The 114,419-nt window shown below is 68.3% G+C and carries 98 protein-coding genes and 1 riboswitch (2 of these 99 running past the window's edge); of the genes, 55 read left to right on the top strand and 43 right to left on the bottom strand.

Features of this window, described 5'->3' with window-relative positions:
* Both dqs_RS12720 and dqs_RS12715 read left to right on the top strand, forming a co-directional pair.
* Nucleotides 1-370 carry the 3' portion of an NADH:ubiquinone reductase (Na(+)-transporting) subunit F gene (locus dqs_RS12720; protein ID WP_065340712.1) on the top strand. The gene continues 686 nt to the left of window position 1, outside the view, so only the last 370 of its 1,056 coding nucleotides appear in the window; the start codon falls outside the window, past its left edge; the stop codon is at nt 368-370.
* Between the two features lie 129 nt (nt 371-499).
* Nucleotides 500-1,429, top strand: a complete 930-nt coding sequence (locus tag dqs_RS12715) for a catechol 2,3-dioxygenase (protein ID WP_065340711.1) — start codon at nt 500-502, stop codon at nt 1,427-1,429.
* A 355-nt stretch (nt 1,430-1,784) separates the two neighbouring features.
* Here dqs_RS12715 and dqs_RS12710 read toward each other — a convergent pair whose 3' ends face one another.
* Nucleotides 1,785-2,504 (bottom strand): FCD domain-containing protein, encoded by a 720-nt coding sequence (locus tag dqs_RS12710; protein WP_011766167.1) that lies wholly within the window; start codon nt 2,502-2,504, stop codon nt 1,785-1,787.
* A gap of 157 nt (nt 2,505-2,661) precedes the next feature.
* Between dqs_RS12710 and dqs_RS12705 the strand changes: the two genes are divergently transcribed.
* From dqs_RS12705 to dqs_RS12660, 10 genes are all read left to right on the top strand, one after another.
* A complete protein-coding gene (locus dqs_RS12705) occupies nt 2,662-3,099 on the top strand; it encodes a GlcG/HbpS family heme-binding protein (RefSeq protein WP_011766166.1) in 438 nt (145 codons plus the stop codon).
* 53 nt (nt 3,100-3,152) lie between these two features.
* Nucleotides 3,153-4,607 carry a 2-hydroxymuconic semialdehyde dehydrogenase gene (locus dqs_RS12700; protein ID WP_065340710.1) on the top strand — a complete coding sequence of 485 codons (1,455 nt, stop codon included), beginning with the start codon at nt 3,153-3,155 and terminating at the stop codon, nt 4,605-4,607.
* A 115-nt stretch (nt 4,608-4,722) separates the two neighbouring features.
* Nucleotides 4,723-5,505, top strand: coding sequence for a 2-oxopent-4-enoate hydratase (dmpE, locus tag dqs_RS12695; RefSeq protein WP_065340709.1), 783 nt, complete (start codon nt 4,723-4,725; stop codon nt 5,503-5,505).
* A 94-nt stretch (nt 5,506-5,599) separates the two neighbouring features.
* Nucleotides 5,600-6,394 carry an SDR family NAD(P)-dependent oxidoreductase gene (locus dqs_RS12690; protein ID WP_065340708.1) on the top strand — a complete coding sequence of 265 codons (795 nt, stop codon included), beginning with the start codon at nt 5,600-5,602 and terminating at the stop codon, nt 6,392-6,394.
* A 32-nt stretch (nt 6,395-6,426) separates the two neighbouring features.
* Nucleotides 6,427-7,347, top strand: coding sequence for an acetaldehyde dehydrogenase (acetylating) (locus dqs_RS12685; protein WP_065340707.1), 921 nt, complete (start codon nt 6,427-6,429; stop codon nt 7,345-7,347).
* A 14-nt stretch (nt 7,348-7,361) separates the two neighbouring features.
* Nucleotides 7,362-8,402 carry a 4-hydroxy-2-oxovalerate aldolase gene (dmpG, locus tag dqs_RS12680; RefSeq protein WP_065340706.1) on the top strand — a complete coding sequence of 347 codons (1,041 nt, stop codon included), beginning with the start codon at nt 7,362-7,364 and terminating at the stop codon, nt 8,400-8,402.
* Nucleotides 8,399-9,187, top strand: coding sequence for a 2-oxo-3-hexenedioate decarboxylase (gene dmpH, locus dqs_RS12675; RefSeq protein WP_011766161.1), 789 nt, complete (start codon nt 8,399-8,401; stop codon nt 9,185-9,187). Before dmpG ends, dmpH begins: the two co-directional genes overlap by 4 nt.
* Before the next feature lie 208 nt (nt 9,188-9,395).
* Nucleotides 9,396-9,587, top strand: a complete 192-nt coding sequence (locus dqs_RS12670; protein ID WP_011766160.1) for a 2-hydroxymuconate tautomerase — start codon at nt 9,396-9,398, stop codon at nt 9,585-9,587.
* Between the two features lie 180 nt (nt 9,588-9,767).
* Nucleotides 9,768-10,691, top strand: coding sequence for a SphA family protein (locus dqs_RS12665; protein WP_065340705.1), 924 nt, complete (start codon nt 9,768-9,770; stop codon nt 10,689-10,691).
* 129 nt (nt 10,692-10,820) lie between these two features.
* A complete protein-coding gene (locus dqs_RS12660) occupies nt 10,821-11,411 on the top strand; it encodes an antibiotic biosynthesis monooxygenase (RefSeq protein WP_065340704.1) in 591 nt (196 codons plus the stop codon).
* Between the two features lie 15 nt (nt 11,412-11,426).
* On the opposite strand, the gene dqs_RS12655 is transcribed toward dqs_RS12660, so the two are convergent.
* The 7 genes from dqs_RS12655 to dqs_RS12625 form a co-directional block, all read right to left on the bottom strand.
* Nucleotides 11,427-12,704: a TRAP transporter large permease gene (locus dqs_RS12655; protein WP_084018491.1), complete on the bottom strand. Its 1,278-nt coding sequence runs from the start codon at nt 12,702-12,704 to the stop codon at nt 11,427-11,429.
* Nucleotides 12,701-13,204, bottom strand: coding sequence for a TRAP transporter small permease (locus dqs_RS12650; RefSeq protein WP_011766156.1), 504 nt, complete (start codon nt 13,202-13,204; stop codon nt 12,701-12,703). Before dqs_RS12650 ends, dqs_RS12655 begins: the two co-directional genes overlap by 4 nt.
* Nucleotides 13,205-13,754: 550 nt before the next feature.
* Nucleotides 13,755-14,741 (bottom strand): TRAP transporter substrate-binding protein, encoded by a 987-nt coding sequence (locus tag dqs_RS12645; protein WP_065340703.1) that lies wholly within the window; start codon nt 14,739-14,741, stop codon nt 13,755-13,757.
* Between the two features lie 72 nt (nt 14,742-14,813).
* Nucleotides 14,814-15,455 (bottom strand): maleylacetoacetate isomerase, encoded by a 642-nt coding sequence (gene maiA / locus dqs_RS12640; protein WP_065340702.1) that lies wholly within the window; start codon nt 15,453-15,455, stop codon nt 14,814-14,816.
* Between the two features lie 105 nt (nt 15,456-15,560).
* A complete protein-coding gene (locus dqs_RS12635; RefSeq protein ID WP_065340701.1) occupies nt 15,561-16,754 on the bottom strand; it encodes a 3-hydroxybenzoate 6-monooxygenase in 1,194 nt (397 codons plus the stop codon).
* A gap of 42 nt (nt 16,755-16,796) precedes the next feature.
* Nucleotides 16,797-17,507 (bottom strand): fumarylacetoacetate hydrolase family protein, encoded by a 711-nt coding sequence (locus dqs_RS12630; RefSeq protein WP_065340700.1) that lies wholly within the window; start codon nt 17,505-17,507, stop codon nt 16,797-16,799.
* 54 nt (nt 17,508-17,561) lie between these two features.
* Entirely contained in the window at nt 17,562-18,599 is a 1,038-nt protein-coding gene (locus tag dqs_RS12625) for a cupin domain-containing protein (RefSeq protein WP_065340699.1), read from the bottom strand.
* Between the two features lie 168 nt (nt 18,600-18,767).
* On the opposite strand from dqs_RS12625, the gene dqs_RS12620 reads away from it, so the two are divergent.
* On the top strand, nt 18,768-19,676 hold the full coding sequence (locus dqs_RS12620; protein ID WP_011766150.1) for a LysR family transcriptional regulator: 909 nt from the start codon (nt 18,768-18,770) through the stop codon (nt 19,674-19,676).
* On the opposite strand, the gene dqs_RS12615 is transcribed toward dqs_RS12620, so the two are convergent.
* A complete protein-coding gene (locus tag dqs_RS12615; RefSeq protein ID WP_065340698.1) occupies nt 19,677-20,723 on the bottom strand; it encodes a type I glyceraldehyde-3-phosphate dehydrogenase in 1,047 nt (348 codons plus the stop codon).
* Nucleotides 20,724-20,942: 219 nt separating this feature from the next.
* Here dqs_RS12615 and dqs_RS12610 point away from each other — a divergent pair, with 219 nt between their 5' ends.
* Nucleotides 20,943-22,133: an NnrS family protein gene (locus dqs_RS12610; RefSeq protein ID WP_065340697.1), complete on the top strand. Its 1,191-nt coding sequence runs from the start codon at nt 20,943-20,945 to the stop codon at nt 22,131-22,133.
* A 150-nt stretch (nt 22,134-22,283) separates the two neighbouring features.
* Entirely contained in the window at nt 22,284-22,574 is a 291-nt protein-coding gene (locus dqs_RS12605; protein WP_011766147.1) for a hypothetical protein, read from the top strand.
* Nucleotides 22,575-22,700: 126 nt separating this feature from the next.
* Here dqs_RS12605 and dqs_RS12600 read toward each other — a convergent pair whose 3' ends face one another.
* The gene (locus tag dqs_RS12600; protein WP_065340696.1) at nt 22,701-24,233 is read right to left on the bottom strand and encodes a fumarate hydratase; all 1,533 of its coding nucleotides are present in this window, start codon (nt 24,231-24,233) and stop codon (nt 22,701-22,703) included.
* A gap of 281 nt (nt 24,234-24,514) precedes the next feature.
* Between dqs_RS12600 and acs the strand changes: the two genes are divergently transcribed.
* From acs to dqs_RS12570, 6 genes are all read left to right on the top strand, one after another.
* Nucleotides 24,515-26,479 (top strand): acetate--CoA ligase, encoded by a 1,965-nt coding sequence (acs, locus tag dqs_RS12595; protein ID WP_011766145.1) that lies wholly within the window; start codon nt 24,515-24,517, stop codon nt 26,477-26,479.
* 265 nt (nt 26,480-26,744) lie between these two features.
* Nucleotides 26,745-26,942 carry a hypothetical protein gene (locus dqs_RS12590; RefSeq protein WP_011766144.1) on the top strand — a complete coding sequence of 66 codons (198 nt, stop codon included), beginning with the start codon at nt 26,745-26,747 and terminating at the stop codon, nt 26,940-26,942.
* Nucleotides 26,942-29,689: a sensor histidine kinase gene (locus dqs_RS12585; RefSeq protein ID WP_065340695.1), complete on the top strand. Its 2,748-nt coding sequence runs from the start codon at nt 26,942-26,944 to the stop codon at nt 29,687-29,689. Before dqs_RS12590 ends, dqs_RS12585 begins: the two co-directional genes overlap by 1 nt.
* A 31-nt stretch (nt 29,690-29,720) precedes the next feature.
* Complete coding sequence (locus dqs_RS12580; protein ID WP_011766142.1) at nt 29,721-30,095, top strand: response regulator transcription factor; 375 nt, start codon at nt 29,721-29,723, stop codon at nt 30,093-30,095.
* A 127-nt stretch (nt 30,096-30,222) separates the two neighbouring features.
* Complete coding sequence (locus dqs_RS12575) at nt 30,223-32,427, top strand: 3'-5' exonuclease (RefSeq protein WP_011766141.1); 2,205 nt, start codon at nt 30,223-30,225, stop codon at nt 32,425-32,427.
* Nucleotides 32,428-32,467: 40 nt separating this feature from the next.
* A complete protein-coding gene (locus dqs_RS12570; protein WP_065340694.1) occupies nt 32,468-34,528 on the top strand; it encodes a sodium:solute symporter family protein in 2,061 nt (686 codons plus the stop codon).
* Nucleotides 34,529-34,543: 15 nt separating this feature from the next.
* On the opposite strand, the gene dqs_RS12565 is transcribed toward dqs_RS12570, so the two are convergent.
* Both dqs_RS12565 and dqs_RS12560 read right to left on the bottom strand, forming a co-directional pair.
* Complete coding sequence (locus tag dqs_RS12565) at nt 34,544-37,561, bottom strand: diguanylate cyclase (protein ID WP_157108187.1); 3,018 nt, start codon at nt 37,559-37,561, stop codon at nt 34,544-34,546.
* Nucleotides 37,562-37,727: 166 nt separating this feature from the next.
* A complete protein-coding gene (locus dqs_RS12560) occupies nt 37,728-38,210 on the bottom strand; it encodes an Lrp/AsnC family transcriptional regulator (protein WP_065340692.1) in 483 nt (160 codons plus the stop codon).
* A gap of 218 nt (nt 38,211-38,428) precedes the next feature.
* Here dqs_RS12560 and dqs_RS12555 point away from each other — a divergent pair, with 218 nt between their 5' ends.
* Both dqs_RS12555 and dqs_RS12550 read left to right on the top strand, forming a co-directional pair.
* The gene (locus tag dqs_RS12555) at nt 38,429-42,013 is read left to right on the top strand and encodes an indolepyruvate ferredoxin oxidoreductase family protein (RefSeq protein ID WP_065340691.1); all 3,585 of its coding nucleotides are present in this window, start codon (nt 38,429-38,431) and stop codon (nt 42,011-42,013) included.
* Between the two features lie 124 nt (nt 42,014-42,137).
* Complete coding sequence (locus dqs_RS12550) at nt 42,138-42,575, top strand: organic hydroperoxide resistance protein (protein ID WP_065340690.1); 438 nt, start codon at nt 42,138-42,140, stop codon at nt 42,573-42,575.
* 11 nt (nt 42,576-42,586) lie between these two features.
* Here dqs_RS12550 and dqs_RS12545 read toward each other — a convergent pair whose 3' ends face one another.
* From dqs_RS12545 to dqs_RS12515, 7 genes are all read right to left on the bottom strand, one after another.
* Entirely contained in the window at nt 42,587-44,740 is a 2,154-nt protein-coding gene (locus dqs_RS12545; protein ID WP_065340689.1) for a hypothetical protein, read from the bottom strand.
* 142 nt (nt 44,741-44,882) lie between these two features.
* A complete protein-coding gene (locus dqs_RS12540) occupies nt 44,883-45,788 on the bottom strand; it encodes a diguanylate cyclase (RefSeq protein ID WP_011766134.1) in 906 nt (301 codons plus the stop codon).
* Nucleotides 45,785-48,823 carry a response regulator gene (locus tag dqs_RS12535; protein ID WP_065340688.1) on the bottom strand — a complete coding sequence of 1,013 codons (3,039 nt, stop codon included), beginning with the start codon at nt 48,821-48,823 and terminating at the stop codon, nt 45,785-45,787. Before dqs_RS12535 ends, dqs_RS12540 begins: the two co-directional genes overlap by 4 nt.
* Complete coding sequence (locus tag dqs_RS12530) at nt 48,820-49,389, bottom strand: YfiR family protein (protein WP_011766132.1); 570 nt, start codon at nt 49,387-49,389, stop codon at nt 48,820-48,822. The genes dqs_RS12535 and dqs_RS12530 overlap by 4 nt, the downstream gene beginning before the upstream one ends.
* A 9-nt stretch (nt 49,390-49,398) precedes the next feature.
* Nucleotides 49,399-51,615, bottom strand: a complete 2,217-nt coding sequence (locus dqs_RS12525; RefSeq protein ID WP_065340687.1) for a TonB-dependent receptor plug domain-containing protein — start codon at nt 51,613-51,615, stop codon at nt 49,399-49,401.
* Between the two features lie 389 nt (nt 51,616-52,004).
* On the bottom strand, nt 52,005-52,985 hold the full coding sequence (gene cysK, locus dqs_RS12520; RefSeq protein WP_065340686.1) for a cysteine synthase A: 981 nt from the start codon (nt 52,983-52,985) through the stop codon (nt 52,005-52,007).
* A 92-nt stretch (nt 52,986-53,077) separates the two neighbouring features.
* Nucleotides 53,078-53,686 carry an RBBP9/YdeN family alpha/beta hydrolase gene (locus dqs_RS12515; RefSeq protein ID WP_065340685.1) on the bottom strand — a complete coding sequence of 203 codons (609 nt, stop codon included), beginning with the start codon at nt 53,684-53,686 and terminating at the stop codon, nt 53,078-53,080.
* Between the two features lie 214 nt (nt 53,687-53,900).
* On the opposite strand from dqs_RS12515, the gene dqs_RS12510 reads away from it, so the two are divergent.
* Nucleotides 53,901-54,725, top strand: coding sequence for an EAL domain-containing protein (locus dqs_RS12510; RefSeq protein ID WP_011766128.1), 825 nt, complete (start codon nt 53,901-53,903; stop codon nt 54,723-54,725).
* Between the two features lie 6 nt (nt 54,726-54,731).
* Here dqs_RS12510 and dqs_RS12505 read toward each other — a convergent pair whose 3' ends face one another.
* The 6 genes from dqs_RS12505 to dqs_RS12480 form a co-directional block, all read right to left on the bottom strand.
* Complete coding sequence (locus dqs_RS12505) at nt 54,732-56,918, bottom strand: TonB-dependent receptor (RefSeq protein WP_065340684.1); 2,187 nt, start codon at nt 56,916-56,918, stop codon at nt 54,732-54,734.
* A 161-nt stretch (nt 56,919-57,079) separates the two neighbouring features.
* A riboswitch (cobalamin riboswitch) is annotated at nt 57,080-57,279 on the bottom strand.
* A gap of 124 nt (nt 57,280-57,403) precedes the next feature.
* A complete protein-coding gene (locus dqs_RS12500) occupies nt 57,404-58,741 on the bottom strand; it encodes a phenylacetate--CoA ligase family protein (protein WP_065340683.1) in 1,338 nt (445 codons plus the stop codon).
* Nucleotides 58,742-58,795: 54 nt separating this feature from the next.
* Complete coding sequence (locus dqs_RS12495) at nt 58,796-59,524, bottom strand: thioredoxin family protein (RefSeq protein WP_065340682.1); 729 nt, start codon at nt 59,522-59,524, stop codon at nt 58,796-58,798.
* A gap of 17 nt (nt 59,525-59,541) precedes the next feature.
* Nucleotides 59,542-60,354: an ABC transporter permease gene (locus dqs_RS12490; RefSeq protein WP_084018488.1), complete on the bottom strand. Its 813-nt coding sequence runs from the start codon at nt 60,352-60,354 to the stop codon at nt 59,542-59,544.
* Nucleotides 60,355-60,614: 260 nt separating this feature from the next.
* On the bottom strand, nt 60,615-61,406 hold the full coding sequence (locus tag dqs_RS12485; protein WP_065340681.1) for an ABC transporter ATP-binding protein: 792 nt from the start codon (nt 61,404-61,406) through the stop codon (nt 60,615-60,617).
* A 34-nt stretch (nt 61,407-61,440) separates the two neighbouring features.
* On the bottom strand, nt 61,441-62,466 hold the full coding sequence (locus dqs_RS12480) for an ABC transporter substrate-binding protein (protein WP_011766122.1): 1,026 nt from the start codon (nt 62,464-62,466) through the stop codon (nt 61,441-61,443).
* A gap of 311 nt (nt 62,467-62,777) precedes the next feature.
* On the opposite strand from dqs_RS12480, the gene dqs_RS12475 reads away from it, so the two are divergent.
* From dqs_RS12475 to dqs_RS20530, 7 genes are all read left to right on the top strand, one after another.
* The gene (locus tag dqs_RS12475; protein WP_011766121.1) at nt 62,778-63,149 is read left to right on the top strand and encodes a DUF2325 domain-containing protein; all 372 of its coding nucleotides are present in this window, start codon (nt 62,778-62,780) and stop codon (nt 63,147-63,149) included.
* A 231-nt stretch (nt 63,150-63,380) separates the two neighbouring features.
* Nucleotides 63,381-63,596 (top strand): TOBE domain-containing protein, encoded by a 216-nt coding sequence (locus dqs_RS12470; protein ID WP_011766120.1) that lies wholly within the window; start codon nt 63,381-63,383, stop codon nt 63,594-63,596.
* A gap of 14 nt (nt 63,597-63,610) precedes the next feature.
* Complete coding sequence (locus dqs_RS12465; protein ID WP_065340680.1) at nt 63,611-64,570, top strand: sulfonate ABC transporter substrate-binding protein; 960 nt, start codon at nt 63,611-63,613, stop codon at nt 64,568-64,570.
* 34 nt (nt 64,571-64,604) lie between these two features.
* Nucleotides 64,605-65,810, top strand: coding sequence for an FMNH2-dependent alkanesulfonate monooxygenase (gene ssuD / locus dqs_RS12460; RefSeq protein WP_065340679.1), 1,206 nt, complete (start codon nt 64,605-64,607; stop codon nt 65,808-65,810).
* A gap of 317 nt (nt 65,811-66,127) precedes the next feature.
* Nucleotides 66,128-67,114 carry an aliphatic sulfonate ABC transporter substrate-binding protein gene (locus tag dqs_RS12455; protein WP_065340678.1) on the top strand — a complete coding sequence of 329 codons (987 nt, stop codon included), beginning with the start codon at nt 66,128-66,130 and terminating at the stop codon, nt 67,112-67,114.
* 33 nt (nt 67,115-67,147) lie between these two features.
* Entirely contained in the window at nt 67,148-67,942 is a 795-nt protein-coding gene (ssuC, locus tag dqs_RS12450) for an aliphatic sulfonate ABC transporter permease SsuC (protein WP_065340677.1), read from the top strand.
* A gap of 17 nt (nt 67,943-67,959) precedes the next feature.
* Nucleotides 67,960-69,006, top strand: coding sequence for an ATP-binding cassette domain-containing protein (locus tag dqs_RS20530; protein ID WP_179947989.1), 1,047 nt, complete (start codon nt 67,960-67,962; stop codon nt 69,004-69,006).
* 24 nt (nt 69,007-69,030) lie between these two features.
* Here the strand turns inward: dqs_RS20530 and dqs_RS12440 are convergent, their stop codons facing one another.
* Both dqs_RS12440 and dqs_RS12435 read right to left on the bottom strand, forming a co-directional pair.
* Nucleotides 69,031-69,621 carry a hypothetical protein gene (locus dqs_RS12440; protein WP_179947988.1) on the bottom strand — a complete coding sequence of 197 codons (591 nt, stop codon included), beginning with the start codon at nt 69,619-69,621 and terminating at the stop codon, nt 69,031-69,033.
* Nucleotides 69,618-72,008: a molybdopterin-dependent oxidoreductase gene (locus tag dqs_RS12435; RefSeq protein WP_084018482.1), complete on the bottom strand. Its 2,391-nt coding sequence runs from the start codon at nt 72,006-72,008 to the stop codon at nt 69,618-69,620. The genes dqs_RS12440 and dqs_RS12435 overlap by 4 nt, the downstream gene beginning before the upstream one ends.
* 336 nt (nt 72,009-72,344) lie before the next feature.
* On the opposite strand from dqs_RS12435, the gene dqs_RS12430 reads away from it, so the two are divergent.
* The 11 genes from dqs_RS12430 to dqs_RS12380 all read left to right on the top strand — a co-directional run bounded on the left by dqs_RS12430 (nt 72,345) and on the right by dqs_RS12380 (nt 83,936).
* A complete protein-coding gene (locus dqs_RS12430) occupies nt 72,345-72,803 on the top strand; it encodes a tripartite tricarboxylate transporter TctB family protein (RefSeq protein ID WP_065340675.1) in 459 nt (152 codons plus the stop codon).
* 13 nt (nt 72,804-72,816) lie between these two features.
* Entirely contained in the window at nt 72,817-74,319 is a 1,503-nt protein-coding gene (locus tag dqs_RS12425; RefSeq protein WP_065340674.1) for a tripartite tricarboxylate transporter permease, read from the top strand.
* Nucleotides 74,320-74,396: 77 nt separating this feature from the next.
* Complete coding sequence (locus dqs_RS12420; protein ID WP_065340673.1) at nt 74,397-75,770, top strand: phenylacetate--CoA ligase family protein; 1,374 nt, start codon at nt 74,397-74,399, stop codon at nt 75,768-75,770.
* Nucleotides 75,770-76,765, top strand: a complete 996-nt coding sequence (locus dqs_RS12415; RefSeq protein ID WP_065340672.1) for a glycine/sarcosine/betaine reductase selenoprotein B family protein — start codon at nt 75,770-75,772, stop codon at nt 76,763-76,765. The genes dqs_RS12420 and dqs_RS12415 overlap by 1 nt, the downstream gene beginning before the upstream one ends.
* Nucleotides 76,762-77,499, top strand: coding sequence for an enoyl-CoA hydratase/isomerase family protein (locus dqs_RS12410; RefSeq protein ID WP_065340671.1), 738 nt, complete (start codon nt 76,762-76,764; stop codon nt 77,497-77,499). The genes dqs_RS12415 and dqs_RS12410 overlap by 4 nt, the downstream gene beginning before the upstream one ends.
* 27 nt (nt 77,500-77,526) lie before the next feature.
* Nucleotides 77,527-78,513 (top strand): Bug family tripartite tricarboxylate transporter substrate binding protein, encoded by a 987-nt coding sequence (locus dqs_RS12405; protein WP_065340670.1) that lies wholly within the window; start codon nt 77,527-77,529, stop codon nt 78,511-78,513.
* Nucleotides 78,514-78,840: 327 nt separating this feature from the next.
* Entirely contained in the window at nt 78,841-80,103 is a 1,263-nt protein-coding gene (locus dqs_RS12400) for an LLM class flavin-dependent oxidoreductase (protein ID WP_065340669.1), read from the top strand.
* A gap of 98 nt (nt 80,104-80,201) precedes the next feature.
* Nucleotides 80,202-81,191: a Bug family tripartite tricarboxylate transporter substrate binding protein gene (locus dqs_RS12395; protein WP_065340668.1), complete on the top strand. Its 990-nt coding sequence runs from the start codon at nt 80,202-80,204 to the stop codon at nt 81,189-81,191.
* A gap of 459 nt (nt 81,192-81,650) precedes the next feature.
* Nucleotides 81,651-82,421, top strand: a complete 771-nt coding sequence (locus dqs_RS12390) for a class II aldolase/adducin family protein (RefSeq protein ID WP_065340667.1) — start codon at nt 81,651-81,653, stop codon at nt 82,419-82,421.
* Nucleotides 82,411-83,367: a ketopantoate reductase family protein gene (locus dqs_RS12385; RefSeq protein ID WP_065340666.1), complete on the top strand. Its 957-nt coding sequence runs from the start codon at nt 82,411-82,413 to the stop codon at nt 83,365-83,367. The genes dqs_RS12390 and dqs_RS12385 overlap by 11 nt, the downstream gene beginning before the upstream one ends.
* Nucleotides 83,364-83,936, top strand: a complete 573-nt coding sequence (locus dqs_RS12380) for a cysteine dioxygenase family protein (RefSeq protein WP_065340665.1) — start codon at nt 83,364-83,366, stop codon at nt 83,934-83,936. The genes dqs_RS12385 and dqs_RS12380 overlap by 4 nt, the downstream gene beginning before the upstream one ends.
* A gap of 18 nt (nt 83,937-83,954) precedes the next feature.
* Here the strand turns inward: dqs_RS12380 and dqs_RS12375 are convergent, their stop codons facing one another.
* A complete protein-coding gene (locus dqs_RS12375; protein WP_065340664.1) occupies nt 83,955-85,442 on the bottom strand; it encodes a tripartite tricarboxylate transporter permease in 1,488 nt (495 codons plus the stop codon).
* Nucleotides 85,443-85,449: 7 nt separating this feature from the next.
* Entirely contained in the window at nt 85,450-85,893 is a 444-nt protein-coding gene (locus dqs_RS12370; RefSeq protein ID WP_065340663.1) for a tripartite tricarboxylate transporter TctB family protein, read from the bottom strand.
* Nucleotides 85,894-86,093: 200 nt separating this feature from the next.
* Between dqs_RS12370 and dqs_RS12365 the strand changes: the two genes are divergently transcribed.
* Nucleotides 86,094-87,713 (top strand): rhodanese homology domain-containing protein, encoded by a 1,620-nt coding sequence (locus tag dqs_RS12365; RefSeq protein ID WP_065340662.1) that lies wholly within the window; start codon nt 86,094-86,096, stop codon nt 87,711-87,713.
* A gap of 13 nt (nt 87,714-87,726) precedes the next feature.
* Here the strand turns inward: dqs_RS12365 and dqs_RS12360 are convergent, their stop codons facing one another.
* The 6 genes from dqs_RS12360 to dqs_RS12335 form a co-directional block, all read right to left on the bottom strand.
* Nucleotides 87,727-88,200, bottom strand: coding sequence for a hypothetical protein (locus tag dqs_RS12360; protein WP_065340661.1), 474 nt, complete (start codon nt 88,198-88,200; stop codon nt 87,727-87,729).
* 1 nt (nt 88,201) lies between these two features.
* Nucleotides 88,202-89,029 (bottom strand): FAD:protein FMN transferase, encoded by an 828-nt coding sequence (locus tag dqs_RS12355; RefSeq protein ID WP_169823515.1) that lies wholly within the window; start codon nt 89,027-89,029, stop codon nt 88,202-88,204.
* A 43-nt stretch (nt 89,030-89,072) separates the two neighbouring features.
* A complete protein-coding gene (locus dqs_RS12350) occupies nt 89,073-89,627 on the bottom strand; it encodes an FMN-binding protein (protein WP_011766114.1) in 555 nt (184 codons plus the stop codon).
* An 11-nt stretch (nt 89,628-89,638) separates the two neighbouring features.
* Complete coding sequence (locus dqs_RS12345) at nt 89,639-90,547, bottom strand: DUF6662 family protein (protein WP_011766113.1); 909 nt, start codon at nt 90,545-90,547, stop codon at nt 89,639-89,641.
* A 229-nt stretch (nt 90,548-90,776) separates the two neighbouring features.
* On the bottom strand, nt 90,777-92,324 hold the full coding sequence (locus dqs_RS12340; protein ID WP_065340659.1) for a glycosyltransferase family 39 protein: 1,548 nt from the start codon (nt 92,322-92,324) through the stop codon (nt 90,777-90,779).
* Nucleotides 92,308-93,414 (bottom strand): glycosyltransferase, encoded by a 1,107-nt coding sequence (locus dqs_RS12335; protein WP_065340658.1) that lies wholly within the window; start codon nt 93,412-93,414, stop codon nt 92,308-92,310. Before dqs_RS12335 ends, dqs_RS12340 begins: the two co-directional genes overlap by 17 nt.
* Nucleotides 93,415-93,598: 184 nt before the next feature.
* Here dqs_RS12335 and dqs_RS12330 point away from each other — a divergent pair, with 184 nt between their 5' ends.
* On the top strand, nt 93,599-94,501 hold the full coding sequence (locus dqs_RS12330; protein ID WP_065340657.1) for a fructosamine kinase family protein: 903 nt from the start codon (nt 93,599-93,601) through the stop codon (nt 94,499-94,501).
* On the opposite strand, the gene dqs_RS12325 is transcribed toward dqs_RS12330, so the two are convergent.
* The gene (locus tag dqs_RS12325; protein ID WP_065340656.1) at nt 94,483-95,142 is read right to left on the bottom strand and encodes an acyl carrier protein phosphodiesterase; all 660 of its coding nucleotides are present in this window, start codon (nt 95,140-95,142) and stop codon (nt 94,483-94,485) included. The genes dqs_RS12330 and dqs_RS12325 overlap by 19 nt on opposite strands.
* Nucleotides 95,143-95,316: 174 nt before the next feature.
* On the opposite strand from dqs_RS12325, the gene dqs_RS12320 reads away from it, so the two are divergent.
* The 3 genes from dqs_RS12320 to dqs_RS12310 all read left to right on the top strand — a co-directional run bounded on the left by dqs_RS12320 (nt 95,317) and on the right by dqs_RS12310 (nt 98,653).
* Complete coding sequence (locus dqs_RS12320) at nt 95,317-95,769, top strand: rhodanese-like domain-containing protein (RefSeq protein WP_011766108.1); 453 nt, start codon at nt 95,317-95,319, stop codon at nt 95,767-95,769.
* A gap of 376 nt (nt 95,770-96,145) precedes the next feature.
* Nucleotides 96,146-97,081 (top strand): sulfurtransferase, encoded by a 936-nt coding sequence (locus tag dqs_RS12315; RefSeq protein WP_221405609.1) that lies wholly within the window; start codon nt 96,146-96,148, stop codon nt 97,079-97,081.
* A 411-nt stretch (nt 97,082-97,492) separates the two neighbouring features.
* A complete protein-coding gene (locus tag dqs_RS12310) occupies nt 97,493-98,653 on the top strand; it encodes a YeeE/YedE family protein (RefSeq protein WP_065340654.1) in 1,161 nt (386 codons plus the stop codon).
* Nucleotides 98,654-98,671: 18 nt separating this feature from the next.
* Here dqs_RS12310 and dqs_RS12305 read toward each other — a convergent pair whose 3' ends face one another.
* The 3 genes from dqs_RS12305 to dqs_RS12295 are packed head-to-tail and all read right to left on the bottom strand — an operon-like array spanning nt 98,672 to nt 100,572.
* On the bottom strand, nt 98,672-99,076 hold the full coding sequence (locus dqs_RS12305) for a hypothetical protein (RefSeq protein ID WP_065340653.1): 405 nt from the start codon (nt 99,074-99,076) through the stop codon (nt 98,672-98,674).
* Between the two features lie 39 nt (nt 99,077-99,115).
* Nucleotides 99,116-99,556, bottom strand: coding sequence for a hypothetical protein (locus dqs_RS12300; RefSeq protein WP_065340652.1), 441 nt, complete (start codon nt 99,554-99,556; stop codon nt 99,116-99,118).
* Nucleotides 99,553-100,572, bottom strand: a complete 1,020-nt coding sequence (locus tag dqs_RS12295; RefSeq protein ID WP_065340651.1) for an NAD(P)H-binding protein — start codon at nt 100,570-100,572, stop codon at nt 99,553-99,555. Before dqs_RS12295 ends, dqs_RS12300 begins: the two co-directional genes overlap by 4 nt.
* A gap of 96 nt (nt 100,573-100,668) precedes the next feature.
* Here dqs_RS12295 and dqs_RS12290 point away from each other — a divergent pair, with 96 nt between their 5' ends.
* Complete coding sequence (locus dqs_RS12290) at nt 100,669-101,565, top strand: LysR family transcriptional regulator (protein WP_065340650.1); 897 nt, start codon at nt 100,669-100,671, stop codon at nt 101,563-101,565.
* 72 nt (nt 101,566-101,637) lie between these two features.
* Here dqs_RS12290 and groL read toward each other — a convergent pair whose 3' ends face one another.
* Both groL and dqs_RS12280 read right to left on the bottom strand, forming a co-directional pair.
* Nucleotides 101,638-103,281: a chaperonin GroEL gene (groL, locus tag dqs_RS12285; RefSeq protein ID WP_065340649.1), complete on the bottom strand. Its 1,644-nt coding sequence runs from the start codon at nt 103,279-103,281 to the stop codon at nt 101,638-101,640.
* A gap of 53 nt (nt 103,282-103,334) precedes the next feature.
* The gene (locus tag dqs_RS12280; RefSeq protein WP_065340648.1) at nt 103,335-103,622 is read right to left on the bottom strand and encodes a co-chaperone GroES; all 288 of its coding nucleotides are present in this window, start codon (nt 103,620-103,622) and stop codon (nt 103,335-103,337) included.
* Nucleotides 103,623-104,080: 458 nt separating this feature from the next.
* Here dqs_RS12280 and dqs_RS12275 point away from each other — a divergent pair, with 458 nt between their 5' ends.
* The 4 genes from dqs_RS12275 to dqs_RS12260 all read left to right on the top strand — a co-directional run bounded on the left by dqs_RS12275 (nt 104,081) and on the right by dqs_RS12260 (nt 109,342).
* Complete coding sequence (locus dqs_RS12275) at nt 104,081-104,764, top strand: hypothetical protein (RefSeq protein WP_011766095.1); 684 nt, start codon at nt 104,081-104,083, stop codon at nt 104,762-104,764.
* Nucleotides 104,765-104,819: 55 nt separating this feature from the next.
* Complete coding sequence (locus tag dqs_RS12270; RefSeq protein WP_065340647.1) at nt 104,820-105,830, top strand: sulfate ABC transporter substrate-binding protein; 1,011 nt, start codon at nt 104,820-104,822, stop codon at nt 105,828-105,830.
* Nucleotides 105,831-106,082: 252 nt separating this feature from the next.
* Entirely contained in the window at nt 106,083-108,023 is a 1,941-nt protein-coding gene (locus tag dqs_RS12265; protein ID WP_065340646.1) for a hybrid sensor histidine kinase/response regulator, read from the top strand.
* Between the two features lie 146 nt (nt 108,024-108,169).
* A complete protein-coding gene (locus dqs_RS12260; RefSeq protein WP_065340645.1) occupies nt 108,170-109,342 on the top strand; it encodes an alpha/beta hydrolase in 1,173 nt (390 codons plus the stop codon).
* On the opposite strand, the gene dqs_RS12255 is transcribed toward dqs_RS12260, so the two are convergent.
* Nucleotides 109,320-110,177, bottom strand: a complete 858-nt coding sequence (locus dqs_RS12255; protein ID WP_065340644.1) for a LysR family transcriptional regulator — start codon at nt 110,175-110,177, stop codon at nt 109,320-109,322. The two genes, dqs_RS12260 and dqs_RS12255, sit on opposite strands and share 23 nt — an antisense overlap.
* Nucleotides 110,178-110,263: 86 nt before the next feature.
* Here dqs_RS12255 and dqs_RS12250 point away from each other — a divergent pair, with 86 nt between their 5' ends.
* The 3 genes from dqs_RS12250 (at nt 110,264) to dqs_RS12240 (ending at nt 113,244) form a co-directional block, all read left to right on the top strand.
* The gene (locus dqs_RS12250) at nt 110,264-110,644 is read left to right on the top strand and encodes a tautomerase family protein (RefSeq protein ID WP_065340643.1); all 381 of its coding nucleotides are present in this window, start codon (nt 110,264-110,266) and stop codon (nt 110,642-110,644) included.
* A 131-nt stretch (nt 110,645-110,775) separates the two neighbouring features.
* The gene (locus dqs_RS12245; RefSeq protein ID WP_157108185.1) at nt 110,776-111,636 is read left to right on the top strand and encodes a helix-turn-helix domain-containing protein; all 861 of its coding nucleotides are present in this window, start codon (nt 110,776-110,778) and stop codon (nt 111,634-111,636) included.
* A 114-nt stretch (nt 111,637-111,750) separates the two neighbouring features.
* On the top strand, nt 111,751-113,244 hold the full coding sequence (locus tag dqs_RS12240) for an amidase (RefSeq protein ID WP_065340641.1): 1,494 nt from the start codon (nt 111,751-111,753) through the stop codon (nt 113,242-113,244).
* 39 nt (nt 113,245-113,283) lie between these two features.
* On the opposite strand, the gene arsA is transcribed toward dqs_RS12240, so the two are convergent.
* Nucleotides 113,284-114,419: the 3' portion of an arsenical pump-driving ATPase gene (gene arsA / locus dqs_RS12235; RefSeq protein ID WP_065340640.1), read on the bottom strand. The gene runs 613 nt beyond the window's last position; the window shows 1,136 of its 1,749 coding nt (coding positions 614-1,749); its start codon lies beyond the right edge, outside the window; it ends in the stop codon at nt 113,284-113,286.

Genomic DNA, 114,419 nt, shown 5'->3' with positions numbered 1-114,419 from the left:
CGCCGGCGACACCCGGCCGATCACCCTGGTGTACGGCCAGCGCAGCCGCCCCGAGCTGTACTACCACGACGAATTCCTCGCGCTCGCCGAACGCCACGCCAACTTCAGCTACGTGCCGGCGCTGTCCGACGAAGGGGCGGAATCCGGCTGGGGCGGGTTCCGCGGTTTCGTCCATGAGGCGGCGAAGGCGCATTTCGACGGCGACTTCCGCGGCCACAAGGCCTACCTGTGCGGTCCGCCGCCGATGATCGACGCCTGCATCACCACGCTGATGCAGGGCCGGCTGTTCGAGAACGACATCTACACCGAGAAGTTCTTCTCCGCCGCCGACGTGCAGCAGGTGCGCAGCCCCTTGTTCAAGCGAATCTGACCTGAATCAAAAAATATCGAGATTTAATTGATTTATCGGTTTATAAAAGTATCATCCCGCTACTGGCCGTTTCGCCTTTCCACAGCGGCCGCTTGAAGGCCGCACAAAAGACCACTGGAGGAGACCATCATGGCAATGACCGACGTACTGCGCCCCGGCCACATTTCGCTGCGCGTGCTCGACCTGGAAGAGGGCGTCAATCACTACAAGAACGTGCTCGGCCTGATCGAGACCGGCCGCGACAGCCAGGGCCGCGTGTATTTCAAGACCTGGGACGAGCGCGACCACAACAGCGTCGTGATCCGTGAGGCCGACAGTGCCGGCATCGATTTCTTCGGTTTCAAGGTGGCGAGCAAGGGCGCGCTTGAGAAGCTGGACGGCCGCCTGAAGGAGTACGGCATCGTCACCGAACGGATTCCCGCGGGCGAGATGCTGGAAACCGGCGAGCGCGTGCGTTTCCTGCTCCCGTCGGGCCACTACATCGAGCTCTACGCCGAGAAGACCGACGTCGGCAACGGCATGGCCTATGTGAATCCGGACCCCTGGACCAAGGACGCAGAGCGCGGCATCGCCCCGATCCGCATGGACCACTGCCTGCTCTACGGCCCGGACATCGAGAAGGTGCAGGACATCTTCGTGAACGTGCTCGGCTTCTACCTGGTGGAGCACGTGGTGATGGAAGACGGCAAGACCGACCTCGGCATCTGGCTGTCGTGCTCGATCAAGGCCCACGACATCGCCTTCGTGCGCCACCCGGAGCCGGGCAAGCTGCACCACGTCTCTTTCCTGCTCGACAGCTGGGAAAGGGTGCTGCGCGCCGCCGACCTGATGTCGATGAACAAGGTGTCGATCGACATCGGCCCCACCCGCCACGGCATCACCCGCGGCACCACCATCTACGCCTTCGATCCCTCGGGCAACCGCTTCGAGACCTTCTGCGGCGGCTACCAGTGCTACCCGGACTGGCAGCCGATCAAGTGGACCTGGGACGAGGTCGGCGCGGGCATCTTCTATCACGACCGAGCGCTGAACGAGCGCTTCCTGTCGGTGGTGTCCTGAGCGTAGGTTGGGCGCGGTCTTGCTCCCTCCCCTTCAAGGGGGCGTAGGCGGGGTTTCGCAGAGCCTCGCTCTGCGCCGCCGAAGCGGCGGAGCGAAGCGAAGACTCCCGGGCTGGTCTGTTTTGCCCCCCCCCTTCAAGGGGAGGGTTGGGGTGGGGATGGGGTTCGGTGCTGCGCCGATCAAACCCCATCCCCCTCCCAACCTCCCCCTTGAAGGGGGAGGAGCACGAACACCAGGAGTCTCGGCTCAGCCTCGCCGCTGGGCAGGCGTCGAGCTGCGCTCGCCGAAATCCTTGCTCCGCCCCCCTTGAAGGGGGAGGGGCAATACGCGTCTGCCCCTGGCGCGAAGGCTCACCTCACCGCTGCCCAGGCTTGCTGAAGAAATCCTCCGGCATCCGCTTCACCGCATCCAGCGTGCGCAGGATGTGCTCGGTGAGGATGGAGGTGGCGCGGGTGGCGTCGCGCGCGAGCGTGGCGTCGAAGATGGCCTGGTGTTCGGCGTGGATGTCGCGCGCGATCGGCTGGCGGAACAGGCTGATGCGGCGGTAGCGCTCGGACTGCTGATAGAGGATGTGCTGGAAGTGGCGGATCCAGCGCGAGGGGCAGGCGGCGATCAGCGCCTCGTGGAAGGCGCGGTTGCGCTTCTCCCATTCCTCGGTGGTGTTGGCGTCGTGGTCAGCCAGCTTCTGTTCGGCGCGCGACAGACGGTGGAAGGCGGCGACCAGATCGGCCTCCCAGGCGTCGTCGCCGAGCGCGATCGACTGGCGCAGTGCCTCGGTTTCCAGCAGCACGCGGGTGCGGGTGATGTCCTCGAAGTCGGCCACGGAGATGGGGGCCACGCGGAAGCCGCGCTGGCCCTGGGCCACCACCAGCGCATCGGTGACCAGCAGCAGCAAGGCCTCGCGCAGGGTTCCGGCGCCGACCTCGTACTGGTCCTTTAGATGCTCGACGCGCAGTTTTTCGCCCGGCGGATGAACGCCTTCGATGATGTCGCGGCGCAGCTGGTTGTAGGCGGCCTCGACCAGGGTCTTGGGCTCCGCGGTGGGAAGTTCGGCTGGGGCGACGTCGTTGAGCATGGGATGCACGCGGCGGTGGGTGACAACAGAATTTTAACGGACACGAAATTTTTCTGTTGAGTAAAAATCTCGAGATTTAATATTGACGTCGAGAATAAGGCGGCATATCTTGACGCTCATCTGATGAGCGCCGCAGCCGGCAAGAGGAGAAACCCAGGTGAAAGTCGTCGTTACTCAGCCCAGCCTCAGCTGGGAAGCCGCCCACCTCGCCGCGGAAGCGGCGGTCCGTCATGCGGAGTCGCTCGGGGTGCGGATCAACGTCGGCGTCACCGACGCCGCCGGCAACCTGATGGCTTTCCTGCGCATGCCCGGCGCTTTCCCGCAGTCAATCCAGATCGCGATCGACAAGGCCTACACCGCGGGCGGCTTCGGCTTTCCGACCTCGAAGTGGATGGCGGTGTTCGGCGACGACGAAGGCATGAAGCTCGGCTTTTCCGCGCAGCCGCGGCTGATCGTGTTCGGCGGCGGTCTGCCGGTACGGGTGGAAGGGCAGCTGGCCGGCGGCATCGGCGTATCAGGCGCTTCCGCCGAACAGGATGCGGAATGCGCGCGCGCCGGGCTGAAGGCCATCGGCGCCGACGACATCCAGGATTGAGACAACCACGACGCCGGCCACGCAAAACGCCGAGGCCGGTCACGGAGAGACCCATGAAACAGATTCACAACTTCATCAACGGCGAGTTCGTCGCCACCGCGAAGACCTTCGACAAGTGCTCGCCGCTCGACAACCGGCGCATCGCGCTGGTGCACGAAGCAGGCAAGACCGAGGTCGACGCCGCGGTCGCCGCCGCGCAGGCCGCGCTCAAGGGGCCGTGGGGCAGGATGACGGTGGCCGAGCGGGTGGACCTGCTCAACGCGGTGGCCGACGGCATCAACCGCCGCTTCGACGACTTCCTCGCCGCCGAATGCGCCGACACCGGCAAGCCGAAGAGCCTCGCCAGCCACATCGACATCCCGCGCGGCGCGGCCAACTTCAAGATCTTCGCCGACGTCATCAAGAGCGTGCCCACCGAGTTCTTCGAGATGGCCACGCCGGACGGCCGCGGTGCGCTCAACTACGCGCTGCGGCGCCCGGTCGGCGTGGTCGGCGTGATCTGCCCGTGGAACCTGCCGCTGCTGCTGATGACCTGGAAGGTCGGCCCGGCACTGGCGTGCGGCAACACCGTGGTGGTCAAGCCCTCGGAAGAAACCCCGCAGACCGCGACCCTGCTCGGCGAGGTGATGAACGAGGTCGGCATGCCCAAGGGCGTGTACAACGTGGTGCACGGCTTCGGGCCGGGTTCGGCGGGCGAGTTCGTCACCAGCCACCCCAAGGTCAATGCGATCACCTTCACCGGCGAAACCCGCACCGGCGCGGCGATCATGAAGGCCGCCGCCGACGGCGCGCGCCCGGTGTCGCTGGAGATGGGCGGCAAGAACCCGGCCATCGTGTTCGCCGACTGCGATTTCGATGCCGCCATCGAAGGCACCATGCGTTCGGTGTTCGCCAACTGCGGCCAGGTCTGCCTCGGCACCGAGCGGGTGTATGTCGAGCGGCCGATCTTCGACCGCTTCGTCGCCGCGCTCAAGGCGGGCGCCGAGGGCCTCAAGCTGGGCGTGCCGGACGATGCCAGCACCGGCATGGGGCCGCTGATCTCGCAGGAGCACAAGAACAAGGTGCTCTCCTACTACAACAAGGCCAGGGAACTCGGCGCCACCGTGGTTACCGGCGGCGGCGTGCCGCAGATGCCGGGCGAACTCGCCAACGGCGCCTGGGTGCAACCGACGATCTGGACCGGGCTGGACGACAACTCGCCGATCGCGCGCGAGGAGATCTTCGGCCCCTGCACGCTGATCCAGCCCTTCGATGCGGAAGACGAAGTGATCCGCCGCGCCAACGACACCGACTACGGCCTCGCCTGCTCGGTGTGGACCAAGGACCTCGCCCGCGCCCACCGCGTCGCCGGCCAGATCGAAGCCGGTCTGGTGTGGGTGAATTCCTGGTTCCTGCGCGACCTGCGCACCCCCTTCGGCGGCGCCAAGCAGTCCGGCATCGGCCGCGAGGGCGGGGTGCATTCGCTCGAGTTCTATACCGAGCAGAAGAACATCTGCATCAAGCTCTGAGGGCGAGACAGGGGTTTCGCGGCGCACGCGCCGCGCCTGTCGAGCAGGCCGGCTGTGCAAAGCCGGCACTCCACGGGTTACCCCTCTTCGCGCAGCGACAAACTGGAGGTAGCAAATGGACAAGACCTTGATCGAACGGCTCGGCGACGAGCTTTACCAGGCGCTGGTCAAGCGCGAAGTGCTGGCGCCGCTGACCGAACGTCATCCGGACATCACCATCGCCGACGCCTACCGCATCCAGCAGCGCATGAACGCGCGCCGGCTGGAGGCGGGCGAGCGGGTGGTGGGCAAGAAGATCGGCGTCACCTCGAAGGCGGTGATGAACATGCTCGGCGTCTACCAGCCGGACTTCGGCATCCTCACCGACGGCATGCTCTACAACGAGGGCGAGGCCATCGCTGCCGACTCCCTGATCCAGCCCAAGGCCGAAGGCGAGATCGCCTTCGTGCTGAAGAAGGATCTGAAGGGCCCCGGCGTGACCGCCGCCGACGTGCTGGCCGCCACCGAAGGCGTGATGACCTGCTTCGAGATCGTCGATTCGCGCATCCGCGACTGGAAGATCAATATCCAGGACACCGTCGCCGACAACGCCTCCTGCGGCGTCTTCGTGCTGGGCGACAGCCTGGTCGATCCGCGCAAGGTCGATCTGAACACCTGCGGGATGATCCTCGAGAAGAACGGCGAGATCGTCGCCACCGGTGCGGGCGCTGCGGCGCTGGGCGCGCCGGCCAACGCGGTCGCCTGGCTGGCCAACACGCTGGGCAGCCTGGACATTCCGCTGCAGGCGGGCGAAGTCATCCTGTCCGGTTCGCTCGCGATCATGGTGCCGGTGAAGGCAGGCGACAACCTGCGCGTCACCATCGGCGGCATCGGCGGCTGCTCGGTGCGCTTCGTCTGATTTCCCGCTTGCAGGCGCGCGGCGGGGCGAATCCTCTCCCTCTCTCCCGCCCCCGTCGCGTGGCCTGTTCCTTTCTCCCGACAGGAGACAACACATGGATCTTGAGCTTTCCGGCAAGCGCGCGCTGGTGACCGGCTCGACCGCCGGCATCGGCTACGCGATCGCCCGCCGGCTGGCGGCCGAGGGCGCCGAGGTGGTGGTCAATGGCCGCGACGCCGGTCGGGTGGAGGCCGCCTGCGCGCGCCTGCGCGCCGATCTGCCCGCCGCTCGGGTGAGCGGCCTCGCCGCCGATGTCGCCACCGCGTCCGGCGTCGCATCGCTGCTCGCCGCCTGCGACAGCGTGGACCTCCTGGTGAACAACTTCGGCCTCTACGCCCCGCGCCCCTTCGAGGACATCGACGACGCCGAGTGGCAGCACTTCTTCGAGGCCAACGTGATGAGCGGCGTGCGCCTCGCCCGTCACTACCTGCCGCGCATGAAGGCCGCAGGCTGGGGCCGGGTGGTGTTCATCTCCAGCGAATCCGGCCTCAACCCGCCGGGCGACATGGTGCATTACGGCATGACCAAGTCCGCCCAGCTGTCGATCTCGCGCGGGCTGGCCGAGACCTGCGCCGGCACCGGCGTCACGGTGAATGCGGTGCTGCCCGGCCCGACCCGCACCGAAGGCGTTGCCGACTTCTTCACCAAGCTCGCCGCCGAGCAAGGCGTCGCGGTGGAGACGGTGGAGCGCGAGTTCTTCAACCGCGACCGCCCGAGTTCGCTGCTGCGCCGCTTCATCGAACCGGCCGAGGTCGCCAACCTCGTCGCCTACGTCTGCAGTCCGCTGTCCTCGGCCACCAACGGCGCCGCGCTGCGCGTCGATGGCGGCGTGGTGCGCAGCATCGGCTGAGCGAACCTCATACCCCTGCAAGGAAGAGACCCATGAACAAGATCAAATGCGCCTTGATCGGTCCGGGCAACATCGGCACCGATCTGCTCTACAAACTCAAGCGCAGCCCGGTGCTGGAGCCGGTGTGGATGGTGGGCATCGACGCCGCCTCCGAAGGCCTGGCGCGCGCCCGCGAACTCGGGCTCAAGACCACCGCCGACGGTGTCGATGGCCTCTTGCCGCATGTGAAGGCGGACAACATCCAGATCGCCTTCGACGCGACCTCCGCCTACGTCCATGCCGAGAACAGCCGCAAGTTGAATGAACTGGGCGTGCTGATGATCGACCTCACGCCCGCGGCCATCGGCCCGTTCTGCGTGCCGCCGGTCAATCTGGTCGAGCATGTGGGCAAGGGCGAAATGAACGTGAACATGGTCACCTGCGGTGGCCAGGCCACCATCCCGATGGTCGCGGCGGTGAGCCGCGTACAGCCGGTGAAATACGGCGAGATCGTCGCCACCGTGTCGAGCAAGTCGGCCGGCCCCGGCACCCGCAAGAACATCGACGAATTCACCCGCACCACCGCCGGCGCGGTCGAGAAGGTGGGCGGCGCCAAGGTCGGCAAGGCCATCATCATCCTCAACCCGGCCGAGCCGCCGCTGATCATGCGCGACACCGTGCATTGCCTGACCGAGACCGAGCCCGACCAGCAGAAGATCACCGAATCGATCCACGCGATGATCCGCGAGGTCCAGAAGTACGTGCCGGGCTACAAGCTGGTCAATGGCCCGGTCTTCGACGGCAACCGCGTCTCCATTTACCTCGAAGTCGAGGGCCTGGGCGACTACCTGCCGAAGTACGCCGGCAACCTCGACATCATGACCGCGGCCGGTGCCCGCACCGCCGAGATGTTCGCCGAGGAAATCCTCGCCGGCCGTCTTTCCCTCGAACGCAACCGCGCCGTGCTGGCTTGAATCAGGAGAAAACCATGGACCTTCGCGGCAAGAAAATCACCGTCCACGACATGACGCTCAGGGACGGCATGCATCCCAAGCGCCACCTGATGACGCTGGAGCAGATGAAGACCATCGCCCAAGGGCTCGATCAAGCGGGCATCCCGCTGATCGAAGTCACCCACGGCGACGGCCTCGGCGGCAGCTCGGTGAACTACGGCTTTCCGGCCCACACCGACGAGGAATACCTCGGCGCGGTGATCCCGCTGATGAAGCAGGCCAAGGTCTCGGCACTGCTGCTGCCGGGCATCGGCACCGTCGATCACCTGAAAATGGCGCATGAACTCGGGGTGAACACCATCCGTGTGGCCACCCACTGCACCGAAGCCGACGTCTCCGAGCAGCACATCCGCTACGCGAGAAAGCTCGGCATGGACACCGTGGGCTTCCTGATGATGGCCCACATGAACAGCCCCGAAGGGCTGGTGCAGCAGGCCAAGCTGATGGAGAGCTATGGCGCCAACTGCATCTACGTGACCGACTCAGCCGGGCATCTTTTGCCCGACACGGTGAAGGCGCGCATCGGCGCCGTGCGGGATGCGCTGAAACCCGAAACCGAACTCGGCTTCCACGGCCACCACAACCTCGCAATGGGTGTCGCCAACAGCATCGCCGCGATCGAAGCCGGGGCGACCCGCATCGACGCCGCCGCCGCGGGGCTGGGCGCGGGCGCTGGCAACACGCCGATGGAAGTGCTGATCGCGGTGTGCGACCTGATGGGCATCGAGACCGGCGTCGATGTCTTCAAGATCCAGGACGTCGCCGAAGACCTCGTGGTGCCGATCATGGACTTCCCGATCCGCATCGACCGCGATGCGCTGACGCTGGGCTACGCGGGCGTCTATGGCTCCTTCCTGCTCTTCGCCAAGCGCGCCGAGAAGAAGTACGGCGTGCCGGCGCGCGAGATCCTGGTCGAGATGGGCCGGCGCGGCATGGTCGGCGGCCAGGAGGACATGATCGAGGACACCGCGATCACGCTGGCGAAGGCGAAACAGGCACAAGGAGTCGCAGCATGAAACTGTCGCGCGAAATCATCGAACAACTCGCCATCCGCCTCGAAACCTGCGAGCTGGAAGCGAAGGACACCACCAAGATCACCGACGACCATCCCGACATGGACTGGGATGACGCCTACGCCATCCAGGACGAAATCAAGCGCCGCAAGATCGCCCGCGGCGCGCGGATCGTCGGTCTCAAGGCCGGGCTGACCTCGCACGCCAAGATGAAGCAGATGGGCGTGGAAACGCCGGTGTTCGGCTTCCTCGCCGACTACTTCAGCGTGCCCGAGGGTGGCGAGATCGACACGGGCAAGCTGATCCATCCCAAGGTGGAGCCCGAAATCGCCTTCGTCACCAAGGCGCCCCTGAAGGGGCCGGGTTGCCACATCGGCGCGGTGCTCGCCGCCACCGACTTCGTGATCCCGGCGATCGAGATCATCGACAGCCGCTACCGCGACTTCAAGTTCGACCTCAAGAGCGTGGTCGCCGACAACTGCTCGTCCAGCCGCTTCGTGGTCGGCGGGCGGATGGGCAATGTCGCCGAGCTCGACCTGCGCACCACCGGCATCGTGCTGGAGAAGAACGGCGAGCCGGTGGCCTTCGGTGCCGGCGCCGCGGTGCTCGGCCACCCGGCCGCGGCGATCGCGATGCTGGCCAACATGCTGGGCGAAAAGGGCGAGGAGATTCCGGCGGGTACGCTGATCCTGTCGGGCGGGATTACCGAGGCGGTCGCGGTACAGCCGGGCGACGCGGTGACGCTGCGGGTGCAGGCGCTGGGGTCGGTGTCCTGCCGGTTCAGGTAGACGACAGCGAGACCGGACGCTAAGTGTCGTCCGCGCTTGTTCTCGAAACGGTTTTGTCCCTCCCCCTTCAAGGGGGAGGTTAGGAGGGGGATGGGGTTGAGCTCGGCGCTGTAATACCCCATCCCCACCCCAACCCTCCCCTTGAAGGGGAGGGCGCACGACCCCTCAATCCTCCGCTCCCGCCCGCACCCATTCAAGGAGAACCCCCATGCCATTCGCCCAGATTTACATGATCGAAGGCCGCACCGAAGAACAGAAACGGGCGGTCATCGAGAAAGTCACCGCCGCCCTGGTCGAGGCCGTCGGTGCGCCGAAGGAAACCGTGCGCGTCTGGATCCAGGACGTGCCCAACACCAACTGGGGTATTGCCGGCGTTACCGCGAAAGACCTCGGCCGCTGACAACGGCCGGTTGGGCGCTGCGGTTTCCCTCCATGAGGGCCGCCCTGCCGCTGCGCATCCTGCCCCGCCGCTGATTCCCTGAAGAGGCATCCCCGCTACGGCCCGCCAGAGGCCGGGGATGTGTTCGTCCACGTTTTTTCGCAGCACAACTCAGCACCATAAGAAGAGAGGAGACAACAAGTGAAAAGAAGCAGGCTTTACCTGGCGGTCGCGCTTGCAGCGCTCAGCCTTGGCGCCCATGCCAAGGAAGGCGGCGACCAGTACCCGAACGGCGCCGAGACCTGGCTGGCCGGGGCGGTGCCGCCGCCGGGGGATTACTTCATCAACTACTTCGGCCACTACGGCGGCAAGCTGCGCGACGGCAGCGGCGACAAGGTGGACGGCACCTCGGTCAGCGCCTGGTTCGACGCGCTGCGCTGGGTGCATACCAGCGAGCATCAGATACTCGGTGGCAACTGGGGCTGGCATGTGATCCTGCCGGTGGTGCGGCAGGAGATCGACCTCGGCGGGTCGAAAACCACCACCGGCATCGGCGACCTCACGATCAACCCCTTCATCCTGTCCTGGCACACCAAGAACTGGCACTGGGCGGCGGCGCTGGACATCAACCTGCCGACCGGCGAGTACAAGTCGGGCGATCCGCGGCGCAGCATCGGCGCCAATTACTGGAGCGTGGAACCGATTTTCGCGGTGACCTACATGGGCGATGACGGTTGGGAGGTGTCCGCCAAGTTCATGTACAACATCAAGAGCGAGAACAAGGACTTCCGCGTCGCGCCGGGCACGCCCAAGCTGGATTACCAGTCCGGCGACGAGTTCCACATGGATTACCTGGTCGGCAAGCGCTTCGGCGAATGGGGCGTGGGCATCTCGGGCTACTACCTCAAGCAGCTCACCAACGACGAGATTGAGGACCGCAAGATCGCCGCCAATCCGGGTCTGTGGTCGGCGGGGCGCAAGGGCGAAGTGTTCGCGGTCGGCCCCAGCGTGACCTACACCACCAAGGCCGGCATGCACTTCATCGGTCAGTGGCAGCACGAAACCGAGGTGAAGAACCGCTTCGGCGGCGACAAGGTGTGGCTCAAGCTGATCATGCCGATGTGATGGTTGGGGCTCCTTCCCCTTCAAGGGGAAGGTCGGGATGGGGATGGGTTTGAAGCGGACAGGACTCATCCCCCGGCCCGGGGCACGGCGGTGCTTGCTGACCGGGCCGACTTTGAAGGAGCGTTTGCAATGGAAGCCCTGAAAGCAAAGCCGGCCGCCGAACCGCGGCCCGCGCCGGCACCCGTTACCCGCATCGCCCGCCGGCGGGCGTTGCCCGGGCGCGAGGCCGAGTACGAGGCACGGGTGCGGGAGATGTTCGAAGCCCTGCGCGCGCAGCCGGGCTTTCTCGGCGCCGACCTGCTGCCGCCGGAACAGCCGGGCGGCGATTACCAGACCGTGGTGCGCTTCGCCTCCGAGGCGGCGCTGCAGGGCTGGGACGTTTCGGCAGGACGGGCGCGCAGCCATGCGCGGCTGCGCGAGGTGGCCGAGGGCGAGCCGGAGTACCGCCGGCTGTCCGGACTGGAAGCCTGGTTCGCGCCGGCGGTGGTGCCCGCCACCATGCACCCGCCGCGTGTCCGCATGGCGGTGGTGACCTGGCTGGGGATTTTTCCGACGGTGTCGCTAGTGCTGTGGCTGGTGGCGCCACTGCTGGCCGCGTGGCCTTTTCTGCTGCGCACCGCCGCCTTGACCGCGCTGATCGTGGCGACGATGACCTGGGTGGTGATGCCGCGCCTGACCCGCTGGCTGCGCGGCTGGTTGAACCCCGGCGCCGGCCGTTGAGCCGGCGCCTCAGGCTCATTTGCCGGCGGAGAGCGCCGGCAGCCAGGTGGACAGCGCCGGGAAGACGCAGATCGCAACCACCACCGCCAGCACCGCGGCGAGGAAAGGCACCGTCGCGCGGAACAGCGGCCCCATCGGCATGTGGGCCTGAACCATGGCGATATAGAGGCCGGGGCCGACCGGCGGCGTGACGATGCCGATCACCGTGGCGACGGTGCATACCACCCCGAACTGGATCGGGTCGATGCCGAGCGCATTGACCACCGGCATCAGGATCGGCACCACCACGATCAGCACGCTGATGCTCTCCAGGAACATCCCGAGCACCAGCATCAGCAGCGTCACCAGCAGCAGGAACACCACGGGCGAATCGGTCACGCCGGCGATCAGTTCCACCAGTTGGTCGGGCACGCCCTGGAAGGCGAGCACCCAGCTGAACACCGACGCGGCGGCGATCAGCCCGGTGATGGTGGCGGTGTTCACCGCGACGCTGCGCAGGATGCCGGGCAGGTCGGCGAGCTTCAGCTCGCGGTAGAGGAAGCCGAGGATCAGCGCGATCAGCGAGGCCACCGCACCCGACTCGGTCGGCGTCATCGCGCCGCTCATGATGCCGACGATGACCACCGCGGGAATCATCCCGGGCGCGATGCCGCCGACGAGCGTGCCCCAGCTGTCGCGCAGCGGGGTGGGCGAGCCCTCCGGCAGATGGGAGCCGAACAGGCCGTACAGCAGGATCACGCCGGCCAGCACCGCGACGATGAGCAGGCCGGGCACGATGCCGGCGATGAACAGCGGCGCGATCGGCTGCACCGCGACGACACCGTAGATGATCATCAGCATCGACGGCGGAATGATCGGCCCGAGCAGCCCCGCGGACACGGTGACCGCGCCGGAGAAGGCCTTGTCGTAGCCCTTCTTCTCCATCTCGGGAATCATCACCTTGCTCATCACGCCGATCTGCGCAACGGCCGAGCCGAGGATGGACGCGGCCATCGCATTGGTGATCAGGTTGGCGTAGGCCAGCCCGCCCTTGAAGCGGCCGACCAGCACCTCGGCCACCGCGATCAGGCGCTGGGTGAGGCCGCCCTGGTTCATGATCTCGCCCACCAGCATGAAGAGCGGAATCGCGAGCAGGCCGTTGATTTCGAGCGCGCCGTAGAACTGGATCGGGATCGAGTCGTAGAGCACGGCGAGGTCGTTGGTGGCCATGAACACCACCGCGCCGGCGAGGATGGCGCCGAAGATCGGGAAGCCGCAGAACAGCAGCGCGAAGAAGACGATCAGCGTGATCATGCGCGCGCTCCGGCCAGCGCGCGCACCTGGCGCAGTACCGCGGCGAACTGGTGGAAGGCCATCGCCAGCATCGCGCCGGGCAGCAGCGAATAGTTGTACCAGCGTGGCAACTGGGTGGTGGCGCCCAGTTCCATGCGCACGTCGGGCCGCATCACCCAGTCCCAGCCGAGCTTGGCGACGAAGGTGAGCAGCACCAGGAAGCCGAGTCCGAGCACGATGGCCAGCACGCCGCGCCCGGTGTCGCCCAGCGCGCGCGACAGGAAGTCGATGGTGACGAGATGACCGGCGTGGACCAGCAGCGACAGGCCGATCAGCGTGATGAACACCAGGAGCTGGACCGCGATTTCCTCGGCCCAGAACAGCGGTGAGTTGAAGAAATAACGCAGGATGACCTGCGCGATCATGATCGCGGTGAGCGCCGCGGTCAGGGCAATGGCGACCAAGCGCTCGACGCTCGCCAGGGCGCGGTCCAGTGTCTGGATCAAATCGTGGATGAACATGCTTCTCTCTCGGTTGGGCAATCAGGCCGGCAACTGGATACACGCCCGCCGTCCGGGCCGGCGCCTTCGGCTTCGCTCAGGGCCGATCAGCCTGTCCTGAGCGAAGCCGGAGGGTTCGGGGCGCTCCCCGACCCGCCTGCGTGCCGGGTTCTTCACCTGGCAATCGATCGGGTATTGCGGGCGGCCGACCCTCCGTCCCTTCAAGGGGCGAGGGGGCGGCAAACACCGTTTGCCGCCGGCTGAACGACGAAGCGCAGCGGAGGCTCCCGGCTTGGCCCGTTTGCTCCCTCCCCTTCACGGGGGTGAAGCCAGGGTTTCGGCAAACCCGTTTGCCGCCGGCTGAACGACGAAGCGCAGCGAAGGCTCCCGGCTTGGCCCGTTTGCTCCCTCCCCTTCAAGGGGGTGAAGCCGGGGTTTCGGCAAACCCGTTTGCCGCCGGCTGAACGACAAAGCGCAGCGAAGGCTCCCGGGTTGGCCCGTTTGCTCCCTCCCCTTCAAGGGGAGGGTTGGGGTGGGGATGGGTCAAGCCGGGAGATCACCGCCGCGGCGCTTACAGCCCCTGCGACTGCTTGTAGAAGTCGGCGATCAGCGGGTTCTTGCCGGTGTACTTGTCGCGCACCGGGCCGCCCACCGCCTGGAAGGCCTTGAGGTCGGCTTCGATCACCTTGGCGCCGTCGGCCTTGGCCTTCTCCAGATTGCTCTTGTCGGCCTCGATCGCGGTCTTGTAGCCCCAGGTTTCGGCGTCGGCGACCACCTTGCGGATCATGGCGCGCTCGGCATCGGTGCGCGCATCCCACCACTTCTTCGACACCACGATCGCGGCCGGGAAGGCCATGTGGTTGGTGAGCGTGAGGTTGGGCGCCTGCTGGTGGAACTTGAGTCCGACCAGCGCATCGAGGTCCACGTCCACCGCGTCGAGCAGCTTGGTGGTCAGCGAGGGCGCCACTTCGGACAGCGGCAGCGCGGTGGGGGCGGCGCCGTTGGCGGTCCACCAGTCGTTGTAGATCGGGCTGGGGAAGGAGCGGATCTTCTTGTTGGCGAGGTCCTTGGGCGACTTCACCGGCTCCAGCGACAGCACGTGGCGCATGCCGGCGAAGGCGTAGCCGAGGCCGACCATGCCGTGCGCTTCCAGCCGCTTCAGCATTTCCTGCGCGGCGGGCGAGGCCGCCGCGCGGGTGGCGTGCTCGACGTCGCGGAAGGTGTAGGGCAGCGACCAGGCCAGGAAGGATTCCTCGCGGTTGGACAGGCCGCCCACGGTGAACACGCCGAACTGCATCGCGCCGGCCTGCATCAGGTTGATCATCTGGGCCTCGTTGCCCAGCTTCTGCAACGGGCTGAGCGCGGTCTTCATCTTGCCGCCGGAGGCTTTTTCGAGGTCGGCGGCGATCTTTTCCGACACCTGATGCCAGACGTGGCTGGGCGGGGTGATGTGGCCCAGCTTGAGCGCCTGCGCCGAGGCGCTGCCGGCGCCGAAAGCAAGTGCGCACAGGCCGGCGGCCGCGGCGGTCTTGAGGGTGGTGATCAGGCTCTTTCTCATCGTATCTCCTCCTGGATGTGAGGTTTTTGCATGCGGCGCATGCTTGTTGGAAATCGGGGCTGCCGGCCCGGCTCAGGCGGGTGCGTCGGGCTGGCGCGCGGGCGCGGCGCGGCGGAAGGCGTCGAGTTCGGCGCAGGCCGCGTCGATGGCGAGGATGTTGGGATAGGGGGAGAGATCCACGTTGAAGCGCCGCGCGCTTTCCACCTGCGGGATCAGATAGACCTCGGCCAGCCCCGGCGCATCACCAAAGCAGAAGCGGCCGCGGCGGGTATCGGCAGCGAGCAGCGCCTCCAGTGCCGCAAAGCCGGCGTCGATCCAGTTGGCGCACCACGCGAGCACCGCCTTTTCGTCCTGCCCGAGCTGCTTGCGCAGGTATTCGAGGATGCGGCGGTTATTGATCGGGTGGATGTCGCAGCCGACGATGGCCGCCATCGCGCGCACATGGGCGCGATCGTCCGGGTCTGACGGCAGCAGCGGCGGGTTGGGGTGGCGCTCCTCCAGCCATTCGATGATCGCGGGCGACTGGATCAGCGTCAGGTCGCCATCGACCAGCGCCGGCACCAGCTGCTGCGGATTAACCGCCTTGAAGGCGGCGCCGAGGTGTTCCTCGGTGCGCAGATCGACCGGCACGTAGTCGTATTGGATGCCCTTCAGGTTGAGGGCGATGCGCAGGCGGTGCGAGGTGCCGCTGCGAAAGAAGTTGTACAGCTTCATCGTGGGGCGAACTCCGTTGTCATGAAGGGCGGCGCGCAATGCCGACGCGCCGGCGCCCCGGCCTTTTCAGGTCGGAGCGCCGGCGGCGGCCGCGTGGAAGCGGTTTCAGTCCCTGGCGAGGCAGTTGTCGACGTTCCAGCCGTACAGCCACTCCATCGCGTCGTAGAAGCGCTCTGCCGAGCGGCCTTTCCACAGGTCGTTGCGCACCAGGCGCTCCACGCCCTTGGCGTGGTAGATGCGGCCCATCTCGCGCGAGGACAGCACGATGCGCGCGGTGCGGGCGACGCGCGAACGCTGGTAGAGGTCGAAAGCCTTTTCGAAGTCGTTGTTGTGCACCCGCAGGGCTTCGCCCAGCGTCACCGCGTCTTCCAGCGCCATGCAGGCGCCCTGGGCCATGTACTGGGTGGTGGGGTGGGCGGCGTCGCCGAGCAGGGTGGCGCGGCCGAAGGTCCATTGGCCGATCGGCTCGCGGTCGGCGGTGGCCCAGCGCTTCCAGCTCTTGGGCAGGTCGATCAACTGGCGGGCCTTCGGGCAGATGCCCTGGAAGTAGCTCTGCACCTCTTCCGGGCTGCCTTCGGTGACGCCCCATTCTTCCTTGTTGCGGCTGTGGAAGGTGACCACCACGTTGTACTGCTCGCCGCCGCGCAGCGGGTAATGCACCAGGTGGCAGTTGGGGCCCACCCAGATGCTGGCGGCGTTCCACTGCAGGTTCTCGGGAAAGTCCTTCTTGTCGATCACCGCGCGGTACACCACGTGGCCGGTGACGCGCGGCGGATCGTTCACATACTGCTTCCGCACCACCGACTTGACGCCGTCGGCGCCGATCACCGCGATGCCGCGGAAGCGGTTGCCCTTGCTGTCGATCACGGTGACGCCCTGGTCGTCCTGCTCGACGCGTTCGACGTGGGTCGAAGTGATGAACTCGACCTTGCCGGTTTCCTGTGCGCCTTCGAGCAGCGACAGGTGCACGTCGACACGGTGGATGACCGCGTAGGGGTTGCCGAAGCGCTTGCGGAAGGCTTCGCCGGTGGGGATCTTGCCGACCTGGTATTCGTCGATCGCGTCGTGCATCACCATGTAGTCGGTGTAGACCGCGCGGCCGCGGGCCTTTTCGCCGACGCCGAGCGCGTCGAAGGCGTGAAAGGCGTTGGGGCCGAGCTGGATGCCGGCGCCGATCTCGCCGATCTCGGCCGCCTGTTCCAGCACTTTGACCGAGAAGCCCTGGCGCACCAGGGCCAGCGCGGCGGCCAGGCCGCCGATGCCACCGCCGATGACGATGACGGGAAGTTGTTCGCTCATGTCTGTCTCCTCCGGATGAGGTGATTGCGGCGCCGCACAGGATTACTCGGCGGCGCCGATCGCCAGCGCGACGTCGCCCACGCCGTCGATATGGCCGGTGATGCGGTCGCCGCTCTTGACCGCGCCGACGCCTTCCGGGGTGCCGGTGTAGATCAGGTCGCCCGGCTCCAGGTGATAGAACTTCGACAGGTCGGCGATGATTTCGCGGATGTTCCAGATCAGCATCGAGAGGTCGGCGCTCTGCCTGGTCTCGCCGTTGACCTGCAGGTTGATCGCGCCCTTGTCGAGCACGGCGGCGCCGGCGGCAGGGATGATCTCGGTGCAGACCGCGGACTTCTCGAAGTTCTTGCCGAGGTCCCACGGGCGGCCCTGTTCGCGGGCCACCAGCTGCAAGTCGCGGCGGGTCATGTCCAAGCCCGCGGCATAGCCGTAGATGAGCGAGTCGGCATCGGCCTCGGCGACGCGGAAGCCCGCCTTGCCGATCGCCACCACCAGTTCCATCTCGTAGTGGTAGTTGCTGGTGCCGGTGGGGTAGGGCACGGTGGCGCCGGACTCCACCAGCGTGGAGGCGTCCTTCAGGAAGTAGAAGGGGGCCATGGTCGATTTGTCGACCGGGCGGCCCATTTCCACCGCGTGGGCGTGGTAGTTGCGGCCGACGCAGAAGATGCGCTTGACCGGAAAGCGGGCATCGACGCCCTTCACCGGCAGCGAATAGACCGGCGAGGGGTTCCACAGGTAGTGGGTCTGGGACATCGGGTATCTCCGTTATTTGGGATTCGGGTGCGGTGGGTCCGGTGAGGGCGTCGCTCAGGGCCGCACTTCGTACAGCCCCAGCTTCTTGTGCAGCGGACTTTCGTCCGCGATGAAGAGGAAGGCTGGCTGGTCGGCGGAGCGGTTTTTCAGCGTGACCGGAGTGAAGCCCGGCACGCAGCAGGTGTCCGCCTCGGCGAGCGTGAACGCGTGGCTGTCGGTGGCGACGTCGGCGCCGCCTTCGATCTGGTGGAACACCATCGCCGGCGAACGCGCCGGCAGGCGCAGGGTTTCGCCGGGCCGCAGCATCAGTGCCGAGAAGCCGAGGATGTTTTCGCACGGGGCGCCGGTTTCCGGATTGACGTAGCTGACCTGCACCGCCTCGATGCCGGGTTCGGCCCCGGCGAGCGCCACCAGCGCGGCGCGCGCGTCGGCCCAGGGATAGCGCAGCATCGGGTAGGCCTTGCTGGTGCGCGAGAACACCGGCGAGGGCACCACGCCACCGCGCTGGTAGGCCCGTTCGGCCGCCTCGGCGGTCACGGTCTGCGCCTTGCCTTCGGTGACGTAGGAGGCTTCCATGTAATACACCAGCGGCAGGTCGAGCACGTCCAGCCACACCACCGGCTCGCTGCCGTCATGGCCGTGTTCGTGCCACAGCCCGGTCGGGGTCAGGATCAGGTCGCCGCGGCTCATCGGGCATTTTTCGCCGTCCACCGTGGTGTAGGCGCCGCTGCCCTCGACGATCATGCGTACCGCGTTGGGCGTGTGCTTGTGCGCGGGCGCCCATTCCTTGGGCAGCAGCAGCTGCATGCCGAGGTACATGCAGGCGCTGGCCTGCATCTTCTCCAGCCCGTGGCCGGGGTTGGCGAGCACCAGCACGCGGCGCTCCGCCTTTTCGATCGGGGTCAGCTCGCCGGCCTGCAGCAGCAGGGGGCGCAGCGCCTCGTAGGACCAGTGGGTGGGGGTGGTACGGGTGCCGGGTTTGCCCGGGGGCAGCACCGCGCGCAGGCTGGGCCACAGCGGCACCAGGTTCTGCGCGGTCAGTGCGGCGCGGTAATCCGCGGGCAAGTCTTCCAGACGGCCAAGCTCCTGCATGTTCGCTTTCCTCCTCGTTCGTCCATCCTTGCCAAATGCATGAAACTTGATGCGGGTCAGGGAAGGGTGGCTTTCGTTGTGGTAGGCGAACTCTACGGATCGATGGATAATTGATCCATTCAATGCCGTTAATTCATTGCATTCGATAATCGAATAAAGGGGCGAGCCGTGCAGTCACTGGAGGTACGCCTGCTGACGGTGTTCGACGAGATTTACAAGACGCGCAGCGTGACCCGCGCGGCCGACAACCTGGGCCTGGGCCAGCCGGCGGTGAGCATTGCGCTGGGCAAGCTGCGCGAGCACTTCGGCGATCCGCTGTTCGTGCGCACCTCCACCGGCATGGAGCCGACGCCGCTCGGCGAGGAGCTGGTGCAGCCGATCCGTGCGGCGCTGGACGCGCTGGCCGCGGCGCTGGGCCGGCGCACCGCGTTCGATCCGTCTTCCGCGCAGCGCAGTTTCCGCATCTGCATGACCGACATCAGCCAGTTGGTGCTGCTGCCGCGGTTGTGGGCGCACCTGCGCGCCACCGCGCCGGGCATCCGGATCGACATCGCCCACCTCTCCACCGAGACGGCCAAGATGCTGGAGGCGGGTGAGGCGGACCTTGCGCTCGGCTTCATTCCGCAGCTGGAGGCCGGGTTCTACCAGCAGGCGCTGTTCCGCCAGCGCTACGTGTGCATGGCCAATGCGGACCACCCGCGGATACGCGAGACGCTGAGCCTGGCCCAGTTCGAGGCCGAGGAACATGCGGTGGTGAGCAGTTCCGGCACCGGCCACCTGATCCTCGACCGCGAGATCGCGCGCCAGAACATCAGCCGGCGGGTGGCGCTGGCGGTGCCCAACTTCCTCGGCGTCGCCTTCGTGGTGGAGCACACCGATCTGCTGGTGACGATTCCGGCCCGGCTGGCCGAAGTGCTTGCGGGGCGGGGGCGCTTCCGGACCTTTCCGGTGCCGTTCGAGCTACCGGATTACGCGGTCAAGCAGCACTGGCACGAGCGCTATCACCACGATCCCGGCAATCGCTGGCTGCGCCGGCTGATTTCGGACCTGTTGTCCGCGCCAGTGGCAACGCCCTGATCAGGCGCGCGGCCGTAGCCAGTGGGCGGCGACGTCGACCATGCGGTTGGCGAAACCCCATTCGTTGTCGAACCACACCATGAGATTGAGCAGGCGCGGGCCGTTCATGCGCGTCTGGGCGCCATCCACGATGGCCGAATGCGGGTCGTGGTTGAAGTCGATCGAAGCATGGGGGTCGTCGCTGTAGGCGAGCAGTCCGGCATAAGGCCCCGCGGCGGCATCGCGCAGCAGGCGGTTGACCTGACCGGCGTCGGTGTCGCGTTCCAGCGCGAGCACCAGGTCGATCGCGGACACGTTGTGCGTCGGCACCCGGATGGCCTTGGCCTGCACGCGCCCGGCAAGCCCCGGTAGCAGGCGTTCCACGCCGCGCGCCAGCCCGGTCGATACCGGAATGATCGACTGCATCGCCGAGCGCGTGCGGCGCAGGTCGGAATGGTGGTAGCCGTCGATCAGCGGCTGGTCGTTCATGACCGAGTGCAGCGTGGTCAGCAACACCTGCTCCAGCCCGAGTTCGGCGTGCAGCAGGTCGAGCACCGGTACGACCGCGTTGGTGGTGCACGAGGCGTTGGAGACGATGCGCTCGTTGCCGCGCAGCAGGTGCTGGTTGATGCCATGGACGATGGTGGCGTCTACGTCGGCGGCGCTGTTCGCGGGGTGGGACAGCAGCAGGCGCGGACAGCCCGCGTCGAGAAAACGCGTAAGGCCGGCGCGGTCGCCGTACTGGCCTGAGCACTCCACCACCAGGTCGATCTCCAGCCCGGCCCAATCCACCGCCTCCGGCGTGGTGGCGTGACTCACCGCGATCCGCTCGCCGTCGATCAGCAGACTGTCCTCGTCGGCATCCACCCGGCCCGGAAAGCGGCCGTGGGTCGAATCGAAACGGGTGAGGTAGGCGATGCTGGCGAGGTCGGCAGGCTCGTTGATTGCTACCACGCGAAAGGCGTCGCGCCGCCCGGACTCGCGCAGCGCGCGCAGGAAGCAGCGGCCGATGCGGCCGTAGCCGTTGATCGCGAGCCGCAGCGGGGTGGCGAAGGAGTCGGTGGGCAAGGATGAGGGAGCGGACGGCGGCACGGTCTGGGCGGAATGCGGGGCGGGTGGGAGCCGCCGATTCTAACGCCTCCGTGGCAATGTCCGCGCCGTGCCGGACTTATCCTGGGTCAAGGAGGTCGGGCGGGCGGCTCACCATACTGCGCTGCAAGGGGCCATGCGAGCCCCGGCATCGCGCGCCATGACGGCGCCGTTTGTGAACCCCGAGAGGACTGGCAGATGGCTCTGATTCCGCTGGAAGAACCCACCTTGAAACGCGCCGCGCCGAAGGGCTTCGCCCCCTTCGCGCTCGGCTTTCGCCCGTTTTACCTGCTCGCAGCGTCGTTTGCCGCGCTCGCGATTCCTGCCTGGGTGGCGATGCTGGGCGGTCTGTTCGCGCCGCCCATGCCCTCGATGTGGTGGCATGCGCACGAAATGCTGTTCGGCTTTGCGGTGGCGGTGATCGTCGGCTTCCTGTTTACCGCCGGCCGCAACTGGACCGGGCTGCCCACACCCACCGGCGCCCGGCTGGCGGCACTCGCCGGGTTATGGCTGGCGGGCCGGCTCGCAATGGCCTTCGGCAGCGGCCCCTGGGCCGCCGCCGTCGATCTGGCCTTCCTGCCGCTTGCCGCGTTTGCGCTCGCCCGCGTGCTGGTAAAGGCGCGCAGCACGCGCAACTACTTCCTGCCGGCGCTGCTTGTGCTGCTGACGCTGGGCAATCTCGCCTTCCATCTCGCCCAGCTCGGCCTTGTCACATGGGACCCGCTGCAGGCGGTGCATTTCGGCCTCGCCCTCGTGGTCGTCATCGAAACCGCGATCGGCGGCCGGGTGATTCCGATGTTCACCTTCAATGCGCTGCGCGGCATCTGGCAGTGGCGCAATCCGCGCCTGGACGCGGCGGCGATCGGCACGACCGCCGCCGCGCTGGTGCTGTGGGCGCTGCAATGGGTCCCGGTCCTCGCCGGCGGTCTGGCGCTGCTTGCCGCGGTGCTGCAGACGGTGCGCTGCGTGGGCTGGAATCCGCGCGCGGCGCTGGCCAGACCGCTGCTGTGGATCCTCCATCTGGGCCACCTGTGGATTCCGCTCGGCTTGGCGCTCGTCGCCGCGTCGCAATGGGGGTGGGTGGCGCGCTCGGCCGCGGTTCATGCGTTCGCCATCGGCGCCACCGGAGGGCTGATCCTCGGCATGATCACCCGCACCGCGCTCGGCCACACCGGCCGCATGCTGGAAGCGGGCAAGCTGGAGAGCTGGGCCTACGGTGCGGTGCTGGCCGCGGCGGCGGCACGGGTGATCACGCTGTTGGCGCTGCCCGCGCTTGCCTGGGGCGGGGTGCTGATCGCCGCGCTCGCCTGGGCGCTGGCGTTCTGCCTGTACCTGGTGCGCTACGTGCCGATCCTGCTGCGCCCGCGCATCGACGGCAAGGAGGGGTAGCGCGCTCTCGAAACCCCGGCAGGGCCGCGCAGTGCAAAAAAGCCGCGGTGCCTGTCCCGTTTTGTGAACTTGTTCATGGTATTGCCTTGACGGTTCTGCGAGGATTAATCACTCTTCATTTTTTTTAACCCCGTCAGCGGGTCTTGAGTCATGGCCACTATCAGTCGTTCCAAGGCCGGCGAGACGCTCGCCAGCGAGTATCAGGGTGATATCTACGCGCTCGAGAAGGATGCCGACGAGCTGCTGACCCTGGGTGTGGAGATCGGCCCGTTCCGCGCGGGCCTGGGCTGCTTCGAAAACTGTCACCTGTCCTCGCAGGCGCTGCGCCGCCTGCAGGTGTTGGGTGGCAAGTATCTGTGGGACCTCGAACCCGTCGAAGGCAAGCCCGAAGCGTTCCCGTTCGAATTCACCGGCATGTCCTGTATGCCGCGCTACCACTGAACATCTCCCGCCGCGAAGGCCGTCGCGGCGGCGGTCGGTGTAGCGACCGGCAGTGGTAGTGCGAAGAAAAAAGCCCGGCGGGGGAAATCCCCGCCGGGCTTTTTGTTTGCCGCTGTCTGCCGATGCTCAGGCCACGGCGACCGGGATCTTGCCGATCTTCGCCTGCCATTCCTTCGGGCCGGTGTTGTGCACGCTGGTGCCGGTGGAATCGACCGCCACGGTCACCGGCATGTCCTGCACGGTGAATTCGTAGATCGCTTCCATGCCGAGGTCCGCAAAGCCGACGACCTTGGCTTCCTTGATCGCCTTGGAGACGAGGTAGGCGGAGCCGCCGACCGCCATCAGGTAGGCGGACTTGTTGTCGCGGATCGCATCGATCGCGACCGGGCCGCGCTCGGACTTGCCGATCATCGAGATGAGGCCGGTCTGCTCCAGCATCATGCGGGTGAACTTGTCCATGCGGGTGGCGGTGGTGGGGCCGGCCGGGCCGACGACTTCGTCGCGCACCGGATCGACCGGGCCGACGTAGTAGATGACGCGGTTGGTGAAATCGACCGGCAGCTTCTCGCCCTTGGCCAGCATGTCCTGGATGCGCTTGTGCGCGGCGTCGCGGCCGGTGAGCATCTTGCCGTTGAGCAGCAGGATCTGGCCCGGCTTCCAGGACGCGACTTCTTCCTTGGTCAGGGTGTCGAGATTCACCCGGGTGGCGACGTTGGTGTCGGCCTTCCAGGTCACGGCGGGCCAGTCTTCGAGCTTGGGCGTTTCGAGCTTGGCCGGGCCGGAGCCGTCGAGTTCGAAATGCACGTGGCGGGTGGCCGCGCAGTTCGGGATCATCGCCACCGGCAGCGAGGCCGCGTGGGTCGGGTAGTCCATGATCTTGACGTCGAGCACGGTGGTGAGGCCGCCGAGGCCCTGGGCGCCGATGCCGAGCGCGTTCACCTTTTCCATCAGTTCGAGGCGCAGTTCCTCGACGCGCGACAGCGCGGCGCCGGAGGCGGCCTTTTCCTTCAGCTCATGGATGTCCACCGGCGCCATCAGCGATTCCTTGGCCAGCAGCATCGCCTTTTCCGGCGTGCCGCCGATGCCGATGCCGAGGATGCCCGGCGGACACCAGCCGGCGCCCATGGTCGGCACGGTCTTCAGCACCCAGTCGACGATGGAATCGGACGGGTTGAGCATGACCATCTTCGACTTGTTTTCCGAGCCGCCGCCCTTGGCCGCACAGGTGATTTCGACGTGATCGCCCGGCACGATCTCGTAGTGCACAACGGCCGGCGTGTTGTCCTTGGAGTTCTTGCGCGCGCCGGCGGGATCGAGCAGCACCGAGGCGCGCAGCTTGTTGTCCGGGTGGTTGTAGGCGCGGCGCACGCCTTCGTTGACCATCTCCTGGACGCTCATCTTGGCGTCCCACTGCACGTTCATGCCGACCTTGAGGAAGACCACGGCGATGCCGGTGTCCTGGCAGATGGGGCGGTGGCCTTCGGCGCACATGCGTGAATTGGTGAGGATCTGCGCAATCGCGTCCTTCGCGGCGGGGCTTTCCTCGCGTTCGTACGCTTCACCGAGCGCCTTGATGTAGTCGAGCGGATGGTAGTAGCTGATGTACTGGAAGGCATCCGCGATGGACTGGATGAGGTCTTCTTCGCGAATCACGGTCATGGCGCAAGGTCTCCGGTGCAGGAACGGGTGATGGGTGGGCTTCGGTTGCAGGCGGGCGGTGCCAGGGGGCTGGAATGCCGGATTTTTGCTGCAGCGAAGCATTGAATTCTAGCATCCGAGGCGTTTTTTCGTGCTCGATGGCGTGTAAGTCCTGTGTAAGATAGCTGTTCTTAAATGCCCTGCATTCCGCGGCAGGGCGCGCGGCCAGATCAAGGCTGGAAAACACCAGCCGACCCGTCCGGGTCAGCTTCAACCCTTTGATACGTTGAGGAGAGGTGAGCATGTCCAACGAACAACAGGTCCGCATTTACAACCCCTCGGAAGAAGTGGTGAAGAATGCTGCCGTATCCGGCATGGAGGCCTACTGGGCGCTGTGCAAGGAAGCGGAACAAGACTACGAGGGCTACTGGGCGCGCAACGCCCGTGAGCTGATCGACTGGAAGAAGCCCTTCACGCAGGTTCTGGACGAGAGCAACGCGCCGTTCTTCAAGTGGTTCGCCGACGGCCAGCTGAACGTGTCCTACAACTGCCTCGACCGCAACGTCGAGAAGGGCCTGGGCGACAAGGTCGCGCTGATCTTCGAAGCCGACAGCGGCGAAGTCACCCGCGTCACCTACAAGGACCTGCTGGGCCGCGTCTGCAAGTTCGCCAATGCGCTGCGCGCTTCCGGCATCAAGAAGGGCGACCGCGTCGTCATCTACCTGCCGATGTCGATCGAAGGCGTCGTCGCGATGCAGGCCTGCGCCCGTATCGGCGCCACCCACTCCATCGTGTTCGGCGGCTTCTCCGCCCAGGCCCTGCGCGACCGCATCAACGATGCCGGCGCCGTGGCGCTGATCACCTCCGACGGCCAGTTCCGCGGCGGCAAGGCCCTGCCGCTGAAGCCGATCGCCGACGAGGCGCTGTCGCTGGGCGGCTGCGAAACCATCAAGAACGTGTTCGTGGTCAAGCGCACCGGGGCCGACGTGGCCTTCGTCGCCGGCCGCGACGTCTGGTACCACGACGTGGTGGCCAGCCAGTCCGACGTCTGCGAGCCGGAATGGGTCGATGCCGAGCATCCGCTGTTCCTGCTCTACACCTCGGGCTCCACCGGCAAGCCGAAGGGCGTCCAGCACTCCACCGGCGGCTACCTGCTGCACGCGATCCTGACCATGAAGTACACGTTCGACATCAAGCCGAGCGACGTCTTCTGGTGCACCGCGGACATCGGCTGGGTCACCGGCCACACCTACATCACCTACGGCCCGCTCGCCTGCGGCAGCACCGAAATCGTGTTCGAAGGCGTGCCGACCTACCCGGACGCCGGCCGCTTCTGGAAGATGATCCAGGACCACAAGGTCAACATCTTCTACACCGCGCCGACCGCCATCCGTTCGCTGATCAAGGCCGCGGACAACAATCCGACGGTGCATCCGAAGAACTACGACCTGTCCTCGCTGCGCATCCTGGGTTCGGTCGGTGAGCCGATCAACCCGGCGGCGTGGGAGTGGTACTACGAGAACGTCGGCGGCGGCCGCTGCCCGATCGTCGATACCTTCTGGCAGACCGAAACCGGCGGCCACATGATCACCCCGCTGCCGGGCGCAACCCCGCTGGTGCCGGGTTCGTGCACGCTGCCCTTCCCCGGCATCCAGGCTGCCGTGGTCGATGAAACCGGCACCGAAGTGCCCAACGGCCAGGGCGGCATCCTGGTGGTCAAGCGTCCGTGGCCGTCGATGATCCGCACCATCTGGGGCGACCCGGAGCGCTTCAAGAAGTCCTACTACCCGGACGACTTCAAGGGCAAGCTCTACCTCGCCGGCGACGGTGCGATCCGCGACAAGGAAACCGGCTACTTCACCATCACCGGCCGTATCGACGATGTGCTGAACGTTTCCGGCCACCGCATGGGCACGATGGAAATCGAATCCGCGCTGGTCGCCCACGAGAAGGTTGCCGAAGCTGCGGTCGTCGGCCGTCCGGATGACCTGACCGGTGAAGCCATCGTCGCTTTCGTGGTGCTGAAGGGCGCCCGTCCGACCGGCGAAGCCGCTGCCGCCGTGGTCAAGGAACTGCAGAACTGGGTCGGCCACGAAATCGGGCCGATCGCCAAGCCGAAGGACATCCGCTTCGGTGAGAACCTGCCCAAGACCCGCTCCGGCAAGATCATGCGCCGCCTGCTGCGCCAGCTGGCCAAGGGCGAAGAGATCACCCAGGACACCTCGACGCTCGAGAATCCGGCGATCCTGGAGCAGCTGAAGGGCTAAGGCGGCGGGTCCGGGGCTGGTCGCGGCCGGTGCCCGGACCCTCGCCGCGGATTGAAGGGTCGTTGAGGCCCTGGGTCGGACCCTCCCCGGTTCGGCCCGAACGTTCAACAGGAGGAGGGCCGGCGGCATCCGCCGGCATGTAAGGAGACCGAAGGCGCGCGTCAGACGCGCCTCATTCTTGTTTTCCTGCCGCCCGCACCGCCGCCAAGAGCGGGAAGGGCGCGCAGTTATAATCCGACCCAGCATCGCCATCATGGGAGACGTGATGCGTAAGGGGCTCGCCGGGCAGCGGCTGGTCGCGGTCTTCCTGATCGGACTGTTGCTGTTCAACTTTCCATTGCTGTCCTTGTTCGATCGGCCCGTCACCGTGTTCGGGCTGCCGCTGTTGCACGTCTATCTTTTCGCCGCCTGGGCCGGCCTGATCGCGCTGGTGGCGTGGATCGCCGAGCGGGGCGCGCGCTGATGCTGTCCCCCAGCCTGATCGTTGGCGTTTCGTTCTGCTACCTGCTCGTCCTGTTCGGGGTGGCGTATGTCGGCGACCGTCGCGCCGACCAGGGACGCTCGCTGATTGCCAACTCCTGGGTCTATGGACTCTCGCTCGCGGTGTATTGCACCGCGTGGACCTACTTCGGCAGCGTGGGGCGCGCGGCTTCCGGCGGAATCTGGTTCCTGCCGATCTATCTCGGTCCCACGCTGGGACTGATGCTGTGCTGGCTGGTCGCGCTGAAGATGATCCGCATCTCGCGCAGCTACCGCATCACCTCGATCGCGGACTTCATCGCCTCGCGCTACGGCAAGAGCCACCTGCTCGGTGGCCTGGTCACTGTGATCGCGGTGGTGGGCACCGTTCCCTACATCGCGCTGCAACTGAAGGCGATCTCCAGCGGCTATCACGTCTTGTCCACCGGCGCGGGCGCGGCCGTCAACGGGCCGGCTGCGGCGCCGGCGGCGTGGTTTGACGACAGCACCTTCTACCTTGCGCTGACGCTGGCCGCCTTCACCATCCTGTTCGGCACCCGCCATCTCGACACCACCGAGCGCCACGAAGGCATGGTGGCCGCGATTGCCTTCGAGTCGGTGATCAAGCTGCTCGCCTTCCTTGCGGTGGGCGCCTATGTCACCTTCGGGCTGTATGACGGCTTTGGTGATCTGTTTGCCCACGCCCGCGCGTATGAACACCTGGAGGCGCTGCTGCGCTTCGAAGGCAGCGGCCGGGGCGGTTACGGCGGCTGGTTCACGCTCGTGGTGCTCGCGATGCTGTCGGTGTTCTTCCTGCCGCGCCAGTTCCAGATCACCGTGGTGGAGAACACCAACGAACAGCACCTGCGGCGCGCCATCTGGCTCTTTCCGGCTTACCTGCTGGCGATCAACCTGTTCGTGCTGCCGATCGCGCTAGCCGGCCTGATGCAGTTCGGCCAGGGACAGGTCGATCCCGACACCTTCGTCCTCACGCTGCCGCTCGCCCAGGGGCAGCAGGCGCTCGCGCTGCTGGTGTTCATCGGCGGCTTGTCGGCGGCCACCGGAATGGTCATCGTCGAAACCATCGCGCTGTCCACCATGGTCTGCAACGATCTCGTCATGCCCCTGCTGCTGCGCCATCCCGGCATCGCCGGCGGCCGCACGCGCGACCTGAGCGGGCTGCTGCTCGGCATCCGGCGCGGCGCCATCGTGCTCGTGCTGCTGCTCGGTTATCTCTACTACCGCCTTGCCGGCGAAGCCTATGCGCTGGTCAGCATCGGGCTGATCAGTTTTGCCGCGGTGGCGCAGTTCGCACCGGCGATGCTCGGCGGCATGTACTGGCGCGGCGGCACCCGTGACGGTGCGCTGGCCGGGCTGCTGGCCGGCTTCTCGGTGTGGGCCTACACCTTGTTGCTGCCCTCGTTCGTCAAATCGGGCTGGGTGGATGCCGGCGTGCTGGAGCAGGGCGTGCTGGGCATCGCCTGGCTGCGGCCGGAGCACCTGTTCGGCATGAGCGGGCTGGACAACATCAGCCACGCGATGTTCTGGAGCATGCTCGCCAACATCGGCTGCTATGTCGCGGTGTCGCTGCTGCGCGCGCCGAGCGCGGTGGAGACCAGCCAGGCCATGCTCTTCGTCGATGTCTTCCGCCGCCCCAGCGGGTCGCCGGCCAGCTTCTGGCGTGGCAATGCCGAGGTCGGCGAACTGGTGCCGCTGGTGGCGCGCTTCCTCGGGCAACGCCGCGCGGACGAGGCCTTCGCCTCCTACGCCCGCGGACGCGGCGCGAGCGGCATCGCCGCGCTGCGCGCCGATCCCGATCTGGTCCACTTCGCCGAAACCCTGCTCGCCGGCGCCATCGGCAGCGCTTCCGCGCGGGCGATGGTCGCCACCGTGGTGCAGGAAGAGCCGCTGGGCCTCGACGAGGTCATGAACATTCTCGACGAGGCCTCGCAGGTGCGTGCCTACTCGCACCAGCTGGAGGAAAAATCGTACGCGCTGGAGGTGGCGACCGAGGAGCTGCGCGCGGCCAACGAGCAGCTGAAGGAATTCGACCGCCTGAAGGACGACTTCATGTCCTCGGTCACGCACGAACTGCGTACGCCGCTCACCTCCATCCGAGCGCTGTCCGAGATGTTGTACGAGGACCCCCGCATCGGCCTCGAAGACCGGACACGTTTCCTCGGCATCATCGTGTCCGAAGCGGAACGGCTCACGCGGCTCGTCAATCAGGTGCTGGATCTGGCCAAAATCGAGTCGGGGCACGCCGAATGGCACAATTCCGACGTGGATATGCGCGAGCTGGCCCTGCATGCGGCGGACACCACCGCCCAGCTGTTCCGCGAGCGCGGCGCCGCGCTGGTGCTCGATCTGCCCGAGCGGGTGCCGCTGCTGCGCGCCGACCGCGACCGCTTGCTGCAGGTGCTGCTGAACCTGCTGTCCAACGCGGCGAAGTTCGTTCCGCCCGCCGGTGGCGAGGTCCGCCTCGTACTGCGTCCGGAGAACAGTGGACTGCGGGCCGACGTCATCGACAACGGCCCGGGCATTCCGCCCGAACAGCAGCAGGTGATCTTCGAGAAGTTCCGCCAGGGCGGCGACGCCCGCGCGCGGCCGCCGGGAACCGGGCTGGGGTTGCCGATCAGCCGCCAGATCATCGAGCATTTCGGCGGACGCCTGTGGGTGGAATCCGGCCCCGGCGAAGGGTCGCGGTTCTCGTTTGTATTGCCACTGCCGTCGGAGAGCGGCGGGCTATGACTTAGAATGGTGGGCGAGGGGAGAGGAACGCATGACCAAGAAGATCCTGATCGCGGATGACGAACAGAACATCGTCATTTCGCTGGAATTCCTGATGAAGCGGGAGGGGTTCACCGTTGTCGTCGCCACCGACGGCGACGAGGCGGTACGGATGATCCGCGCCGAGCAGCCCGACCTGGTGCTGCTCGACGTGATGATGCCCAAGAAGAGCGGCTTCGAAGTCTGCCAGGAGATCAAGGCCGACCCCGCGCTGCAGGGCGTGCGCATCCTGATGCTGACCGCCAAGGGGCGCGATACCGAAGTGGCCAAGGGCCTCGCGCTCGGCGCCGACGCCTACATGACCAAACCGTTCTCCACCCGCGATCTCGTCGCCCGCGTGCGCAGCATGCTGGGCATGGAAGCATGAGCGCCCGCGCAGGGCGGCAGGGTAAGCGCTTCGCCCGCGCACGGAGGCCGCAAGGCGGCCGGAGCCAACCCGGCGCAGGCGCCGCAGGCCCGGTCACGCCCGGAGGTGTGCGGTGAGCGCCGTGCAGATGACGGCGGGACACTCCGCGCGTAACCGGCTGGGCGTTGCGGTGCTGCTTACCGCGCTCTTCATCCTCGCCGTGTTCGCGGTCATCGGCGCCACGCTATGGTCCGATCTCGGCGTCGCCGAGCGCGATCTCGCGGAAACCCTGCTGGCGCCGCGCGCCGGCTTGCTGATCGTGATCCTCGCGCTGGCGGTGGGGCTGGCTGCCGCGGCGGTGAAGACGCTGCACGAAACCCATGTGCTGGCCCCCGCGCGCCTGCTGGAAGAGGCACAGGTGCTGCTCACCAACCCCGACGCACCGCGCCTGCAGCCGTCCGGCAGCGCGGAGATGCGGGCGCTCGCCGAGGTGATCAACACGCTGGCGGCACAGCGCGGCGTGCTGCGCCGCGACGTCGAGGCGCGCATCCGCGAGGCCAAGAACAGCGTCGAGGAAGAGAAAAACAGGCTGGCGGCGCTGATGTCCGAGCTGACGCAGAGCGTGCTGGTATGCAACCTCGACGGTCGGGTGCTGCTGTACAACAACCGCGCGCGGCTGCAGTTCCGCGCCATGTCCGACACCCCGGGCGCGGCTGGCGGCGGCGAACTCATCGGCCTCGGCCGCTCGATCTACACCGTGTTCGAGCGCAACCTGATCGCGCATGCGCTGGAAACCATCCAGCACCGCCTGCGCCGCACCGCCCAGCCGGTCGCCAACTTCGTCACCACCACCCGCAGCGGCCAGTTGCTGCGGGTGCAGATGGCGCCGGTGCTCACCACCGCTGCCGAGGCCCTGATCGGCGACACGGCTCAACCGGCGGTGGCCGAGCGGACGATGACCGGCTTCATCCTGATGCTCGACAACATCACGCGCAATTTCGAGGCCGAGTCGCGTCGCGACCAGATGCTGCACAGCATGACCGAGGGCAACCGCGCCGCGCTCGGCAACGTGCGCGCGGCGGTCGAGATGCTCGATTTCCCCGACCTGCAGGACGAGTTGCGGGAGCGCTTCCGCAAGGTGGTGCGCGACGAGGTGCAGGCCATGAGTGCGCGGCTGGACCAGACCGCCACCGAGTTCGCGGATTCGCTGAAAGCGCGCTGGCCGCTGGAGGAAATGCTGGGGGCCGACCTGATCGCCGCCGCCCAGCGCCGCATCGAGAACCGCGTCCATCTGCCGACCAAGCTGGAGGACGTCGACGAATCGCTGTGGGTGAAGGTGGACAGCTTTTCGCTGATCCAGGCGCTCACCTATCTCGCCAGCCGCCTGTCGGACGAATTCGAGGTGCGCGAGGTGCGTTTCCGCCTGACCCCGGCCGGCCGCCTGGCACACCTCGACCTGATCTGGTCCGGCCAGGCGATGAGCACCGAAACCGTGATGAGCTGGGAGCTGGAGGCGATGAACTTCGCCGGCGAACACAGCCCGCTCACGGTGCGCGACGTCATCGAGCGCCACGGCGGCGAGATGTGGCTGGAGCGCGAGAAGGTGCGCCACCGGGCGTTCTTCCGCATCCTGTTGCCGGCCGCGATGCCGCAGGAGCAGCTCGACGAATCCATGCTGCTGCGCGCCGACAGCCGTCCCGAGTACTACGACTTCGACCTGTTCAAGTGGTCGGAGCGTTCGCGCGCCCTCGAAGACCGCCTGCTGACCGAGCTGACCTACACGGTGTTCGACACCGAGACCACCGGCCTCAACCCTTCGCAGGGCGACGAGATCATCCAGATCGGCGCGGTGCGGGTGCTCAACGGCAAGCCGCTGCGCAGCGAAGCCTTCGAGCAACTGATCGACCCCTGCCGCCCGCTGCCGGAGGAATCGGCCCGGGTGCATGGCATCACCGCCGACATGCTGGCAGGGCAGCCGGTCATCGAGGCAGTGCTGCCGTCCTTCCACGCCTTCGCGGCGGACACCGTGCTGGTGGCGCACAATGCCGCGTTTGACATGCGCTTCCTGCAGCTCAAGGAAGACCTCACCGGGCTGCGCTTCGACCAGCCGGTGCTTGATACGCTGCTGCTGTCGGCGGTGATCCACCCGAACCAGGATTCGCACCGGCTGGAGGCGATCGCCGAGCGCCTGGGCATTACCGTGGTGGGGCGCCATACCGCGCTGGGCGATGCGATGGTGACCGCCGAGGTGTTCCTGAAGCTGGTGCCGCTGCTGGCGGAAAAGGGCATCCGCACACTGCGCGAGGCGCGCGAGGCGGCGGAAAAGTCGTACTACGCCCGGATCAAGTATTGATGGCCGGCGGCCCCTGCAACCCGCCGCGCCGAGGGCGCGCATGAACACGGGCGCCTTCTCGCGCCGGCTGCGGCGCTATTACGGCTGGTACACCGGCACCTTTGCGCTGTTCGTGCTGCTGCTCGCGGTCGGCGAGCAGTTTGGCCTGTCGCAGCGCGCCATCGGCCACATCTTCCTGTTCGTCACGATCGCCATCTATGCCGGCATCGGCGTGATGAGCCGCACCTCCGACGTGTCCGAATACTACGTCGCCGGACGCCGGGTGCCGGCGGTGTTCAACGGCATGGCCACCGCCGCCGACTGGATGAGCGCGGCGTCCTTCATCGGCCTGGCCGGCACGCTGTACTTCAGCGGCTTCGAGGGGCTGGCCTTCGTCACCGGGTGGACCGGCGGGTTCGTGCTGGTGGCGCTGCTGCTCGCGCCCTACCTGCGCAAGTTCGGCCAATACACCATCCCCGACTTCCTCGGCGCCCGCTACGAGGGCGACTTCGCCCGTCTGGTCGGCATCGGGGCCACGGTGCTGGCGAGCTTCGTCTACCTCGTCGCGCAGATCTATGGCGTCGGCCTTGTCACCAGCCGCTTCGTCAGCGTCGAGTTCGAGATCGGTCTCTTCGTCGGGCTGGCGGGCATCCTGGTGTGTTCCTTTCTCGGCGGCATGCGTGCAGTCACCTGGACCCAGGTGGCGCAGTACCTGATCCTGATCATCGCCTACCTCGTGCCGGTGATGATCCTGTCGTACAAGGTGACGGGCGTACCGGCGCCGCAGGTGATGTACGGCGGGGTGCTGGCCAAGCTGACCGAGCGCGAGGCCGAACTCGAGGTGGAGCCGGCCGAAAATGCCGTGCGGGCGCTGTACCACAAGCGCGCCGACGACTACGCCGCCAAGGTCGCGGCGCTGCCGGAATCGCTTGAAACCGAGCGCCGCGCGCTGATCGACCGGCTGAACGAACTGCGCCTGGACAACGCCTCCGCGCGCGACATCGCGCTGACCGAGCGCGCGTTGCGCGACCTGCCGCGCACTCCGGCCGACGCCGCGGTGCGCTGGGAGCGGGCGCGCGCCGAGGCGCTGGAGAAGGCCCAGCCCCCGCCGCGCCACGCGGAGGCGCACCCCGGCCGCACCGCCGCGGAGTCGCAGGCGGCGCGCAACAACTTCCTCGCGCTGGTGTTCGTACTGATGGTGGGCACCGCCGCGCTGCCCCACATCCTTGCGCGCTACTACACCACGCCGGGCGTGGTGGCGGCGCGGCGCTCGGTGTTCTGGTCGCTGCTGTTCATCTTCCTGCTCTATGTCACCGCGCCGGCCTATGCGGTGTTCGCCAAATGGGAGATCTACAACAGCGTGATCGGCTCCAGCCTGTCGATCCTGCCGGGGTGGGTGGCCTCATGGGGCAAGGTGGGGCTGGTGCGGATCGAGGACATCAACGGCGACGGCATCCTGCAACTCGCCGAACTCAGCATCAATACCGACGTGATCATGCTGGCGACACCCGAAATCGCGGGGCTGCCCTATGTGGTGTCCGGGCTGGTCGCCGCCGGCGGCCTCGCCGCGGCGCTGTCCACCGCCGACGGCCTGTTGCTGACCATCTCCAACGCGCTGTCGCACGACCTTTACTACAAGGTCATCAACCCGCATGCCACCACGCACCGCCGGCTGGTGATCTCGAAGTCGCAGCTGCTGGTGGTGGCGGTGGTCGCGGCCTGGGTCGCGTCGATGCGGCCGGACAACATCCTGTTCATGGTCGGGCTGGCGTTCTCGATCGGCGCCGCGGCCTTCTTCCCGGCGCTGGTGCTGGGCATCTTCTGGAAGCGTGCCAACCGTCCCGGCGCGGTGTGCGGCATGCTGGCCGGCCTGGGTGTCACGCTGTTCTACGCGGTGCGCACCCATCCCTTCTTCGGCGGGTCGATGGCCAACGCGTGGTTCGACATCAACCCGATCTCGGCCGGGGTATTCGGCGTGCCGCTGGGTTTCGTCATCATCATCGTGGTCAGCCTGCTGACGCCGCCGCCGCCGCGCGAAATCCAGGCGCTGGTGGACTACGTGCGCTATCCGCAATTGCCCACGGGCGCCGACGAGGGCGAGACCGAGAGTGGCGGCGCCTGAGCCCGGCGCGCCGCGCTACACCGCGGTGGCGCTGACGATGCGGGCGCGCCCCTGCGCCTTCGCCTGGTAAAGCGCGAGGTCGGCCGAGCGCAGCAAGTGGGCGCTGTCGGCGCCGTGGATCGGCGCCTCGGCGACGCCGGCCGACAGCGTTACCGCGGGCAAGCGGCGGCCGCCGAAGGCGAGCTGCAGCCGGCCGATCATCTGCGCCAGCTCCTCCAGCCGTTCGGTGGCGTTCTCGGCGCTGGAGGCCGGCATCACGATCGCCAGCTCCTCGCCGCCGAAGCGGCACGGCACGTCGCTGCGCCGCAGCTGTTCGCGCAGGATGCGGCCGATCTCCGCCAGCACCAGGTCGCCCGCCTCGTGGCCGTACTCGTCGTTGAAGCGCTTGAAGTGGTCGATGTCCAGCATCGCCAGCGTCAGCGGCGTGCCGTCGCGCTGCGCGCGCACCAGTTCGTGGTTGAGCACGTCGTCCAGGTAGCGCCGGTTGAACAGCCCGGTGAGCGGGTCGTGGATCGCCTGCTGGCGCAGCGCTTCGCGCAGGCGCAGGTTGGACAGCGACAGCTTTACCGAATCGGCGGTGCTGCGCACGAGGTAATGCAGGTTGTCGAGCGTGCTTTCGTCCGCCGCGGGCGGGAAGCGGATCGACAGCAGTCCGACTACATCGGCATCGACGATCATCGGCTGGCAGCAGTAGCCGTGTTCCGGCGCCGAGCCGAAATGCGCGCACACCGGCGAACCGCCCGGCGGAATCTCGTGCGGTTCGCCGCGTCGCAAGCCCCAGCAGGAGTCCAGCCCGAACTGGGGCGGCAACTGCGGGTCGCCCGCGTGCGCCGCCACGTGCAGGGTGCCGTCGGTGGCGTCGACCAGCATCAGCGCGGCGTCGAAGCCCTGGAACAGTTCGCCGAACAGCGGCGCGATCACCTGGCGCGCCTCGGCCTCGCTGCGGCAGCTTTGCAGCAGGTCGTGCAGGCGGTTGATGAGGCTGTTGTGGCGGTCGCGCTCGGCAAGGCGGTCCACCATCGCCTGCATGCGTTCCATGGCCTGCTGGCGTTCGAGTTCGGCGCGCTTGCGGTCGGTCAGGTCCACGCCGTAGATGATCGCGATGCCTTCCTGGCCGGCAGGTGCAAGCCGGATGTCCAGCCAGCGCGGGTCGGAGGCAACCTGGTCGAGTTCGGCTGCCACGCTGCTGCCGGCCTGGGCCTGGCGGTAATAGTCGGTCCAGCGCTCGCGCTCGTCTTGCGCCAGCGGCAGACAGATGTCGCCGGGCTGGATGCGTTTGCCGAAGCGCAGCGCGAAAAAGCGCTGGGCAGCCTGGTTGGCGATGATCAGGCGGAAGTCACGATCGACCGACCACACCACGCGATCGGTCGATTCGAACAGCGCTGACAGATTGCTCGCGCTGCTGCGCAGCAGGTTGAGTTCGGAATGCGAGCTGATGTCCTGCACCGTGCCCACCACGCGCTGGGCGGTGCCGTCCGGTGCGCGCAGCACCGAGCCGCGCAGCCGCAACATGCGCGCCTCGCCGCGCGGCGGACGGTAGCGCAGCTCGAGGTCGACCTCGCCGCGCTCGTTCACCTGCGCGCGGATGCGGCGGAAGTGTTCGTCCCACTGCGCCGAGCCGACGAAGGCGTGCAGGGCCTTCAGCGAAGTCGGCGCGTCGGGTTCGCCTTCCACCCGCTCGGCCGGCGACAGCAGGTCGCGGGCGATGTCGCTGAGTGTGAGCTGTCCGTTGGCGAGATCGCACTCCCAGCTGCCCAGGCGGGCGATGTCCTGCGCTTCGCGCAACATCCGCTCGTTGGCTTCCAGACGGCTGTGGGCGCGTACCCGGACGACGGTGCTCCACAGCCCCTCGGCGAGGCCCGAGAGCACTTCGACGTCGGTGGCCACGTAATCCCCCGGCTTGTTGCCCACGCCGATGAGCATGCGGACGCCGATGCTGTCCATCACCGGCACCGCAAGGTGGCGCTGCAGCTTGATGTGGCCGCCGGGCAAACCGCGGCGGCCTACGATCTGGTCGTAGTTGTTGTGGATGACAGGGCGCTTGAGGCGGACGCAGTCGGCCCATACGCCGGCGCGGTCCAGCGGGTAGTGGCGGTCGTAATCCGCTTCGCATTGCGCCAGGGTCTCGCGGCTCCAGGCGCACAGTTCGATGGTGCGCTGGTCGTCGTTGATGAAGTGCAGGTAGGCGACGGTGCTGCCGGTGATCTGCTGCGCGGCTTCGAGCCCGCTTTCGACGCAGCTGCGTTCGCCCTCCGAAGCGGCGCGGGTGCTGATGTCCAGCAGCGCGGCGGAGCACAACTCCTTCTGCCGGCGCAGCTGTTCGGCCGCCACTTCGTCCAGGTACTGCTCGCGCCGCCGGCGCCGCATCAGGCCGAGCAGGCCGAGCCCGAGCAGCCAGGCAGCAGAATGGCTGCCGGCGGTAAGCCGGCGGTCGGCCTCATGGCGGCGCTGGAACGGCGCAAACGGCATGGTCACGCTGAAGCCGCCGCGCAGCCCGCCGACCGGCACCTCGGTGTTGCCGTGGCAGCCCACGCAGCCCGCTTCCATGTACACCGGCAGCATGTAGCGCAGCATCGCAACGCCCTGGATGCTGTCGAGCTCGGAGTAATAGCGCGCGCCGCTTTGCAGCTCGTGCAGCGCGGTGCGCTCCCAGGTATCCGGGGTGTTGATCGGGTTGGTGACCTGCAGCGCGGTGAGCTTGCCACGGATGCCGTCGCTCTCGGCGAAGGCTTCCAGCACCTGCCGCGTCGCATAGGCCGGGTTGAGCAGCGTCAGCACCCGGCCGTTGGTGGTGGTGACGTCCCGCTCGGGAACTTCAAGGTAGGGATTGGGCGGCGTGGTGGCGGTGGGCGGCACATAAACGCCCTGATGCCGCGTCACCCAGCGGCGGAACGCCATATCCTTGCGCAGGTAAGCCTCGGCGACCAGCTCGGCTTCGTGCCGGGCGTCGTCCCGATGCATCCAGTCGCTGATACCGTAAAACGTTCCGATCAGGCCGGTCCAAAGCAGCACCGGCAGCCAGAAATGGCGCACGAACCACGAAATGATCGTTCCCTCCCAGGGCAACCGGCGACGGCGCGGTCATGGCCGGGCCGTTCTATTAGCAGTTCCTGTTTTCATCTTAGCGATTCCGTTGTCGTGCGGAGACGTGCCGCGCCGGCCGCCGCGGGTTTTTTCTTCCCAAGCTGGGTAATTCGGCTCAGCCGCCGCGCGCCAGCAAATGGTCCAAAGGCAAGCGCGTGGTGCGCTTGATCTCGGCCAGCACGATGTTGGACTTGACGCTGCGCACGCCGGTGAGGCGCATCAGGCGGTGCAGCATGAAGGCCGACAGCGCGGCGAGGTCGGGCGCGACGATGCGCAGCAGATAGTCCGCTTCGCCGGTGATCGCAAAGCACTCGAGCACTTCGTCCATCGCCGCCACCGCGGCGTTGAAGGCGTCGGTGTGGGCTTCGGCGTGGCGTTCCAGTGATACGGCAGTAAAGGCGGTTACGCCCAGCCCGACGGCCGCCGGGCGCAGCAGCGCGCTGTAGCGCTCGATGTAGCCGGCCTGCTCCAACCGCTGCACCCGCCGGCTTACCTGCGAGGGCGACAGATGGATCTGTTCCGCCAGCTCGGCGTTTGAGGCGTGACCGTTGCGCTGCAGGGCGTCGAGCAGGTGAAGGTCGTACTTGTCGATTTCCATTGTGCAAGTTTGATGCGTAAAAGTTATATGTGATGCACAGGATGTGCGCATTGAACGCGTTAAACCGCCGATATTGCACGCACTTCGCGCCCTTGTCTCACTAACATTGTTTCCGACGAATCCCCCCGTACGGGAGCCAAAACGGGCAAGGTCCGCTCCAAGGGACAGGTCCGCAGCAGGCCCGCGTCGGCACAACAAGGACGACAGGAGACAGCGCGATGAAGGCCGAGGCATTTCCCCCCCAGATCCGTACCGACTACCGCCTGAGCGACAGCCTGCAGGCGATGTCCGGGCAGATCTTCCTGACCGGCACCCAGGCGCTGGTGCGGCTGCCGCTGATGCAGGCCGCGCTGGATGCCGCCGCGGGGCGCAATACCGGCGGCTTCATCAGCGGCTACCGCGGCTCGCCACTCGGCGCCTACGACCAGCAGCTGTGGAAGGCCAAGGCGCTGCTCGACGCCAACCGCATCCGCTTCCTGCCGGCGGTCAATGAAGAACTCGGCGCCACCGCGGTGCTCGGTACCCAGCAGGTGGAAGGCGATGCCGAGCGCACGGTCGATGGCGTGTTCGCGATCTGGTATGGCAAGGGCCCCGGCGTGGATAGGGCCGGCGACGCGCTGCGCCACGGCAATGCCTACGGTGCCTCGCCCCACGGCGGCGTGCTGGCGGTGATCGGCGACGACCACGGCTGCGTGTCCTCGTCGATGCCGCACCAGAGCGACTTCACCCTGCAGGCCTGGGGGCTGCCGGTGCTCAATCCCGCCAGCGTCGCCGAGATGCTGGAATTCGGCCTCTACGGCTGGGCGCTGTCGCGCTACTCGGGCTGCTGGGTGGGGCTGAAGGCGATTTCCGAGACGGTGGAAAGCGCTTCCACGGTGGACCTGGATGCCATCCGCACCCGCTTCGATAGCGTGCCCGACTTCACCCCGCCCGCCACCGGGCTGCATTACCGCTGGCCCGATCTGCCCAGCCTGGTCATCGAACAGCGTCTGCACGCCAAGCTGGACGCGGCGCGTGCCTTCGCCGCCGCCAACGCCATCGACAAGACCATCTGCGCCGCGCCGCAGGCCGACATCGGCATCGTCTCCTGCGGCAAGGCCCACCTCGACCTGCTCGAAGCCTTCCGCCGGTTGGGTGTCAGCCTTGCCGATCTGGAGGCCGCCGGCATCCGCTTCTACAAGGTGGGCCAGAGCTTTCCGCTGGAAACCGGCCGCATGCGCGCCTTCGCCACCGGACTGAAGGAAATCCTCGTCGTCGAGGAAAAGGGCCCGGTGATCGAGCGCCAGATCAAGGAGCTGTTCTACAACGCCGACCCGGCCGAGCGGCCGCTGGTGATCGGCAAGAGCGGCCGCGACGGCGCGCCGCTGCTGTCCGCGCTCGGCGAGCTGCGGCCGTCGCGGGTGATCCCGGTCATCGCCGCCTGGCTTGCCGCCCACCGGCCGGAGATCGAGCAGCGCGCCCACGTGGTCGAGCACGTCACCGACTTCACCCCGCCGCCGCTGCTCTCCAACGAGGCCGACGGCGTGCGCCGGGTGCCGTACTTCTGTTCCGGCTGTCCGCACAACACCTCGACCAAGGTGCCGGAGGGCTCGCACGCGCAGGCTGGCATCGGCTGCCACTTCATGGCCTCGTGGATGCCGGACCGCGAAACCACCGGGCTGATCCAGATGGGCGGCGAGGGCGTGGACTGGGTCGCGCATTCCGCCTTCACCCGCACCCCGCACGTGTTCCAGAACCTCGGCGACGGCACCTATTTCCACTCCGGCTTCCTCGCCATCCGCCAGGCGATCGCCGCAGGCACCAACGTCACCTACAAGATCCTCTACAACGATGCGGTGGCGATGACCGGCGGCCAGCCGGTGGACGGCACGGTCACCGTCGATGCCATCGCCCGCCAGGTGGAGGCCGAGGGCGCGCGCCGGGTGGCGGTGGTGAGCGACGAGCCGGAAAAGTACGACGGCCACGAAGGCCTGTTCCCGCGCGGCACTTCTTTCCACCATCGTGCCGAACTCGACGCGGTGCAGCGCGAGCTGCGCGAGGTGAAGGGCGTGACCGTGCTGATCTACGACCAGACCTGTGCCGCCGAGAAGCGTCGCCGCCGCAAGAAGCAGGCTTATCCCGACCCGGCGCGGCGCATCTTCATCAACGACGCGGTGTGCGAAGGCTGCGGCGACTGTGGCAAGCAGTCCAACTGCCTCTCCATCGTGCCGGTCGACACGCCTTTCGGCCGCAAGCGCGCCATCGACCAGTCGAGCTGCAACAAGGACTATTCCTGCGTGAACGGTTTCTGCCCCAGCTTCGTGTCGGTGCTCGGCGGCAGCCTGAAGAAGCCCACCGGCCCGGCCTTCGACGCCGGCCGGCTGGACGAACTGGTTGGCACGCTGCCGCTGCCCCGGGCCTGGTGCTGGGATGCGCCTTACGACCTGCTGGTGACCGGCGTCGGCGGCACCGGCGTGGTCACCGTGGGCGCGCTCATCACCATGGCCGCCCACCTCGAAGGCAAGAGCGCCTCGGTGCTGGACTTCATGGGCTTCGCGCAGAAGGGCGGGCAGGTGCTGTCCTTCGTGCGCCTGGGCGCTGACGCCAGCGTGCTCAACCAGGTGCGCATCGACGCCCAGCAGGCCGACGCCATCCTCGCCTGCGACCTCGTGGTCGGCGCCAGCAACGACGCGCTGCTCACCGCCCGCCACGGCCGCACCCGCATCGTCGCCAACGTGCACGAGATCCAGACCGCGCGCTTCGTGCAGGACCCGGACGCCGACCTGCACGTCGATGCGCTGCTCGCCAAGATGCGCTACGCCGCCGGCGACGACCGGCTCGACACCTGCGACGCGCAGGCGCTGTGCGCGCGCTTCCTCGGCGACACCATGGGCGCCAACATCCTGCTGATGGGTTACGCCTGGCAGCGCGGGCTGATCCCGGTGTCGCTCGCCGCGCTCGACCGCGCCATCGAACTCAACGGCGTCGCCGTGGCGATGAACCGCAGCGCCTTCCGCATCGGCCGTCTGGCCGCGGCCGGCGCCGAGGCGCTGGCGGCGCTCGCCGCCGGGCCGCTTGCGCAGCTCGAGGTCGCCGACAGCCTGGAAGCCATCGTCGCGCTGCACGCGGCCCATCTCACCGGCTACCAGAACGCCGCCTATGCCGCGCGCTACACCGCCTTCATCGACAAGGTGGCCGCCGCCGAGCGCAAGGCCCTTGGCGCCGACGCGCCGCTGCGCCTCGCGCCGGTGGTGGCGCGCACCTACGGCAAGCTGCTGGCATACAAGGACGAATACGAAGTCGCCCGGCTCTACACCGACGGCCGCTTCCGTCAGGCGCTGGAGGCGCAGTTCGAAGGCGACTACCGCCTGCAGTTCCACATGGCGCCGCCGCTGCTCGCCAAGCCCGGCCCCAACGGCCGGCCGAAGAAGATGGACTTCGGTCCGCGGCTGCTGCCGCTGCTGCGCCTGCTCGCCGCCGCCAGGGGCTTGCGCGGCACTGCGTTCGACCTCCTCGGCCGCAGCGAGGAACGCCGCATGGAACGCGAACTCGCCGCCGACTACGCCCGCGCCATCGAAGCGCTGCTGCCGCGGCTGGCGGCCGACACAGTGGACGCGGCGGTGGAATTCGCCGGGCTGGCCGAAGGCGTGCGCGGTTTCGGCCCGGTCAAGCTTGCCAACCTGGGCACGGTGAAGCAGCGCGAACGGGTGCTGCTGCACACGCTCGGCGTCGATGTGGCGCACGGCGCGACCATCGCGCATCTGCTGGCGCAGGCCCCGCGGGGGGCAGAGGCCTTGCGTGGCATTCCGGTGGTGGCGAAGTAAGGCGCTTTCAGGCGTTGCGGCCGGTAACGCCGATTGACTCGCCGAGGGGTGTGATCTATCCGTTCAGGAACGAACCGCGGCGCCCGTCCGCGGCACTGCCCCACCCATCACCGGAGACGCCCGCATGGATACGATCAAGCCGCTTTTCACTGCCACCGCGACCGCCAAAGGGGGCCGCAACGGCCACACCCGCTCTTCGGACGGGCGGGTCAGCGTCGATCTTTCCGTACCCAAGGAGATGGGCGGTCCCGGCAAGGAGGGCACCACCACGCCGGAAGACCTGTTCGCGGCGGGCTATGCCGCGTGCTTCGGCGGCGCGATCGACTTCGTCGCCAAGCAGCAGAAGAAGGACGCCACCGGCGCGACCGTGACCTGCGCGGTGTCGATCGGGCCGCGCGACGGCGGCGGCTTCGGGCTGGCGGTGAAGATGCGGGTGGAGGACACCAGCCTGCCGCAGGCCGACCTCGCGGCGCTGGTGCAGGAGGCGCACTACAAGATCTGCCCGTATTCGCATGCGACGCGCAACAACGTCAGCGTCGAGTTCGAGGTGGTCGGCGGCTGATCCGGCTGCGCCTAGCGGCGCGCGCTGCGGCGCTTTTCAGGGGCAGGCGCGGGCGCGCTGTCGTCGTGGTAGTAGCTCAGCACCGTGTCCCGCAGTTCGCCCATGCGCGGCGGCATGGCGGGGCAGGCGTCGCCCGCGGCGCCGTCCTCGCAGGGCGTTGCCGGTTCGAACCACAGCTCGGCGTTGCCATCCCCGTCCAGGTCGGTGACGGCCGCGATCCGGCCTTCGTCGTTTCCGCCGCTGCCGAAGCGGGACGGCACCGCCACCCGGCGCGCGCCCTGAGGGCCGACCCACAGCAGCAGGCGGCCGCCTTGCTGCTGCAGACCGTGGGTGATGATTCCGGGCGCACCGGGTGACAGCGCGAGTTCGACCAGATGACCCGCCGCGAGCGGCCAGCGCTGTGCGCCGTGGATCAAGGCACCGCGCAAGGCGAGGTCCGCGGCCACCGGTTCCATCGCTGCGGGGTCGGCGTGGCTCAGCGTCGCCGCGAGGTGGCGCAGCCATTCCGCCTGCGCGGCGAACGCTGCCGGCGTGGGGTCGGTGCCAAGCGGGGGCGTGGCAAGTGCGATCGCCGGCGCGCTTACCGCGGCGGCGCCGCGCGACGCACGACGCTGCCCCGCCGGACTGGCAGCCGGGAGGGATGCCGGCGCGGGCGAGATCCAACGCGTGCAGGCTTCGATCGCCCACGCCGGCTGCGAAGGTCCGGCGCAGCCTTGCAGCAACTGGTTCAGGATGATCTCGTGGGTGAAGTCCCGCCCCGGCTGCCCGGCCAGCTGCACAAAGCGCTCGCGCAGCGCGTGGGCGTCGCTGCCCGGGTCGTCCCGCAGCCAGGTCCAGTCCGGCCGCGCGCAGCCAAGGCCGTCGGCCCGCCCGAGTTCGCGCAGCGCGTAGCCCGCTTCGAGTGCCGCTCCGCCGTGGCGGAACCACGGCTGCCGACTCGCGCAGTCGGTCTCGGCCGGCAACGCCTCCAGTTCGTCGAGCAGCGCCGCGCGATCGACCGCCCCTTCACCCAGCGCGCGCCAGGGGTCGAGCGCGGCGTGCTGGCGCGCCAGCGCGTAGAGCGGCTGCCACCGTGCATCGACATTGGCGTCGAACCAGGCTTGCAACTGCGCCAGTTGCAGGAAGGCCTGGGCACGGGCGCCGGCCGGCCAGTTCCCGCCGCCCTGCAACACCGAGACCAGCTTGCTGCGCAGGAAGGCGGCCTTGCGGATCGCCTCGTCGAAGCGCGCTTCGCCCTCCTGTTGCGGGCCGGGCCCGTATTCCTCCGTCGGACGGCTGAGTGGCGGCGGTTCGCCGTTCGGGCGCACCGCGGGTTCCAGCCAGCGCAGGGTTTCGGCCAGCCGGGGATCACCGGCGGCGAGTCCGGCCCACATCCACATCACCAGCACGCAATCGTCCGGTCCGCGGCCGGCGCAACCGTTGGCTTGCAGGTAGCTGTCGAAGCGCGCCTGCAACACGGGTGCCGCGCGCTGGCCGATGGCCGCGGCGCGCGCGGCCGCGTCGGGGCGGGGCAGCGCGCGCTCGAGACGGTCGGGCTCGCCGCTCCAGTGGAACACGCAATAGCCGAAATCGCGCTGGCCGGAGGCGCCCGCGGCAAGCGGCGCGAAGCTGTCGTGCTTCCAGCGCTGGCGGAAGGGGTTGGCGTCCGGCGTTTCCCAGGCGATCTGCGGCATGCATTCCCACAGCGCCATGAAGGCGGTGGCCTCGGGCGTCCAGTCGGGGTAGGGGCCGTACAAGGCGTTGGCGGCACTGGCGAGGCGTCCGTTGCGCGCCTGGGGTGTGCCGAAGCGCTCCGGAAACCAGTTGCTCATCCGCTGCAATACGTCGGAGGGGCGCCCCAGGTCGAGCGCGGTGCCGCGTCCGGCCAGCGCCAGCGCCTGGCGTTTCAGTTCGAACGGCAGGGCAGGGAATTCGGGCGTGGCGAGCAGCGCGTCGATGTGCGCCGGGGTTGCGTGCCGCATCGTGGCCGGCGGGGCGCCGCGGCCGGGATGGCTGGCGAGCTGATCCAGCTCGGCGATGATGGCCTGCCGTTCGCGCGGCGACAGCGTGTTGTCGTCGCCCGGGCGGGACCCGCAGGCCGCGAGCGTGCAGAGCAGGATCGCCGCCCATGTGGCGGGGAGCCGGCGGGGGCCACCGCGTGGGGCGCTGCCCGGTCGCGCCCGCATGCACGCCCCGGCGCGGTCTGCGCTGGGGGCGGGAAGAGACGGCGGGCGCGTTCTCGACACGGCGTGGCTCCGGGTCCGGGCGGTGCCGTGAGCATACCGGAAGCGGACGCCGCGCCGGCAGGGGCGACGGCGCGAACCCCGATCAGTCGCGCCAGAGGACGCGGTTGCGGCCCTCGGCCTTGGCGCGGTACAGCATCGTGTCGGCGGCTTCGATGAGGGCGTGGCCGGGCGACTGGTAGTCGTCGCTGGTGGCGCCGCCGATCGAAACCGTCAGGTGGGGCGCCACCGCGGAGTGCGCGTGCGGGATTGCGAGCGAGGCGACCGCGTGCCGCACCGACTCCGCCAGTTCGCGCGCGCCATCGGCGGGGGTGCCGGGAAACAGCATCACGAACTCCTCGCCGCCGTAGCGCGCGACAAAGTCGCTCGCGCGGTTGGGCCCGCCGGACAGCGCCTTGGCGACGGCCTTCAGCGCCTGGTCGCCGCGCGCATGGCCGTAGTGGTCGTTGTACTGCTTGAAGTAATCGACGTCGATGATCGCCACCGACATCGGCCCCGAGCCGCGTCCGGCACGGCGCCATTCGCGTTCCAGCACTTCCTCGAAGCGGCGGCGGTTGTCGATTTCCGTCAGGCAATCGCGCCCGGCCAGCGTTTCCAGGATCTTGCGCTGGCGCACGAAGCGCAGGTGGTTTTCGACCCGCAGCCGCACGATGCCCGGATGGAAGGGCTTGGTGATGTAGTCTGCGGCGCCGAGGTCGAGGCCGATCTCTTCGTCGTCCACCGAATTGAGCGAGGTGATGAAGATCACCGGAACGTCCTTGGTGGCGTCGCTCGCCTTCAAGCGGCGCAGCACGTCGTGCCCGCTCATGCCGGGCATCACCACGTCGAGCAGGATGAGGTCCACCGCGCTGTCGGCCTGTACCCGCTCCAGCGCCTGCTCGCCGCTCTTGGCAATGACGACGTCGTGGTGCTCCTCGAGCAGTTCGGAGAGCAGCTTGCGGTTGATGCGCTCGTCGTCGACGACGAGGATCCTGTGGCGTTCCACCATCATCCATTCCTCTCGAATCGGGCCAGCAGCGCATTGACGCGCGCCAGTGCGGCATCGAATTCCACGTCCTCGATCGCGGCGAGGATCGCATCCACCTCGCCGCCGTGGCCTTGCGCATGCGCGGCGGGGGCGATCGACGCCACCACGCGTTCGGCGCGGGAATTGCCGGCGCGCAGCAGTTCGGCCGCCTGTTCCAGTCCTTCCCGCAGGTCGGGGCCCTCGGTGGCGCCGACCGAGGCCGACGCCGCAGGCGCGCCTCCGGGGTGGCGGGCAAAGTGTTCCGCCAGCGCGCCGCACAGGTTGCCGAGCGCCCGCGTGAAGGGCGGCAGCGCTTCGACTGCCGCGCCCCGGTTCTGCTCGCGCACCGCGTCTTCGACGCGCACCGCGAGCGCGGCGAGTTCGGTGCCGCCGAGTGCCGCGGCCACGCCCTTGAAGGTGTGGAGCACGCGCCCGGCAGTGGCCCAGTCGCCGCCTTCCACCAGCGCCTCCACGCGCTCGGCGTCGCTCGCATGGCCCTTCAGGAAGTCGCGCAGCAGGTCCAGGTAGAGGCGCGCCGATCCGCCCACGCGCTTCAGCCCCTGGGCGCCGTCGAGGGCGTCGATCACCGGCAGTTCTTCCGTCGTGGTGTCGGCCGCGGCCGGCAGCGCGTCGGCCGGCAGGGCGCGCACGCCGGGGGGAATCCAGCGCACCAGCGTGGTTTCCAGCTCCGCCGGGTCGATCGGCTTGGTGAGATGCCCGTTCATGCCCGCCGCGCGGCTGCGCTCGCGGTCGGTATCGAGCGCGTGCGCAGTCATGGCAACGATGGGTGTGTGGCTGTCGCGGGCGCGGATGCGGCGCGTCGCTTCCAGCCCGTCCATGCCGGGCATCTGGACGTCCATCAGGATCAGGTCATAGGCGGTGGCGACCGCGCGGTCCACGCCTTCGTAACCGTCGCCCGCCAGATCCACCTGCAGGCCGGCCTGGCGGAGGAACTCGGTGGCCACCTGCTGGTTGATCGGGTTGTCTTCCACCAGCAGCACGCGCGCGCCGCGGATGCCGGCGAGGCCCTGCGTCGGCTGGTCGGCGAACAGCGGCTCTTCCGGTTCCACGCGGTGGGCGTGGCCGAGCACCTTGAGCAGCGAATTGAACAGCAGGGAAGGGCCGACCGGCTTGGTGAGGATGCCGTCCAGCCCGGCGCCGTGCCCGGCTTCCTGCAGCGCATGGTCCTTGGTGTAGGAGGCCATCAGCAGGATGCGCGGCGGCGTGGGCAGGCTCAGGTCGAGCTTGATGCGGCGCGCGGCTTCGATGCCGTCCAGTCCGGGCATGTCGCGGTCCATCAGCACCACGGCGTAGCCCTGCTCGCCGGCTTCCCTGATCTTCAGAATGGCTTCTTCTCCACTGGCGGCCGTATCCGCGACAAAGTGAAAGTGTTCGATCATCGTGCGCAGCATCGCGCGCGCGGTCGGGTTGTCATCCACCACCAGGATGGGCTTGTGGCGCAGTTCTTCCGGCGCCAGGTAATGCCGCTCGCGCGCGCCGGCCACGGTGCCGAACGGGATGACAAACGAGAATGTACTGCCTTCCCCCGGTTCGCTGGCAACTTCGAGCGAACCCTCCATGATCTCGATCAGCTGTTTCGAGATCGCCAGCCCCAGCCCGGTGCCGCCGAAGCGCCGCGTGATCGAGCCGTCGGCCTGGTGGAAGGACTGGAACAGCAGCCCGCGCTGCGCGGCGCTGATGCCGATGCCGGTGTCGGTGACCGAGAAGCGCACCCGCACGCAGTCCTCGGTCTTGTCTATCAGACGGCAATCCACCACCACTTCGCCGCGCTCGGTGAATTTCACCGCATTGGTGCCGAGGTTGATCAGGATCTGGCTCAGCCGCAGCGGGTCGCCGCGCATGCGGTCGGGAATCGCGGGGTCAATCGCGAGCAGCACGTCCAAGCCTTTTTCGGCCGCCTTCACGGTGACGATGTTGCTGAGGTTGTCGATGACGTCGTGCAGCGTGAACGGGATCTGCTCCAGCCGCAGCTTGCCGGCTTCGATCTTCGAGAAGTCGAGGATGTCGTTGATGATGCCGAGCAGGGCCTGCGAGGAGCCGCGGATCTTGCGCAGGTAGTCGCGCTGTTGCGGACTCAGCTCGGTGCGCAGCGCGAGGTGGGTAAGGCCGATCACCGCGTTCATCGGGGTGCGGATCTCGTGGCTCATGCGCGCCAGGAAGTCGGACTTGGCGCGGCTGGCCTGCTGCGCCTCGGCAGTGGCGATCGACAGCTGGCGGGTGCGCTGCTCGACCAGTTCCTCGAGGTGCTGGCGGTAGTCGTTGAGTTCGCGGTCGCGCGCCTGCAGCGTGTCGATCAGCGTGTTGAGGCCGTGCGCGAGGCGCGCGATCTCGTCGTTGCCCTGCACCTGCAGGCGCTCGTCCAGCGCCGCGTTGGAGGACATCCGCTGCAGCAGCGCGCTGATGCGCTCGACCGGTGCCGACAGCCGGTGCGCCATGCGGCCGGCGAGCCACAGCGACAGCACCAGCGCCAGCAGCAGCATGGTGCCGGTCTCCAGCGCCAGGTTCCATTCGGTCTGGCGCATGGATTCGAGCGAGGCGACCAGCTCCACCCGCGCGTCGCTGCCGTCGCCGGTGCGCACCCGCGACTGCACGATCAGCCAGCCTTCCGCAAAGTGGGCGCCGCCGTCGCCGGCTGCGTCCGGCATGTCGGGAATCGGGTCGGCATCGCCCCGGTCGTACTGGGCGAATACCGCTCCATCCGGCCCCACCAGCAGGCGGGCGCGCAGGATGAAGGGGTTGGACTGCACCGCGGCGAGCAGGCGGGCGGCCTCGCTGCGGTCCTGGAAGGCCAGCGCCGCTTCGCTGTTGGTGGCGATCAGACGGGCCTGAGCGTTCAGCGAGTCCGCCCATTCGTTGCGGATCAGCCGTTGCTGCTGATAGACGATGAGCGCGAACACCAGCACCACGCCGATCAGCAGCCCGGTCACCGACAGCACCATCAGCTTGCCGCGGATGGTTTCGGGGTGCAGCAGATCGCTCAGGCGCGCGGAACCTTTCATGGCACCACCACGCGGGCAAGGCGCAGCAGCTGCGCGTTGAACTCGATGCCGAGGCGCTGGCCCGCGCTCCGGTTGATCAGGATGGCGATCGAACCTTCGCTGCCGAGGGCGAACTCGACCATGCCGCCGGCGCGCGCGAAGCCGTCGATGTCCGACACGGTGACCACTGGGTGCATCGCCAGCCGGCGCAGGGTCGCGTCGAGATCGTCGGCCTCGCTGCGGCTGACGAAGGCGAATTCGCAGCTGCCGGCGTCGCGCCCGGCGTCGAGGCGGCGGATGCGCACCGGGCGGCCGTCGATCGTGGCGCTGGCGAGGCGGTCGAGCGCATTGCCGAACGGGTTGCTGCCCAGGATGCACATCGTCAGCGGCGTGGTGCGGTCGGTGTCGGGGCGGTACACGAAGGGCGGCAGCTTGAAGAACAGCGCGGCTTTCAGCGCGTACTCGGGCACCGGCGCGGGCGCTGCCGGTGCATCCGCCAGGCAGGGCGGTGCCAGCACCGCGGCCAGACAGGCGAGCGCGAACAGCACGCGCAGCAGGATCGGCCTCGTCAATACGGAAACGTGCATGCCAGCCGCTCAGAACCGGTATTCAAGCGAGATCATCGAGGTGCGGGGCTGCTGCGGCATGTCCCAGAAGGTGCGGCTGCCCGATCCGTGGGCGGCGTAGTAGCGGGTGTCGAACAGGTTGTAGATGTCCAGCCACAGGGTCGCGCGGCCGTCGAACAGCTTGTGCCAGCCGGCGTGGAAATTGACCACGGTGTAGCCGTCGGTCCGGCAGCGTTCCGGTGCGCCGTCGGCGTCACAGGTCTGCGCCAGCTGCAGCGAGGGCGCAGGGGCCCGGCGGCGGCCGTTGGTGGTGTCGCCCATCGCCAGCACTTGGGTGGTGAGGCTCAGGCGGTCGCGGTAGCGCAAGGTGGTGCCGAGCTTGAGCTTGCGCTCGGCTACGTGCGAAATCTCCCATTCCACGCCGTCGCCTTCGTCGATGCGACCGCGGATCCAGCTTGCGCTGCCCCACAGGTCGCCCGACCAGGCTTCGTCGATCTTGAAGCGCCACTGCGCCATCAGGTCGAGGCCGTAGTGGCGCTGCACGCCGGCGTTGCCCTTGGTTTCGGGGTTGATCAGCACCGCGCCGGGGATCGCGTCCACCTGGGTGGAGGGCCGGGTGACGATCAGGTTCTCGATCCGGCTGTGGTAGAGGTTGGCGACGAAGTTGAGGTTGGCCTGCGGCCGCCAGTCCCAGGTCAGGCTGGTGGTGCGCGCTTCTTCCGGATCCAGGTTGAAGTTGGGCACGCGGAAACCGCGGCCGACGTACAGCCCGTTCGACATCGAGCCGTCGAAAATGCCGAAGGCGCTCAGCGATTCTTCCGGCGACGGCGCGCGGAAGGCCTCGCCGTACAGGAACTTCAGCACATGCTGCGGATTGACCCGCCATACGGCGCCGAGGCGCGGGTTCACCGTCTGCCCGTAGTCGGAATGGCGGTCCATGCGCAGGCCGACCATGGTCGAGAACGCCTCATCCCATTCCGACTGCAGCTGGGCGTACATCGACACGTTCTCGAACGCGGCGTCGTAGATCTGCATCGGAATCGTCGTGTTCGGATAGACGTAGCCCTGCTCGGACTTGCCGCGGTCGGTGTCATACGGCGCGGGCAGCGACGCGGTTTCGATCGCGTAGTGCTTCTGGTAGCCCAGGCCGGCCTGCACGCGGTGGGTGTCGTCGAAGCGCCAGTTGATGTTGTGCTCGATGCCGATCCGCTCGCCGAGCACGTAGGAATAGCCGTCGGAAAAGTTGCTGAAGCTGTTGTTGTACTTGGAATGCGGATTGACCTGCATGCGCGAGTAATCCACCACCACCTCACCCGAGAAGTCGGCGCCCAGCGTGTAGCGGTACTTGCCGTAGGTGGTCTCGCTGGTGGTGGTCCATTGCGAATCGCGCAGGTAGAGCGCGGTGGCGGGGGGATCGCCGGTGCTCGTGAGGCTGCGGAAGACGTTGCGATAGAAGCCGAAGGTGAGGTCGTCGCCGAGATCGAGGCGGGCGAAGAGGCTGTTGCTCGAAATGTCGCCGACATAGCCTTCACGCTCGGCCGCCGGCACGACCCGCTGCGAGTCCGGATCGGCGTCCACCTTGCGGAAGTCGTTCGGGTAGTAACGGTCGAGCGGCGCGCGGTCCGAGCGCTGGCGGTGACCGCCGACGGTGAACGCCATGCGCTCGCCGCTGTAGCCGGCCATGAAGGAGGTTTCCTGGGTATCGAAGTCGCCCGCGCCCACCTCCACCCACGAGCCCGCGCCCCGGCTGCCGCGGTCGGTGATGATGTTGATGACCCCCGACACCGCGTCGGCCCCGTACAGCGCGGCCGCCGGCCCGTACAGGAACTCCACCTGCTTGGCGTGGTACAGCGCCAGGTTTTCGGCGATCGGCATGTTGCCGCCGGACGGATGGCCGATGCGCACGCCGTCCAGCATCACCACCAGCCGGTGCGGACCGAGCGAACCCTGCACCGCGAACTGGTTATATTGCGACGACTTGGTGCCGCGCTGGAAATCCACCCCCGGCATGTCTTCGAGCAGGTCCGCGAGGTTCTTGTAGCGGCGTTCGCGGATCTGCTCGCGCGTGACCACGATGATGTGCGAGGGCGTCTGGTCCCGGGTTTCCGACTGGCGCGAAGCGGTGATGATCGGCGTCTCGATCAACTCCGTCAGCGACAAGGCCATCAGCTTGTCGAAATCGGATTCGGCCACCGCAGCGCGCGCATTCAGCGGCGCAAGGCAGGCGAGCGCAAGCCAGCCGGCCATAAGGCGCGTGTTCGGCAAGGGCCCGGAAACGGGTCTGTTCATACGCTGGTATCGCCGCTGTGGCGCCATGCGGCCGCCGTTCGGTTGTTATTCGGATTCGTGGTCGGGCAAGGACCGGCGCCGGAAGATCGCGGTGACGGCCGGACCGCATCGCGGCAGTTCCACCGCCGGCGTCGAAATACATCAAATCTGATACGAAAGCAATGTGCGGCGGGTAGGAGTGTGGCGCGCCTGCACCATTTCGGGGCGCGTTGTTCCGCGCGGGAATGGCGGGATCGGGGCGGCTATCACGCGCGTCGCAGCGCTGACGCGGAGCGGATACGGCGTAGAAACAAAAACGCCGCGCCGGCCATGCGGAATGGCGGGCGCGGCGCAGCTGGCGAAAATACTCAGGCGGTGGGCAGGCCGGTGGCGTCGAACACGCCTTCGAACAGCACCGAGCTGAGATAGCGTTCGCCGGAGTCGGGCAGCACGACGACGATGGTCTTGCCTGCATGCTGCGGGTCGCGCGCCAGACGCACCGCGGCGGCCACCGCGGCGCCGCTGGAGATGCCGGACAGGATGCCTTCTTCGCGGGCGAGGCGGCGGGCGTAGTCCACCGCTTCCTCGTTGCCCACGGTTTCCACCTGGTCGACCAGCGACAGGTCCAGCACCTCGGGCACGAAGCCGGCGCCGATACCCTGGATCTTGTGCGGGGCGGGCTTTAGTTCCTGGCCGCTGCGCTTTTGGGTGAGGATGGGGCTCGCAGCGGGTTCGACCGCAACCGACAGCACGTCCTTACCGCGCGTTTTCTTCAGGTAGCGGCTGACGCCGGTGATGGTGCCGCCGGTGCCGACGCCGGAGACGAAGATGTCCACCGTCCCTTCGGTGTCGTTCCAGATTTCCGGGCCGGTGGTTTCTTCATGGATGGCCGGGTTGGCGGGATTCTTGAACTGCTGCAGCAGCACGTAGCGCGAGGGGTCGGACGCGGCGATTTCCTCGGCCTTGGCGACCGCGCCGCTCATGCCCTTGGGGCCCTCGGTCAGCACCAGCTTGGCGCCGTAGGCGAGCAGCAGCTTGCGGCGCTCGATGCTCATCGTTTCCGGCATCGTCAGCGTGATGGGGATGCCGCGCGCGGCGGCGACGAAGGCGAGCGCGATGCCGGTATTGCCGGAGGTCGGCTCCACCAGTTCCTTGCCGGGGCCGAGCAGGCCACGCTTCTCGGCATCCCAGATCAGCGCCGCACCCAAGCGGCACTTGACCGAGTAGCCGGGGTTGCGGCCCTCGATCTTGGCCAGGATGGTGGCGGGCGCGCCGTCGGTGACGCGGTTGAGGCGCACCAGCGGCGTATGGCCGATGGAGCGGGCGTTGTCTTCGTACCAGTGGGTCATGGCGGGTCCTTGTCGGTATGGTTGGGGCGCCGGGGGCAGGGGATGCCGTCATCGAGGCGGGCGGCGTTGCTGCACCCGGATTTCGGAGAATATCAAACGTATCTTGCCTGCGGGCCGGCCTCGCGCCCATGCAGCGTGCGTGAAAGCGGGGCCAGGCCGGCGGCAGCGCGTCCGCGCGGCCCGGCGCCGGCCGCAGCGGCCAGGGATTCGTACAGGGCATAGCCTTCGGACCACGGGCCGAAGCCCGATTCGACATTGATGTGGCCCTTGGCGCCGACGTTTACGAAGCGGCTGCGCCAGCGCTCCGCCCACAGCGCGGCGGTGTCGATCGCCACCCACGGGTCGTTCGTGCTTGCCACGACGATGCTCGGAAACGGCAGCACCTCGGCCGGCAGCAAGGCTTCCACGCCGAACTTCACCGGGTCGGCCGGGGCCACCAGCAGCGCCCCGGCGATGCGGGGCGCGCGGTGGGCCGCGGCGGCGACGCTGGCGAGGCAGCCGAAGCTGTGCGCCACCAGGATCACCTGGCCGCTCGCCGCGTCGATCGCGTCGATGACCTCCTCGGCCCACACATCGAGCACCGGATTGGCCCAGTCGGCCTGATGGACGCGGCGCGCCTGCGGATGGACCGCCTCGAACCAGCTCTGCCAGTGGGTCGGGCCGCTACCGTGGAGCCCGGGAACGATCAGCGTGGTGTGCATGGCGATGGCGTGCGTAGTCGACGATGCGAGGCAGTGTGACGGGCGGCCGGAGCCGCCGGAACGAAGTTTTTCCGCTATGCATTTCGCCCGCCGCGCGTAGCCGCGGGTGCGGTGCGCGAGCGCGCGGGCGATGGGAAACAATGCAGATATTGTTGGTTCGGCCGCCGCGCCCGGCCGCCTAGACTGCCGCGGCGAACAGAGCGAGGAGAGCGCGATGAGCACTGCAAGTGCCGACGAATTCGGCTGGCTGCCCCAGCACTGGCGGCCCGGCTTCAGCCTGCGCCGCGCGCCCGACGGCCGTGTGCTCGGCCGCTTCTACGGGGCCGAATTGTCCAGTGTGTTCCAGCCCGTGGTGGAGGCCGGCAGCCTGCGACGCGTCGGGCGCGAGGCCTTCGTGCGCAGCGATGCGGGTGGCGAACCCGGCTTGTCGCCATGGAGCCTGTTCTCCATGGTCGCCGACGACGCGGTGCTGGTCGGCCTCGACCGCCTGTGCCGCACGCTGCACGTGCTCAACGATCCGCTGGCGCACGACCCCGCGGCCGCCGACGAGCTGCTGTTCCTCAATGTGCACGGCCGCCTGCTCGCCGCGGTCAGCGAAGACCACGGCCATGCCTTCCGCCGCATCCTCGACTTCATCGACCGCCGCCTCGCGGCCCGGATCGTCATCGAAACGCCAGAGGCCGCGTGCGCCGATCCGCGCCTGCTGGGCTTCGTGCTCGCCAATTACCGTCTCAACGGCTTCAAGGTGGCGGCCAACGTGCGTTCGCTGTCCGGACTGGCCGGTCTGCTCGGCGAGCTGCGGCCCAACTTCGTCAAGGTCGATGCCCGCCATCTGCGCCTGACGGATTACGCGGCCTTTGCCGAGCTGGCTGCGGCGCACGCGGTGCGCCCGGTGTTCACCCGGGTCGAAAGCGCGCAGCAGCGCGAGGTGCTGGCCGCAGTGGACGGCGCCTGGGCGCAGGGCTTCGCCTACCCGGAAGTCGCCCTGCCGGGCGCGGCGGCCGCCGTTGAGCGCGGCCGCGGCCAGCTTGCCGCCTGAGCCGGCTCAGAAGTTGACGCGGACGCCGACGCGCAGCGTGCGCGGTTCGAGCGGATGCACCAGGCGGCCGTCGATCGCCGAACCGCTGCCGCAGCCGCCCAGCCCGGCCATCGCCTCGCCACGGGTGCAGGCGCCGCCCCAGTACTCGATGTCGTTGGCGCGTTTGTCGAACAGGTTGAGCACGTCCAGCGTCGCCTCGATCTGCTTGCTCACCCGGTAGCCGAGCTTGAGGTTGGCCATCCAGAACGCGGTGGATTTCTCCTCGCCCGTCTCCTCCAGGTCGTAGGCGCCGAGGTAGCGCAGGCGCAGGCCGCCGAACCACTTGCCGCCGTCATCCACGCTGAGGCCGAGCGAGGCGGTGAGCGGAATCGCGTTGGGCACGCGGCGGCCGCCGTTATCCGGGTTGGCGTCCTTGAAGCGGGCGCGCGACCAGGCGACGTCGGCATCGACGATCAGCCAAGGGGTGGGCGCGAAGTAGTTGGACCACTCCACGCCGTGGCGGCGCGAGGCGCCCTTGGGTTCGGTGATGCCCTCGTCGCCGACGAACACCAGCTCGGAATCCAGCGCCATGCGCCACACCGACAGGCTGGTGTTCCAGCCCGGCAGCGGCGCCGCGCGCACGCCCAGTTCGCTGCCGCGCGCCTTGACGATCAGCGGCACGCGTTCGGCCGGGCTGCCGTCCTGCGGATTCGTCCGCGCCGTGGCGCCGCGCACGTCGTTGCTGTGGAAGCCGTGGCCCCAGTTGGCGTAGAACTCGGTCTGCCCGAGCAGCTCGAAGGGGCCGAGCACCAGGCCGAGCTTGGGGCTGGTCTGGCGCGCTTCGGCGTGGCCGCCGTTGTCCATGTTGAAGCTGCCGGCGAGCGCGCTGGCGCGGGCGTGGATCTCGTCGTAGCGCATGCCCAGCCCGGTGCGCAGCCAGGGCGTCCATTGCGTGCGGGTATCGACGAAGACGCCGACCGCGGTCTCGGTGATGCGGTCCTCGCGGACCACCTCGGTGCGCTGGCGATTCACCGTGTTGTAGAGGCCGACCTTGTCGATGCGGTCCTGGCGCAGCTGCGCGCCGACGGCGAGTTCGGTGTCCTTCCACTGCGGGCCGAGGAACCAGCTGCGGTGCAGCTCGCCGCCCCACTGCAGGCGGTCGTCGGCCTGTTCGTGCTGGTCGCCCTGCAGGCCGCTGATGTAGCCCGACGGCGCGGAATACAGCTTGAGCCCGTAATCGACCACATAGGCGCTGGCGCGGGTGATGCCGCTGGCGTCGCTGCGCGCCCATTCGCCCGCCAGGCTGTAGCGATGCGTCTTGCCGCCGTCGTTGGCGCTGAGCGTGCCGTAGCGGTCGATCTCGCCGCCGCTGATCGCGCGTTCCGGCACATGCTCGGAGGCGGTCCAGTCGGCGCGGTAGAACATGCCGGTGATCGCGAAGCCGTTCGCCGCGGTGCCGGAGGACAGCCGCAGCAGCGCGTTTTTCTTCACCAGGTTTTCCGGCTGCTCCCAGGGTCCGTCGTTGCCGGTGAATTCCACCGCGGCGAGCAGCCGCAGGTCGTCGTTGAGCGCGGTGCTGCCGGCGGCGAGCAGACGGCGGTAGTTGTTCTGGCCGAAGCCGAACTCGACGAAAGGCGCGGCCAGCGTGCGCAGGTAGTCGATGCGGGCGCCGCCGCTGGTGGCGAAGTCGCCATCCTCGGCGCCATATACCCCTTTGCGGTACTTCACGCTGGAGATCAGCTCCGGGATCAGGAAGTTGAGGTCCATGTAACCCTGGCCGTGGGCGTGCGACACCATGTTCACCGGGATGCCGGTCACGGTGGTGGCGAAGTCGCTGCCGTGGTCGAGGTTGAAGCCGCGCAGGAAGTACTGGTTGGCCTTGCCGTCGCCGGAATGCTGGGTCACCACCATGCCGGGCACCGCCTCCATGACTTCGGCCGGGCGCAGCAGCGGGCGGGTGGCGAGCTGTTCGGCGGTCACCGTGCCTTCGCTGGCGGAATCGGCCACGCCGATCAGGTCCTTGCTGTCATTGCCCACGGTCACTTCCTGCAGCGTCGGGATGCCGGCGCCGAAGGCGGGCAGGGCGCAGGTGGACAGTAGCGCGAAGCCGAGCGATCTCAGCGTGGTGGGCAGCAGCGCGCCGGCACGCAGGACCGCGTTGAGCGCGGTTTCGTTATGGGGGCAGGCGCCGGGCCCCAGGGAGTAGCAATGCACGACTCGTCTCCGTTGTGGGGGGCGAGCATCGTCGGCGGCGGTTCGTGCGCGAAACGCGCGCGGCAAGGGCCTGGCCGGGGGCCGGGCGATCACTGCCGCTACGAACGTATCGCAGGAAAAACACGCGCAACCTCTGCCAGGGACACCCCGCCCCGTCTGTTTCAAGGATGGACGTTGGGGCAGGTCTCCTGGCTCTCGGGTCGTCGCGCTTCGCCCGCCTTCCCGGAACGCATCCAGTGGCATGGGGTGGCGAAGCGCTCGCCGATGACAGTTGCGGGGGCAGCGCCGGAATTCGAGCTGGGCTCGGCACCGGCTTCCCTTTTAATCCCCTGGCGGGGAACCTTCAACGCCGGGGAGTTTAGTTGCCGGACGTGCGCGGGGTCAAACCTTCATCACTGGATGTAGTGGGTGCGCGCGCGCCGGACCACTATGGGTGGTCCTCGAATGGCATCGGTTGGATGAGCGGATCGCGCAAGGCCGCGCTTCTACGCGGTCCACACCTGGCCGCGGCGGTCTTCCACCCGTTTGGCCTTGTGGGTGGCGCGCGGCAGGGTGTCGGGGTCGAGCACCGCGATGTGGGCGCCGACGCCGGTGATCGCCTTGACGCGATGGGCGAGGCGGTCGGCGAGCGCGTCGGCGGTGCCGTGGAAGCCGGCGGCGCGCTCGACCTCGATGGTGAGGCGGTCGAGGTGGTCGATGCGCTCGATCACCAGCCGGTATTCGCCGCTGAAGTCGTGGTCCTTGCGCACGATGGCTTCGACGTCGCTCGGGAAGATGTTCACGCCGCGCACGATGAGCATGTCGTCGCGCCGGCCGTGCACGCCGAGCAGGCGCTGGCTGGTGCGGCCGCAGGCGCAGGGCTCGTCGGTGAAGCTGACGATGTCGCCGGTGCGGAAGCGGATCAGCGGGCGGGCGCGCTTCTTCAGCGTGGTCAGCACCATCTCGCCGCGTTCGCCGGGGGCGACCGCCTCGCCGGTTTCCGGATCGAGCACTTCGACCAGGATGTGGTCTTCCGCCCAGTGCAGGCCGTCCTTTTCCTCGCACATGCCGGCGCAGGAGCCGAAGATGTCCGACAGGCCGTAGTAGTCGTACACCTCGGCGCCCCACAGCGCCTCGATGCGGGCGCGGGTCTCGGGAATCGAACCGCCCGGCTCGCCGGCGACGAAGATGCGTTTCACCGCCAGATCCTTTTTCGGGTCGATGCCTTCCTTCTGCGCGGTCTCGCCCAGGTACCAGGCGTAGGACGGCGTGGTCCAGATCGCGGTGGCCTGGAACTGGCGCAGGATCGCCAGCAGGCGTTCGGACGGCACCGTGCCGGCGTGGATGCTGAGCGCGCCGAGCTTCTGCGCGCCGAGCACGCAGGGGCCGCCGATGAACAGCGAGAAGTTGAGCGAATGCGCGTAGCGGTCTTCTGGCCGCAGGCCGGAGGACCAGAACTGGCGCGCCTCGTAGTCGATCCAGTCGTCGAAATCCTGCTGGGTGAAGGGCGACACCGTGGGTACGCCGGTGGAGCCGGACGAAGCCGACACGTACACCACCTCGCGTTCCGGCACCGCGGCGAGGTCGCCGAGCAGCGGCTTCGCCTCCTGGCGTTCGCGCAGGATCTTCTTGTCGATGGTCGGGAAGCGCTGCAGGTCGGCGAGTGTCTTCAGGTCTTCCGGCTTCACGCCGGCAGCGTCGAAGCTGCTGCGGTAGTAGGGCGAATTGTCGTAGGCGTGCTTCAGGTGGTCCTTCAGCAGGCCGAGCTTGAGCGCGTCCCATTCGGCGCGGCTCTGGGTTTCGAGTTGCGGGTCCCAGTATTTCTGGTTGGTGTCGCGGGGCATGGCGGTTCCTGTTCGGGCGCGGGGGGGCGGGGGTGCGGACGGGGCGGGGAAGGCTCAGCCGCCCTTGCGTGCGGCGGGCTTCCAGGCGGCGAACGGCGCTTCTTCGTAGCCGGCTTCGCGCACGTAGCGGGCAAGGCGCAGCCAGTCCGCCAGCGGCAGCGCGCTGCCCACCTGGCGTGCCACCGGCAGTCCGTCGAGGTCGTAGAACACCACCGTGGGCAGCACGGACACGCGCTCGGCGTGGGCGAACTCGGCCTGGGTGGTGGCCTTGCCGGCGAAGTCGCGCAGTGCGCCGGGTTCGTCCGCCATCACCGACACCGCGACGAAATCGCGCTGGTAGGTGCGCCGCAGGCCGGCATCCTTGAAGGTGGTGGCGCGCAGCCGGGCGCATTCGCTGCAGCCGTTCATCTCGTACAGCACCACCACGCCGCGCTTGTTCTCCTTGCGGGCCTGCGCCAGTGCTGCGTCCAGCTTCGCCGCCGCGGGGAAGAAGCCGTCGTCGTGATGCGCGGTTGCGGCGGGCGCCGCAGTGGCCGCGCCGACGCTACCGTCGGCGAACAGCGCCACCAGCAGCAGCGCGATGCCGATCAAGCTGATCCAGAGTCCGCGCCCGAGCAGGCTTTCGCGCGCGTCGCTGAAGTCGGCGGGCGGCAGCGGTTCGCCCGGAATGGCCTCGAACGGCGGCGCCGGCACGGTCGGGTCGGCAAAGGTGTCGCGATGGCGCGGGGCGGGCGGCGCTTCGTTGCGGTGCGCTTCGGGCGCGGGGGTGGGGTGGCGGCTCATCCGGGTTCTCCTTGGGGTCAGCGCAGCCAGAACAGTGCGCGGTGGCGCAGGGCGTCGAGCAGGCTCATCACTGCCCAGGTCACCGCACCGGTGTAGAGGATGCCGGCCACCATGCGCGGGTAGTCGGCGAAGTCGGCGTAGTACTGCACGAAGCGGCCCAGCCCGGCGTTGGCGCCGAAGAGTTCGGCCACCGTCAGAAGGATGAAGGAGAAGCCCAGTCCCACCGCCATGCCGGAAAAGATGTGCGGCAGCGCGGCCGGGAAGATCACCTTGCGCAGGGTTTCGAGCCGGCCGAAGCCGAGCACGCGCGCGTTGTCGCGGTGGCGGCCTTCCACCGCCAGCGCGCCGGCGGCAGCGTTCTGGAAAATCGGCCAGAAGGCGCCGACGAAGACCACGAAGGTGGCCGACAGGTGGAAGGTCGGCAGCACCGCGATCGCATAGGGAATATAGACCGTGGGCGGCACCGGCGCCGCGACCTTGGCGAACGGGAAGAAGGCCCGCGCCAGCCGCGGCGTGGTACCCGCAGCCAGCCCGAGCGCGACGCCGAGCACCAGCGCGGTGCCGAAACCCGGGATGAGGATGAGGAAGGACGACACCGTGCCGCGGCCGAGTTCCGGCAGCGAATCCCACAGCGCCTGCAGCACGGTGAGCGGCGGCGGCAGCAGCGGATTGCCGCTGCCGGCGAGCGCACTGCCGATCGCCTGCCAGATGGCGACGAGCACCGCGGCGAAGGCCCAGGGCTCCCAAGCGAACGGGAGGCGGAAGCGGGGGGCGGCGGGCTCGGCGGTCGGGGTGGTGGGGTGGTCAAGCGCGGTTTGTTGGGCGCTCATGGGGTGCTCCAGAAATTCAGTGGGCGTGCCGTGTGTCTCCCTCCCCTTCAAGGGGAGGGTTGGGGTGGGGATGGGGTTAGTCGCTGCGCTGAGCCCAACCCCATCCCCCTCCTAGCCGGTAGTCTCGGCTTCGCCTCGCCGCTACACCGGCGGCAAGCATGCTTGCCGAAACCCCGGTTCCGCCCCCCTTGAAAGGGGAGGAACAGAACCCCCGGCGCGTGTGGGTGGCTTAAATACTCGGACGCTCAGTACCTGACCGCTCAAACCACCTCCAACCCCGCCAGCGTGTCCGCATCCAGCGCCTCCGCGATCCGCTCGCGCAGTTCGTGGAAGGCCGTCTCGCCGAACAGCGCCGCGCGTTTGCGCGGGCGCGCGAACGGCACCACGTGCTCGGCGATGATCCGGCCGGGCGAGGCGCCCATCACCACCACGCGGTCGGCCAGCAGCAGGGCTTCGTCGACGTCGTGGGTGACGAACACCACGGTGCGGCGCGGACGGCCGCGCTGCCAGACCTCGATCAGCAGATCCTGCAGCTTGGCGCGGTTGATCGGGTCGAGCGCGCCGAAGGGTTCGTCCATCAGCAGGAAGGGCGATTCCAGCGCCAGCGCGCGGGCAATCGCGGCGCGCTGCTGCATGCCGCCGGACAGCTCGAACGGATGGCGCGGGGCGGCGTCGCCGAGGCCGACGCGGTCCAGGTGTTCCCAGGCGCGCTGGCGGCGTTCGGCGCGGCCGAGGCCGGGGTGGGCCTTGGCCACCGCTTCGGCCACGTTGTCCGCCACCGTCATCCACGGGAACAGCGTGTAGTGCTGGAACACCACCGCGCGGTCCGGGCCGGGGCCGGCCACCGGCTTGCCGGCGGCGGTGATGCGCCCACGGCCGGGCCTTTCCAGACCGGCGAGCAGCCGCAACAGGGTGGATTTGCCGGAGCCGCTGGGGCCGAGCAGGGCGACGAACTCGCCCTCGGCCACGTTCAGCTCGATGCCGCGCAGGATTTCGCGGTCGCCGTAGGCGAAGGCCAGGCCTTCGACGCGCAGGCTGTTGCCGGTACTCATCACGCGCTCCTTGCGGCCGGCCGTGCAGTGACGATCACAGCACGTTCCTTTCCTGTTCCGCCTTCAGCTTCTGCTTCCAGAACGGGTCGTTCGGCTGTTCCTTGGCAAGGCCCTGTAGCGCACGGTGGTAGGGATCAAGCGCGAACGCCGGCTGCAGCGGACGGCTGCCTTCGATGAATTCGGAGGACACCATCGTCGTCCAGAACTTCTGCGTGCCCTTCACGTTGGGGTCGGTGCCCTGTTCCAGGTGCGGCGAGTAGTAGCCCTGCTCGAGGATGTCGCGGTCGAGCTTCACGTACTTCTGGATGGCGTCGATGGTCTCCTTGCGGTTCTGCGCGGCGAACTTCTCCGCCTTCAGGATGGCGCGCAGGAAGCGGTCCCAGGTGTCGCCTTCCTTCAGCCGCTCGGACTTCACCACCAGGCGGCAGCACGGATGGCCCGGCTGCAGTTCGCCGGTGCGGATCACCACCTTCAGGCCCTGGCGTTCGGCGCGGATGTCGTGCGGGCCCCAGGTGACGCCGGCATCGACCTGGCCGGACTTCACCGCTTCCAGCACCGCCGGCGGGCTCTTCAGTTCGAAGATCTCGACATCCTTCTTCCAGTCGATCTTCTGGTCCTTCAACGCGGCCCGCAGCACCGCGTCGCCGGTGGCGAGGCGGATGGTGGCGATCTTCTTGCCCTTGAGGTCGGCAACGCTGCGGATCTTGTCGGCGTTTTCCGGCTTCACGATGATCGCCGCGTCCTCGCCCATGATGCCGCCGATGATCTTGAGGTCGGCGCCACGCGAGTAATGCACCAGCGGCGCGGTGGTGCCGAAGGCGCCGATGTCGAGCTTGTTGGCGACCACCGCGTTGAGGCCGTCGGCGGAATTGACGAATTCCACCAGTTCCACATCCAGCCCTTCCTGCTTGAAGAAGCCCTGTTCCTTGGCGACGAAGAACTTGGCGTGGCCGGTGACCGGCAGGTAGCCGACCTTGAGCGATTCGGCGAGCGCAGCGCCGGAAGCGAAGGCGAGGGCGAGCGCGGCGAGGCCGGCGCGGATAAGCGGTTTGGTGCGCATGAAGACTCCCATTGCGGATTGCATACGACGCCGGCGACGGCCGGTCATCTCCGGCGAAAAGATTAGATTCCGCCCGCGTGCGCACGAACCAATAAAAAGGGAATTTCATTTCCGCATTCGTAATATCGAATTCGAAATCGTGCGCAGCGCGCCGGCGCAGTGGCCTTTCGTTCGTGTCGGGCTCGATCGGAATATGCAACGCAATAAATAGTATTGGCTGGCGCAAAAGCGCTTGCGGCAAATTGCCTCCCATATCGAATGCAGCGACAGCGGCGCCTCCATGCGTCGCGCATCGCGTCAGGGAGAAGACGATGAGAGCAAGCGCGAGCCGGGCCCTGGTGGTGGGCGCCGACAGGGTCGATGCGATACGGGCGGAACTGGAACAGGCCGCCCACCTCGGCGTGACCCGCACCGAACACTGGTCCGGCCGGCAGGTCGGCGACAACCGGCGCCAGATTCCGGGCGACACCCGGCTTGTGGTCGTGCTGTGCGACCGCATCAACCACGACTTGCTGTACAGCGTGCGCCGGCAGGCCGCCAGCCGCGGCCTGCCCGTGGTGTATTGCCGCCATTCGCTGGTGGATATGCGCGACAAGCTGGCGCGCTTCGTGGTGCCGGCCGAAGCCGACTGCATCGCGGTGGATTGCCCGGTGCGCAAGGACAAACGCAGGGCCCGCCATTGAAAGCCCGCTCCCTCCCTTCAAGGGGGTGAGGACGGGGTTTCGGCGAGCATGGCTCGCCACGGGCGGAACGACGGTGCCTCCTGGCTCCGGCTACCGGCTTGGGGTGGGGATGGGGTTCTGCAGACCGGCCGAAGCCATTTGCGCAACAAAGGTTTTTCCCACGGCCCAATTTTCTTGTTCTTGGCGACCACCAATTTCAAGTTCGAAGATATCCAATTCACGGAAAGAGAAATGTCCATCCAGTCGATCAATGTCCGCAATCAATTCCGCGGCAAGGTGAAGGAAATCATCCACGGCCCCGTCGTCTCCGAAATCGACGTGGAAACGCCGCACGGCATCGTCACCTCGGTGATTACCACCCGTTCGGTGGAAGAACTGCAATTGCGCATCGGCAGCGAGGTGATTGCGCTGGTGAAATCGACTGAAGTGTCGATCGCCAAGGTTTGAGCGGAGCCGACACCATGACTCAGGCAACGAATCGCCGCCGTTTCATCGGCTTCGCCGCCGCGGCTGCCGGCCTCGCCGTGCTGTCCGCCGGCCCCGTCCACGCCCAGCAGAAGGAGATCCGCATCGGCTGGCAGAAGGGCTCCACGCTGTCCATCGTCAAGGCGCGCGGCAATCTCGACGCGCGTCTCAAGGCCGAAGGCGTGAAGGTGACGTGGACCGAATTCCCCGCCGGGCCGCAGATGCTGGAAGGGCTCAACGTCGGCAGCATCGACATCGGTGTGGTCGGAGAGACGCCGCCGGTGTTCGCCCAGGCCGCTGGCGCGGATCTGGTCTATGTCGGCAACGAACCGCCGGCGCCGCGCGCCGAGAAGATCCTGGTGCCCAAGGATTCGCCGATCAAGTCGCTGGCCGAACTCAAGGGCAAGAAGGTGGTGCTCAACAAGGGCTCCAACGTGCATTACCTGCTGGTAAAGGCGCTGGAATCCGCCAAGCTCAAGTACAGCGACATCGAGGTGGTGTTCCTGCCGCCGGCCGATGCGCGCGCCGCGTTCGAGAAGGGCGCGGTGGATGCCTGGGCGATCTGGGACCCGTTCGGCGCCGCCGCCGAAGCGCAGATCGGCGCCCGCATCGTCGCCGACGGCAGCGGCATCGTGAACAACTACAACTTCTACATCGCCGCGCGCAGCTTCGTGAACAAGCATCCGGAAGTGCTGGCCTCGGCGTTGGTTGCGATCAACGAAACCGGCACCTGGGTGGGCGCCAACCAGCAGGACGCCGCCGCCATCGTCGCGCCGCAGATCGGCCTGCCGGTGGAGGTCGCCGCGGTGTCGGTGTCGCGCTACGGCTACGGCGTGAAGCCGCTCACCAACGACGTGGTGAAGCACCAGCAGCAGATGGCCGACGCGCTGTTCGAACTGAAGCTCATCCCCAAGAAGCTGGACGTTGCCGGTGCCGTGTGGCGCCCGGCGCCCTGATTTCGCGCACGACGAATACCTGCGGAGCACACCCATGAGTCAGGACAACAAGCTCAACATCTTCTGGTTTCTGCCCACCCACGGCGATGGCCGCTACCTCGGCACCGCGCATCAGGCGCGCGCGGTGGATCACAACTACCTCAAGCAGATCGCCCAGGCCGCGGACAGCCTCGGCTACGGCGGCGTGCTGATCCCCACCGGGCGATCGTGCGAGGATTCCTGGATCGTCGCCTCCAGCCTGGTGCCGGTAACCCGCCACCTCAAGTTCCTGGTGGCGCTGCGCCCGGCGACGATTTCGCCGACGGTGGCGGCGCGTCAGGCGGCGACGCTGGATCGACTGTCCGAAGGCCGGCTGCTGGTGAACGTGGTGGCCGGCGGCGACGCCTCCGATCTCGAGGCCGACGGCATCTTCCTCGACCATGACGAACGCTACGAGCACGCCGACGAATTCCTCGATGTGTGGAAGCGCCTGCTGTCCGGCGAGACGGTCGATTACGACGGTAAGCACATCAAGGTAAAGGGCGCGCGCCAACTCTTCCCGCCGCTGCAGCAGCCGCATCCGCCGCTGTTCTTCGGCGGCTCGTCGGACCGCGCCCACGATACCGCGGCCAAGCACGTCGAGCTCTACCTGTCGTGGGGCGAGGCGCCGGAAGAGGTCGCGAAGAAGTTCGCCGACGTGAAGAAGCGCGCCGAGAAGGAGGGCCGCCAGGTGCGCTTCGGCATGCGCCTGCACGTGATCCCGCGCGAAACCGAGGCGGCGGCGTGGCAGGCCGCGGACGAGCTGATCCGCTACCTCGACGACGACACCATCGCCAAGGCCCAGGCTTCGCTCGGCCGCATGGATTCCGAAGGCCAGCGCCGCATGCGCGAACTGCACGGCGGCGACCGCAGCAAGCTGGAGATCGCTCCCAACCTGTGGGCCGGCGTCGGCCTGGTCCGCGGCGGCGCCGGCACCGCGCTGGTGGGCGACGGCAAGATCATCGCCGAGCGCATCAAGGAATACGCCGCGATCGGCGCCGACACCTTCGTGCTGTCGGGCTATCCCCACCTGGAAGAGGCGTACCGCTTCGCCGAACTGGTGTTCCCGCATCTGAACGTGGCGAACCCGCGCTTTGACACCGACGTGGCGGCGGGGCTGACCAATGCGACAGCGGGGAATCTGCGCAAGGCGCCGACCCTGGTGAGCCCGTTCGGGGAGATGGTGGCGAACGATCTTTATCCGAAGGCGGCTGCGAGCTGAGGCCAAGGCAGGACTGAGCAAGGTAGTGGCGAACCAAGAACGATGCGAGGGTACGGTGTTTTTTCCCTCCCCCTTCAAGGGGGAGGCTAGGAGGGGGATGGGGTTGGGTTCAGCGCCGCGGCTAACCCCATCCCCACCCCAACCCTCCCCTTGAAGGGGAGGGGGCAAGACCGGCGCCGCCGCGAGTCGCGCGCGCTGGCCCCTGAAGGCCCAAGGCCAAAGCCCAAGGCCCCGGCTTCGCCTTCCTCGACAGGCACTCGCGCAAGCGCCCCCGCCCTTACCACCCGAAAGAAATTGCATCACCCACAGGACACCCCATGACTACCCAGAACCACAATCCCTTCTCCTCCACCCGCCGCCGCAGCCTGCTCGCCCTCGGCGGCCTCGCTTCCGCCGCGCTGCTGCCGTCCTTCGCCCGTGCGGCCTGGGACGGCAAGGCCGTCCGCATCGGCTACCAGAAATCCTCCACCCTCACCGTGCTTGCCAAGGCCCGTGGGGCGCTCGACAAGCGTCTCGCGCCGCTGGGCCTCAAGACCGAGTGGTTCGAATTCACCAGCGGTTTGCCGCTGCTGGAAGCGCTCAACGTCGGCAGCATCGACTTCAGCGCCGACGTGGCCGACACCGTGCCGGTGTTCGCGCAGGCCGCCGGCGCGCGCCTGACCTATGTCGCGCAGGAAGCGCCTTCGCCCACCGCGCAGGCGATCGTGGTGCCGGAAGCCTCGCCCATCCGTTCGCTGGCGGAACTCAAGGGCAAGAAGATCGGTGTCGCCAAGGCCTCGGGCGCGCACTATCTGCTGATCGCCGCGCTCGCCAAGGGCGGGTTGTCACCGCGCGATGTGGAGGTGGCCTACCTCACGCCGGCCGATGGCCGGGCCGCGTTCGAGAAAGGCGCGATCGACGCCTGGGCAATCTGGGACCCCTTTCTCGCCGGCGTGCAGCGCCAGTCGAAGGTACGGCTGCTCACCGGCGAACCGGCGGTGGCGGAATACAAGCGCTACTACCTCGCCGCCGACAGCTTCGCCGAGGCGCGGCCGGACGTGCTGGCCGTGATCTTCGACGAGTTGCGCCAGACCGGCCGCTGGGTCAAGGCCAACCCCAAGGAAGCCGCGGCGCAGCTTGCCCCGGTGTGGGGGCTGGACGCCGACACGGTGGAGCTGGCCAACGGCCGCCGCAGTTACGACGTGCGCGCGGTGGCGGCCGACCAGCTCGGTGAGCAGCAGCGTATCGCCGATGCCTTCTTCGACGAGAAGTTGCTGCCGAAAAAGGTGGTGGCGACCGAGGTGCGGTTGTGGAAACCGGCTTGATCCGGCGGACGCCGCCCGCTGCAGGAGACCCTCATGAGTAACCCGACCGCCGGCTGGCGCAGCCGGCCCGCGATTGCCGCGGTGCTGCCGTGGCTGGTGCCGGTGTCCATCGTCGTGCTGTGGCAGCTCGTGGCGCAGAGCGGCTGGCTGTCCACCCGCATCCTGCCGGCGCCGCTGGCGGTGCTGAAGGCGGGCCGCGAACTGGCCGAGAGCGGCGAGCTGTTCACCCACCTCGGCGCCAGCTTCGCCCGCGCCGCCACCGGATTTGCCATCGGCGGCGGCATCGGCTTCTTCTTCGGGCTGATCAACGGCGGCTACCGGCTGGCGGAGAACCTCTTCGACACCACGCTGCAGATGGTGCGCAACGTGCCGCACCTGGCGCTGATCCCGCTGGTCATCCTGTGGTTCGGCATCGGGGAGGAGGGCAAGCTCTTCCTGGTCGCGCTCGGGGTGTTCTTCCCGATCTACCTCAACACCTTCCACGGTATCCGCTCGGTGGATGCCGCGCTGGTGGAGATGGGGCGCTCCTACGGCCTGTCCGGCTGGGCGCTGTTCCGCCAGGTGATCCTGCCGGGCGCGCTGCCCAACATCCTGGTCGGCGTGCGCTATGCGCTCGGCTTCATGTGGCTGACGCTGATCGTCGCCGAAACCATCTCCGCGACCTCGGGCATCGGCTACATGGCGATGAATGCGCGCGAGTTCCTGCAGACCGACGTGGTGGTGCTGGCGATCTTGCTCTACGCCGTGCTCGGCAAGGTCGCGGATCTCGTTGCCCGCGGGCTGGAGCGCGTATGGCTGCGCTGGAGCACGGCTTACCAGCCGGTTTGAGACAGGAAGCCCTCGATATGAGCGCAAACGACAGCAGGGAATTCGCCCACGTGGCGGAACAGGGCCGGCGCGCCGCGCAGGGCGTGGCGGTGCGGGTGGCACAGGTGGAGCGCCGCTTCGGCCAGCGCACCGTGCTGCACAAGCTGGACCTCGACATCCGGCCGGGCGAGTTCGTCGCCATCGTCGGCAAGAGCGGCTGCGGCAAGAGCACGCTGCTGCGCCTGCTCGCCGGGCTGGACAAGGCCGACGGCGGCGGCATCACCGTAGATGGCAAGCCGCTGGCGGGCCTGGACGACGACATCCGCATCATGTTCCAGGACGCCCGGCTGCTGCCGTGGAAGAAGGTGCTGGACAACGTTGCCCTCGGCCTCGCCGGCAAGCGCTGGGTGGTGTGGGAACAGGCGCGCCTGGCGCTTGCCCAGGTGGGCCTCGTGGATCGCGCCGAGGAGTGGCCGACGCGGCTCTCCGGGGGGCAGCGCCAGCGCGTGGCGCTGGCGCGCGCGCTGGTGCACCGGCCGCGGTTGCTGTTGCTGGACGAACCGTTGGGCGCGCTCGACGCGCTGACCCGGATCGAGATGCACCGCCTGATCGAGCAGCTGTGGCGCGAGCACGGCTTCACCGCCGTGCTGGTGACCCACGACGTGAGCGAGGCGGTGGCACTGGCGGACCGCATCGTGGTCATCGAGGACGGCCGCGTGGTGCTGGACCAGCGCGTCGATCTGCCGCGCCCCCGTTCGCGTGGTGATGCCGCATTTGCTGCGCTGGAGGGGAGGGTGCTGGATCGTCTGCTCACCGTGCAGGCACTGAACGCGCGCAACCAGGTGCGCGGCAAGGTGCGCGCGATCCGGGTAGACAGCGTGCTGGCCGAGGTGGAGGTCGAGATCGTGGGCCGGGATGGCCGGACCGACACCGTGGTGTCCACCCTCACCGTGCGCAATCTGCGCGAACACGCGCTGGAGGTGGGCGCCGAGGTGGTTGCGGTGTTCAAGTCCAACGAAGTGGCGATCGCGACCCCGGCGCAAAAGCCGAAGTTCGACTACGTCGACGTCATGCTGCCGTGCTGAGCCGGGGCGGGCGAAGCGCCGGACTCAGTCCGCCGCCTGCTCCGGCCGGTAGCTCAGCCGCGGCATCAGTGCCAGCGCCAGCGTTGCCGCCACCGCCACCACGCCGATCAGCCATACCACCGGGCCGTTGACCGCTGCGCGCTCGGGATGCACGCCAACTACCGTGGCCAGCGCCAGCGTGTTCGCGGTCGCCACCAGGGTCGCCGAGGCGTAGTCGTGATAGCGGCGCGCCTGGTTCGCGCTCTGCGTCCAGCGCGGGTCGGTGTTGTAGCTGGGGAGCGCCAGGTGGGCGTCATTGAGGCGTTCGAGCTGCGACAGGAAGCGGCGCAGGTTGGTGAGCGCGCGTTCGGCCTTGTAGTTGAGGAAGACCAGCGTCGCGGACGTGACCGGAAAGCCGAGCGCCAGCCATTCCACCGGCAGCGAGGGCCGCCCGGCTTCCGGCCGCAGTGCCACCAGCACCGCCAGCAGGCCGATCGTGAGCGATACGTAGAGGCCGAGCGCCTGCTGGCGCTGCGCGATGCGCGCGTTCACCTCCTGGTAGGCGGCGATGAAGCGGTAGTTGGCGTCGACGATGAGGCCGCGGCCGGCGGCGGGCGTGGAGGAGGGCATGCTCATGCGGACCGGTGTGGGGGTTGATCGGGCTGGAAGCGCGGCAGGTCGAAGGCGGTGACCGGCGGCGGCTCGCCATCGTAACGCGCCACCTCGACCAGGCAGGTATGCGCGCTACACCCCTGGCCCAGCCGCGACGAGCCGATGTCGCGCGTCAGCACGTTCGGATTGCCGTGCTTGTCGGGATTGGCCGGGTCGGCTTCGCCCCGCCGCAGGGGGTCGTACCAGGCGCCGGTCGGCAGCCGCAGCACGCCCGGCATCACCGCCGTGTCCAGGCGGGCGGCGGCAAAGCAGGCGCCGCGGTCATTGAAGATGCGCACCACGTCGCCCTCCGCAATGCCGCGCGCGGCTGCGTCCGCCGGGTTGAGATGGGCGGGTTCGCGGCCGCCGACCTTCCCGGCGCGACTCGTGGGGCCGTCGTCCAGCTGGCCGTGCAGACGGGTCACCGGCTGATCCGAGATCAGGTGCAGCGGGTAGCGCGCGGTGGCCGCCGCTCCCAGCCATTCCTGCGGTGCGCGCCACACCGGATGGCCGGGGCAGTCGTCGTAGCCAAAGGCGGCGATGGTGGCCGAATGCAGTTCGATGCGGCCGCTGGGCGTGGGGAGCGGATGCGCGACCGGGTCGGCGCGGAAGTCCGCCAGCATCACCACCGGCGCCTGGGGTTCCAGGGCGTCGAGATCCACCGTTCCGTGAGCGCGGAAGGTGGCGTAATCCGGCCACTGCACGCCCCGCGCCGCGGCGGCGCCGGCTGCTTCCTCATAGAGATGCACCTGCCATTGATGTGCGTCGCGCCCCTCGGTGAATACCGCCTCGCTGCCCAGCCTGTGCGCCAGCGCGGTGAAAATGGCGTAGTCGTCGCGCGCCTCGCCGGGCGGCTCTGCCAGCTTGCTCATCGCCACCACGTAGCGCTCCCGGGTGGCGAAGCCGATGTCGTCGCGCTCCAGCGCGGTGGTGGCGGGGAACACCAGGTCGGCCATGCGTGCAGTGGCGTTCCATACCTGTTCATGAACGATGATGGTCTCCGGACGCCGCCACGCCCGCACGAGGCGGTTCAGGTCCTGGTGATGGTGGAAAGGATTGCCACCCGCCCAATACACCAGCCGGATGTCGGGGTAGGCGAGGCGCCTGCCGTTGTAGTCGAAGGGCTCGCCCGGGCGCTCCAGCATGTCGGCGATGCGCGCCACCGGGATGAAGTCGGCCACCGGATTGCGGCCTTGCGGCAGCGTGGGGCCCGATACACGCGCGTGGGCGCTGCCCATCAGGTTGAGCGGTCCGTAGCCGAGCGCGAAACCGCCCCCCGGCAGACCGATCTGGCCGAGTACGGCGGCCAGCGCCACCGTGGCCCAGAACGGCTGCTCGCCGGATTCCGCGCGCTGCAGTGCCCACGCGCAGTTGACCACGCAGCGCGTCGTCGCCATCTCCGCCGCCAGGCTGCGCAGGCGTGCGGCGGGCACCCCGGAGAGGGCGGACGCCCAGTCGGCGTCCTTGACCACCCCGTCGTCCTTGCCGAGCAGATGGTCGCGCCAGCGCTCGAAACCGACGCAGTGACTGGCGAGGAAGGCGGCATCGTGGCGGCCTGTCGCGATCAGGGTATGGGCCAGCGCCAGCATGACCGCGGTGTCGGTATTGGGGCGGATCGGTATCCACTCCACCGCCCCGGCAGGCGCGTCCAGGTTGTGGGCCACCGGGCTGAAATTGACGAAGCGGCAGCCCGCAGCGGCAAGCGCCGCCAGTCCCGGACGCACGCGGTGGGCCTGGGCGCCACCCGCGGCGACCTGCGCATTCTTGGCCGGCACGCCGCCGAAGGCGACGAACAGCCGGGTGTGGGCGGTCAGCACCGACCAGTCGTGATGCTGCGCCATCAGCGCGTCCATGCTCATCACGATGTGCGGCATGAGCGTGCGGCCGGCGCCCAGGCTGTAGCTGTCCTGGTGGCGCACGTAGCCGCCGATGCTGTTGAGGAAGCGGTGCACCTGGCTTTGCGCATGGTGGAAGCGCCCGGCGCTGGCCCAGCCATAGGAGCCGCCGAAGATGGCGCGGTTGCCGTGGTCGCGACGCACCCGCCGCAGTTCGCGCGCGGCGAGGTCGAGCGCTTCGTCCCAGTGGAGTTCCACGAAGGCGTCTTTGCCACGCGCGGCGCGATCGTCTCCATGCGCCGTGCCGCGCATGCGGGCGAGCCAGGTTGCGCGTGCCGCGGGGCGCAGCACGCGCAGCGGGGAACGGTTCGCTTCGAGCATGCGTTCGCCGATGCGCGAAGGGTCGGGGTCCTGCGGGTGCGGCTCGAGCCGGAGATTTTCGCCCTGGCCGTGGGCGAGATAGAGGCCCCAATGGGCCAGCGTCAGGCGCGGCGCCGCGGGGGCGGCGGGCAGCAGGGAGGGTGTTTCGGTGGGCATGAGCGGAGTCAGGTCTGCGGACTGTCTGCCCGCGGGAACGTGCGTGGCAGGGACCAGCAGCCCTGGTGCCTGCTGCGCCAGCCTACCGGACTGCGGCGCGCGGCCCTAGCTGCAATTCAGAAAAGCAAATGCACATTTCATCGAGCGCTTCAGTGATATCCGCAATGGCCGGAATGCGCGATTTCTGGGATTTGGGCTATGCGAAAAAATTGAAACGATATTCACAAAAGTGAATTCGAATAAGCTGGATTGCATCAACGAAATCCATATTTGGCAAGGATTTGCGGGGTGTTAGCTTTCGTCCCATCTCAATTTTGGTAATGAGCGGGGCGTGAAATGCAAATAAGAATCCTGAGTCGCCGCGATTCGCTCGCCGGTCTGTTGTTCATTGCTTTCGGCAGCGTCGGCGGCTATCTCTCCGCGGCGTATCCGCTGGGTAGCGCGATGCGCATGGGGGCGGGTTATTTCCCCCTGCTGCTGAGCGTCGTGCTGGGACTGCTCGGTATCGTGGTGCTGCTGCGCAGCCTCGCCTTCGATGCCGAGGAGCAGGCGATCGGGGGCGGCATCGCCTGGCGCGCGGCGGCCTTCGTCGGCGGCGGCGTGATCGCCTTCGCGCTGCTGGCGCCGCACCAGGGGCTGCTGCTCGCCACCGTGGTACTCACCGTGCTCAGCGGCCTCGCGCAGCGCGAGGTGAGGGTGCGCGAACTGCTCGGGCTGTCCGCGGTGCTCGCGGTGTTCGGCGTGGCGGTGTTCTCCTACGGCCTGGGCCTGCCCCTGCCGGTGCTGCCGGCCTGAGCGCGTCGCCAACATGGAATTGCTGTCCCACCTGGCCGTCGGCGTCGAAGCGGCGCTGACCTGGTCCAATCTGCTCTATTGCTTCATCGGGGTCACCCTCGGCACCCTGGTCGGCGTACTGCCCGGCATCGGTCCGGTTGCGACCATTGCGATGCTGCTGCCGGTCACCTACGGGCTGCAGCCGGCGTCGGCACTGATCATGCTGTCCGGCATCTACTACGGCGCGCAGTACGGTGGTTCGACCGCCGCCATACTGGTGAACCTGCCGGGCGAATCGTCCTCGCTGGTGACTTGCCTCGACGGCCACGCGATGGCCAGGAACGGCCGTGCCGGCGCCGCACTCGGCATTGCCGCCATCGGGTCCTTCTTCGCCGGCACCGTCGCCACCGTGGTGGTGGCCGCGGCGGCGGTGCCGCTGGCCGACTTCGCGCTCAAGTTCGGCCCCGCGGAATATTTCTCGCTGATGGTGCTCGGCCTCATCGCCGCGGTGGTGCTGGCGCAGGGCGACATCTTCAAGGCGGTGGCGATGACGCTGCTCGGCCTGCTGCTCGGGCTGATCGGCGTGGATGTGAATTCCGGCGAGCAGCGCTTCACCTTCGACATGCCCGAACTCGCCGACGGCATCAGCTTCGTCGTCATCTCGATGGGGATCTTCGGCATCGGCGAGATCATCGCCAACCTCGAGCGCGACCAGGGCCGCGACGTCGCGATCAGGAAGGTGGGCTCGGTGCTGCCGACGCGCGAGGACTACCGCGCGGCGTGGAAACCGGTGCTGCGCGGTTCCGCGCTCGGCACGGTGCTGGGCGTGCTGCCCGGCGGCGGTGCGATGCTCAGCTCGTTTGCCTCCTACATGATCGAGAAGCGCCTGGCGAAGGACCGCTCGCGCTTCGGCAAGGGCGCCATCGAAGGCGTGGCCGGCCCGGAATCCGCCAACAACGCCGGCGCGCAAACCTCCTTCATCCCGCTGCTGGTGATGGGCCTGCCGTCCAACGCGGTGATGGCGCTGATGATAGGCGCGATGATGATCCACGGCATCGTGCCCGGCCCGCAGGTGATGGGCGAGCGCCCGGAGCTGTTCTGGGGCGTGATCGTCAGCATGTGGGTGGGCAACGGCATGCTGCTGCTGCTCAACCTGCCGCTGATCGGCGTGTGGGTGCGGCTGCTGTCGGTGCCGTACCGGATGCTGTACCCGGCCATCCTGCTGTTCTGCTGCATCGGCGTGTACAGCGTGAACAACAGCCTCTTCGACGTGGTGCTGGCGGTGGCCTTCGGCCTGCTCGGCTACCTCTTCATCAAGCTGCGCTGCGAGCCGGCGCCGCTGCTGCTCGGCTTCGTGCTCGGCCCGATGATGGAAGAGAACCTGCGCCGCGCCATGCTGCTATCGCGCGGCGACCCCAGCGTGTTCGTCACCCGCCCGCTGAGCCTGACCCTGTTGCTGCTGGCAGTGGCGCTGATCCTGGTGATGGCGCTGCCCGGCATCCGGTCCACCCGCGAAGTCGCCTTCGCCGGCGACTGAGCCCGGCGCCCCAACCCAGCCGTCCGGAGCGGCGCCCGCCGCCGCTCCTCCGTTCCATCGCATCCGAGTACTGCGCAATGAGCATCCACAGTTTCGACGTCCCCACCCGCGACCCCGGCGAATACCTCGCCATCCTCAACGCCCGCCGCTGGGAAAAGCTGCAGCGCCAGATCCGCTACGTGTGGAGCAACGAGGACTATTTCCGCCAGCGCTTCCTCGAAGCCGGCATCCAGTCGCCGGACGACATCCGCAGCTTCGAGGACTTCCGCCGCCTGCCGGCCTTCATGGACAAGACCCGCCACCGCGAGTCGCAGGACGCCTCGCTGGAACGCTACGGCCATCCGCTGGGCCTGCACCTGACCACCGCGCCGGAAAACGCGATCCACCTCGCTGCCACCTCGGGCACCACCGGCACGCCCACCTTCTACGTGTTCAGCCGCAAGGACCTGGACATCACCTACGAGGTGCTCGGCCGCATGTTCCGCGTCGCTGGCATCCGCCCGGGCGACACCACCTTCCACGCCTTTGGCCTGTCGCTGTGGCTGGCCGGCATCACCTATGTGCAGGCGCTGGAAGCCTATGGCGCGCGGCCGGTGGCGGTGGGCGCCGAGGGCGGCGTGCCCAAGATCCTGCGCTACATCGAGCTGACCCGGCCGCGCGTGCTCTTCGCCACGCCGTCGATGGTGAACCAGCTGATCGAGCGCGCGCCCAAGGAGATCGGCAAGCCGGTCGGCGCGCTCGGCATCGAGGTCATCTACTGCTCTGGCGAACCGGGCGCCAGCCAGCCGCTGTTCCGCCAGCGTGTCAGGGAGCACTATGGCGCCAAGGTGTTCGACGCCACCGGCGGCGCCTGGCACAACGGCACCATCACCTGCGACAGCGAGCACTCCCACGGCATGCACTACGTCGCCGAGGACTACTGCTTCCGCTACGACCTGATCGACCCGGCAACCAAGGCGCCGCTCGAGCTGAAGGACGGTGCGGTGGGCGAGGCCATCCACACCGCGCTGGAGTACGAGGCGTCGCCGTCCTTCCGCAACGCCACCGGCGACATCCTGAAGATCCACGTCGGCGAATGCCCCGGCTGCGGCCACTTCGGCACCCGCATGGAAATCGTCGGCCGCGCCGATGACATGCTGGCGATCAAGGGCGTGAAGGTGTATCCGGCGGCCATTCAGAACGTCGTCGCTCAGTTCCGCCCCAAGGTGTCGGGCGAGCTGCGCATCCGCCTGGACGCGCCGCCGCCGCGCGTGGAGCCACCGCTGCGGCTGGCGGTGGAGGCGGGCGAGGGCACGCCGGAATCCGAATGGTCCGCCATCGGCGCCGCCATCGAACAGCGCATCCGCGAACTGCTCACCTTTCGGCCGCAGGTCGAAGTGCTGCCCTTCGGCAGCCTGCCGCGTACCGGGGCCAAGACCAAGCTGATCGAGATCGTGGGGAAGGGCGCCTGATGTCCGCGTTCGAAACCGACGAACTCGCCCGCCTCGGCGAGGCGCTGGCGGACGACGCGCCGGTGCCTTACATCGCCCGCACCCGCGCCTGGTATCTCGCGCTCGGCTACGACACGCCCTACGTGTGGGCGCACTACGACACGGTGCCGTTCGCGCCGCTGAAAAAGCCGCTGGCGCGAAGCCGCGTCGCCATCGTCACCACTGCCGCGCCTTACCAGCCGGACAAGGGCGAGCAGGGGCCGGGTGCGCCGTACAACGCCGGTGCCAAGTTCTACCGCGTGTATGACGGCGACACCGCCATCGACCACGACCTGCGCATCGCCCATGTCGGCATCGACCGCAAGCATGCCGACCTCGGCGACAGCGGCTGCTGGTTTCCGCTGCCGGCGCTGCGCCGTGCGGTGGCAGCGGGCAGGGTGGGCGAACTCGCGCCACGCTTCTTCGGCGCGCCCACCAACCGCAGCCAGCGCCACACGCTGGAAGTGGATGCGCCCGAGATCGTCGCCGGCTGCCTGGCAGACGGCGTGGATGCGGTGGTGCTGGTGCCCAATTGCCCGATCTGCCACCAGACGGTGAGCCTGGTGGCGCGCGAACTGGAAGCCGCGGGCGTCGCTACGGTGGTGATGGGCGCGGCGAAAGACATCGTCGAGCACGTCGGCGTGCCGCGCCTGCTGTTCTCCGATTTCCCGCTCGGCAATGCCGCCGGCCGGCCGGGCGACATCGCCTCGCAGGACGAGACGCTGGAACGCGCGCTCGGCCTGCTGGAGAGCGCCGCTGCGCCGCGCAGCACGCTGCAGTCGCCGCTGCGCTGGGCGGCCGACCCCGCCTGGAAGCTCGATTACTCCAACCCCCAACGCCTCTCGGCGGAAGACCTCGCGCGCCGTCGCGCCGAGGCCGAAGCCGCCCGCCTCACCGCCCGCGAGCTGCGGGTGGCGACGCTGGGCAGCGATCCCGAGCAGGCCCCCGACCGACAACAACAAGGACACGCCGCATGAGCACCGTCAGCTACACCTCGAACAACGGCATCGCCGAAATCCGCATCGACCGCGCCGAGAAGTACAACGTGATCACCCACGACGTGGTGCGCGAACTCGCCGCCGCGTGGCAGCGCTTCAAGGACAGCGACGACCGCGTCGCCATCCTGTCCGCCGCCGGCGAGCGCGCCTTCACCGCCGGCGCCGACTTGCGCGACATCCCGCACGACCTGTGGAAGGCGATTCCCGGCGTCGGCATCCAGATCGACAAGCCCATCATCGCCGTCACCGCCGGGTTGGTGGTGGGTGGCGGGCTGGTGCTGGTGCAGTTCGCCGACCTCGCCATTGCCGCCGACAACACGGTGTTCTCGTATCCGGAAGCCAAAGTCGGCTTCTCCGGTGGGCTGATCAGCTCGCTCGCCGCGCGCATCCCGCACAAGGTGGCGATGGAGCTGCTGCTGGTGGGCGGCTCGATTTCCGCCCAGCGCGCCTATGAAGCCGGCCTGGTGAACCGCGTGGTGCCGGTCGGCCAGCAGCTCGACGCCGCCCGCGAACTCGCCACCCGGATCGCCGCTAACGCGCCGCTGGTGACCTCACTGCTCAAGCGCTTCGTCGGCGAGGTGATCGCCAAGGGGCCGACCGAAGTCGCCGCCATCGCCCGCGCCAACATCGAGGCGATCAACGCCTCGGAAGACTTCCACGAAGGCATCGCCGCCTTCACCCAGAAACGCACGCCGACCTTCACCGGCCGCTGATCCGCCCAACCGGAACGAGACGACATCATGAAACTGTCCCGCATCGCCCAACGCCTGGCCGCGCCGTTGCTGACCGCCGCCGCCCTGGTCGCGCCGTTCGGCGCCCACGCCGACACCTGGCCGAGCAAGCCGCTGAAGCTGATCGTGCCTTACCCGCCGGGCGGCGCCGCCGACACCGTCGGCCGCATCTACGCCGACGCGCTCACCGAAGCCCTCAAGCAGCCGGTGGTGGTGGAGAACAAGCCCGGCGCCGGCACCGCGATCGCCGCGGAATACGTCGCCAACGGACCGGCCGACGGCTACACCCTCAACCTGGTGCCCACCGGCCAGCTCACCGTGCTGCCGCACGTGGCGAAGAACCTGAAGTTCGACGCCTTCAAGAGCTTCGCGCCGGTGTCGCTGCTGGCCTACACCAGCGTGGTGATCGCCGCCAACAACGAAGTGCCGGCCAAGAGCCTGAAGGAGCTGGTGGCGCAGGCCAAGGCGGCGCCGGGCAAGTATTCGTACTCGTCGTCCGGCAGCGGCACGATCATCCACCTGGCCGGCGAGTACTTCCGCCTGACCAGCGGCACCGACATCCTGCACGTGCCCTTCAAGGGCAGCGCCCCGGCGGTTACCGCGGTGCTCGGCGGCGAGGTGAACCTGGCGGTCGATACGCTCACCATCCTCGCGCCGCAGATCAAGGGCGGCAAGCTGCGCGGCCTCGCCATCGCCTCGCGCGAGCGCTCGCCGCTGCTGCCGGACGTCCCCACCGTGGCGGAATCCGGCTACCCCGGCTTCGAAGTCACTTCCTGGTTCGGCCTCAACGTCGCCGCCGGCACCCCGGCCGAGATCGTCACCCGCCTCAACACCGAAATCGCCAAGGCCGCGGCATCGCCGACGGTGAAGGAGAAGCTCGCCGCGCAGGGGCTGGACCCGTGGCCGAGCACGCCGGCGAAGTTCGCCGAGCAGGTGCGGACCGATTACGAGAAGTACGGGAAGGTGGTGCGGGAGTCGGGGACGAAGTTTGAGTGAGGGTAAAGCGGGCTTCGGTGATTGAACTGGAGTTGCAGTTCGCGCCAAGTCGCTCCCTCCCCTTCAAGGGGGTGAGGCCGGGGTTTCGGCGAGCATCGCTCGCCGCCGGCCGAACGACGATGCCTCCTGGCATCGGCTACCGGGTTGGGGTGGGGATGGGGTTAGTCGCTGCGCTGAACCCAACCCCATCCCCCTCCTGGCCGGGAGTCTCGGCTTCGCCTCGCCGCTCCGCCGGCGGCGAGCAGTGCTCGCCGAAACCCCTGCTACGCCCCCCATGAAGGGGGAGGAACAAAAGACCAAACCCGTCGCCTCCCTACGGAGCACCCGATGCCCAATCACCCCATCGAATTCCTCGGCTTCCTCGCCCACCAGGAAGCCAGCGAAATCCTCCCCGCCCGCGGCCCGCTGGTCGACAAGGCCTTTCTCGGCGCCTGCGCTCGCGCGCAGGAGCACGCCGGCTTCGACCGTGCCTTGATCGCCTACCACAGCGGCGCCCCCGACGGCCTGCAGGTGGCCGCCTACGCTGCGGCGCAGACCAGCCGGCTCGGCCTGCTGGTCGCGCATCGGCCGGGCGTGATCGCGCCGACCGTGGCGGCGCGCCAGTTCGCCTCGCTCGACCACTTCAGCGACGGCCGCGCGGCGATCAACATCGTCAGCGGCGGCAACGACGCCGAGCAGCAGCGCGACGGCGACTTCCTTGGCCATGACGAGCGTTACGCCCGCACCGACGAATACCTGCAGCTGATGAAGCTGGCGTGGACCCGCGGCGAGCCCTTCGACTTCGACGGCCGCTATTACCGCGTCAAGGGCTATGTCAGCCAGGCGCGGCCGCTGCAGCAGCCGCACATCCCGATCTTCTTCGGCGGCTCGTCGGCGGCGGCGCTGGAGGTGGCCGGCAAGCATGCTGACGTGTTCATGATGTGGGGCGAGCCGCTGGCCGGCATCGCCGAGCAGATCGCCGCGGTGCGCGCGGTGGCGGCGCATCACGGGCGCGGCGATGCGGTGCGCTTCTCGCTGTCGCTGCGGCCTATCCTTGGCGCCACCGAGGACGAAGCCTGGGCGCGTGCCGAACGCATCCTCGGCGGGGTGCGCCAGCGTCTGGAACTGGCCGCGGCCAGTCCGTTTGCCTTGAGCTCGCCGAAGGGCCGTGCTGCCGAGCAGGCTTCGACAAGCTCAGCCCGAACGGTGCCGGGCGGCCGGGCCGATCAGCCCTTGGCGACCCGTGGCACCACCAGTACGGCGACCAGCGCCGCTTCCCCTCAGAACGAAGGCTCCCGCCGCCTCCTCGCCTTCGCCGAGCGCGGCGAGGTGCTCGACAGCTGCCTGTGGACCGGCATCACCGCGCTTACCGGCGCCGCCTCGGGCGCCGCTGCCAGCACCGGCATCGGCGGCAACTCCACCGCGCTGGTCGGCACGCCCGAGCAGGTGGCTGATGCGTTGCTGGCCTACCACCGCCTTGGCGTCAGCCACTTCCTGGTACGCGGCTTCGATCCGCTGGCGGACGCGGTGGCCTACGGCCGCGAGCTGTTGCCGCGGGTGCGTGCGCGGCTGGCCGAAGCGCTGCCGGCGGAGGCCTTCGCCGCTTTCTGACCCGGCGGGCGGCCTGGCCCTATGCCATGACCCACCGATTTCAAACCCTTTCCCAGCCACGTTCCAACCGCTTACCGAAGCGCTTTCCGGAGTCATCCATGACCATACGCAAATCCACCCGCCGCGCCCTGCTGCGCACCCTGGCGCTCGGCGCCGTTGCCCTGATGCCCTTCGCGGCCCAGGCCGACACCTGGCCGAGCAAGCCGCTCAAGCTCATCGTCGCCTTCCCGCCGGGTGGCGCGTCCGACATCGTCGGCCGTTTCTATGCCGAGCAGCTCTCGACCGCACTCGGCCAGCCGGTCGTGGTGGAGAACAAGCCGGGTGCCGGCACTGCGATCGCCGCCGAAGCCGCCGCCAAGGCCGCGCCCGACGGCTACACCCTGTCGCTGGCGCCGGCCGGTCAGCTGACCATCCTGCCGCACCTCGCCAAGGACCTGCGCTATGACGCGTTCAAGGACTTCGCTCCGGTGTCGGTGGTGGCCTCGGTGCCCTACGTGGTGGCGGTGAACAGCACCGTGCCCGCCAACACGCTGCAGGAGTTCACCGCCTACGCCAAGGCCAACCCCGGCAAGGTCAGTTATTCGTCGTGCGGTAACGGCACGCTGTGCCACCTGTCCGGCGAGTTCTACAAGAGCCTGACCGGCACCGAGCTGCTGCACGTGCCCTACAAGGGCAGCGCGCCGGCCATCACCGCGCTGCTCGGCGGCGAGGTCAATGCCGCTTTCGACACGCTCACGGTCCTGGCCCCGCAGGTAAAGGGCGGCAAGGTGAAGGGGCTGGCGATCACCAGCGCCAAGCGTTCGCCCACGCTGCCCGACGTACCCACCGCCGCCGAGGCCGGGCTGAAAGGCTTCGAGGCGTCGTCGTGGTTCGGCATCGTGGTGCCGGCGGCGACACCCAAGCCGGTGATCGAACGCCTGCACAAGGAACTCGCCCAGATCGCCGCCAAGCCGGAGACCCGCACCAAGCTCGCCGAGCAGGGGCTGGACGTGGAAAGCACCACGCCGGACGCCTTCAGCCGCCTGATCCGCGAGGACAGCGTCAAGTGGGGCAAGGTGGTGGCGGAGTCGGGGGCGAAGATCGAGTAAGGGGGCGTTAACCCCGTCCCCACCCCAACCCGGTAGCCGGTGCCAGGAGGCACCGTCATTCGGTTGTGGCAAGCAGTGCTTGCCACAACCCAGCCCTCGCCCCCTTGAAGGGGAGGGAGCAGGACGGGTCAGCCCGGGAGCCTTCGCTTCGCTCCGTCGTTCGGCAGGCGACAAACATGCTTGCCCCAACCCCGGTCTCGCCCTCTGAAGGGAGGAACACTGTTGCGCTCATTGGTACTTCAGCGGTGGGCAGAGCGCGTCTTTCCCCCTCCCCTTCAAGGGGAGGGTTGGGGTGGGGATGGGGTTACGCGCGGCGCCGGCCTCAACCCATCCCCCTCCCAGCCAAGGGTCTCGGCTTCGCCTCGCCGCTACGCTGGCGGCGAGCAGTGCTCGCCGAAACCCCATCTCCGCCCCCCTTGAAGGGGGAGGAGCAAAAACTCTTCACTCCGGAGTCCAACCATGAACGCCCCCCTCGAACTCCCCACCACCGAAGCAGCCATCCACACCGCCCGCGTGGACCTCGCCGCCGCCTGCCGCCTCATCCACCTTTTCGGCTGGACCGATCTGCTCGCCACTCACGTCACCTATCGCGTGCCCGGCCGCCACGACCGCTATTTCATCAACCCGCTCGGCCTGCTCTATGAGGAAGTCACCGCCTCCAGCATTCTCGAGGTCGATCTCGACGGCAAGGTGGTGGGCGGGGAGGGCGACGTGAACCCCGCCGGCATCGTCATCCACGGTGCCATCCACGCCGCAGTCGAGGACGCCGCCGCGGTCATCCACCTGCACAGCCGCGACGGCGTAGCGGTGGCGACGCAGGAGGAAGGCCTGCTGCCGCTCACCCAGATGGCGCTGATGGTGCACGGCCAGATCGCCTACCACGACTTCCAGGGCGTGGTGCTGGACGAGCGCGAGCGCGCCGACCTGCTCGCCAACATCGGCGACCGCCACACCGTCATCCTGCGCAACCACGGCACCATGACGCTCGGTCGCAACATGGGCGAGGCCTTCGCCCGCATCTGGCGGCTGGAGCGCGCCTGCCGCTTCCAGCTCGCGGCGCAGTCGGCCGGCGTGCCGCTGCGCCAGTTGCCGGACGAGGTGATCGCCCGCACCCATGCGCAGGCGCAGGAAATCTACGGCGGCCAGGCGAGCTTCTTCCCCTCGGGCAAGCGCGAATGGGCGGCGCTGCGCCGCCGTCTCGACAGGGAGCTGCCCGGCTATGCCGACTGAGCCCCTGCGTATCGCTGTCATCGGCGGCGGCAGCCTGGGACTCTACGTGGGCGGACGGCTGAGCCTCGCTGGCCATGAAGTGACGGTCGCGGGCCGCGGCCCGACCGGGCTTGTCGACGTGCAGGCAGACGGCGACGAGCACTGGTGCGCCCCGGCCGTGCGCTATGCCGCCGTCGATGCACTCGCCGGCCCCTACGCCCAGGTGATCGTCGCGGTGAAATCCCATGACCTGCCGGCACTGTTGCCCGCGCTCTCCGCGCTCGGCGACGCCGGGACGCGCTATGTGTTCCTCCAGAACGGCATCCCGTGGTGGTGGCAGCGTGACGGTTCCGCCACCGCCGAGGCGCCGCCGCTTGGGCGGACGGTCGCGGTGGTGGTCCATCACGCGGTGGAGCGCACCGCGCCCGGTCGCATCCGGGTGCGCCGCACCGCGCGCGACCGCTACATCTGCGGCGTGCCCGAGGGTGGTGAGGGAGATGCCGTGCTCCGCGCGCTGGTCACCGGATGGCAGGCCGCCGGCATCCCCGCGGAGGCCAGCGCAGACATCCGCAGCGAGGTGTGGGCCAAGCTGATGGGCAACGCCACCCTCAACCCGCTGTCGGCGATCACCGGCGCCACCACCGGCGAACTCGCCACCCGGCGCGAAACGCGCGCGGTGCTGCTGGCCGGCATGGCGGAAATCCAGCGTATCGCGCTCGCCGAGGGGTGTGCCGAACTCGCCTCGCCAGCGGCGCGGGTGGCGCGCGCGGCCGAGGTAGGCGCCGTCCGCACCTCCATGTTGCAAGACCGCCTCGCCGGCCGCCGGCTGGAGCTGGACGCGCTGCTGGCGGCTCCGATTGCGCTCGCCGAGCGGCACGGCATTGCCGTGCCGGTGCTGCGCACCCTGCTCGGCTGTCTTTCCGTTTCCGCATTGCCCCTATCCATCTTCGACAGGAGTCCGTCATGAGCCTCACCCCGCTGCGCGAATTCGTCGTCGCGCTTACCGAACTGCTTGAAAGCGGTGCCGATGAGCCGCGCATCCTGGACCAGGGCCGCGAACTCGTCGGCAAGCTGGTCGCCACCGATGACTGGCTGCCGACCGCCTTCGCCCAGCCGCATCCGCAGTACTACCAGCAATACCTGCTCTATGCCGACCCGCGCGAGCGCTTCTCGGTGGTGTCCTTCGTCTGGGGGCCGGGGCAGAAGACGCCGCTGCACGACCACACGGTGTGGGGCATCGTCGGCGTATTGCGCGGCCAGGAGCGCGAGCGCAGCTTCGCCCAGCGGGCGGACGGCGGCTACGCCGAAACCCACGCCGGCGTGCTCGAACCGGGCGGGGTGACCGCGGTGTCGCCCACCATCGGTGACGTGCATATCGTAGAGAACGCGCTGGCCGATCAGGTCTCGATCAGCATCCACGTCTATGGCGGCAACATCGGCCGCATCTCGCGCCACGTGTTCGACCCCGACAGCGGCACGCCCAAGGCCTTCGTGTCCGGCTACGCGAGCGAGGTGGTGCCCAATCTGTGGGCCTGACGGCGTGCGCGCCCGGACTCAGCCTGACCGCCGGCGCAGCGCCGGCAGCAGGCTCGTGGCCAGCAGCGCGGTGGCGGTGACGAGCAGGGCAAAGCTGATCGGCTCCGTCATGAACACCGCCGGGTCGCCGCGCGACAGCGTGAGCGCGCGGCGCAGGTTCTCCTCCAGTGGCGGGCCAAGCACGAAGCCGAGGACCAGCGGCGCGGGTTCGCAACCCAGCTTGCCGGCGAGGTAGCCGAACACGCCGAACCCCATCATCAGCAGCACCGGCACCGCCGAACTGGAGATGGCATACATGCCGACGCAGCTCAGCAGCAGGATGGCGGGGTAGAGCAGGCGGTACGGGATGGCGAGCAGCCGCACCCACAGCCCGAGCAGCGGCAGGTTGAGCACCAGCAGGAAGGCATTGCCTATCCACATGCTGGCGATCAGGCCCCAGAACAGCGGAGGATTGCTGCTCATCACCTGCGGGCCGGGCTGGATGTCGTGCAACGTCAGCGCGGCGATCATCAGCGCCATCATGGCGTTGGAGGGCAGGCCCAGCGCCAGCATCGGGATGAAGGCGGTCTGGGCCGCCGCGTTGTTCGCCGCCTCCGGCGCGGCCACGCCTTCGATTGCCCCTGAGCCCAGCCGGCGGGGATCCGCCGCGAGCTTCTTTTCCACCACATAGGCGGCAAATGCGGCGAGCACCGGGCCGCTGCCCGGCAGCACGCCCAGCAGCGCGCCCAGCCCGGTGCCGCGCAGCGTGGCAGCGCCGGCGCGTCGGCGGTCCGTGCGGTCGGGCCACCAGCGCCCGCGCCCGGCCTGTGCAGTGGCGGCAGGCGCTTCTCCACCTTCCAGATTGCGCAGGATCTCGGCAATGCCGAACAGACCCATCGCCACCGCGGCAACGTCGATGCCGTCGTACAACTCCGGGATATCGAACGTGAATCGCCGCACGCCGGTATTGACGTCGGTGCCGACGAGGCCGAGCAGCAGGCCGAGCACGATCATGGCGACCGCCTTCAGCGTGCTGCCCTGCGCGGTGGCGACGGCGGCGACCAGCCCGAGCGCCATCAGCGCGCAGTAGTCCGCGGGACCGAAACGCAGGGCGAGCGCGCTCACCGGCCCCGCCAGCGCCGCGATCAGCAGCGTCGCCACCGTGCCCGCGAAGAAGGAGGCGAGCGCCGCCACCAGGAGCGCCTGGCGCGCCCGCCCGTCCTGCGCCATCCGGTGTCCGTCCAGCGCGGTCGCCACCGCGCTGACCTCGCCCGGCATGTTGAGCAGGATGGCTGTGGTGGAGCCGCCGTACTGCGCGCCGTAGTAAATGCCGGCCAGCATGATCAGGGCGGCGGTGGGGTCGAGGCCGTAGGTCAGCGGCAGCAGCAGCGCGATCGTGGCGAGTGGCCCGAGGCCAGGAAGCACGCCGATGAAGGTGCCGACCAGGGTGCCGAGCAGGCAGTACAGCGCGTTGTCCACACTCAGCGCGACGGCTAGCCCCAGCTTGAGATGCGCGAGCAGTTCCATGTGGCGTTCAGAACGCGGGCCAGCGCGGCAGCGGCAGGCCCAGTGCGAGCGGGAACACCAGTACCGCCAGCGCGGCGAGCACGAGCGCGAGCGACAGGGTTTCGTGAGCGGGCAGTGCCGGCCGTGCGCAGCGGGCGGCCACCACCATCACCACGGCCGCAAGCGCCAGCCCGGCCTGTGCCAGTAGCAGCGCGAACAGCATGCCGGCCGCGCCCAGTGCGAGCAGCGCGCGCCACGCCACCGGAGGCAGGGGGCGCGGTGCGCGCAGTGGCGCCCGCACCAGCAATGCAAGACCGAGCACCAGCAGCAGGGTGCCGAGCACGCGCGGGAAATAGCCCGCACCCATACGCATCGTGGTACCCGCGGCGTAGTCACCGCCCAGCCACAGCGCGACGCCGCCGAGGGCGGCGAACACCAGGCCGGCGGCGCCGTCCTGCCAGTCGATGCGCATCGCTTTTCTCCGGTTGGGGGGCGAGCGCCCGGGGGTATGCGAATGTGGCGGGGCGATGACGGCCTGGTCAGCGACTGCGCCGGAAAACGGCCCTTCTTATCGCGTGTCATTGCCACTTGGATAGCAGAAATTCGCATATGACGGGGCCGCAACGCCACCTATCATGCCGCTTCCGTTCCGCCTGCTCCGTGACGCTGCACATGAACCCGCCCGATTCTGCACCCGATCCCGCCGTCGCCGCCATTGCCCGAACCCCCTATGCCGCGGTCCGCGCGGCGCTGCTCGAACGCCGCGAGATCGCGCTGCTCGACGTGCGCGAGGAAGACCCGCATGCGCAGGCGCATCCGCTGTTCGCGGCCAATCTGCCGCTCGCCCGTATCGAACTCGACGCCTACGCCAAGTTGCCGCGGCGCGATGTTCCCATCGTGACGCTGGATGATGGCGAAGGCCTGGCGGAACTCGCCGCGCGCCGGCTGATCGCGCTGGGCTACAGCGAGGTCAGTGTGTTCGAGGGCGGCGTGAGGGGCTGGGCGGCGGCGGGCGGCGAGTTGTTCCGCGATGTGAACGTGCCGAGCAAGTCCTTCGGCGAGCTGGTCGAAGCCGAGCGCCACACGCCGTCGCTGGCGGCCGAGGAGGTGCAGGCGCTGATCGACAGCGGGGCCGACGCGGTGATCGTCGATGCCCGTCGCTTCGACGAATACCAGACCATGAACATCCCCGGCTCGACCAGCGTGCCCGGCGCCGAACTGGTGCTGCGGATCGCTGAACTGGCGCCGCGGCCGGAAACGCGGGTGATCGTCAATTGCGCCGGCCGCACCCGCAGCATCATCGGCACCCAGTCACTGGTGAATGCCGGCATTCCCAACGCGGTGGCGGCGCTGCGCAACGGCACCATCGGCTGGACGCTGGCCGGGCAGAAGCTGGAGCACGGCGCCGACCGCCGTTTCGGCGAGGTGTCGGAAGCGACCCGCGCGCGCGCCGCGGAAAGTGCGCGTGCGGTAGCCGACCGCGCCGGCGTGCGCCGTACCACGCTTGCCGGCATCGACGGTTGGGCGCGCCAGGAAGGGCGCACCAGCTACTTCTTCGACGTGCGCACGCCAGAGGAATACGAGGCTGGCCATCTGCCCGGCTTCCGTTCGGTGCCCGGCGGCCAACTGGTGCAGGAAACCGAGATGGTGGCGCCGGTGCGCGGCGCCCGCATCGTGCTGGCGGACAGCGACGGCGTGCGCGCCAACATGAGCGCGTCGTGGCTGGCGCAGATGGGCTGGGAGGTCTACGTGGTCGATGGCGCCGATGCCGCCGAATTCCGCGAGCGCGGCGGCTGGCGCGCCCCGTTGCCGCCGGCGCCGGCTGCGCGCCGCATCCTGCCGGAAACCCTGTCGCGCAGCCTCGCTGCCGGTGAGGACGTGGTCATCCTCGATTTCACCACCCACGCCAATTACCGCAAGCGCCATATTCCGGGCGCGTGGTGGGCGCTGCGCTCGCAGCTGGCGGAGGCGATCAAGCAGGTGCCGAAGGCATCGCGCTACGTGCTGACCTGCGGCACCAGCCTGCTCGCGCAGTACGTGGTCGCCGAGGCGCAGGCGCTGGTCGATGGCGAGGTGTGGTTGCTCGACGGCGGCAATGCGGCGTGGTTTGCCGCCGGGCTGGCGGAAGAGCAGGGCGAGACCCGGCTGGCCTCGCCGCCGATCGACCGTTACCGGCGACCTTACGAGGGTACCGACAACCCGCGCGAGGCCATGCAGGCTTACCTGGACTGGGAGTTCGGGCTTGTCGCCCAACTCGCCCGCGACGGTACGCACCATTTCCGCGTGATCTGAACGCCGCGCTCGATTACCCGTCCGCCGTTGTCGGCGCCGGCACCGTACAGGACGCGTGGCGGCGCGTCGCCCAGCCGGTCAGTCCGTGCCAGGTAATCAGGAGCAGGAAGGCGGCGCTGAGTCCGATGTGCGCGTAGGCGCACAGATTGGCCGCCTGTTCGTCGGCGAGGTAGAAGACACCCACCGCACTGGTGGCCAGCAGCGCCAGCAGTGCCAGCAGCAGGGCGCCGCTGGCGAGGTGGCGCCGGCGACGCCAGCCGGCGCGGACATGGATCGGTGCGAGTGCGCCCGCAACGGATGAAATCAGGAAGGCCGCCGCCGTGTGAGAGGCGCCGACGCCGATCCGCGTTGCGGCCGCGAGACGCCAGCCCGGATCGATCTCGGCACGCAGCTGCAGCGTGGTCGGCACCAGCAACAGGCCGCTTGCGGCGACGGCGAGGACGATGACGATCAGCACGGGCAGGAACCACGAGGGATAGCCTTTCACGCTAGTTCTCCGGGGGTGTTGAAGGGCAGGGGCCGAGGACATGGCCGCCGAGGGCATGGATGCGTTCTGCGCGGTTTGCCGCGGGCAACTGGCTTGCGACCTTGGTGAGCGCGTCGGCGCGCCAGGCGTAGCGTGCGAGTACGGAGTGCACCCCGGCCGCAAGCGCCGTCTCCGGCTGGGCGATCAGCCGTGCGGGAAACGCGGGGTCGGCCGTGTCACTCGCGCGCGAACTGGCAATCGCGGCGTTGCGCAACTGGCCCAGCAGGCGAAGGCTGCCGTCCATCTCGCGGCGGTGAACCGGAAGCGCTGCATCGCCGAAACAGCGCAGGTCGCCCCCTGCGTTGACCCAGCCGCCCGGAAGTCCCGCGCGGCGCAGCGCGGCCACCGCCAGGTCAACCGTGAAGCCCTTGGCGATGCCGTCCAGCGTGATCTTGAGCGGACGGGCCAGACGACAGAACGCGGTGCCGCGGGCGCGGCCGAGAACGAGATCGTCCGCATGCCCCTGTTCCAGGCACGTCCCACCGTGTTCGGGCAGCGCGCCCAGCGCCACCAGCCGGCCGCCGACCGTGCAGTTGAACAGGCCGTCGCTGGCGCGGCCCATGGCCCGCGCCAGCCCGAGCAGGCGCGCGGTCAGGGAATGGACGGGTTCGGCGCCGCCGCCATTGCACGCGGCGCGGTTGAGGCGGCTGAGTTCGCTGGCCGGGTCGTGAAAGCTCCACAGCCGCTGCGCCAGGTCGAAGCAGGAAAAAGCGCGCAGGAGCGCGGCCTCGGCGACGCGGCCACCGGCGGTTGTGCCGATCTCGACGTAGGTTCCCAGCAGGGGGCGCATGCGGCGCACCCCCTGCCGTAGGGCCAAGTCGCTGGCCAGGACTTCAGGCATTGGGCAGATACAGCTTCTGGATCACCAGCAGCCGCTTCACGCCATCGAGCACGTTGCGGCAGGACAGCGTGGCGCCGCTGATGTTGGGCACGTCCTCGTCGAGCTTGAAGGTGTCGCCCAGCTTCTTGCCGACGAAGTGCTTGCGCCACTCCGCCTCGCGGATTTGTCCGCCGTGGGTTTCGCGGTAGCTCAGCACTTCGATGCCGAGCACGCGGCCGTCGGGCGATAGCGCCGCCGCGTAGGTGATGAACTCGTGCTTGCCTACGACGTCGTCGACGACGAACCAGCCCAGGAGCTGGCCGTCCTTTTCGGCGCGCCAGATCTTCTGCACATCCCAGCGCTGGCGCACGCCGGCGGCGTTGGCGATGGCGCTGCGCTGGTCGTCGGACAAGGCCAGCGGCCGTTCTGCAAATGTCCTGGCGGCGGGGAACAGGGCCTGTTGCGCCTGCGGGATGGTGAGGAAGTCGTTGGCCTGGGCAAGGGGCGCCGCCACGGCGACCGCTACCGGCACGAGGTAGTGGGCCCAATAGGATGCGGGATCGTGCATGGTCGCCGGCCTCAGAAGTTGTAGCCCACTTTGAAGCGGATTTCCTGCTTGGTCTTTTCGATCAGGTGCAGGTCGGTGTCGCGTTGTCCGTCGTAGCGTTCGCCACCGCCGCGAATCTGCGGCATCCAGGTGGCGGTGAACCACCACTGCTTGTCACCGTAGTGCAGCGTAGGTCCGGCGAAGATCGACCAGCGCTCCAGCCCCACCTCGGTTTCGTTCTCCGCTTCATAGAGCGCTTCGAGGGCGATCGACCACTTGGGCGCGAACCGGTAGGAGATGCCGGTGCCGAACTTGAGCCCGATCTCCATTTCCGGATCGGTGGACCATTCGAAGTCGGCCGGCAGGTTGCTGATCTTGCCGCGCTTGGCGTAGGTGGTTTCCAGCGCCGCGTTGCCCACCCAGCTCACCTGGCCTTCGGCGAAGTACTTCTGCAGTTGCAGACCGAGTTCGAACTCGAACTTGGTCTTGTCCTGGCCGGAGTGGGGGTCGAGCCAGTCGTAGTTGAATTCGAAGGTGGACGACAGCCCCAGGTCGTCCTTGGCAGCGCTGAGGAAGTTGTACTTCAGCGCCAGTTCCACGCCGGAAGCCCGCAGCCCGGTCTTGCGGTCCTCGGGGAGATAGCCGTTGATCAGCAGTCCCTTGGTGTCCACCGACATCATCTTGAACGCGGCGGAGCCGGTGAGGCGGTGGGTGAGGCCGTACTCCAGCTCGGTCTTGGAATCGAGCGCGCGATAGGTGCCAGTGCCCTTGTCGCTACGCTGCGTGAGGATTTCATAAAGCTCCCAGGAACCCTGAGGCAGGGTTTCGGCACCTTTGACGTAGCCGAAGAGATTCTCGTCGGCTTGGGCAAGGCCGAAGGCGCCCGCGAGGACGGCGGGAAGCAAGAGCTTTGCAGCAGAAGCGGAAGTGCGGGCGGTCATGAGCGACTCCTTGGTTGTTTTGGACGATTTCCTCTCAAATCGCGATGCGAATAATAACGCAAATGAGAAGTAATATTAATAACGTGGTTTTTCAGCCACGCTGCAGGGGCCGAGGTACGAAGGGGCTGGGGCTGGGGCGGGCGGAGTCAGCGCGCAGGGTCTCGCGCCGTCGTCGTGGCGCGTGGCTGGAAGGTCGTGGGGCGGCGCTTGCCCCACGACGCGCGCATCGTTATCGACGCTGGAAAATCAGCACCGCAATGCCGTCGAAGCTGCGCCGTTCGACCCGGGGGTGGGTTTCGGTCAGCGCCTGTTCCACCAGGTTGTCCGGATCGGTGAGGTAGGCGTTGCGCAGGATCAGTGCGAGCTTGTCGTGATGGGCCGCGATGTCACGTACCCGGGCGAGGTCGTCGACGTTGATACGGCGGCGGTCGAGATTGGGGCGGGCGTCGGCGGCGGGTTGGGACTGCGCCGGTTCCGGCCAGTCTTCCGGCACGCCGACGCTGCGAAAGCGCGCCTGCTGGCGGGGGGCGTAGTACTGCAGCCCCCACGCCACCGAGGTATTGAGATAGAAGGCCGGCTGGCCCGGCGCGAGTTCCTGCCCGACATAGCGCGTGATCTCGTTCCATGGTTCCTTGCGGAATTCGGCGAAGTGCGACCCGCAGGCGAGCGCGAGCAGCAGCACCAGCGTGGACGCCAGCGCCGGGCGCAGCGGCTGCGCGAGCTGGGCCAGCCCGAGCGCGGCGGCGAGGTAAAGCGGCACCGCCACATAGAGCAGCGTGCGTTCGAGGAAGACCGGCATCGCGAGGTAGCTGATCACGGTTTCCAGCAGCACCGGCAGCGTCGCCACCGACACCAGCAGCAGCGCGGCGGCGCGGCGCCCCTGCCGCCACAGGGTGCCCAGTCCGATCCCCGCCAGTGTGACCAGCACGCCCAGGATCACCGTGCCTTCCGGCGTGGGGGCGCCATAGAGGTTGCGCAGCGTTTCGGCAATCCGCGCCCAGTCCGGCCGGGTGATCCAGAAGCCCGCCTGCACCCGCCCGGCATGACCGAGGAGCGGCAGCAGGTTGGGCAGGATCAGCACCAGCGCGGCTAAGCCCGTCAGCACCAGGGCGCCCAGCACGCGCGCCGAGCGGCGCATCTCGGCGATCCACCAGTACAGCAGCGGCACCGCGATGGCGATGACCGCCAGCGCGCCCATGTTGTGCGCCCACATGATCCACGCCAGCCCGAGCGCGAGCGTTGCCAGAATGGTGACCGGCGGGCGTGCGGGCGCGCTGTGGACCGCGACGGGACGGGTGGTCAGCCACAGCGCCGCAGCCAGCGCCAGCGTCACCCCGAACACCAGCATCGCGTAGGTGCGCGCCTCCTGCCCGTAGCGGACCTGCAGCGGCGCCAGCGCGAACAGCAGCGCGGCAAAGAGCCCGACGTTGCGCGCGTGGGCGCCGCCGAGCGCACGGCCGCCGAGGTAGAGCAGCGGCAGCGTTGCGACGCCGAACAGTGCGGACAAGGCCCGCAGCGCACCCTCGCTGTCGCCCGCCAGGGCCCGCCAGCCTTTCAGCGCCACGTAGTAGAACGGCGGGTTGAATTCGAAGGTCGGGAAGATGTTCCACAGGTACCACAGGCTCTGGCGCGCGGCCCAGTCGCTGAAGCCTTCGTCCACCCACAGCGGCAGCCAGCCGATGTGGTAGAGGCGGGCAGCCAGCCCGACAAGCATTACGGCGCCGAGCAGCAGCAGCGCGCGCAGCGCACCGGCGCGCGGATCAGCTGGCATCTGCATGGCGGAAGGTCCAGTACGAGTTGAGGAAGTAGTTCACCAGCATCGCGGGGGGAATGCCGGCCAGCTGCGGCACCCATGGCGGCAGCGCGGGGTAGAGCGAGGACACCGCGGCGAAGGTGGAAAAGCTCACGCCCAGCGCCACCAGCGACACCACGTTGAACTTCAGGCCCTTCACCCGCACGTGGTCGCGGGTCTTGCGCCAGCGGAAGGTCCAGTAATTGTTGAGCAGGAAGTTGGAGACGATCGACACCTCGATCGCCAGCGGCGAGGCGACGAACTTGTTCATGCCCAGCGCGAGGAAGGCGGCGAAGGCGCCCAGGTTTACCGCAACCCCGGAAAGGCCGACCAGCGCGAACTTGATGAACACGCGCGAACTCTGCAGCCGTATCCACCACGCGTTCCAGACGAACTCCATGATGTCGGCGAAGCCGAGCTTGGATTCACCGCGCGTGCGGTCGATGAAATCCACCGGAATCTCCACCACGCGCGCGCCGTTGGTGACGGCGGCGTGCAGCAGCGCGACCTGGAAAGCGTAGCCCTGCACGCGCAGGCGGGAGAAGTCGATGCCGCGCAGCACCGCGCAGCGGATCGCGCGAAAGCCGGCCGTACAGTCCCGCACCCGGTAGATTCCCGCGACATAGCGGGCGACGATGTTGCCGCCGAGCGAATTGAGCCTTCGCATCAGCCCCCAGTTGGCGGGGATGCTGCCGCCTTTCACATAGCGGCTGCCGATGACGAAATCCGCACCGCGGTCGATCTCTGCCATCAACCGCGGCAGGTCCTCGGGGCGGTGCGAGAAGTCGGCGTCCATCTCGAACACCACGTCCGCTCCCAGCGCGTCCATGGCGTGGTTCATGCCGCGGACGTAGGCGGCACCCAGGCCGGCCTTGCGGCCTTCGATCAGATGCAACCGGGGAAAACGCGTCTGCAGCGCGCGGACCTCCGCCGCGGTGCCGTCCGGCGAGTTGTCGTCGACGACGAGGATGTGCATGTCGTGCGCCAGCGTGGCGAACTGCCGGTCGAGCGCCTCGACCAGCGGCCCGATGTTGGAGCGCTCGTTATAGGTTGGAACGATGACGACGACCTTCATCCGGACTCCCCGCCTGAACCGTCATATTGCTGCGCAGTATAGGCATCCGGATTCATGACACCTGTGTGCTTGTTGGCGTCCGCGTGCGGGTTCGGCGGCCGTTGCGGGGGCTGCGCTGCGGCGCAGGGGCGGTTTATCCTGCGGGGGACGGGTCGTTCGGCCCGTGCTCTACAGGAGTTCCGCCGTGCCACATGCCTCCGTGCTCGATTCCGAACTGGTGCCCGCGATACGCGCGATCACCGGCGCGGACCTTTCAGGCGCCGCCGTGCAGGCCACAGGCGGTGGGTCCATCCACCGCAGCTTCACGGTGGAGGCCGGGGGCCGGCGCTACTTTCTCAAGCTCAATGCGGCTTCGGCGTTGCCGATGTTCGAGGCGGAAACCGACGGACTTGCGGCGCTGGCGGCGTGCAACGCCTTTCGCGTACCGGCGGTGCTCGGCTGTGGCGTCGGTGGGGATCAGGCCTTCCTGCTGCTGGAGCACATCGCGCTACGTCCGCTGTCCGCCGCCGCCGAGGGCGAGCGCTTTGCCGAGGCGCTGGTGGCGCTGCATCGCGACTGCGGCGAGCACTTCGGCTGGCCGCGCGACAACTTCATCGGTGCCAGCCCGCAACTCAATGCCCAGCAGGATGGCTGGGCGCGCTTCTTCGTGCAGAACCGGCTGCAGCCGCAACTGCAGATGGCGCGCGCGAAGGGCCACGGTGGCGTGCTGGGGCGCGATGCCGACCGCGTGCTGGAGCGTGTGCCGGCGATGTTCCTCGACTACCGTCCGCGCGCCAGCCTGCTGCACGGCGACCTGTGGTCGGGCAACGCGGCGGTGGATGCGGACGGCCGTCCGGTGCTCTTCGATCCCGCGGTCTATCGCGGCGACCGCGAGGCCGACCTGGCAATGAGCGAACTCTTCGGCGGCTTTCCGTCCGCCTTCTACGCCGCCTATCGCCTGGCCTGGCCGCTGGCGGAAGGCTATGAGCAGCGCAAGACGCTGTACAACCTTTACCACGTGCTGAACCACCTCAACCTGTTCGGCCGCACCTACCTCGGTCAGGCGGAGCGGATGATCCGGGCGCTGGACTACGAACTGCGGCCCTGATCGGCCGACGTCTCCGGGGTGGCGCCGTCCCCGCGCGTCGCGCGGACCTCGGCCGCAAACGCAAGCGCGTCGGGCAGAAAGGCGAGGAAGTCGCGCTCGAAACCCGCGTAGTGCGCCAGCAATTCGGCGCCCGCGCCACCCAGCGGGTTGGGCTGGCGCATGCGGTAGATCGACATGCGGTCGAGCGCCTCGGCGACGTTGGCGACCTCTCGATAACTCGCCAGCCAGTCTTGCGCCGCCATGCGTGCGAACACCGGGGGGAAGGCGGCGGGCAGTGGCGCCGGGTGGGCCGCGATCAGGCGGTAGGTCTCGGCGGTGTAGGCCTCGAGGCGCGTTTCCAGGCCCTGTTCGGCACTCAGCGCATTCCAGTGCAGCGCGAGGAAGTGGTCGTAGAAGAGATCGACCATGATGCCGCCCACCCGGCGCCGGGCGCTGCTGATCCGCGCGCGGCTGCGCTGGAAGGCCGGATGGGTGTCGGCGAAGCTGTCGATGCGGCGGTGCAGGATCACGCCGGCGGCGAGTGCCGCGTCGATCCCCGGCGGCCGGGGCAGCAGCGGGCCCTTGACGAAGTCTCCCACCACGCCGCCGACGCGGTCGGCTGCCAGCGGCCCGGCAAGAAAGGCGTGGGCAAGGTAGTTCATCGGTACCGGCGATGTCGAAGCAGGTCTTCCGTTGTACCAGCTTCGTCAGGCCCGACCAAGGCGCTTGCGCGTTCGCCCGGTGCTTATCGCCCCGGGGCCATTGCTTGTCAGAAAGCTTCGGTTCCGCTGGTGCGCGCGCGCGGCTAGCCTCAGGGAAAAGAAATGGAGACAAGCATGGATGACGCCATCGCGGCGGTGCTCGGCCGTGCACAGGGGCGTGCGCGCGAGGGCGCCTACGGCTATTGCGGCAGCCTGACGCCGGCCGAAGCCTGGGCGGTGATGGAAGCGCGGCCGCAGGCCAAGCTGGTCGATATCCGCGCCTGGCAGGAGTGCGCGCTGGTGGGCCACGTGCCGGGCGCGTTCGAAATCGAGTTCCGCCGCTTCCCCGACTGGACGCCGGCGCCGGAGTTTGTCGCCGAGGTGTCGGCGCGGCTGGCGCGGGGCGATCTGATCCTGCTGCTGGGACGGACGACCGGCCGCGCCGACGAGGCCGGTAGGGTGCTCGCGGGCGAGGGCTTCCGCCAGGTCTACATCGTGCTTGAAGGGTTTGAGGGCGAGGCGGATGCGGAGGGCCGCCGGATCGTCAACGGCTGGCGGCAGGCCGGGCTGCCCTGGTATCAGACCTGAGCGGACGGGCGCCAGCGCGTCGGTTCCGGCGCGGGGGAACAGCGGCGTCCGGCGTCCGGCACGCCGGTGCTCCATGCGCTGCAATCCGGCAAAGAGCGTGGCGCATAGCGCTGCGCGAGGGGTTCCAGTCTCCGCTGATGTCGAACAGTTGGCCGCTGCCGCCCATGCTGGGGCACTGTTCGCGGTCCGAGCCCTCACGCCGGCCCTGCCACATACCGCGTCGTCCTGAATCTCGGGCGTACTGCGCCTTGCTGCCTCAGGCCGCTCATCCGTCAGGTGGATATCCCGGATATGCATATCTGATTTCCTTGGTTCCGCCCCTTCGAGTGTGTTCGGCAAAGTGCGGCCATCGATGTACTCACCCGGAGAATCCGTCATGCCCCCAGTCCCGACCCAGGCATTCCGCCGCTTTGTGTTCACCACCAGCGTCGCGCTGGCCGCCACCGGCGCCTTTGCCGCTCCTGCCGATGTCCTTGTCTCCACCGACTGGCTGGAGAAGAACCTCAACGATCCCAAGGTGCGTGTCATCGAGGTGAGCGTGAACCCCGGCCAGTTCGAGCGCGGCCATGTACCGGGCGCGGTGAACTTCGTCTGGCACACCGACCTCGTCGATCCGGTCCGCCGCGACATCGTCAGCAAGGACAACTTCGAGAAGCTGCTGCGCAACGCTGGCGTGTCGGCGGATTCCACCGTGGTGCTCTACGGCGACAACAACAACTGGTTCGCCGCCTGGGGCGCCTGGGTGTTCGACGTCTATGGCGTCAAGAACGTGAAGCTGCTCGACGGCGGTCGCAAGAAGTGGGAGGCGGAAAACCGCGGCCTCGCCGCGGTGGCGAAGACCCCGGCGCCGGGCAACATCAAGGTGTCGGACGCCAACCCCAAGCTGCGTGCGCGGCTGGCCGACGTGGTGGCGGCGGCCGAGAAGAAGAGCGACGTCGCGCTGGTCGACATCCGCTCGGCCGACGAATACCAGGGCAAGGTGTTCGCGCCCGCCGGTGTGCAGGAACTGTCGATCCGCGCGGGTCATGTTCCGGGCGCGGTGAATGTGCCGTGGAGCGAGGCGGTCGCCGCCGATGGCACCTTCAAGCCGGTCGAAGAACTGCGCAAGCTCTATGCCGCCAAGGGCGTCGATGGCGGCAAGCCGATCATCACCTACTGCCGCATCGGCGAACGCTCCAGCCACACCTGGTTCGCGCTTTCCAAACTGCTCGGCTACGAGGTGCGCAACTACGACGGCTCGTGGACCGAATACGGCAACACCGTCGGCGTGCCGATCACCAATGTTGCCGGCACGGTGTGGGGCGGCAAGTAAGCATGACGCGCAGCCGGCGGTGATGGGGCTCGGCCGGCCCGCCTGACCGGCCTTGTTGTCCTGCGGGGTTACGGCGGTGCCTGGGCACCGCCGTTCTTTTCTGGGACGGGTGGCGAGATGCGGGCTGGCCCGATTTGCTCCCTTCCCTTGGAGGGGGTGAGGACGGGGTTTCGGCGAGCACTGCTCGCCGCCGGCCGAACGACGGTGCCTCCCGGCACCGGCTACCGGATTGGCGCGATTTGCTCCCTCCCCTTCAAGGGGAGGGTTGGGGTGGGGATGGGGTTATCGCGGCGCTATTTCCCACCCCATCCCCCTCCTAGCCTCCCCCTTGAAGGGGGAGGAACCAGAACCACTCCCCCTTCATGCCGAGCCACTAACGCAGGAACCGCCCCCTCAACTCCGGATAACCGAATGTCCTCGCAGTCCCTTCCCCGGCCCCCCGCGCTGCTGGCCGGAACCCTCATCCTCGCCGCCGCCTTCACGCTGGCCGCCTGGTTTTCCACGCTCCCCGGCGTCGGCCGCGATCTGGCGATCTCGGCGCTCTTCGGACTTGCCTTCGGCATCGTGCTGCAGCGCACGCGCTTCTGCTTCTACTGCGTCAGCCGCGACTTTTTCGAAAGCCGCGATGCGCGTGGGCTGCTCGGCATCGTGGCGGCGCTGGCGGTCGGCACGCTTGGCTACCACGTGCTGTTCGGCGCCTTCCTGCCGCAGCCGGTGCCGGGGCGTCTGCCGCCGGGCGCGCACATCGGCCCGGTGAGCTGGGTGCTGGTCGCTGGCGCGGGGGCTTTCGGGCTGGGCATGGCGCTGTCGGGGTCGTGCATCAGCGCCCACCTGTACCGGCTGGGCGAGGGCGCGCTCGCCTCGCCGCTTGCGCTGCTCGGGGCGCTCGGCGGCTTCGTGCTCGGCTTCCTGTCGTGGAATGCGCTCTACCTCGGCACGCTTCAGTCGGCGCCGGTGCTCTGGCTGCCACATGAAGTCGGCTACGGCGGTTCCGCCGCGTTTCAGATCCTCCTGCTGGCGGTGCTCGCCGCGCTGCTGGCGTGGCGGCACCGAAGCGGCGAGGTCGTGGCGCAGCCGTGGTGGCGCCGACGCTGGGCGGCCGCCACCGGCGGCATCCTTGTCGGCTTCATCGCGGTGCTGTCCTATCTGCGCGTCGGTCCGCTCGGAGTCACGGCGGAACTCGGCAGCCTCGCCCGCACCGCAGCCGGCGCCGCGAGCTGGTTCCCCGGCCGGCTCGAAGGGCTGGACAGTTTCGCCGGCTGCGCCACCGCAGTGAAGGAGACCCTGTGGTCCGAGAACGGCGCCTTCGTCGTCGCGCTGGTGCTCGGTTCGCTGGCGGCTGCGGTGGTGGCCGGCGATTTCCGCCCGCGCCGGCCCACCGCGGGCGAGGCGCTGCGGGCGCTCGTCGGCGGCGTGCTGATGGGCTGGGGCGCGATGGTGGCGCTGGGCTGCACCGTCGGCACCTTGCTCTCCGGCGTGATGGCGGCCGCGGTGTCGGGCTGGGTGTTTGCCGCGGTGCTGTTCCCGGCGACCTGGCTGGGCTGGCGCCTGCGCCGCGGCTTCGGGTGGTAGGGAGCGGGCAGGCGCCGCCTACTTCGAATTGAACATTGCGCTCATTTCTCCCGGCGCCTGCGGGTCTATCTGGCCGTCCTTCATGCCGGGGGGCGAAATCCTGAACTCGCCGCCGATTTTCGACCGCGCGGCGCTCCACGTCTTGCCGTCGAAGCTCAGCTTGTCCTTGTAGACGTAGATGTCCTGCTTCACCCGCACTTTCAGCGTCGATTGGGCGGCTTCGGTCAGCAGCGAGCCGCCGACGCTGGCGTTGAACGGGAGGTCGGCGCCGGCGGGGTAGCGCAGCACGAATTCGCCCTGTGGCGTGGGCTGGCCGTAGGACACGACCGGCAGCGCGGCGATTTCGCCCGCCGACGGGCCGATGAGCGTGCTGCAGGCCGAAAGCGTGAAGGCGGCGCAGAGGGCGAGCATGGATGTCTTCATGAATACTCCTGGGTAACGTGAGAGGGGAAGCAGCAAGGATCAGGCGGGATCAGGCAGGACGGCGGGCGCGCGCTTTTCCGCCGCCGGGGCGGTGCTGCGGCCGACCAGCCGCCAGTAGCCCACGGCTTGCAGCACGCCGAGCAGCAGCTCGATTGCGGCGAAGGCCCATACCACCGGCGTGACGTGGTGCACCAGCAGGTAGTACATCTGCCAGCAGAAGAAGAGCGCGCGGGCGTAGGCGTCGAACAGGCCGAAGACGGGGTCGGGCCGCCAGATGCGCAGCGCCGACCACACCAGCACCACCGAGCCGAGCAGGTTGACGAACAAGGCGTGGGTCGGCTCGAACGCCGGCATCGGCGCGATCCGGTTGAATAGCTGGAAGAGCAGCGGGTAGGTCCACGGCGTCGCGAAGGCGGCGGTGGCCAGCACGTCGTAGATGCCGCTGGCGCGCACCAGCTGCCGGTAGCGGGATTCGGTCATGTTCCGGTTCCCAGTTGGAAGGAGGTGCGGGAGGCGGCCGGCAGCGCGGGCAGGCAGCCGAGCGACATCAGCGTGGTTCTCAGCGCCTCGTCCAGCCCCGTGTGCGGTTCGTGGCCGAGCGTGCGGACCAGCTTGCTGTTGTCCAGCCGCAGCGCTTCGGTCCAGAGGTAGCGCATCTCCAGCATTTCCCGCACGAAGCGGGAGAAGGGCGCGGCGGCGTGGAGAAGCGGCCAGGGAAGGCGCCGTACCGGCAGGTCCGGGTTGCCGACTACGCGTCGGATCGCCTGCGACAGCCCGTGGCCGCTGAGCCAGTGCCCCTCGAAGTGGAACACCGCGAGACGGGGCAGCGAGGGTTCGATCGCCGCCAGGCGGGCCAGCGTTTCCGCGAGGTCGGGCAGATACGCCCAGGCGTGGCCGACATCCAGCCGGCCAGGGTAGGTGAGCGCCCGCAGTGCCGCGCCCGGCTTCACCATCGCGCCGAACCAGGAGCTGTCGGCGTGGGGGCCGAAGAAATCGCCCGCGCGCAGGATCAGCGACCGGACGTTGTAGCGGGATGCGTCCGCCAGGCGTTCCTCCATCTCTACCCGCACCGCGCCCTTGCGGGTGCGCGGATGCTGCGCGGAAATCTCGTCGATCACCGTGCCGGCGTCCGGTCCGTAGTTGTAGATGTTGCCGGGAAAGACGAGCCGCGCGCCGCTGTCGGAGGCCGCCTCGATCGACGCATCCAGCATGGGGAGGGCGAGTTCGCGCCAACGCTGGTAGCGCGGCGGATTGACCGCATGGACGATGATGGACGCGCCGCGTGCCGCATGACGCACGTCCTCCGGGCGCATTGCGTCACCCACCACCCACTCGACCAGACAGGCCATGCCAGGGTGTGCGGCGGCGCGGGCGGGGTCGCGGTGCAGGGCGCGGACCTGCCAGCCGTGGGCGAGCAAGGCCTTGATGGTGGCGAGGCCGAGCGAGCCGGTACCGCCGAGCACCAAGGCCATACGCGGATGAATACCTTGAGGCATCCTGATTTCTCGAGTGATTAAGGGACGCCGGCGAGCATATTGAGCGCGGGCTTACAATCCCAGACTCATCCTCACATGGCAGATATACGAAAACGTATGACGAAGGCCGATCCGAGTTGGGAGCTGTATCGCTCTTTCCTGGCGGTGATGCGCAGTGGCAGCCTGTCCGCCGCGGCGCGCGAGCTGTCGACCACCCAGCCGACCATCGGCCGTCACGTCGAGGCGCTGGAACAGGCGCTCGGCACCACGCTGTTCGTGCGCACGCCCAGCGGCCTGACGCCGAACGCGATCGCCAGCGGGCTGGTGCCGCATGCGGAGAACATGGAGATGGCCGCGGCCGCGCTGGTGCGTCTGGCCAGCGGCGGTGCGGACGATGTCGGCGGCGCGGTGCGTCTGGCCGCCAGCCATATCGTCGGCACCGAGTTGCTGCCCGACATCCTCACCGGCTTCCATCAGGCGCATCCGCGCATCGCCATCGAACTGGTGCTGAGCAGTGCCGCCAGCGACTTGCTGCGGGGCGAGGCCGACATCGCGGTGCGGATGTTCCGCCCGGTGCAGGATGCGCTGGTGGCGCGGCGGGTCGGCACCGGCCGCATCGGGCTTTTCGCCCACCGCCGCTACATCGAGCGCTACGGCCTGCCCGCGTCGCTGGCCGAACTGGAGCGCCACACGGTCATCGGCTTCGACCGCGACATGGCGTGGACGCGCGCCACCGCGTCCCTGAACGTCGAGATCACCCGCGAGATGTTCTCGTTGCGCTGCGATTCGGAGGTCGCCCAGCTCGCGGCGCTGCGTGCCGGCTTCGGTATCGGCGCCTGTCACGTCCATGTCGCGCGGCGGGATGCGGCGCTGGTGCAGGTGCTGACCGAGCACCTTCGTTTCGACATGGAGGTGTGGGTGACGATGCACCGCGACCTGCGCGGCGTGCGCCGGGTGGCGCTGATGTTCGAATACCTGGCCGCGGCGCTGGAGCGGCTCTACGCGCCGGGTTGATAGCGCGGCCCAAAAAAAATGCCCCGCGGGTGCGGGGCATTTCCTCCTTGGGCGACCGCTTTCGACGCGGCCTTAGAACTCCGGCGCGCCGAACCCGCCCGGGCCGCCGTGCGGCAGGCCAGCGGTGGCCGGCTTGTCGTCCGCCTGTTCGGCCACCAGCGCGTCGGTGGTGAGGATCAGCGCCGCGACCGAGGCGGCGTTCTGCAGTGCGGAGCGGGTGACCTTGGCGGGGTCCAGCACGCCCTGTTCCACCAGATCGCCGTACTGGCCGTTGGCGGCGTTGTAGCCGAAGTTGCCGCTGCCTTCGAGCACGCGGGCCACCACCACCGAGGCCTCGTCGCCGGCGTTGGCGACGATCTGGCGCAGCGGCTCTTCCACCGCGCGCAGCACGATCTTGATGCCGGCGTCCTGCTCGTGGTTGTCGCCCTTCAGGTCCTTGATCGCGGCACGGGCGCGCAGCAGGGCGACGCCGCCGCCGGGCACGATGCCTTCTTCCACCGCGGCGCGGGTGGCATGCAGCGCATCCTCGACGCGCGCCTTCTTCTCCTTCAGCTCCACTTCGGTGGCCGCGCCCACCTTGATGACGGCGACGCCGCCAGCCAGCTTGGCCTTGCGTTCCTGCAGCTTCTCGCGGTCGTAGTCGGAAGTGGCGGCGCCGATCAGGGCGTCGATGGAGGACACGCGCGCCTTGATCGCCTCGACACTGCCGGCGCCGTCGATCAGCGTGGTGTTCTCCTTTTGCACCTCGACGCGCTTGGCCTGGCCGAGGTCGGCCAGCGTGGCCTTTTCCAGGCTGAGGCCGACTTCCTCGGCGATCACCTGGCCGCCGGTGAGGATGGCGATGTCTTCCAGGATGGCCTTGCGGCGGTCGCCGAAGCCCGGCGCCTTCACCGCCACCACCTTGAGGATGCCGCGGATGGTGTTCACCACCAGGGTGGCGAGCGCTTCGCCGTCGACATCCTCGGCGACGACCAGCAGCGGGCGGCCGGCCTTGGCGACCTGCTCCAGCACCGGCAGCAGCTCGCGGATGTTGGAGATCTTCTTGTCGAACAGCAGGATGAAGGGGTTGTCGAGTTCGGCGACCTGCTTGTCCGGGTTGTTGATGAAGTAGGGCGACAGGTAGCCGCGGTCGAACTGCAGACCCTCGACCACGTCGAGTTCGTTATTCAGCGACTTGCCGTCCTCGACGGTGATGACGCCTTCCTTGCCCACCTTGTCGATGGCCTTGGCGATGATGTCGCCGATGTCGGCGTCCGAATTGGCGGAAATGGCGCCGACCTGGGCGATTTCCTTGCTGGTGGTGGTCGGCTTGGAGAGGGCCTTCAGCTCGTCGACGATGGCGGCCACCGCCTTGTCGATACCGCGCTTGAGGTCGGCCGGGTTGAAGCCGGCGGCGACGAACTTGAAGCCTTCGCGCACGATGGCCTGGGCCAGCACGGTGGCGGTGGTGGTGCCGTCACCGGCGTTGTCGGAGGTCTTGGAGGCGACTTCCTTCACCAGCTGCGCGCCGATGTTCTCGAACTTGTCCTTCAGCTCGATTTCCTTGGCGACCGAGACGCCGTCCTTGGTCACGGTGGGCGCGCCGAAGGAGCGCTCCAGCACCACGTTGCGGCCCTTGGGGCCGAGGGTCACCTTGACGGCGTTGGCGAGGATGTTGACGCCTTGCACGACCTTGGCGCGGGCGTCGTCACCGAAAAGCACTTGTTTGGCGGCCATGTATTGCTCCGTTGGCTGTGTGTTGGATGAGTTGAAGCGGCGGGGGCGGCGGCTTATTCGATGACGCCGAAAATGTCTTCTTCGCGCACGACGAGCACTTCTTCGCCGTCGATCTTCACCGCCTGGCCGGCGTACTTGCCGAACAGCACGCGATCGCCGGCCTTGAGCTGCGGCGCGCGCAGTTCGCCGTTGTCGAGGATCTTGCCGCGGCCGACGGCGATGACCTCGCCCTGGTCGGGCTTCTCGCCCGCGGAATCGGGAATGACGATGCCGCTGGCGGTGGTGCGTTCGGCTTCGAGGCGTTTGACGATGACGCGGTCGTGCAGGGGGCGGATAGCCATGGAAGTCTCCTGAAATGTCGATGACAGGGAGGGCGGCGCCCTCGTCGTCGTTGGCACTCTCTGCCGGTGAGTGCCAACGACGACGGGGCGGATCATGGCGCGGCCGGCGGCCGCGGCGTAGCGAATTATTTCGATTTGCGTAGATGCGTTTTTGATATCGCGCGCGGCGCCCGAAGGCGCTGTTGGCGGGCAAGCAGCGCGGCCCGCTGAACTGTTGCGCAGGCAGCAGACGGGCCCGCCCCGGCCTCCGGCGCAATGCCGGGAAAGAACGCCGGAGTCGGCAAATTAATCCTTTTGTTCAATGTCTTGGCGCTTCCGTCCCGTTACGGGCGGGCGATTCCCCCGGGGTGGTACGGCCCCTGCTAAAGGGCTGGCGGCGCGCCGTCCGGCGGTATGCGGTGCCGATCCGCGCGTCAGCTTCCCGCCTCGTCACGGGCACGCTAAACACGAGACCCTCTATGCATAAAGAAAGAACCATCGCGGCACTTTGCCTGTTGCTGTCGCCGCTGGCATTTGCCCAGCAGGCAGCCGATGCCAGCAAGCCGCTGCCGCCGGCGAGCTTCTTCGTCACCAGCGTCGGCACCGGCAAGGGCGCGGACTTCGGCGGCCTCGCCGGGGCGGATGCGCACTGCCAGAAACTGGCCGCCACCACCAGCGGCGCCGGCAAGACCTGGCGCGCCTACCTCAGCACCCAGGCCGCCAACGGCCAGCCGGCGATCAACGCGCGCGACCGCATCGGCAGCGGCCCCTGGCACAACGTCAAGGGCCAGGAGATCGCCAAGGATGTCGCTCACCTGCACGGCGATTCCCTCGAATCCGCGCGCCTGGGCAACAACCTCAGCCGCCGCACCGCGCTGACCGAGAAAGGCGACTTCGTGAAGGGCTCGGGTGATACGCCCAACGAGCACGACATCGTCACCGGCTCCCAGCCCGACGGCCGCGCCTTTGCCGACGCCGCCGACCGTACCTGCCGCAACTACACCAGTTCCGCCGAGGACGGCGCCGTCCAGGTCGGGCATTTCGACCGCACCGGCGGCGGCAACGTGTCGTGGAACTCCGCCCATGCCAGCCGCGGCTGTGGCCACGACAACCTGGTCAAGACCGGCGGCGCCGGGCTGCTGTACTGCTTCGCGGTCAATTGAGCGCGTTCGCCGCACCCGTTTTCATTCTTTCATCGCAGCACAACTGGAAAGCACCATGACCATCGATCACTTCCGTCGCAGTCTCATCGCCCTGGCGCTCGGCGCCGCCCTGGCCGGCAACGCGCTGGCCGAAACCACGCTGCTCAACGTCTCCTACGACCCCACGCGCGAGCTTTACCAGGAGTACAACACCGCCTTCGCCAAGTACTGGAAGGCCAAGGCCGGCGAAGATGTCGTCGTCAAGCAGTCGCACGGCGGCTCCGGCAAGCAGGCCCGCGCCGTCATCGACGGCCTGGACGCCGACGTGGTGACGCTGGCGCTGGCCGGTGATATCGACGCCATCACCGACAACGGCGGCGCGGTCGCGGCCGGCTGGCAGAAGAAGCTGCCGCTCAATGCCTCGCCCTACACCTCCACCATCGTGCTGCTGGTGCGCAAGGGCAACCCCAAGGGCATCAAGGACTGGAACGACCTGGTGAAGCCGGGTGTGGAAGTCGTGACCCCGAACCCCAAGACCTCCGGCGGCGCGCGCTGGAACTACCTGGCCGCGTGGGGCTACGCACTGAAGCAACCGGGCGGCACCGACGCCCGCGCGCGCGAGTTCGTCAAGAACATCTACGCCAACGTCAAGGTGCTGGATTCCGGCGCCCGCGGCTCCACCGTCACCTTCGTGGAACGCGGCATCGGCGACGTGCTGATCGCGTGGGAGAACGAAGCCTATCTGGCGCTGAAGGAATTCGGCGCGGACAAGTTCGAGATCATCACCCCGTCCATCTCCATCCTGGCCGAACCGCCGGTGGCGGTGGTCGACAAGGTGGTCGACAAGCGCGGCACCCGCAAGGTCGCTACCGAATACCTCAACTACCTGTATTCGAACGAAGGCCAGGAAATCGCCGCGAAGAACTACTACCGTCCGACCGACGCCAAGGTGGCGGCCAAGTACGCCAAGCAGTTCGGCAACCTGAACCTGTTCAAGATCGACGAGGTGTTCGGCGGCTGGGGCAAGGTGCAGAAGGCCCACTTCGACGACGGCGGCATCTTCGACCAGATCGCGACGATCAAGTAAGCCAGTCGAGCATTTCTCTGCAAGGGACGGCGGCGGGTCGGAAAGGACCGCCGCCGTTTTTCATTTCCTTTCAAAAAAAGCGGGCGACGGGTCAATCACGCCATTAAACCCGCGCAATACGGATCGGTTCGATCGCAGGTCGTCGCCGCACGGCGACAGTTTCGTTGCATTCCTGGTACGCCCAATCTGCATGATTGCCAGCGAGCATAAGCGGCGCGTAGCATCGGTCATCCAGAATGGAAGACCGTGGCGATGAACAGCTCGCAAACCGATTCGCTCCTGAAGGCGGAACTCCAGCAAGGGCGGGCCCTGCTTGCCAGTGTTGCGGCCACCACGGATGTGATGTTGGTGTACCTCGATCCCAGCTTCAATTTCGTTTGGGTGAATGAGGCTTACGCGCGCACTTGCCGGATGTCGCCAGGCGATATGGTCGGCAAGAACCATTTCGCGCTTTACCCGCATGCTGAAAATGAGGCGATCTTCCGGCAGGTCAGGGATAGCGGAAATCCGGTTTTCTACAAGGACAAGCCTTTCGAGTTTGCCGACCAGCAGGACCGCGGGACCACATACTGGGATTGGAGCCTTGCCGCCGACAAGGACAGCGACGGACGCGTCGTCGGCCTCGTATTCAGTCTGCGTGAAACCACCGGCTTTGTTCGGGCACGGCAGACCGTGCGGGAAACCGAAAACCTGCTGGCCACCTTCATTGAAAGCGTGCCCGCGGGCATCGCGATGTTCGACCGGGAGATGCGTTATCTCGCTGTCAGCCGCCGTTTTCTGCGGGACTACCATATCGACGACAAGGACGTCATCGGCCGTTGTCATTACGAGGTGTTTCCCGATGTGCCCGAACGCTGGAAAGCAATTCATCGCCGTTGCCTGGCAGGTGAAACGCTTCGCTGCGACGAGGATCAATTCGTCCGCCGCAACGGTGAAATCAATTGGGAGCGCTGGGAGGTTCGCCCGTGGTTTACCGGCGCGGGTACGATTGGCGGCATCATCCTGTTCTCCGAAAACGTCACCGACCGCAAGCGCCAGGAGAACGGCCTGAAGGCCGCGATGGAGGAGGCGGAGCGGGCAAATAATGCCAAGTCGCGCTTTCTCGCCGCGGCAAGCCACGATTTGCGGCAGCCCTTGTCGGCCTTGTCGCTTTATGTGGGCACCCTGGAGAGAAAACTTCCGGCGTCCGAACGCGCGCTCGCTTCGGGCATCGGGGATTGCGTCACCCACCTGAGTGAATTGCTGTCGAATCTGCTTGATCTCTCCAAGCTCGAAGCGGGCGTCATCAAGCCGAGCGTCTGTGATTTCGAGGTGGACGCCGTGCTGTTGCGCATTGCGTTGTCTTATGAGCCGGAGGCGCGGGAGAAAGGCCTGGGTTTGCGCTACACCGGTTCCGCTTGGGTCGCCCGCACCGACCCCGTGCTTATTCAACGCATCGTCACCAATCTGGTCGCCAATGCGGTGCGCTACACGGAGCACGGCCGCATCCTGATTGGCGTCCGGCGGCGAAGCGGAAAGCACTGGGTCGAGGTGTGGGATACCGGCATCGGAATTCCCGCGGACAAGACGACCGAGATATTCGAGGAGTTCAGGCAACTGGGAAATGCCGAGCGCAACAGGACCAAGGGCTCGGGGATCGGCCTGACCATTGCGGCAAAGACGGCGAAATTGCTCGGGCTGCAGTTGCAAGTCCGTTCCCGGCCAGGTCGCGGTTCGGTTTTCGCGCTCGAATTGCCATTGGGCGAGCGGGTGGACGCCCACCCCGTCGAACCGCCCCCGATTCACCAGAAGCGGCGTATTGCAATCGTCGAGGACAATACCGAGGTGGCCGCGGCGCTGGCTTATGCGCTGACCGAACTGGGTCATCAGGTGATATCCGCAGCCTCGCGGTACGAGGTCGTGACCCGGCTCAACGGCACTGCGCCGGAAATCATCCTTGCGGACTATCGGCTGGGCGGAGAAGATGACGGCGTCGGTGTCATTCGCGCGGTGCGATCTGCGTTCGGAAACGACGTGCCCGCGCTGATCATTACCGGAGACACGGATCCGGTGGTCGTTCGCCGCATGGCGGATCACGGCATCAGCGTTCTGCACAAGCCGCTGGACCTCGACGCCCTGCAGGACCGGATTGCGGCGCTGATTGAAGAGCGCGCTGTGTCTTCGCCCCACCGGACGGCGGAGGGTGCCGGATAGACCGGGACCTGGTGGCGTTGGGGAAAAACGGCCGCTCAAAACACAGCAGGCGGGGCGTTTGAAGCCGCCTTCGATGTCGCCTCCGTCCTATCGCCGCGTCCACTCGAACCGCATCATGACGCCTGATTGATTTCACCCAGGCCGTCATGAACAAGATCGTCTTCCAGGGCCGCTGGTCCCACCGACTCCGCAGTCTCGCCACCGCAGGGGCGGTTGCCGCGCGGGTCGCCACCCGCCGGCTGCTTGGGCGGCGGCGGGTCGAATCGTGGTCCTTCCTGTTCGAGTACGGCACGCTCTACATCCGGGCCCAGTTCAACCACGCGTTTCGCCTCAAGGCGGACATTTCGGTGAGCCGGGCGTATTTCGACAGCTTCTATTCGGTGTTCGACACCTACCCCGATGTCGAAGTGCGCGCCAGCGGCGCGGGCGAACCACGCGGGCACTGGTTCATTCCCGCCGTCCGGCACAGCGACGCAACCCTGCTGCACTTTCACGGCGGCGGTTACACCTTCCATGCCGGCGTATCCCGTCACTTCGCCCGCATCCTGGCGCACAGCCTCGGCGTTGTGGTGTTCGCGCCGGATTACCGGCTGACGCCGGAACACCCGCATCCCGCCCAACTGGAAGACGGCCTCGCCGCCTATCGCTACCTGCTGGGGCGCGGCGTGGCGCCGCGGCGCCTCGTGCTGTGCGGGGATTCGGCGGGCGGGCATCTGGCGTTGATGACGCTGTCGCATCTCGCCCGCGCGGGCCTGCCCACACCCTTGCTGACACTCGGCATCAGCCCCTGGACGGACATCGGCCGGCGCGGCGCCAGCCAGTTCGGCAACGATCCCTACGACCTGGTGCAGGGCTACATGACGCTGCAGTTCGCGGAGTGGCTGAAAGGCGGACAGGACGTGAGCGACGCCGAACTGTCGCCCATCCATCAGGACTACCGCGGTCTCGGCCCGATCTACCTGCAAGCGGGCGGGCGCGAGATCCTGGTCGACATGATCCGCGACTTCGCCGCCACCGTGGCGGAGCAGGGCGGCCCGGTGCGGCTGGACGTGTGGCCGGACATGAACCACGAATTCCACGGTTACGGCGACCAACTGGCGGAAAGCCGGGCCGCGCTGGACCGCTTGCGCGCGGCGATCGCCTGGGCCGCGCAGCCCACCCGGCCTTTCGCAGCCGACGCGCTGACGGAATGCGACACGCTGTCGCTCGCCACGCGCGACGCGCGGCGCCCGCCGCGTCACGGCACGGGTGGTCGCGAGCAGGAAGCCGGGGGGCGCGGTGTCGCCGCGCGGCCGGCTAGCTCCGTACCGAACTCCTGAACGCCGCCGACAGCGCGGACAGCGCTTCGTGTGGGCGGCCGTCCTTTACGCGGGTGTGGAGCAGAACGGGCAGGCGGGGTAGGTCCGGCAGCCCCAGCTTTGCGCCGACATTGACCGCATCCGGCGGCAGCATGCGGGGGGCCAGCGCGGCAATGCCCAGCCCCGCCATCACCGCCGCCGACACCGCGGTGACGCCGCCGCCGACGAAGATCTCCGTCCAGCTGAGGCCCGCCGCATCCAGCCGTTGCGCGGCCAGCGAACGGACGCCGCAGGGCTCCGCCATCGTCGCGATCGGCAGCGGTTCGTCCGACCGGTGCTGCCATCCGGGCGCGGCAAACCAGCCGAGTTGTTCTTCGGCGACCACCTCGCCGTCGTCGCGTCCGGCATGGAAGCGCACGATGACGGTGTCGAGTTCGCGGCGGTCGAAGCGTTGCAGCAGTTCGGCCGACGAGCCGATGCGGATCTCGATGACCAGCTCCGGGTCCAGCGCGTTCATGCGCGCGATCAGCGCAGGCAGTTCCGGCCCCGCCACATGGTCGCTGATGCCGATTGCGAGCCGCTGGCGCTGCCGCGAGAACACGCCCGCGGCGCGTTCGTGGGCTTCCAGCAGCCGTCGCGCCGGCGCCAGAAACGCCGCGCCGGAAGCGGAAATCTCGACATACCGCGGCGTGCGCTCCACCAGCCGGCAGCCCAGCCTTTCCTCCAGCCGCTTCAGTTTCATGCTGATCGCGGCCTGCGTCGTTCCCATGGCTTCGGCGGCGCGGGTAAAGCTGCCGAGTTCGACCACGCGAACGAAGGCATCGACGGCGTCCAGGTCCAGCGGCGGGAGTGACATCAGAATCCGTTATTACTGAAATGTCGGTAAATATCAGACTCTGATACTAGCATGGCCTTTCCCGTCATTTCAGAAAGGAAACGCACATGCCGCTTACCCATATCTCGATGCGCCAGGGCAAGTCGGAGGCCTATCGCCAGGCCATTTTCGACAGCCTGTGCCGGGCGCTGCACGAAACCTTCGGCGTGCCCGAAGACAACCAGTTCATGACCATCCACGAGCATGCGCCCGGCAACTTCCGCTACGGCCCGAGCTATCTCGGCATCCAGCGCAGCGACGATCTGCTGTTCATCCAGATCACCGCCAACAACACCCGGACGATCGAGCAGAAGCAGGCCTTGTACCGGCGCATCCAGGGGCTGCTGAGTGAAAGTCCCGGCGTGCGGCCGGAGGACGTATTCATCAACCTCGTCGAGGTGGAGAAGGAGAACTGGTCGCTGGGCAACGGCATGGCGCAATACGCCTGAGGCGACTCCACCCGCCCGACGGGCAGAAGCAAGGTCGGGCGGCGTGCGGCGGCCGGCACCCACAACGCCCGCCGCCTTTCCCGACCCGGACATTCGGCGCTATCTTGCTGGCATTCAATCAGACCGTTGCCATGCTCCTCACCGAAGAAGACTTCATCTTTGCTCCGCCCGCGGAACTGGGTGACTGCGTGCAGCACGGCATGGTGAAAACCCTGCCGGGTGGCGGCTATCTGCTGCCGGCCGCGATGCATCCGATCTTTCTGGTGATCCTGCGCGGCGAGATCCGGGTCGACCACCCTGAAGGTGCGCGCTGCATGGCGACGATCTGCCTGTGTGGCGGAACGCGCCGCATGCTGCCGGCCTGGGCGGCGCCGGGCACGCGCATCCTGACGCTGGCGGTGCAACCGGGCCAGCTTCGCCGGCTGGTGGATTTCCCGGCGCTGACGATCATCGATGACTGGCTTGCGTTCGACTGTTTCCTGGGCGGCCAGGAGCGCGGCGAAGCAGCGCGGTGCGAGGCGGCATTGGCGGAAAGCACCGACGCCGCGCGCCAGACGGCCGCATTCCTTGCGCTGCTGTCGGCCTTACGCCGGCGCCGGCGAGAGAGCGAGGGAGATCTCGTGCTGCCCGCGGCGCATCTCGGCCTGGCGCCCAAGGTATTGGCGGCACGGTTCGGCCTGAGCCTGCGCCAGTTCGAACGTCGGTTCCTCGCCAGCTACGGGCAATCGCTGCGCAGCCTGCGCCAGCAGTTGCGCTGCAGCCAGGTGCTGGCCGCACTCGTTTCCGGTCAGCCGAAGGCGCACTCGCTGGCGGACCTCGCCGCGCGCTTCGGCTATTTCGATCAATCCCACCTCAACCGCGATCTGGTCCGCTACACCGGCTATTCCCCCGGCCAACTGCTGGCCGGCATCGCCGGGGACGATCCGGCCTTCTGGCCGTACCGGATTTCGCCGCTGGAAATGGTCCGGCTGTTCGGTCCCGCCGGGTACTGAGGCTGTCGTTTCGATACAAGACCCTCCACGCGCGCAGTTCCTAGACTGGCCCGGTCTTCCACACCGGTATCGCGCCATGCCCAGCCCCCATTCTTCCGTTTGCCCGTCGCGTCCATGAGCGCGCCGGACCTCCAGCATCTCACCGCCGCGCAGGCGGTCCGCGATCTGCGCGCGGGGCGCTATTCGGCCGAGCAACTGGTGCTCGCCTGTCAGGCGCGCATCGACCGCTTCAACCCGACGCTGAACGCGCTGGTGACGCTCAACCGCGAGGGTGCGCTGGCCGCCGCGCGCGAGGCGGACCGGCATCTCGCCCACGGGGGCCCGGCGCTGGCGCTGCTCGGCGTGCCGGTTTCCATCAAGGACGCCTTTGCCACCCGGGACATGCTCTCCACCGCCAGCCATCGGCCGCTGGCCGCGTACCGGCCGGGAGGCGATGCCACGGTGGTTGCGCGCTGGCGCGAGGCCGGCGCGGTGTTGATGGGCAAGAGCAATCTGCCGGAGCTGGCGGGCGCGCCGAACTGCTGGAGCCCGCTGTTCGGCCTCACGCGCAATCCGTGGAACCCGGCGCTCACGCCGGGCGGCAGTTCCGGCGGCGCCGCGGTGGCCGTGGCCGCGGGATTCTCGCTGCTCGACATCGGCAGCGACATCGCCGGCTCGATCCGCATCCCCGCCGCCTACTGCGGCATCGCGGGGCTGAAGGCCACCGAGAACCGCATCCCGCGCACCGGCCACATCCCGCACCTGCCGCCGGAATTCGGCGGACCGGGCCGCAGCGTCTGGCACATGCTGGCGTTTGGCGTGCTGGCGCGCAGCGTGGAGGACCTGCAGCTGGGCTACGGCCTGCTCGCCGGGCCGGACGGGGTGGATTGCACCGTGCCGCCCTTTCTCCCGGAACCGCCATCGCTGCCGACGACGGCCAGGGCGGTCGCGCCGATGCGCATCGCCTTGTGGGACGACTTCGCCGGCATGCCGCTGTGTCCCCGCATCCGGCGCGGTCTGCAGAACATGGCGGGCAAGCTGCGGGCCGCCGGGCACGAAGTCGTCCGCTGCGCGCCGGCGGATTTCGACGTGGGCGCCGCGTGGCACGCCTTCGGCCTGATCGGCGGGGCGGAAATCGGACTCGGCATGCCGGGCTGGCAGCGCTTGCTCTTCCTGGCACTGCGACCGCTGCTGCCGCGCGACCACGTCATCACCCGGGCGGTGGCCGCCGGCATGCGCTTCGATCTGCGCCGTTATAACCAGGCGCTGAACCAGCGCGAAGGTCTGATCCGGTCGCTGGAACGCTTTGTGGGCGAGTGGGATGCGGTCATCTGCCCGGTGGCGCCGACGGGCCCTTATCCCGGCGAGCCGATGCCGCCCACCCGAAAGCCCCCGCGGCTGAAGGTGGGCGAGGCCACACCGCCCTATCTGGAAGCCACCATTGCCATGACCGCGCCGTTCTCGCTGACCGGCAGCCCGGTGTTGAGCCTGCCGGCGGGCATCGAGGACGGTTTGCCGGTCGGGGTGCAGGTGATCGGCAAGCGCTGGCAGGAACACGCACTGCTGGAAACCGGCCGCCGGCTGGAAAACGCCCTCGGCGGATTCGTGCCGCCCCCGCTCGCGGCTTGAGCCGGGCGGGGGCGTGGCGGCGGACGCGCCCGCCCGGCGCTACAGCACCTGGCGCAGGCCTTCCACGCCCACTGGCGCCTCGGCCAGCCAGGGCAGCAGTGCGAAGCGCGCGGCGAGGTCCTGGCTGACCCGGCGGATGAACGGAAGCTCGTGGTGGGCGCGCTGCGCCAGCAGGGGATGGTGCGTGCCGCTGGCGAGCAGGGACTGGTTGACCACCCAGCCGTAGGGCGTGATGCCCGCGCGGGCAAGGTCGGCCTGCAGGCGCTCGGCCTCATGCACCGGCGTGGCTTCGGGCAGGGTGACGATCAGCACGTGGGTGAATGCCGGGTCGCGCAGGCGCGGCAGCAACTGGCGCACCGCCTCCGGCATCTCGCCCTGGGTGCGGCTCACCTCGCGGTGGTAGGCCTCGGCGGCATCGAGCAGCAGGATGGTGTGGCCGGTGGGCGCGGTGTCGAGCACCACGAAGCCGTCCTTGCCCTGGTCCACCGTGCGCGCGAAGGCGCGGAACACCGCGATCTCCTCGGTGCAGGGCGAGCGCAGGTCTTCCTCGAGCATCGCCCGCGCGGCGGCATCCAGCCCCTGGCCGGCGCGCGCCATCACCTCGGCGCTGTAGTCGGCAACCTCGCGCGCGGGGTCGATGCGGGCAAGGCTGAGGCCGGGCACCGCCTCGGCCAGCGTGGTGGACAGGTGGGCGGCGGGGTCGGTGGTGGAGAGCGTGACCTTGTGGCCGCGCTGCGCCAGGGCCAGCGCGATGGCGGCCGCCGCGGTGGTTTTGCCGACGCCGCCTTTGCCCATCGTCATCACCACGCCGTGGCCGCTGCGGGCGATGTCATCGACCATCGCGCCCAGGCCGAGCGCGACCTGCGGCAGCGCGGCCGGCTCGGCGGTGGTGGGCGCCGCCATGCGCTCCGGCTGCGCCATCACCCGCAGCGCGTCCAGGCCCACCGTGCCCGCGGGCAGGAAGGGGATGGTGGTGGCGGGCAGCTCGCGCAGCGCGGCCGGCATCGCGGCGAGCGCCTTGGCGCCGCGCTGCGACATCGCGGCGGCGATCGCGTCGTCGGTGTCCGTATCGGCGAACAGGCCGTTGATCGCCAGCACCTGGTTGCGGATGCCCAGTTCCGCCAGCTCGCCGCGGGTGCGCTCGGCCTCGCGCAGCGCGGCGGTTTCGGCGCGGC

Source organism: Azoarcus olearius, from assembly GCF_001682385.1.
GTDB classification, from domain to species: Bacteria; Pseudomonadota; Gammaproteobacteria; order Burkholderiales; family Rhodocyclaceae; genus Azoarcus; species Azoarcus olearius.
This window is presented reverse-complemented; position numbering and strand designations above follow the sequence as displayed.

Coding starts and splice junctions, on each gene's coding strand:
- dqs_RS12630 (WP_065340700.1), bottom strand. CDS start 17,507: ATGTCCCAGACCCACTACCTGTGGAACCCCTCGCCGGTCTATTCGCTG.
- dqs_RS12465 (WP_065340680.1), top strand. CDS start 63,611: ATGACTCAGGCAACGAATCGCCGCCGTTTCATCGGCTTCGCCGCCGCG.
- dqs_RS12250 (WP_065340643.1), top strand. CDS start 110,264: ATGCCGCTTACCCATATCTCGATGCGCCAGGGCAAGTCGGAGGCCTAT.
- dqs_RS12590 (WP_011766144.1), top strand. CDS start 26,745: ATGCGTAAGGGGCTCGCCGGGCAGCGGCTGGTCGCGGTCTTCCTGATC.
- dqs_RS12240 (WP_065340641.1), top strand. CDS start 111,751: ATGAGCGCGCCGGACCTCCAGCATCTCACCGCCGCGCAGGCGGTCCGC.
- dqs_RS12480 (WP_011766122.1), bottom strand. CDS start 62,466: ATGCGCACCAAACCGCTTATCCGCGCCGGCCTCGCCGCGCTCGCCCTC.
- dqs_RS12390 (WP_065340667.1), top strand. CDS start 81,651: ATGAACGCCCCCCTCGAACTCCCCACCACCGAAGCAGCCATCCACACC.
- dqs_RS12530 (WP_011766132.1), bottom strand. CDS start 49,389: ATGCACGTTTCCGTATTGACGAGGCCGATCCTGCTGCGCGTGCTGTTC.
- ssuC (WP_065340677.1), top strand. CDS start 67,148: ATGAGTAACCCGACCGCCGGCTGGCGCAGCCGGCCCGCGATTGCCGCG.
- dqs_RS12440 (WP_179947988.1), bottom strand. CDS start 69,621: ATGAGCATGCCCTCCTCCACGCCCGCCGCCGGCCGCGGCCTCATCGTC.
- dqs_RS12670 (WP_011766160.1), top strand. CDS start 9,396: ATGCCATTCGCCCAGATTTACATGATCGAAGGCCGCACCGAAGAACAG.
- dqs_RS12715 (WP_065340711.1), top strand. CDS start 500: ATGGCAATGACCGACGTACTGCGCCCCGGCCACATTTCGCTGCGCGTG.
- dmpG (WP_065340706.1), top strand. CDS start 7,362: ATGGACCTTCGCGGCAAGAAAATCACCGTCCACGACATGACGCTCAGG.
- dqs_RS12300 (WP_065340652.1), bottom strand. CDS start 99,556: ATGACCGAATCCCGCTACCGGCAGCTGGTGCGCGCCAGCGGCATCTAC.
- dqs_RS12610 (WP_065340697.1), top strand. CDS start 20,943: ATGGCTCTGATTCCGCTGGAAGAACCCACCTTGAAACGCGCCGCGCCG.
- dqs_RS12295 (WP_065340651.1), bottom strand. CDS start 100,572: ATGCCTCAAGGTATTCATCCGCGTATGGCCTTGGTGCTCGGCGGTACC.
- dqs_RS12260 (WP_065340645.1), top strand. CDS start 108,170: ATGAACAAGATCGTCTTCCAGGGCCGCTGGTCCCACCGACTCCGCAGT.
- dqs_RS12655 (WP_084018491.1), bottom strand. CDS start 12,704: ATGATCACGCTGATCGTCTTCTTCGCGCTGCTGTTCTGCGGCTTCCCG.
- dqs_RS12710 (WP_011766167.1), bottom strand. CDS start 2,504: ATGCTCAACGACGTCGCCCCAGCCGAACTTCCCACCGCGGAGCCCAAG.
- dqs_RS12585 (WP_065340695.1), top strand. CDS start 26,942: ATGCTGTCCCCCAGCCTGATCGTTGGCGTTTCGTTCTGCTACCTGCTC.
- dqs_RS12395 (WP_065340668.1), top strand. CDS start 80,202: ATGACCATACGCAAATCCACCCGCCGCGCCCTGCTGCGCACCCTGGCG.
- dqs_RS12320 (WP_011766108.1), top strand. CDS start 95,317: ATGGATGACGCCATCGCGGCGGTGCTCGGCCGTGCACAGGGGCGTGCG.
- dqs_RS12500 (WP_065340683.1), bottom strand. CDS start 58,741: ATGCCCCGCGACACCAACCAGAAATACTGGGACCCGCAACTCGAAACC.
- dqs_RS12280 (WP_065340648.1), bottom strand. CDS start 103,622: ATGGCTATCCGCCCCCTGCACGACCGCGTCATCGTCAAACGCCTCGAA.
- dqs_RS12510 (WP_011766128.1), top strand. CDS start 53,901: ATGAGCACTGCAAGTGCCGACGAATTCGGCTGGCTGCCCCAGCACTGG.
- dqs_RS12545 (WP_065340689.1), bottom strand. CDS start 44,740: ATGCGGGCGCGACCGGGCAGCGCCCCACGCGGTGGCCCCCGCCGGCTC.
- dqs_RS12290 (WP_065340650.1), top strand. CDS start 100,669: ATGACGAAGGCCGATCCGAGTTGGGAGCTGTATCGCTCTTTCCTGGCG.
- dqs_RS12375 (WP_065340664.1), bottom strand. CDS start 85,442: ATGGAACTGCTCGCGCATCTCAAGCTGGGGCTAGCCGTCGCGCTGAGT.
- dqs_RS12570 (WP_065340694.1), top strand. CDS start 32,468: ATGAACACGGGCGCCTTCTCGCGCCGGCTGCGGCGCTATTACGGCTGG.
- dqs_RS12355 (WP_169823515.1), bottom strand. CDS start 89,029: ATGCGCCCCCTGCTGGGAACCTACGTCGAGATCGGCACAACCGCCGGT.
- dqs_RS12245 (WP_157108185.1), top strand. CDS start 110,776: ATGCTCCTCACCGAAGAAGACTTCATCTTTGCTCCGCCCGCGGAACTG.
- dqs_RS12410 (WP_065340671.1), top strand. CDS start 76,762: ATGAGCACCGTCAGCTACACCTCGAACAACGGCATCGCCGAAATCCGC.
- dqs_RS12580 (WP_011766142.1), top strand. CDS start 29,721: ATGACCAAGAAGATCCTGATCGCGGATGACGAACAGAACATCGTCATT.
- dqs_RS12380 (WP_065340665.1), top strand. CDS start 83,364: ATGAGCCTCACCCCGCTGCGCGAATTCGTCGTCGCGCTTACCGAACTG.
- dqs_RS12555 (WP_065340691.1), top strand. CDS start 38,429: ATGAAGGCCGAGGCATTTCCCCCCCAGATCCGTACCGACTACCGCCTG.
- dqs_RS12490 (WP_084018488.1), bottom strand. CDS start 60,354: ATGAGCGCCCAACAAACCGCGCTTGACCACCCCACCACCCCGACCGCC.
- ssuD (WP_065340679.1), top strand. CDS start 64,605: ATGAGTCAGGACAACAAGCTCAACATCTTCTGGTTTCTGCCCACCCAC.
- dmpE (WP_065340709.1), top strand. CDS start 4,723: ATGGACAAGACCTTGATCGAACGGCTCGGCGACGAGCTTTACCAGGCG.
- dqs_RS12645 (WP_065340703.1), bottom strand. CDS start 14,741: ATGAGAAAGAGCCTGATCACCACCCTCAAGACCGCCGCGGCCGCCGGC.
- dqs_RS12685 (WP_065340707.1), top strand. CDS start 6,427: ATGAACAAGATCAAATGCGCCTTGATCGGTCCGGGCAACATCGGCACC.
- dqs_RS12540 (WP_011766134.1), bottom strand. CDS start 45,788: ATGATGGTGGAACGCCACAGGATCCTCGTCGTCGACGACGAGCGCATC.
- dqs_RS12605 (WP_011766147.1), top strand. CDS start 22,284: ATGGCCACTATCAGTCGTTCCAAGGCCGGCGAGACGCTCGCCAGCGAG.
- dqs_RS12415 (WP_065340672.1), top strand. CDS start 75,770: ATGTCCGCGTTCGAAACCGACGAACTCGCCCGCCTCGGCGAGGCGCTG.
- dqs_RS12475 (WP_011766121.1), top strand. CDS start 62,778: ATGAGAGCAAGCGCGAGCCGGGCCCTGGTGGTGGGCGCCGACAGGGTC.
- dqs_RS12265 (WP_065340646.1), top strand. CDS start 106,083: ATGAACAGCTCGCAAACCGATTCGCTCCTGAAGGCGGAACTCCAGCAA.
- dqs_RS12400 (WP_065340669.1), top strand. CDS start 78,841: ATGCCCAATCACCCCATCGAATTCCTCGGCTTCCTCGCCCACCAGGAA.
- dqs_RS12315 (WP_221405609.1), top strand. CDS start 96,146: ATGCCCCCAGTCCCGACCCAGGCATTCCGCCGCTTTGTGTTCACCACC.
- dqs_RS12430 (WP_065340675.1), top strand. CDS start 72,345: ATGCAAATAAGAATCCTGAGTCGCCGCGATTCGCTCGCCGGTCTGTTG.
- dqs_RS12350 (WP_011766114.1), bottom strand. CDS start 89,627: ATGCACGATCCCGCATCCTATTGGGCCCACTACCTCGTGCCGGTAGCG.
- dqs_RS12345 (WP_011766113.1), bottom strand. CDS start 90,547: ATGACCGCCCGCACTTCCGCTTCTGCTGCAAAGCTCTTGCTTCCCGCC.
- dqs_RS12310 (WP_065340654.1), top strand. CDS start 97,493: ATGTCCTCGCAGTCCCTTCCCCGGCCCCCCGCGCTGCTGGCCGGAACC.
- dqs_RS12660 (WP_065340704.1), top strand. CDS start 10,821: ATGGAAGCCCTGAAAGCAAAGCCGGCCGCCGAACCGCGGCCCGCGCCG.
- dqs_RS12525 (WP_065340687.1), bottom strand. CDS start 51,615: ATGGCCGGCTGGCTTGCGCTCGCCTGCCTTGCGCCGCTGAATGCGCGC.
- dqs_RS12270 (WP_065340647.1), top strand. CDS start 104,820: ATGACCATCGATCACTTCCGTCGCAGTCTCATCGCCCTGGCGCTCGGC.
- dqs_RS12335 (WP_065340658.1), bottom strand. CDS start 93,414: ATGAAGGTCGTCGTCATCGTTCCAACCTATAACGAGCGCTCCAACATC.
- dqs_RS12365 (WP_065340662.1), top strand. CDS start 86,094: ATGAACCCGCCCGATTCTGCACCCGATCCCGCCGTCGCCGCCATTGCC.
- acs (WP_011766145.1), top strand. CDS start 24,515: ATGTCCAACGAACAACAGGTCCGCATTTACAACCCCTCGGAAGAAGTG.
- dqs_RS12650 (WP_011766156.1), bottom strand. CDS start 13,204: ATGTTCATCCACGATTTGATCCAGACACTGGACCGCGCCCTGGCGAGC.
- dqs_RS12635 (WP_065340701.1), bottom strand. CDS start 16,754: ATGAGCGAACAACTTCCCGTCATCGTCATCGGCGGTGGCATCGGCGGC.
- dqs_RS12625 (WP_065340699.1), bottom strand. CDS start 18,599: ATGCAGGAGCTTGGCCGTCTGGAAGACTTGCCCGCGGATTACCGCGCC.
- dqs_RS12690 (WP_065340708.1), top strand. CDS start 5,600: ATGGATCTTGAGCTTTCCGGCAAGCGCGCGCTGGTGACCGGCTCGACC.
- dqs_RS12515 (WP_065340685.1), bottom strand. CDS start 53,686: ATGCACACCACGCTGATCGTTCCCGGGCTCCACGGTAGCGGCCCGACC.
- cysK (WP_065340686.1), bottom strand. CDS start 52,985: ATGACCCACTGGTACGAAGACAACGCCCGCTCCATCGGCCATACGCCG.
- dqs_RS12325 (WP_065340656.1), bottom strand. CDS start 95,142: ATGAACTACCTTGCCCACGCCTTTCTTGCCGGGCCGCTGGCAGCCGAC.
- dqs_RS12600 (WP_065340696.1), bottom strand. CDS start 24,233: ATGACCGTGATTCGCGAAGAAGACCTCATCCAGTCCATCGCGGATGCC.
- dqs_RS12275 (WP_011766095.1), top strand. CDS start 104,081: ATGCATAAAGAAAGAACCATCGCGGCACTTTGCCTGTTGCTGTCGCCG.
- dqs_RS12700 (WP_065340710.1), top strand. CDS start 3,153: ATGAAACAGATTCACAACTTCATCAACGGCGAGTTCGTCGCCACCGCG.
- dqs_RS12455 (WP_065340678.1), top strand. CDS start 66,128: ATGACTACCCAGAACCACAATCCCTTCTCCTCCACCCGCCGCCGCAGC.
- groL (WP_065340649.1), bottom strand. CDS start 103,281: ATGGCCGCCAAACAAGTGCTTTTCGGTGACGACGCCCGCGCCAAGGTC.
- dqs_RS12340 (WP_065340659.1), bottom strand. CDS start 92,324: ATGCAGATGCCAGCTGATCCGCGCGCCGGTGCGCTGCGCGCGCTGCTG.
- dqs_RS12425 (WP_065340674.1), top strand. CDS start 72,817: ATGGAATTGCTGTCCCACCTGGCCGTCGGCGTCGAAGCGGCGCTGACC.
- maiA (WP_065340702.1), bottom strand. CDS start 15,455: ATGAAGCTGTACAACTTCTTTCGCAGCGGCACCTCGCACCGCCTGCGC.
- dqs_RS20530 (WP_179947989.1), top strand. CDS start 67,960: ATGAGCGCAAACGACAGCAGGGAATTCGCCCACGTGGCGGAACAGGGC.
- dqs_RS12485 (WP_065340681.1), bottom strand. CDS start 61,406: ATGAGTACCGGCAACAGCCTGCGCGTCGAAGGCCTGGCCTTCGCCTAC.
- dqs_RS12560 (WP_065340692.1), bottom strand. CDS start 38,210: ATGGAAATCGACAAGTACGACCTTCACCTGCTCGACGCCCTGCAGCGC.
- dqs_RS12370 (WP_065340663.1), bottom strand. CDS start 85,893: ATGCGCATCGACTGGCAGGACGGCGCCGCCGGCCTGGTGTTCGCCGCC.
- dqs_RS12420 (WP_065340673.1), top strand. CDS start 74,397: ATGAGCATCCACAGTTTCGACGTCCCCACCCGCGACCCCGGCGAATAC.
- dqs_RS12435 (WP_084018482.1), bottom strand. CDS start 72,008: ATGCCCACCGAAACACCCTCCCTGCTGCCCGCCGCCCCCGCGGCGCCG.
- dqs_RS12405 (WP_065340670.1), top strand. CDS start 77,527: ATGAAACTGTCCCGCATCGCCCAACGCCTGGCCGCGCCGTTGCTGACC.
- dqs_RS12495 (WP_065340682.1), bottom strand. CDS start 59,524: ATGAGCCGCCACCCCACCCCCGCGCCCGAAGCGCACCGCAACGAAGCG.
- dqs_RS12550 (WP_065340690.1), top strand. CDS start 42,138: ATGGATACGATCAAGCCGCTTTTCACTGCCACCGCGACCGCCAAAGGG.
- dqs_RS12575 (WP_011766141.1), top strand. CDS start 30,223: ATGACGGCGGGACACTCCGCGCGTAACCGGCTGGGCGTTGCGGTGCTG.
- dmpH (WP_011766161.1), top strand. CDS start 8,399: ATGAAACTGTCGCGCGAAATCATCGAACAACTCGCCATCCGCCTCGAA.
- dqs_RS12535 (WP_065340688.1), bottom strand. CDS start 48,823: ATGAAAGGTTCCGCGCGCCTGAGCGATCTGCTGCACCCCGAAACCATC.
- dqs_RS12305 (WP_065340653.1), bottom strand. CDS start 99,076: ATGAAGACATCCATGCTCGCCCTCTGCGCCGCCTTCACGCTTTCGGCC.
- dqs_RS12255 (WP_065340644.1), bottom strand. CDS start 110,177: ATGTCACTCCCGCCGCTGGACCTGGACGCCGTCGATGCCTTCGTTCGC.
- dqs_RS12385 (WP_065340666.1), top strand. CDS start 82,411: ATGCCGACTGAGCCCCTGCGTATCGCTGTCATCGGCGGCGGCAGCCTG.
- dqs_RS12470 (WP_011766120.1), top strand. CDS start 63,381: ATGTCCATCCAGTCGATCAATGTCCGCAATCAATTCCGCGGCAAGGTG.